The 85,550-nt window shown below is 63.0% G+C and carries 82 protein-coding genes and 1 pseudogene (1 of these 83 only partly in view); 40 read left to right on the top strand and 43 right to left on the bottom strand.

What is annotated here, in order from left to right; translation table 11 throughout:
- Positions 1–338, top strand: a pseudogene (locus JC607_RS08035) (IS3 family transposase); the annotation flags it as partial.
- 173 nt (positions 339–511) lie between these two features.
- Here the strand turns inward: JC607_RS08035 and JC607_RS08030 are convergent.
- On the bottom strand, positions 512–1,057 hold the full coding sequence (locus JC607_RS08030) for an HNH endonuclease (protein WP_198836412.1): 546 nt from the start codon (positions 1,055–1,057) through the stop codon (positions 512–514).
- 821 nt (positions 1,058–1,878) lie between these two features.
- Here JC607_RS08030 and JC607_RS08025 point away from each other — a divergent pair.
- Entirely contained in the window at positions 1,879–2,352 is a 474-nt protein-coding gene (locus JC607_RS08025; protein ID WP_198836411.1) for a lytic transglycosylase domain-containing protein, read from the top strand.
- A 70-nt stretch (positions 2,353–2,422) separates the two neighbouring features.
- Here the strand turns inward: JC607_RS08025 and JC607_RS08020 are convergent, their stop codons facing one another.
- The 3 genes from JC607_RS08020 to JC607_RS08010 all read right to left on the bottom strand — a co-directional run bounded on the left by JC607_RS08020 (position 2,423) and on the right by JC607_RS08010 (position 4,781).
- Entirely contained in the window at positions 2,423–3,547 is a 1,125-nt protein-coding gene (locus JC607_RS08020) for an aminotransferase class V-fold PLP-dependent enzyme (protein WP_198836410.1), read from the bottom strand.
- Positions 3,548–3,620: 73 nt separating this feature from the next.
- Positions 3,621–4,085: an Lrp/AsnC family transcriptional regulator gene (locus JC607_RS08015; RefSeq protein WP_233092753.1), complete on the bottom strand. Its 465-nt coding sequence runs from the start codon at positions 4,083–4,085 to the stop codon at positions 3,621–3,623.
- A 231-nt stretch (positions 4,086–4,316) separates the two neighbouring features.
- A complete protein-coding gene (locus JC607_RS08010; protein ID WP_198836409.1) occupies positions 4,317–4,781 on the bottom strand; it encodes an Lrp/AsnC family transcriptional regulator in 465 nt (154 codons plus the stop codon).
- 132 nt (positions 4,782–4,913) lie between these two features.
- Between JC607_RS08010 and ilvC the strand changes: the two genes are divergently transcribed.
- From ilvC to JC607_RS07995, 3 genes are all read left to right on the top strand, one after another.
- Positions 4,914–5,936 (top strand): ketol-acid reductoisomerase, encoded by a 1,023-nt coding sequence (gene ilvC, locus JC607_RS08005; RefSeq protein ID WP_198836408.1) that lies wholly within the window; start codon positions 4,914–4,916, stop codon positions 5,934–5,936.
- Between the two features lie 60 nt (positions 5,937–5,996).
- Positions 5,997–6,623 carry a GNAT family N-acetyltransferase gene (locus JC607_RS08000; RefSeq protein ID WP_198836407.1) on the top strand — a complete coding sequence of 209 codons (627 nt, stop codon included), beginning with the start codon at positions 5,997–5,999 and terminating at the stop codon, positions 6,621–6,623.
- Between the two features lie 166 nt (positions 6,624–6,789).
- The gene (locus JC607_RS07995; protein ID WP_198836406.1) at positions 6,790–8,091 is read left to right on the top strand and encodes an MFS transporter; all 1,302 of its coding nucleotides are present in this window, start codon (positions 6,790–6,792) and stop codon (positions 8,089–8,091) included.
- Between the two features lie 57 nt (positions 8,092–8,148).
- Here the strand turns inward: JC607_RS07995 and JC607_RS07990 are convergent, their stop codons facing one another.
- The 9 genes from JC607_RS07990 to JC607_RS07950 form a co-directional block, all read right to left on the bottom strand.
- Positions 8,149–8,991 carry a hypothetical protein gene (locus JC607_RS07990; RefSeq protein ID WP_198836405.1) on the bottom strand — a complete coding sequence of 281 codons (843 nt, stop codon included), beginning with the start codon at positions 8,989–8,991 and terminating at the stop codon, positions 8,149–8,151.
- A gap of 120 nt (positions 8,992–9,111) precedes the next feature.
- Positions 9,112–10,455: a phosphoglucosamine mutase gene (gene glmM, locus JC607_RS07985; protein WP_198836404.1), complete on the bottom strand. Its 1,344-nt coding sequence runs from the start codon at positions 10,453–10,455 to the stop codon at positions 9,112–9,114.
- An 86-nt stretch (positions 10,456–10,541) separates the two neighbouring features.
- The gene (gene folP, locus JC607_RS07980) at positions 10,542–11,585 is read right to left on the bottom strand and encodes a dihydropteroate synthase (RefSeq protein WP_198836403.1); all 1,044 of its coding nucleotides are present in this window, start codon (positions 11,583–11,585) and stop codon (positions 10,542–10,544) included.
- A gap of 64 nt (positions 11,586–11,649) precedes the next feature.
- The gene (locus tag JC607_RS07975; RefSeq protein ID WP_092897202.1) at positions 11,650–12,546 is read right to left on the bottom strand and encodes a dihydroneopterin aldolase; all 897 of its coding nucleotides are present in this window, start codon (positions 12,544–12,546) and stop codon (positions 11,650–11,652) included.
- A 204-nt stretch (positions 12,547–12,750) separates the two neighbouring features.
- Positions 12,751–13,779: a cell wall hydrolase gene (locus JC607_RS07970; RefSeq protein ID WP_233092752.1), complete on the bottom strand. Its 1,029-nt coding sequence runs from the start codon at positions 13,777–13,779 to the stop codon at positions 12,751–12,753.
- A gap of 266 nt (positions 13,780–14,045) precedes the next feature.
- On the bottom strand, positions 14,046–16,601 hold the full coding sequence (locus tag JC607_RS07965; RefSeq protein ID WP_198836402.1) for a putative PEP-binding protein: 2,556 nt from the start codon (positions 16,599–16,601) through the stop codon (positions 14,046–14,048).
- Positions 16,602–16,733: 132 nt separating this feature from the next.
- Positions 16,734–18,860, bottom strand: coding sequence for a glycine--tRNA ligase subunit beta (glyS, locus tag JC607_RS07960; protein ID WP_198836401.1), 2,127 nt, complete (start codon positions 18,858–18,860; stop codon positions 16,734–16,736).
- A 166-nt stretch (positions 18,861–19,026) separates the two neighbouring features.
- Positions 19,027–19,512: a DUF6446 family protein gene (locus tag JC607_RS07955; protein ID WP_370584771.1), complete on the bottom strand. Its 486-nt coding sequence runs from the start codon at positions 19,510–19,512 to the stop codon at positions 19,027–19,029.
- Positions 19,513–19,557: 45 nt separating this feature from the next.
- The gene (locus JC607_RS07950) at positions 19,558–20,517 is read right to left on the bottom strand and encodes a glycine--tRNA ligase subunit alpha (RefSeq protein ID WP_198836400.1); all 960 of its coding nucleotides are present in this window, start codon (positions 20,515–20,517) and stop codon (positions 19,558–19,560) included.
- A gap of 596 nt (positions 20,518–21,113) precedes the next feature.
- Between JC607_RS07950 and JC607_RS07945 the strand changes: the two genes are divergently transcribed.
- The 3 genes from JC607_RS07945 to pssA are packed head-to-tail and all read left to right on the top strand — an operon-like array spanning position 21,114 to position 23,585.
- Complete coding sequence (locus JC607_RS07945; RefSeq protein WP_198836399.1) at positions 21,114–21,974, top strand: DUF2189 domain-containing protein; 861 nt, start codon at positions 21,114–21,116, stop codon at positions 21,972–21,974.
- 48 nt (positions 21,975–22,022) lie between these two features.
- Complete coding sequence (locus JC607_RS07940; protein WP_255532397.1) at positions 22,023–22,775, top strand: phosphatidylserine decarboxylase; 753 nt, start codon at positions 22,023–22,025, stop codon at positions 22,773–22,775.
- Positions 22,776–23,585, top strand: coding sequence for a CDP-diacylglycerol--serine O-phosphatidyltransferase (pssA, locus tag JC607_RS07935; protein ID WP_233092751.1), 810 nt, complete (start codon positions 22,776–22,778; stop codon positions 23,583–23,585).
- A gap of 62 nt (positions 23,586–23,647) precedes the next feature.
- On the opposite strand, the gene JC607_RS07930 is transcribed toward pssA, so the two are convergent.
- Together JC607_RS07930 and JC607_RS07925 are read right to left on the bottom strand one after the other, a co-directional pair.
- Positions 23,648–24,127, bottom strand: a complete 480-nt coding sequence (locus JC607_RS07930) for a VOC family protein (RefSeq protein WP_198836397.1) — start codon at positions 24,125–24,127, stop codon at positions 23,648–23,650.
- A gap of 165 nt (positions 24,128–24,292) precedes the next feature.
- Positions 24,293–26,158, bottom strand: coding sequence for a M3 family oligoendopeptidase (locus JC607_RS07925; protein WP_198836396.1), 1,866 nt, complete (start codon positions 26,156–26,158; stop codon positions 24,293–24,295).
- A 232-nt stretch (positions 26,159–26,390) separates the two neighbouring features.
- Between JC607_RS07925 and JC607_RS07920 the strand changes: the two genes are divergently transcribed.
- The 7 genes from JC607_RS07920 (at position 26,391) to JC607_RS07890 (ending at position 31,961) form a co-directional block, all read left to right on the top strand.
- Complete coding sequence (locus JC607_RS07920) at positions 26,391–26,540, top strand: hypothetical protein (protein ID WP_198836395.1); 150 nt, start codon at positions 26,391–26,393, stop codon at positions 26,538–26,540.
- Positions 26,541–26,725: 185 nt separating this feature from the next.
- Positions 26,726–28,132, top strand: a complete 1,407-nt coding sequence (locus tag JC607_RS07915; RefSeq protein ID WP_233092767.1) for a circularly permuted type 2 ATP-grasp protein — start codon at positions 26,726–26,728, stop codon at positions 28,130–28,132.
- 6 nt (positions 28,133–28,138) lie between these two features.
- Positions 28,139–29,089, top strand: a complete 951-nt coding sequence (locus tag JC607_RS07910; protein ID WP_198836393.1) for an alpha-E domain-containing protein — start codon at positions 28,139–28,141, stop codon at positions 29,087–29,089.
- Positions 29,089–29,916 carry a transglutaminase family protein gene (locus tag JC607_RS07905; RefSeq protein ID WP_198836392.1) on the top strand — a complete coding sequence of 276 codons (828 nt, stop codon included), beginning with the start codon at positions 29,089–29,091 and terminating at the stop codon, positions 29,914–29,916. Before JC607_RS07910 ends, JC607_RS07905 begins: the two co-directional genes overlap by 1 nt.
- A gap of 33 nt (positions 29,917–29,949) precedes the next feature.
- Positions 29,950–30,672 carry a proteasome-type protease gene (locus JC607_RS07900; protein ID WP_198836391.1) on the top strand — a complete coding sequence of 241 codons (723 nt, stop codon included), beginning with the start codon at positions 29,950–29,952 and terminating at the stop codon, positions 30,670–30,672.
- A 115-nt stretch (positions 30,673–30,787) separates the two neighbouring features.
- On the top strand, positions 30,788–31,105 hold the full coding sequence (locus JC607_RS07895) for a hypothetical protein (protein ID WP_198836390.1): 318 nt from the start codon (positions 30,788–30,790) through the stop codon (positions 31,103–31,105).
- 382 nt (positions 31,106–31,487) lie between these two features.
- A complete protein-coding gene (locus JC607_RS07890; RefSeq protein ID WP_198836389.1) occupies positions 31,488–31,961 on the top strand; it encodes an MmcB family DNA repair protein in 474 nt (157 codons plus the stop codon).
- 71 nt (positions 31,962–32,032) lie between these two features.
- Here the strand turns inward: JC607_RS07890 and JC607_RS07885 are convergent, their stop codons facing one another.
- A complete protein-coding gene (locus tag JC607_RS07885; protein ID WP_198836423.1) occupies positions 32,033–33,121 on the bottom strand; it encodes a PA0069 family radical SAM protein in 1,089 nt (362 codons plus the stop codon).
- Between the two features lie 196 nt (positions 33,122–33,317).
- Between JC607_RS07885 and JC607_RS07880 the strand changes: the two genes are divergently transcribed.
- The 3 genes from JC607_RS07880 (at position 33,318) to JC607_RS07870 (ending at position 34,975) form a co-directional block, all read left to right on the top strand.
- Positions 33,318–34,016 carry a B12-binding domain-containing protein gene (locus tag JC607_RS07880; RefSeq protein WP_198836388.1) on the top strand — a complete coding sequence of 233 codons (699 nt, stop codon included), beginning with the start codon at positions 33,318–33,320 and terminating at the stop codon, positions 34,014–34,016.
- Between the two features lie 109 nt (positions 34,017–34,125).
- Positions 34,126–34,281 (top strand): hypothetical protein, encoded by a 156-nt coding sequence (locus tag JC607_RS07875; protein WP_198836387.1) that lies wholly within the window; start codon positions 34,126–34,128, stop codon positions 34,279–34,281.
- Between the two features lie 46 nt (positions 34,282–34,327).
- Entirely contained in the window at positions 34,328–34,975 is a 648-nt protein-coding gene (locus tag JC607_RS07870; RefSeq protein WP_198836386.1) for a DUF1638 domain-containing protein, read from the top strand.
- Between the two features lie 63 nt (positions 34,976–35,038).
- Here JC607_RS07870 and JC607_RS07865 read toward each other — a convergent pair whose 3' ends face one another.
- From JC607_RS07865 to JC607_RS07840, 6 genes are all read right to left on the bottom strand, one after another.
- Positions 35,039–35,899, bottom strand: a complete 861-nt coding sequence (locus JC607_RS07865; RefSeq protein ID WP_233092750.1) for a zinc-binding dehydrogenase — start codon at positions 35,897–35,899, stop codon at positions 35,039–35,041.
- Positions 35,900–36,082: 183 nt separating this feature from the next.
- On the bottom strand, positions 36,083–36,304 hold the full coding sequence (locus tag JC607_RS07860) for a ribbon-helix-helix domain-containing protein (protein WP_198836385.1): 222 nt from the start codon (positions 36,302–36,304) through the stop codon (positions 36,083–36,085).
- A gap of 81 nt (positions 36,305–36,385) precedes the next feature.
- A complete protein-coding gene (locus JC607_RS07855) occupies positions 36,386–36,616 on the bottom strand; it encodes an N-(5'-phosphoribosyl)anthranilate isomerase (protein WP_198836384.1) in 231 nt (76 codons plus the stop codon).
- Positions 36,617–36,662: 46 nt separating this feature from the next.
- Complete coding sequence (locus JC607_RS07850) at positions 36,663–36,884, bottom strand: DUF4169 family protein (RefSeq protein WP_198836383.1); 222 nt, start codon at positions 36,882–36,884, stop codon at positions 36,663–36,665.
- On the bottom strand, positions 36,884–38,290 hold the full coding sequence (gene fumC / locus JC607_RS07845; protein WP_198836382.1) for a class II fumarate hydratase: 1,407 nt from the start codon (positions 38,288–38,290) through the stop codon (positions 36,884–36,886). Before fumC ends, JC607_RS07850 begins: the two co-directional genes overlap by 1 nt.
- Before the next feature lie 201 nt (positions 38,291–38,491).
- Positions 38,492–39,061 carry a DUF882 domain-containing protein gene (locus JC607_RS07840; protein WP_198836381.1) on the bottom strand — a complete coding sequence of 190 codons (570 nt, stop codon included), beginning with the start codon at positions 39,059–39,061 and terminating at the stop codon, positions 38,492–38,494.
- Between the two features lie 360 nt (positions 39,062–39,421).
- Here JC607_RS07840 and JC607_RS07835 point away from each other — a divergent pair, with 360 nt between their 5' ends.
- Genes JC607_RS07835 through JC607_RS07820 form a run of 4 tightly spaced genes read left to right on the top strand, consistent with a single transcriptional unit; the run spans position 39,422 to position 43,679 of the window.
- Positions 39,422–41,053, top strand: a complete 1,632-nt coding sequence (locus tag JC607_RS07835; protein WP_198836380.1) for a murein L,D-transpeptidase — start codon at positions 39,422–39,424, stop codon at positions 41,051–41,053.
- Positions 41,054–41,083: 30 nt separating this feature from the next.
- Complete coding sequence (locus tag JC607_RS07830) at positions 41,084–42,184, top strand: UDP-3-O-(3-hydroxymyristoyl)glucosamine N-acyltransferase (protein ID WP_198836379.1); 1,101 nt, start codon at positions 41,084–41,086, stop codon at positions 42,182–42,184.
- Between the two features lie 11 nt (positions 42,185–42,195).
- Positions 42,196–42,486: an acyl carrier protein gene (locus JC607_RS07825; RefSeq protein WP_198836378.1), complete on the top strand. Its 291-nt coding sequence runs from the start codon at positions 42,196–42,198 to the stop codon at positions 42,484–42,486.
- A complete protein-coding gene (locus JC607_RS07820) occupies positions 42,483–43,679 on the top strand; it encodes a beta-ketoacyl synthase (RefSeq protein ID WP_198836377.1) in 1,197 nt (398 codons plus the stop codon). Before JC607_RS07825 ends, JC607_RS07820 begins: the two co-directional genes overlap by 4 nt.
- Positions 43,680–43,684: 5 nt before the next feature.
- Here JC607_RS07820 and JC607_RS07815 read toward each other — a convergent pair whose 3' ends face one another.
- The gene (locus tag JC607_RS07815; protein WP_198836376.1) at positions 43,685–44,404 is read right to left on the bottom strand and encodes an invasion associated locus B family protein; all 720 of its coding nucleotides are present in this window, start codon (positions 44,402–44,404) and stop codon (positions 43,685–43,687) included.
- A gap of 701 nt (positions 44,405–45,105) precedes the next feature.
- Between JC607_RS07815 and JC607_RS07810 the strand changes: the two genes are divergently transcribed.
- From JC607_RS07810 to JC607_RS07785, 6 genes are all read left to right on the top strand, one after another.
- On the top strand, positions 45,106–46,716 hold the full coding sequence (locus tag JC607_RS07810) for a helicase HerA-like domain-containing protein (RefSeq protein ID WP_370584770.1): 1,611 nt from the start codon (positions 45,106–45,108) through the stop codon (positions 46,714–46,716).
- 277 nt (positions 46,717–46,993) lie between these two features.
- Positions 46,994–47,599 carry a hypothetical protein gene (locus JC607_RS07805; RefSeq protein WP_198836374.1) on the top strand — a complete coding sequence of 202 codons (606 nt, stop codon included), beginning with the start codon at positions 46,994–46,996 and terminating at the stop codon, positions 47,597–47,599.
- A 140-nt stretch (positions 47,600–47,739) separates the two neighbouring features.
- Positions 47,740–49,140 carry an aspartate aminotransferase family protein gene (locus JC607_RS07800; protein ID WP_198836373.1) on the top strand — a complete coding sequence of 467 codons (1,401 nt, stop codon included), beginning with the start codon at positions 47,740–47,742 and terminating at the stop codon, positions 49,138–49,140.
- Positions 49,141–49,547: 407 nt separating this feature from the next.
- The gene (locus JC607_RS07795; RefSeq protein WP_198836372.1) at positions 49,548–50,582 is read left to right on the top strand and encodes a cysteine synthase A; all 1,035 of its coding nucleotides are present in this window, start codon (positions 49,548–49,550) and stop codon (positions 50,580–50,582) included.
- A gap of 42 nt (positions 50,583–50,624) precedes the next feature.
- Positions 50,625–52,973: a DUF3772 domain-containing protein gene (locus tag JC607_RS07790; protein WP_198836371.1), complete on the top strand. Its 2,349-nt coding sequence runs from the start codon at positions 50,625–50,627 to the stop codon at positions 52,971–52,973.
- A gap of 1 nt (position 52,974) precedes the next feature.
- Positions 52,975–53,691 carry an alanyl-tRNA editing protein gene (locus tag JC607_RS07785; protein ID WP_198836370.1) on the top strand — a complete coding sequence of 239 codons (717 nt, stop codon included), beginning with the start codon at positions 52,975–52,977 and terminating at the stop codon, positions 53,689–53,691.
- A gap of 276 nt (positions 53,692–53,967) precedes the next feature.
- Here the strand turns inward: JC607_RS07785 and JC607_RS07780 are convergent, their stop codons facing one another.
- From JC607_RS07780 to JC607_RS07740, 8 genes are all read right to left on the bottom strand, one after another.
- A complete protein-coding gene (locus JC607_RS07780; protein WP_198836369.1) occupies positions 53,968–54,972 on the bottom strand; it encodes a CheB methylesterase domain-containing protein in 1,005 nt (334 codons plus the stop codon).
- A gap of 128 nt (positions 54,973–55,100) precedes the next feature.
- The gene (locus JC607_RS07775; RefSeq protein ID WP_198836368.1) at positions 55,101–55,412 is read right to left on the bottom strand and encodes a hypothetical protein; all 312 of its coding nucleotides are present in this window, start codon (positions 55,410–55,412) and stop codon (positions 55,101–55,103) included.
- Between the two features lie 62 nt (positions 55,413–55,474).
- The gene (locus JC607_RS07770) at positions 55,475–55,861 is read right to left on the bottom strand and encodes a response regulator (protein ID WP_092897272.1); all 387 of its coding nucleotides are present in this window, start codon (positions 55,859–55,861) and stop codon (positions 55,475–55,477) included.
- Between the two features lie 4 nt (positions 55,862–55,865).
- Entirely contained in the window at positions 55,866–56,762 is an 897-nt protein-coding gene (locus JC607_RS07765; RefSeq protein WP_233092749.1) for a protein-glutamate O-methyltransferase CheR, read from the bottom strand.
- Entirely contained in the window at positions 56,738–57,202 is a 465-nt protein-coding gene (locus JC607_RS07760; RefSeq protein ID WP_198836367.1) for a chemotaxis protein CheW, read from the bottom strand. Before JC607_RS07760 ends, JC607_RS07765 begins: the two co-directional genes overlap by 25 nt.
- Entirely contained in the window at positions 57,189–59,666 is a 2,478-nt protein-coding gene (locus tag JC607_RS07755; protein ID WP_233092748.1) for a chemotaxis protein CheA, read from the bottom strand. Before JC607_RS07755 ends, JC607_RS07760 begins: the two co-directional genes overlap by 14 nt.
- 2 nt (positions 59,667–59,668) lie before the next feature.
- Entirely contained in the window at positions 59,669–60,070 is a 402-nt protein-coding gene (locus tag JC607_RS07745; RefSeq protein WP_198836366.1) for a response regulator, read from the bottom strand.
- Positions 60,067–60,531 (bottom strand): STAS domain-containing protein, encoded by a 465-nt coding sequence (locus JC607_RS07740; RefSeq protein WP_198836365.1) that lies wholly within the window; start codon positions 60,529–60,531, stop codon positions 60,067–60,069. The genes JC607_RS07745 and JC607_RS07740 overlap by 4 nt, the downstream gene beginning before the upstream one ends.
- A 239-nt stretch (positions 60,532–60,770) precedes the next feature.
- Between JC607_RS07740 and tpa the strand changes: the two genes are divergently transcribed.
- Entirely contained in the window at positions 60,771–62,150 is a 1,380-nt protein-coding gene (gene tpa / locus JC607_RS07735; protein WP_198836364.1) for a hypotaurine--pyruvate aminotransferase Tpa, read from the top strand.
- 55 nt (positions 62,151–62,205) lie between these two features.
- On the opposite strand, the gene JC607_RS07730 is transcribed toward tpa, so the two are convergent.
- The gene (locus JC607_RS07730) at positions 62,206–62,697 is read right to left on the bottom strand and encodes a GNAT family N-acetyltransferase (RefSeq protein WP_198836363.1); all 492 of its coding nucleotides are present in this window, start codon (positions 62,695–62,697) and stop codon (positions 62,206–62,208) included.
- A 93-nt stretch (positions 62,698–62,790) separates the two neighbouring features.
- Here JC607_RS07730 and JC607_RS07725 point away from each other — a divergent pair, with 93 nt between their 5' ends.
- From JC607_RS07725 to phoB, 7 genes are all read left to right on the top strand, one after another.
- Positions 62,791–63,243 carry an RbsD/FucU family protein gene (locus tag JC607_RS07725; protein WP_198836362.1) on the top strand — a complete coding sequence of 151 codons (453 nt, stop codon included), beginning with the start codon at positions 62,791–62,793 and terminating at the stop codon, positions 63,241–63,243.
- A gap of 43 nt (positions 63,244–63,286) precedes the next feature.
- A complete protein-coding gene (locus tag JC607_RS07720) occupies positions 63,287–64,225 on the top strand; it encodes a ribokinase (protein ID WP_198836361.1) in 939 nt (312 codons plus the stop codon).
- 311 nt (positions 64,226–64,536) lie between these two features.
- Positions 64,537–65,997, top strand: coding sequence for a phosphate ABC transporter permease subunit PstC (gene pstC / locus JC607_RS07715; protein WP_198836360.1), 1,461 nt, complete (start codon positions 64,537–64,539; stop codon positions 65,995–65,997).
- Complete coding sequence (gene pstA / locus JC607_RS07710; protein WP_198836359.1) at positions 65,994–67,388, top strand: phosphate ABC transporter permease PstA; 1,395 nt, start codon at positions 65,994–65,996, stop codon at positions 67,386–67,388. The genes pstC and pstA overlap by 4 nt, the downstream gene beginning before the upstream one ends.
- 30 nt (positions 67,389–67,418) lie before the next feature.
- Positions 67,419–68,216, top strand: coding sequence for a phosphate ABC transporter ATP-binding protein PstB (pstB, locus tag JC607_RS07705; protein WP_198836420.1), 798 nt, complete (start codon positions 67,419–67,421; stop codon positions 68,214–68,216).
- A gap of 14 nt (positions 68,217–68,230) precedes the next feature.
- Positions 68,231–68,932, top strand: coding sequence for a phosphate signaling complex protein PhoU (gene phoU, locus JC607_RS07700; protein WP_198836358.1), 702 nt, complete (start codon positions 68,231–68,233; stop codon positions 68,930–68,932).
- A 26-nt stretch (positions 68,933–68,958) separates the two neighbouring features.
- The gene (gene phoB, locus JC607_RS07695) at positions 68,959–69,651 is read left to right on the top strand and encodes a phosphate regulon transcriptional regulator PhoB (RefSeq protein WP_092897294.1); all 693 of its coding nucleotides are present in this window, start codon (positions 68,959–68,961) and stop codon (positions 69,649–69,651) included.
- 239 nt (positions 69,652–69,890) lie between these two features.
- On the opposite strand, the gene choV is transcribed toward phoB, so the two are convergent.
- The 3 genes from choV to choX form a co-directional block, all read right to left on the bottom strand.
- Positions 69,891–70,922 carry a choline ABC transporter ATP-binding protein gene (gene choV, locus JC607_RS07690; protein ID WP_198836357.1) on the bottom strand — a complete coding sequence of 344 codons (1,032 nt, stop codon included), beginning with the start codon at positions 70,920–70,922 and terminating at the stop codon, positions 69,891–69,893.
- Positions 70,919–71,785, bottom strand: coding sequence for a choline ABC transporter permease subunit (gene choW / locus JC607_RS07685; RefSeq protein ID WP_198836356.1), 867 nt, complete (start codon positions 71,783–71,785; stop codon positions 70,919–70,921). Before choW ends, choV begins: the two co-directional genes overlap by 4 nt.
- Positions 71,786–71,956: 171 nt before the next feature.
- On the bottom strand, positions 71,957–72,886 hold the full coding sequence (gene choX / locus JC607_RS07680) for a choline ABC transporter substrate-binding protein (protein WP_198836355.1): 930 nt from the start codon (positions 72,884–72,886) through the stop codon (positions 71,957–71,959).
- A 145-nt stretch (positions 72,887–73,031) separates the two neighbouring features.
- Between choX and betI the strand changes: the two genes are divergently transcribed.
- The 4 genes from betI (at position 73,032) to JC607_RS07660 (ending at position 77,159) form a co-directional block, all read left to right on the top strand.
- On the top strand, positions 73,032–73,619 hold the full coding sequence (gene betI / locus JC607_RS07675) for a transcriptional regulator BetI (protein ID WP_198836354.1): 588 nt from the start codon (positions 73,032–73,034) through the stop codon (positions 73,617–73,619).
- Positions 73,616–75,070 carry a betaine-aldehyde dehydrogenase gene (gene betB, locus JC607_RS07670; RefSeq protein WP_198836353.1) on the top strand — a complete coding sequence of 485 codons (1,455 nt, stop codon included), beginning with the start codon at positions 73,616–73,618 and terminating at the stop codon, positions 75,068–75,070. Before betI ends, betB begins: the two co-directional genes overlap by 4 nt.
- Before the next feature lie 117 nt (positions 75,071–75,187).
- A complete protein-coding gene (gene betA / locus JC607_RS07665) occupies positions 75,188–76,837 on the top strand; it encodes a choline dehydrogenase (protein ID WP_198836352.1) in 1,650 nt (549 codons plus the stop codon).
- Between the two features lie 82 nt (positions 76,838–76,919).
- On the top strand, positions 76,920–77,159 hold the full coding sequence (locus JC607_RS07660) for a YdcH family protein (protein ID WP_198836351.1): 240 nt from the start codon (positions 76,920–76,922) through the stop codon (positions 77,157–77,159).
- Positions 77,160–77,293: 134 nt separating this feature from the next.
- Here JC607_RS07660 and JC607_RS07655 read toward each other — a convergent pair whose 3' ends face one another.
- The 8 genes from JC607_RS07655 to JC607_RS07620 form a co-directional block, all read right to left on the bottom strand.
- Positions 77,294–78,625: an FAD-binding oxidoreductase gene (locus JC607_RS07655; protein ID WP_198836350.1), complete on the bottom strand. Its 1,332-nt coding sequence runs from the start codon at positions 78,623–78,625 to the stop codon at positions 77,294–77,296.
- On the bottom strand, positions 78,625–79,980 hold the full coding sequence (locus JC607_RS07650; RefSeq protein ID WP_198836349.1) for a glutamine synthetase family protein: 1,356 nt from the start codon (positions 79,978–79,980) through the stop codon (positions 78,625–78,627). Before JC607_RS07650 ends, JC607_RS07655 begins: the two co-directional genes overlap by 1 nt.
- Positions 79,981–80,002: 22 nt before the next feature.
- Positions 80,003–80,713 carry a type 1 glutamine amidotransferase gene (locus JC607_RS07645; protein WP_198836348.1) on the bottom strand — a complete coding sequence of 237 codons (711 nt, stop codon included), beginning with the start codon at positions 80,711–80,713 and terminating at the stop codon, positions 80,003–80,005.
- Between the two features lie 93 nt (positions 80,714–80,806).
- On the bottom strand, positions 80,807–82,141 hold the full coding sequence (locus tag JC607_RS07640) for a glutamine synthetase family protein (RefSeq protein ID WP_198836419.1): 1,335 nt from the start codon (positions 82,139–82,141) through the stop codon (positions 80,807–80,809).
- Positions 82,142–82,370: 229 nt separating this feature from the next.
- Entirely contained in the window at positions 82,371–83,201 is an 831-nt protein-coding gene (locus JC607_RS07635; protein ID WP_198836347.1) for an ABC transporter permease, read from the bottom strand.
- A complete protein-coding gene (locus tag JC607_RS07630) occupies positions 83,198–84,079 on the bottom strand; it encodes an ABC transporter permease (protein ID WP_198836346.1) in 882 nt (293 codons plus the stop codon). Before JC607_RS07630 ends, JC607_RS07635 begins: the two co-directional genes overlap by 4 nt.
- Positions 84,080–84,258: 179 nt before the next feature.
- Positions 84,259–84,972, bottom strand: a complete 714-nt coding sequence (locus JC607_RS07625; protein ID WP_198836345.1) for a transporter substrate-binding domain-containing protein — start codon at positions 84,970–84,972, stop codon at positions 84,259–84,261.
- Positions 84,973–85,021: 49 nt separating this feature from the next.
- A protein-coding gene (locus JC607_RS07620; protein WP_198836344.1) for an ABC transporter substrate-binding protein crosses the window boundary here: on the bottom strand, positions 85,022–85,550 show its 3' portion. Its footprint extends 182 nt past the window's final position; only the last 529 of its 711 coding nucleotides appear in the window; its start codon lies off the right edge, out of view — the gene reads right to left on this strand; the stop codon is at positions 85,022–85,024.

The following is an 85,550-nucleotide window of genomic DNA, read 5'->3' as shown; positions in this document are numbered from 1 at the left end:
GCGGCGCAAGCCGAAGAACAGGGTGCTGGTCCATTCGGACCAGGGCAGTCAGTTCGACCTGCATGGATTGGGCTGCGTTCCTGCCCGCCCACAATCTTGAGCATTCGATGAGCCGCCGCGGCAACTGCCACGACAACGCGGTCGCCGAGAGTTTCTTCAACCTCCTCAAGCGCGAGCGGATCAGGCGCAGGACCTACCGGACCCGCGAAGACGCAAGGCAGGACGTGTTCGATTACATCGAGATGTTCTACAATCCAAAGCGCAAGCATGCGAGGAACGGGATGCTGTCGCCCGCCGAGTTCGAACGGCAGCAGAAGATGAGATGCGAAGGCGTCTAAGAAACTCGGGGCTATTCAGACATACATTTGTGCCAAGCGGACTCGGCCTGTCACCGCTCTGAAACTGCCGAAAATCGGCAGATTGTGAATCCGACGCATAGTCGTAACTAACAAACAGCCCGTTCTGGTGAATTTCATGGTGTAATTTACATTGCCCCTGGCGTCGCGCCAGGTCAGCTCTCCAGCTCGCTGTCCCAATAGAGGAAATCGAGCCAGCTGTGATGCACGTCTGACTGCGGATAGCGTGGCGCGGCCATGACCAGTTCGCGCCGGGTCGGGGTGTAGGGGGCGCGCAGGAGCTTCATCCCGGCCTCCTTCGGCGTCCGGTTGGCTTTGCGGTGATTGCAGGGCGCGCAGGCGGCGACAATGTTTTCCCAGGACGACCGCCCGCCGCGCGAGCGTGGCTGGACATGGTCGAAGGTCAGCTGATCCGACAGAAACCGCCGGCCACAATACTGGCACAGCCATTTGTCGCGGCAATAGATGTTAAAGCGGGTAAAGGCCGGCCAGCCATCCAGCCGCTGATACTGTTTCAGCGCCACCACGCTTGGCACGCGCATCGTGATGCTGGGCGAACGCACCACATGGTCATATTCGGCCACGAGGCTCACCCGGTTCAGGATGATGGCCGTCACCGCATCCTTCCAGTGCCAGGACGAGGGCGGATTGCAGGACAGGGGGCGGAAGTCTGAATTCAGGACAAGGGTCTGTATCGCCATCACATATTACTCTCTGCCATCCGCCGCGGGGCGTTTCCCGGGGCAGAGCAAACCCGGCTGCGGCCGGCTGCGGAAAAAGAAAAAGGCGCGTGACCAGCACGCGCCCGATATGGATTTCTCGATGGTGTCGTCCGAAGGCTCGTCTGCGTGTTCATCTGGCGGACAGGACGGATGGTTTGCTGACCAGGATGCGGCCAGCTGCAACTTTGCCGGAAGAAGGGGCCGGTTGCGCGGCGGTGAGGCGCGAAACGGCGATGCCCGGAACACAGCCCGGTGACGCGAAGGCCGCCGGGACAGGGGCAACTACAATGGGGGCAGCTGGAACGGGGGCGGGGGCTGTGAAGACGGGCATGGGGCAGAAAACAGCCGCAGGGCAGCACAAGGCCCGCCGCAACCCCGGCCTTCTTCGCCTTATATCCAGAGCTTTTGCCTTCCATATCCGTCGGCTCCTGCCTTCAGCTGGTATGGCCGCACCGTATTTGGCCCGGTCGGTCCGGGCGGCGGAGAGGGCTTCGGCCCCATACTGTTCCACCGATCCGGACGAGCCGACTATATATGGGCGCGACCCCTGTGCAACCCCCTGGTGACGGCTGATCTCCGGGGCGTTACCTCTTCCTGGCGGCTGAGTGAAACAGGGGCATGACAGCGGATGCCGGCAAGGGTCTGCCGTTGCGCAATCGGGTGTCCGGCCTTGCCCTTGCCGGAAGACGGGCGAGCGCATAAACCCGCGCCAAAGGCTCGCGAAGACCGGGGCTGTCCTGGTCCGGAGAAAACAAAGCCACGCCCGTCATATCTGCAACCCTTACCCGAAAGCCCTCAGGATGCATCCGGACCGCCGCTCTTTGCTTGCCCTTGCTCTTGTTGCGCCCCTGGCCCTCGTGGCCTGTTCGCGCCGGGAACCTGCGGGGCCGCCGCCCTCGCAGGGGCTCAATGCCGGGGAGACGCCCGAGATGCGGGCCCTGATCCGCAAATATGCGGCAGAGCATCAGATCCCGGAGAGCCTTTTGCACCGGATGATCAGGCGCGAGAGCGGCTATAATCCGGCGGCGCGCAACGGGCCCTATTACGGGCTGCTGCAGATCCATCCGCAGACCGCAAGGACCATGGGCTATAATGGCCCGCCCGAAGGGTTGCTGAATGCCGAGACCAATCTGCGCTATGCCGGGAAATATCTCCGCGGCGCCTGGATGGTCTCGGATGGCAGCCAGGACCGGGCCGAGAAGTGGTATGCCAATGGCTATTATTACGAGGCCAAGCGTCGCGGGATTTTGCGCGAGACCGGGCTGAAATCGTAAGGCCCGGCTGAAAAGTGCAGGAAAAAAGGGGGGCCAGACGGCCCCCCGGTCCTCAGATCACCCCGGATCTTCAGATCACCCTGTCAAGTGCGCGGGTCAGCCGCGCGACAGTGCCATCGACATCCTTCAGCTTGTCGAGACCGAACAGCCCGAGCCGGAAGCTGCGGAAGGCCTCGCCCTCATTGATCTGCAAAGGCACACCTGCGGCGATCTGGACGCCCTCGGTGCGGAATTTGGCACCGTTCTGGATGGCGGGATCCTCGGTATAGCTGACCACAACGCCGGGGGCAGCAAAGCCTTCGGCTGCGACCGAGCGGATGCCGCGCGCGGCCAGTTCAGCGCGGACTTTGCGGCCCAGATCCCATTGCGCCTCTTTCGCGGCGTCCAGCCCCATCTCGAGGGTTTCCTGCATCGCGTCGCGGAAGGCGAGGATCGCATCGGTCGGCAGGGTGGCATGATAGGCGTGACCGCCATCCTCATAGGCCTTCATGATCGCGCGCCATTTCTTCAGATCCAAAGCGAAGCTGTTCGACGTGCTCTCGGCGAGGCGTTCCTCGGCGCGCGGGCCCAGCACGACGATCCCGGCGGCCGGCGAGGACGACCAGCCCTTTTGCGGCGCCGAAATCAGCACATCGACCGAGAGCGCGGCCATATCGACCCAGATCGTGCCCGATGCAATGCAATCAAGCACAAACAGCGCACCGACCTCGCGCGCGGCCTCGCCGATCTGGCGGATGTAATCATCGGGCAGGATGATGCCGGAGGCGGTTTCGACATGCGGTGCGAAAACGGCGTCAGGCCTGCTCTCGCGGATCTTCGCGACCACTTCCCCGACAGGAGGCGGTGCGAAAGGCGAGGTCGGGTCATTGCCGGCGGCGCGGGCCATGGCGACCTCGACCTCGCTCGCAAAACCACCCATGTCGAAGATCTGGCTCCAGCGGAACGAGAAAAATCCGTTGCGCACGACCAAGGCGCGGCCACGGCCGAACTGGCGCGCAACCGATTCCATCGCATAGGTGCCGCCGCCGGGAACCAGTGCCACGGCGCTGCCATTATAGACCTCGCGCAGCCAGCCCGAGACATCGCGCATCACCTGCTGGAACCGCGCTGACATATGGTTCAGCGAACGGTCGGTGAAGACGACCGAAAATTCCTCCAGCCCCTCGGGGTCGATATGGTCATGCGGCAGTTTCATTATATTCCTCCTGTGGCAGCGTGACGCTAGCGCCGCAGGCAGGGCTCCGCCACCGGAATTTCACCCCGAAGGATCAGCCGAAAGGCCCGGGGCGGCGCTCTTCGGTCAGGACGACATTGGCCTCGACATTGCCGACCCCGGGCAGCGTCATCACCCGCCGCCGCAGCACACGTTCGAAATCCGCGAGATCGCGGGCGACGACGCGCAGACGGTAGTCGAACAGGCCCAGCACATGCTGCACGACCTGGACTTCGGGAATGGCGGTGGCGGCGCGTTCAAAATCCTCAAGGCTGACGCGGCCTTTGGTCGCCAGTTTGATCCCAAGAAACACCGTCACGCCAAAGCCGAGGCTTGCGCGGTCAACCTCGACCCGGCGGCCTTTGATCACGCCGGTCTCTTCCAGCCGCCGGATCCGCCGCCAGGTGGCGGGCTGCGACAGGCCATGGCGCCGCCCGATCTCGCCGGCGCCGAGGTTGGCATCCATCGCGAGGTCGCGAAGAATGGCGCGGTCGGTCTCATCCAGCCCGGCGATGGTCATGCCGCTTTCCTTTCCTTTGGTGGCGTCCTGCGTCAGTCGCACCCGATGCCTGTAGTCACGCTTGCCGGCGCTTTGCCTTTGTCATCCGCCACGATCACATCGACGGTATAGCCGTGCCCATTGCCCCCCGAGCAGTAAGGCAGATAGCCGGGCGAGGCGCACTTTCCTTTCGATCTGGCCTTTTTTACCAGTTCTATGATGATCGGCTAAGTCTGAATGAAGGGCGATGGCTCACAAGGGCAGGGCGCTGTCATCCCGGATCGTCGAAATCAGCATCAGCGCGTCAACCTCGGCGATATGCGGCAAGGCGAGGATTTTCTCGCGATAGACTTCCGTCCAGTGCTGCATGTCGCGGGCGATCACGTTCAGGCGCACATCGACGCGGCCAAGAAAGGTCTCGATCGCCAGCACCTCGGGCACCCCGCGCGCGGCATCGATGAAATCGTCGAACGCCCTTGGCTCGGTCTTGTCGAGGGTGAAGCGCAGGCTGACTTCCACCTCATAGCCAAGCGCGCGCCAGTCGATCACCATAGTCTCGCCGCGCAACACGCCCGCCTCGCGCAGCCGCTCGATCCGGCGCCAGAGCGTGGCCTGGGTGACACCGGCGCGCAGCGCCAGATCGCTGCGGGCGAGATCCGGCTCTGCCAGCCAGTGGCGCAGGATGCGGCGGTCTGTATCGTCGAGAGTAAGGCTCATTGCATGATCATTTCACAAAATACCAGGATGATGAATGATAATGTTCATCTTACTGTCATCTGGGCGATTTTTGAACGGAGCGCGCGAGAAATATTCCTATTCTGCCCCCATCTTCAGCAAAGGAGTGCTGTTATGCGCGTTTACTACGATCGCGACTGCGATGTGAATCTGATCAAGAACCTGAAAGTGGCGATCCTCGGCTATGGCAGCCAGGGTCATGCCCATGCGCTGAACCTGCGCGATTCGGGGGCGAAAAACCTCGTCGTTGCCCTGCGCGATGGCTCGCCTTCCGCGAAGAAAGCCGAAGGCGAAGGCCTGAAGGTCATGGGCATTGCCGAAGCGGCTGCCTGGGCTGACGTGATCATGTTCACCATGCCCGACGAGCTGCAGGCTGAAACCTATAAGAAATACGTGCATGACAATATCCGTGAAGGCGCTGCAATCGCATTCGCCCATGGTCTGAACGTGCATTTCGGCCTGATCGAGCCGAAAGCCGGCGTCGACGTCATCATGATGGCACCGAAAGGCCCGGGCCATACCGTGCGCGGCGAATATACCAAAGGCGGCGGCGTGCCCTGCCTCGTGGCGGTTCACACCAATGCTTCGGGCAAGGCGCTCGACATCGGTCTGAGCTATTGCTCGGCCATCGGTGGCGGCCGTTCGGGCATCATCGAGACCAATTTCCGCGAAGAATGCGAAACCGACCTCTTCGGCGAACAAGCTGTCCTTTGCGGCGGTCTGGTCGAGCTGATCCGTTGCGGCTTCGAGACCCTGGTTGAAGCCGGCTACGCGCCGGAAATGGCCTATTTCGAATGCCTGCACGAAGTGAAGCTGATCGTCGATCTGATCTATGAAGGCGGCATCGCCAATATGGATTACTCGATCTCGAACACCGCAGAATACGGCCAGTATGTCACCGGCCCGCGCATTCTGAAATATGACGAGACCAAAGCCCGCATGAAAGAAGTGCTGGCCGATATCCAGCAGGGCAAGTTCGTCCGCGACTTCATGCTGGAAAATGCCGTTGGCCAGCCGACGCTGAAAGCCTCGCGCCGCGCCAATGACGAGCATCAGATCGAGAAGGTCGGTGCGAAACTGCGCGAAATGATGCCCTGGATCTCCAAGGGCAAAATGGTCGACAAGGCCCGCAACTGATTGCAAAGTAACAGGGCGCCGGAGAGATCCGGCGCCCTTCTTCTTTCAGGGGAGTGACGGTTGACCCCGCAGATCCGGCCTGCTCCGCCCGAAGTGATCGGGGACATTCTTACCCTCAGCCGCCTGACGCTGGAAGAGCATCGCGCCCGCCAGCCCTGGGCCTTCGCCTCTGATATGCATAAGAGCAGTTTCGAGCCGGGAATATTGCAAAGCTTTCAGGATGGGGATGGCACTGACCTGCCGGAGAGCCGCGAAATCCACGCCGCTTTCGGTGGGGATGCCTTTCTGGGATATGTCTGGTTCCGGGCCTCGATGACGCGCGGCGCCTGGGCCGAGATTGTTATTCATGACATTGCGGTTCTGCCGGAATGGCGCGGCCAGGGGATCGGTCGCGCGCTGGCGCAGAGCGTCGTGGATCTGGCCGTGGCAAAGGATACCACCAATCTGACAGCGCATGTCTGGGCGGGGAATACAGCCTCGGCGCGCATGTTTGCCGGGTTGGGATTCACCTCGGAACAGGAAACTTTCCGGTTTGGCCCGCTGCGGCAGCTTCCGCCTTTGCAGAAGGAGGAGAGCACAGGCCAAAGGTCAGACCACCCGCAGGCGGGCATCCCTGTCATGCAGGGCCTGGTTACGCTGTTCCAGGCTCTTGTCGTGCTGGCAGTGCTGTTTTCGTATTTGCTTTAGCGGTCAGCGCCAGACGGTGAACCATGCAAGCCATGCATTTTTCGCAACCCGGACAGTCACCCGCGCTTTGCGCCTTTAACAGGTGTTGACAAACCGTTACCGCCAGCACGCAGCGCGGATTGCGAAAAGCGACCCGCCAGTGAAACAAAATTACCCGGATTGAGAAATGTCTGACACCACTCTGGCCGGCGGCAGCGCCGCCGAAGGGCCGAAGAATTCGCCGCGGCGTGTGCTGCTGGCTAGTCTGATCGGCACCACTATCGAATTCTTCGACTTCTACGCCTATGCCACTGCCGCCGTTCTGGTCTTCCCAGCGCTGTTCTTCCCGGGTTCTGACCCGATGACCGCGCTGCTGGCCTCGTTTGCGACTTTCTCGATCGCCTTTTTCGCGCGACCCTTCGGTGCCATTGTCTTTGGCCATTTTGGCGACCGCATCGGCCGCAAGGCGACGCTTGTGGCGGCGCTGCTGACCATGGGGGTCTCGACCGTCATCATCGGCATGTTGCCGACCTATGCGCAGATCGGCGTTGCAGCCCCCATGCTCCTGGCGCTGTGCCGCTTTGGTCAGGGCTTTGGCCTGGGCGGCGAATGGGGCGGCGCGGTGCTCCTGGCCACGGAAAACGCGCCCGAGGGCAAGCGGTCCTGGTATGGCATGTTCCCGCAGCTTGGTGCGCCGGTGGGCCTGTTCCTGTCGTCAGGTTTCTTCTGGATTCTCCTGCACTTCATCTCGGAAGAGCAGTTCATGGCCTGGGGCTGGCGTCTTCCCTTCCTCGCCTCGATCTTTCTGATCGTGCTGGGGCTCTGGGTGCGGATGTCGATCTCGGAAACCCCGGAATTTGCCAGAACCATCGAGAAAGAGGAACGCGTGAGCGTGCCGGTCGCCGAGGTGTTCAAAAACCACAAGCGCAACCTGTTCCTTGGAACTTTCGTGGCGCTGGTGACTTTCGTGCTGTTCTATATCTGCTCGGCCTGGCTTCTGGGCTATAACATCAAGACGCTGGGCATCCCGTTCAAGGATGCTCTGCTGATCCAGATCTACGGCTCGGTGATCTTCGGCCTTGCGATCCCCTTTGCGGGCAAGGTCGCGGATCGGGTGGGCCGCTACGGCTTTCTGATCGTGGTGACGGTTCTGATCGGGATCTTCTCGTTCTTCCTTGGCCCGCTGATGCAGGGCACGGCCGAGGATGAAAGCTCGATCTACCTTTTTGTCACCATCGGCATGTTCCTGATGGGGCTGACCTATGGCGTGATCGGTGCGGTATTGGCGGCGCCATTCCCGACCAGGGTGCGCTATACGGGATCTTCGATCACCTTCAACTTTGCCGGAATCTTCGGCGCCTCGCTTGCACCCTATGCCGCGACCTGGCTGCAGGCGAATTACGGCATGGCCTATGTCGGCTATTACATGCTGCTGGCGGCGGTGATCACGCTGGTCTGCATCATCGCCTCGGGCCGCAAAGAGGTCTGATCCCGGGCTGACAGGCTGAAAAGGGCCGGAGCGATGCTCCGGCCCTTTTGCTTTGTCTCAGTTCGCGCCGCCCGCCGATGAACCGGCATCAAGCTGCACCCATTCCGGCCAGCTTCCCGGATCGGCGGGCCAGGTCTTCGGCATCTCGTCATCGCCGGCCTTCCACATCGTGAACGCCTGCTGGCTGGCCTGGTCGATCCACAGGATCGCCCATTCCGTGTCACAGATCAGCTTGTTGCAGGCACTGCCGCGATAGCCGCCTTCGACCAGATCCCCCGAGCCAAGCTGGGCCAGGATCCCGGTATAGGCGTCCCAGTCTGCAGCGGACATGCCCGCTCTGATCTCGGCATAGACCGGCGCAAAGCCAAGCGCGTCAATGGGATGCGCGCTGTCGAGGCTGGCGAAATTCTCCCAGCCCTGGTCGGATTTTGGGGTGAAGCCCTCGGGCGAGGCCTCGGTCAGGCCTGAGACCGGGCTCCATGTCCAGATCTCGGCGGGGCTGCCGGGGAAGGCCTCGGAATGGAAGATCAGGGCGCCGTCCTGCGGGGTCATCTCGAACCAGGAACAGCTGTCAATCGGCCCGTCGATCACCGGCTTGCCGTCTTTCAGCGACAGCACGAAAGGGGTGCTGTTGCAGGCATTTCCGCCGGCGCCCGAGATGCCGGTGACGACCTGCTGGCCCGCCACTTCGGTAGTGCCGTCGAGCAGGACCTGCCCGTCCTTCAGCACCTCGACGCCATCGACGCTGATCACCTGTTCGAAATCGGCATTCTCGCTGCGGGTGACCTCATGGCCCTGCAGGTCCAGCCGGTCGGGCGGGGTGTCCTGCGCGAAGGCCGCGAAGGGCAGGGCGAATGCGCTGCCGAGAAGGGCGGTGCGCAGCGGGGTGAATAGGGTCATGCTGACCTCCTGTCGGATATCCTGCCCCACCCTGGCGCAAAGAGGGGCGGGATACCAGTCAGGCAAACCCTGGCCCCTGTCAGCACCCGGTTTCGTGATCGGTTGCGGGATCGGTGGGGATCAGCCGGCGCTTGCCAGGGTGGCGGCGATCTCATCGACCACTTCGGTCAGAAGGGCCGCGTCGATGCATTCCGCCATCACCCGGATCAGCGGCTCGGTCCCGGATTTGCGGATCAGGAGGCGCCCCTTGCCATTGATACGCTTTTCGCTGGCCTGGATCACCGCCTTGACCCGCGCATCTTCAAGGGGCTGCGCGCCGGCGGTGTAACGGACGTTTTTCAGAAGCTGCGGCACGGTTTCGAACTGATGCGTAAGCTCGGAGGCTTTTTGCCCCGACCGCGCCATCTCGGCGAGGAATTGCAGCGCCGCCGCGAGCCCGTCGCCGGTGGTGGCGTAATCGGTCATCACGATATGGCCCGACTGCTCGCCGCCAAGGTTGAAACCACCGGAACGCATCCGTTCCACCACATAGCGGTCGCCCACGGCGGTGCGCTCCAGCCTCAGGCCTTTGGCCTCAAGAAACCGCTCCAGCCCGAGATTAGACATCACCGTCGCGACCAGTGCGCCGCCCTTCAGCCGCCCATCCGCCGCCCAGCGGCTTGCCAGCAGCGCCATGAACTGATCGCCATCCGCGACCATGCCATTCTCATCAAGGATCATCACCCGATCGGCATCGCCATCAAGCGCAATCCCCAGATCGGCGCCATGGGTGATCACCGCCTCGGCCGCGGTCTGCGGATGGGTCGAGCCGCAATTCTCGTTGATATTGGTGCCATTCGGGGTGACGCCGACCGGAATCACCTCGGCACCAAGTTCCCACAGCACTTCGGGCGCGGCGCGGTAAGCGGCGCCATTGGCGCAATCGACCACCACTTTCAGCCCGTCAAGCCGCAGCCCCGCCGGGAAAGAGGTCTTGACGAATTCCTGATAGCGCCCGCGCCCGTCTTCGATCCGTTTGGCGCGGCCGATCATGCGGGCCTCGGCCAGCTGGATCTCGCCCTCGACCATGGCCTCGATTTCCGCCTCGGCCTCATCCGAGAGCTTGAACCCGTCCGGCCCGAAGAATTTGATGCCGTTATCCTCATGCGGATTGTGGCTGGCCGAGATCATCACGCCGAGATCGGCGCGCATCGAGCGGGTCAGGAACCCCACGCCAGGCGTCGGCACCGGCCCGACCAGCAGCACATTCATCCCCGTCGAGGTCAGCCCGGCGGTCAGGGAGTTTTCCAGCATATAGCCCGAAAGCCTTGTGTCCTTGCCGATCACCACCCGATGCGCCGCCGACCCGTCGCGGCGGAAATAGCGCCCGGCGGCGGCGCCAAGCTTCAGGGCCATTTCGGCCGTCATCGGCCAGGTATTGGCCCGGCCGCGCACGCCATCGGTGCCGAAGAGCTTTTTAGACATGATCAATCCTCTTTGCCGGGCCGCGCCCATCTTCCCGGTATCCGGAGCCCTGGTATACGGGGTCCTGGCATCCGGGCCTCATGCCCTCAGGCCTCAGTGTTATTGCCCTGGATCGCCTGCCAGATCGACAGGGCCTGCCGGGTCTCTCTGGTGTCATGGACGCGCAGAATATGCGCGCCCATCGCGGCGCCCTGCAAGGCCACCGCGACCGATCCGGTAACGCGTTCCGCAGGCGTCGCCGCCCCGGTCAGCGCGCCGATGAATTTCTTGCGCGAGGCGCCCAGCAGCAGCGGCAGCCCGAAATCATGAAACCCTGCAAGCTCGCGCAAGAGCCGCAGGTCATGCGCGGTCGTTTTGCCAAAGCCGATGCCGGGATCGAGGATCAGGTTTTCCGGCCTGATCCCGGCGCTCAGCGCGGCGCCGACCCGCTCATAAAGATGGTCGCGCACCGCCCAGAGCACATCGTCATAGACCGCGTGTTTCTGCATCGTCTCGGGCGTGGCGACCGAATGCATCAGCACCACCGGCACGCCGCGCGCCGCCACCAGTGCCGCCATATCGGGGTCGAAGCGCAGGGCGGTCACGTCATTGACGATATCGGCCCCGGCCTCCAGCGCGGCCTCGGCCACGCGCGCCTTGCGGGTGTCTATCGAGATCGGCGTGGTGATCCCGGCGTCGCGCAGGGCACGGATCACCGGGGCGGTGCGCTCGATTTCCTCGGCCACCGGCACCTCGGCGGCGCCGGGGCGGGTGCTTTCGCCGCCGATATCCAGGATCTCCGCATCGCGGATCATCTCACGGGCGCGGGCGACCGCCGCCTCGAGGGCATTGTGGCGCCCGCCATCGGAAAAGCTGTCCGGGGTGACATTCAGGATGCCCATGATCCGTGGCCGATCCAGTGTCAGGCCGCACAGATCGGCGCGGCTCCGGCTGATCGCCGCGGTCTCTGCCGCGGGAAGCTGCGCCAGCGGTGCCGCCCGGGGGGCGCCCCGGCTCAGATGGTCAGCGCTGTCCCACCACAGATGCCGCGATCCCGCGAGCGTATGGCGGGTCGCAGATGCAGGTCCCGCAAGCGCACTGCGCGGCAGCGGAGACAGGATCTGGTCAGGATGGGGCAGGCGCTCTGGCATCAATGGCTCCGCAGGAGGGTGCGGGGGTTCTGCCTGCGGCGCCGGAATTTGACAAGCCGGGGTCTCAGCCCTTTACCGCCGGGATGCGGCTTCCCGCCGGGACTGAAACATCGCCGTGAAGAACGAGGCCCGAGGCCGCCATTTCCTCGGCCAGCCACAAAGCCAGCGCCACCGGGTCGCGGGTCTGCGGCCCGTCGACCGCGTCGAGCACCAGTTTCGACGGCGCCCAGACCACCGATCTGCCGCGTTTGATCGCCCAGTCGATCTCGGTGCGCGAGGAAACGACCACGCAACGCGGATCGCGCGCGGCCAGCACCCAGGCGTTTTGCTCGATCGCCAGCAGATCGACGCGGCGCTGTGTCGGGCGGTGGCCGGTCTGCGGGCGCGCCATGTCGGGCAGGCCGACACAGAAGACAGCGGGCTGGCCCGAGGACAGCACCCCGTCGATCCGGGAGGTCAGGTCAGGCGCATGGATCGTTGCATTGTCAAAATACACGACCAGCGGATGCAGCGTGTCATCGCCCGCCCGCACCGGCACTTCGGCCCGCGAGCGCACGATTTCGACCCCAAGCGCATAGGGGCCGACATCGAGCTTTTCGATCCGGATGAAGGCGCGCATCGCCTGGGGTTCGGCGAGGAGCCGCTCGGCCAGGTGTTCTGCAAGGGTTTCCAGAAGGTTCAGCCGTTCTGTCGCGAGTTCCGTCGCGATGGATTCGGTGATCCGGTCATAGGACAGGATCCGGTCGACATCATCTTCCAGCGGCTGCGGTGTCGGGCGCACCTCGATCACGATATTGAAACGAAGCCGCTGTTTATGGCCGCGTTCCTTCTGGAAAGCGCCGATATCGGCCTCGACAACATGGTCGCGCAAACTGATCCGGTCACGTGGATCGGCGCTGGCCGAGGCCTCGGCACGGGCTTCGGGATGGCCGAAGGCGAGGGCGCTGTCGCTGGTGGTCATGATGGGCGGCCTCTTCCGGTGCTATGGCTGCGGCTGACAATGCTGGTGCTGCAAATCCCTAGCAGCCTGTGTCGCCGATCCCAAGCCCTTTACCGACAGGAAAAGCTTTTGCCCCGACCGGGTCTTACCGGGCCGGGGCAAAATGCCTGGGGCAAACGGGCGGGACCAATCCGGAAGGGGCAGGTTCTCCCGCCCCGGGCGGCCTCAGCCGCGGGTGCCGGGCTGACGGTAGAAGAGATGCGACCCGATTGAGGTCGTCCGGGCAAAGCGCTTCGACCAGGAGGGGCTCACGCCGCGGGTGTGGAAATGGGTTGCGCCCGCGGTCAGATTGCGCGGCGCGCCGGAGAGCATCAGCGAGGCGATACGGCCTGCCACTTCACGCGAATAGCCGTCGCGCATCTGGGTCGAACTGCCATTGCAGGTATAAGAGAACTGGCAGCTGCCGCCGCCCGCCTGGCGCACCACGCCGCAGACCGAAGCGGGGTAGAGGCCGCTGTCACGCCGGTTCAGGATCACTTCGGCCACCGCGAACTGGCCCTGGAGGCTTTCGCCGCGCGATTCGAAATAGATTGCCTCGGTCAGGCATTGCCATTCGCGCCCGCCCTGTTCCAGCGGCTGGGACCTGAGCCAGGCGGTATCATAGCGGATTTCGGGCTTTTCAGTCCCGGATACCGGGGTTGCGGCGGCTGTTTTCACTGCGCCACCACGGATTGTGGTTCTTTTGATCACGCGTCGGATCTTACGGCCCTCGGGCGTGTCCACGACTGTTTCCGAGACCACTTCCTCGACAACCCGCAGACTGCCTGACTCCGTGGCTCTGACCACGGTTTGCGGAGCGTCGTCCTCTGATGCGGCGTCGGGGCTGACCGAGGCGGTTCTGGTGTCCGTCGCTGCGGCCGCGTCATTATCTGCACCGGGACGGATCACTTTCGCGGTGTTTCTTTTCGTCACAACCTTGCTGCCAGAGTTTTCCGCGCCAGAGTCTGCCGCGCTGGTTTTGGTGGTGATTTTCGACTGGCCGGCCGTCTGGCCAGCCGACTTGCCGGTAAATTCCTTCAGCCGCGATTTCTCACTGCCGAGAAGCTGCCCCATCTCATTCGCGATGCTGAGGCGTGGTTTGTTCATGTCACTGCGGGTGACATCTGCCTGAGCCGCCATCGGGGCGGCCAGTTGGGTGAGGGCAAAGGTAGCGGTCACGGAGACCGCAGCCAGCACATTCCCTGAGCGTTTCATATTCGGGTTCCTGCTCTGTTACCCCAAGGCCCGGTCTTCTGGGCTGATTTTCACCAGATACCGATGGGCACCAAAAACGCGGCTTTGGCCAAAACTATGGCCGCCACCGGTCAACAAGGGGGTTGAGTAGGCGAATCAAGGACCGCCGGTCCAGTATTGTTGCGAATTGGTCACAAGATATTCGTCAGCTTCGGCGGAATAATGCCGACAATGCGTTTCGAATTCATTAACTTCGCAAGGCAACCACATGATATTGTGGTTCGATTTCACTTATCCACATGGTCCCCAAGCGCCAGATGGGCCGCCGCAAGACGTGCCATGGGCACCCGGTAAGGGCTGCAAGACACGTAATCGAATCCTGCCAGGCGGCAGAAGGCGATGGAAAGCGGGTCGCCGCCATGCTCGCCGCAGATCGAGAGCTTCAGCTCCTGGCGGGTTTCCCGCCCGCGCGCGGCGCCAATCAGCAAAAGCTCGCCGACCCCGTCCTGATCGAGAATGTGGAACGGGTCTTCGGGGAAAACGCCCTGCTGCACATAGGTGTTCATGAACCGCCCGGCATCGTCGCGCGACAGACCATAGGTCATCTGCGTCAGGTCATTGGTGCCGAACGAAAGGAAGCTTACATGCTGCGCGATCTCGCCGGCGCGCAGACAGGCGCGGGGGGTCTCGACCATGACGCCGAGCCGGTAATCGAAATCGGCTTTTGCGCGGCTGCGCACGGCGGCGGCGACTGCGTCGATCCGGGTGCGGACCAGTTCGACCTCGCGTGCGGCCGAAACCAGCGGGATCATCACCTCGGGCACCACCACCGCGCCGCGCTTCGCGCTCTCGATCGTGGCCTCGAAAATCGCCTGGGCCTGCATGTCGTAGATTTCCGGCAGCACCACGCCCAGTCGGACACCGCGCATGCCCAGCATCGGGTTCACCTCGCGCAGCGCTTCCGCGCGGCGGGTGACCTCGGAAAGCGGACGGTCCAGCGCCTCGGCCAGCTCGCGCAAGCCTTCGCGCGTGGCGGGAAGGAATTCGTGCAAGGGCGGGTCAAAGAGGCGGATGCAGACCGGCAGGCCCTGCATGATCTCAAAAAGTTGCAGGAAATCCTCGCGTTGCATCGGCAAAAGCCGCGACAGGGCCGAGGCGCGGTCGGCGGAAGTATCGGCGAAGATCATCTCGCGCATGACGGTGAAGCGGTCTTCTTCGAAGAACATATGCTCTGTGCGGCAAAGCCCGATGCCTTCGGCTTTGAACTTGCGCGCTGTGGCGGCGTCGGCGGGGGTATCGGCATTGGCGCGCACGCCGATGTCGCGGAATTCATCCGCCCAGGTCAGGAGCCGGTGGAAGCTTTCATCCAGCGCAGGTGGCAGCATTTCGGCAGCGCCGGCCAGGGCTTCGCCGCGCGAGCCGTCAATGGTGATGACATCGCCTTCGCGGAAAATGCGGCCATCGCGGGCGGTCAGCTTCTTGTCCTTGCCGTCAAGCCGCAGATCAGAGGCGCCGACCACGGCGGGCAGGCCAAGGCCGCGCGCGATCACGGCGGCGTGGCTGGTCATGCCGCCGCGTTCCGTCAGGACAGCGACCGCCGAATGCATGCCGCGAATGTCCTCGGGGGCCGTCTCACGCCGCACAAGGATACATTCTTCGCCGCGCGCGGCCGAAGCCTGGGCGGCTTCCGAGGTGAAAACCAGCCTGCCGGTGGCGGCGCCCGGCGAGGCGGCGATGCCGTTCGAGATCACGTCACGCAGCCCGCGCGGATCGACCTGGTGGTGCAAAAGCTCGGACAGGGCGCGGGGTTCGACCCGCAGGACCGCCTCGGATTGCGGGATCACCCCGTCCTCGGCCAGCGTCACCGCGATTTTCAGCCCGGCCCGGACCGAGCGTGCCACGCGGATCGCGTCAAGCACCGCGAGCCTGCCGTCCTCGACGGTGAATTCGATCTGCATTTCCTCGCGCAGTTTCACCCGGCAGACCGCGCCCATCCGGATCAGATCCTGCATGATTTCCGGGGCTTCCTCTTCCAGCGAGGGGCCGCGCGGATCACGGGTAAGATAAAGCGCCTCGCGCGCGGCCAGCGCGTCACGGCCCTGGCTTTGCCCGAGATAGCGCCCTGTAATGCGGCTCAGGCCGGTGACAGAATCGACGAACTGGATCACGCCGGAGCCGGAAATGCCCTGACCGATCCCTTGCGCCATTTGTTGCACGACGAGGCCAAGCGCGGCATCTTCCGGCGCGCCTTTGGCCGAGCGCAGGAGGCGGGCCGAAGTGCCTTCCCAGGCGCGGGCCATCGAGCGCAGCACTTCGGAAAGCTGCCGCGCCGGGTCTTCGGGGAAGGGCTCGTCGGTCTCATATTCGTAAAGCCGGCGCAGCTCGCGCAGGGCGTCGGGGCCGGGGGCGACATCCTCGAACATATCGGGATCAAGGCGTGCGACATGGATCGCATAGCTCTGGATGAACCGGCACCAGAGTGCATCGGCGGCCTCGCTTCCATGGCTTTCCACAAGCGCCGCATGGCGGGCTGCGTTCAGCCCGATATTGAGGATGGTGGCCGGGCCGCCCCAGTCGGGGTTGGCGGGCGAGGCGCGGACCGAGACGAGGGGGCCCGCGGTCTGGTCGGTGCCGAAATGGGCGAGAATGGCAGTTGCATCGACCGGCTGCCCCTGGGCGAGGGCGCGGATCGTGGCCGCAGGCAAGGCGACCGATTGCGGCACAGGCAGATCAAGACGAACGAGTCGCTGCAGGCATTTCGCCTTCCAGCCATGGGCCTCGGTGGTGATGGGCGCCGATGGGGTGATTTCCGAAAAGGCGGTGATCTTCGCTTGTTTCTGCACTGCAGCACTCCTCACACGGCTGGCAGAATAGGGCGGATTTTGTTTCGTGCAAGCGGTGTAAGAGATGGCAGGCGGCGGCGGGGGCTTCCCGCCCCCGCACCCCCGGGGAGTATTTGCGTCAGGGGGAAAGGATCAGCCTTCGACTTTGGTCAGATCGGCAGTGCCGGAGCAAATGGCGCGGATCCGGTGCAGGAGGTTGAGGCGGTTCCTGCGGATGATCTGGTTTTCCGCATTGATCTGCACGGCGGTGAAGAAGGCATCAATCGGCGCGCGCAGTTCGGCCATGGCCTGCATCGCGGTGGCGAAGTCTTCTTTTGCCATGGCGGGGGTGATTTTGGCCTCGGCCTGGTCGAGGGCCTGGAAGAGGGCGCGTTCTTCCTCGGTTTCGGCCAGTTTGGGATCGGGGCCGAAGGAATATTCGACACCGTCTTTGGCCTCGGCCTGGGTGAGGATGTTGTTCGCGCGCTTATAGCCCTGGAGGAGGTTTTTGCCGTCGTCAGATTTCAGCGTCTCGGCGAGCGCGGTGGCGCGTTTGACGAGCAGCGTGAGGTCATCATTCCCCGGCATCGCAAGGCAGGCGTCGATCACATCATGGCGGATGCCCTGGTCTTTGAGGAAGACTTTCAGACGGTCGTGGAAGAAGGCGAGGAGGTCACTTGCCACTTGAGGGGCGTAAGAGTTGGAATCGCCAGGAGCATTAAGGTTGTGGGCCTCAAGAGCAGCCGGTGTCCTGATTGCGGCGATGCGACCGCTCAGAATGGGCAGCAATTTCAGGCCAACGCCATTCCCCAGCACCAGCCGGATCACGCCAAGGGCGGCGCGGCGGAGCGCGAAGGGGTCTTTTGAGCCGGTGGGTTTCTCGTCGATGGCCCAGAAGCCGGTCAGGGTGTCGAGTTTGTCGGCCAGGGCGACCGCGACCGAAACGGGTTCGGTGGGCACGGCGTCTGACGGGCCGAGCGGGGAATAGTGATCGCGGGCGGCGTTGGCGACCGCTTCGGATTCACCGGCGGCCAGCGCGTAATAGCGGCCCATGACGCCTTGCAGTTCGGGGAATTCGCCGACCATGGCCGAGCGCAGGTCGAGTTTCGCCAGACGCGCGGCATGTTCGGCCTGGTCGGGATCGGCGCCGACCAGCGGAGCGATTTCGCGCGCCAGTGCCGCTATGCGGGCGATACGCTCAGACTGCGAGCCGAGTTTCGACTGGAAGGTGACATGCGTCAGGCCTTCGGCCCATTCGCTCATGCCTGCCTTCGCCACCCGCAGGTCATTTTCCCAGAAGAAGCGCGCGTCCGACAGCCGCGCGGTCAGCACTTTCAGATTGCCGGCGAGGATGGTCGCACCGTCGTCGGGCGTCTCGATATTCGCGACCGTGATAAAGCCTTCGATGCGGCCGGTCTTCGGGTTGCGGGCCGAGAAGAACTTCTGGTGCTCCTTCATCGAAGTTTGCAGCACTTCTGCCGGCAGGCCGAGGAAGGCCTCGGGGATGCGGCCCAGCAGCGGCACCGGCCATTCGACAAGGCCCGCGATTTCGGTCAGGAGGCCCTTATCTTCGACCACGTCCAGCCCGGCGGCGAAGGCGAGGTTTTTCGCGCCATGCGCGATGGCCTGTTCGCGCTCTGCCTGGTCGAGCATGACCTTTGCGCGGCGCAGTCTGGCGGCATAATCCTCGAAAGAGGTGACGGTGAAACTGTCGGGCGCCATGAAACGATGGCCGCGCGTGGTCTCGCCCGAGGGGATGCCATCGACATCCAGCGGCACCACCGAGGCGCCGCTTTCATCCGAGAGGATGCAGAGGATCGACTGCAGCGGGCGCACCCATTTCAGCGTGCCCGAGCCCCACCGCATGGATTTCGGCCAGGGGAAGGTGCGGATCGCGCTTTCCAGCACTTCGGCGACGATGTCCGACGCCGGCCGTCCTGGCTTTTTCACCACGGCGAACCAGACTTCGGCCTTTTTATCGGCACGCTTTTCCAGCTGGTCGATGCTCAGCCCGGTCGAGCGCAGGAAGCCGTCAAGCGCGGCCTGGGGGGCATCGGTCCTTGGTCCCTTGCGCTCTTCGCTGACGGGGCGGCTGGCGGCGGAGAGGTCTTCGATGGCGAGCGTCAGGCGCCGCGGTGTCGAGAACGCTCCGGCGCCGCCATAGGTCAGGCCGGCCTCGACCAGCCCGTCGGTGACGAGCTTTTTCAGCGCCTCACGGGCACCGGCCTGCATCCGCGCCGGAATTTCCTCGGAAAAGAGTTCGATCAGCAGGTCTGGCATGGCGGCACCGTATTTTGTCAGTGCCGCAGTCCCTAACCAGTCTTGCGGCAGATCACAACAGAGGCAGCGTGGTCGCGCTGTAGTTTGGCAACCCGCCCGGGGGCTCCCGGGAGGCCCGAATGCAGCGCGGGCCGAGGGCGGGCAGGGGGCTTAATTCCGGCTTTGATCAGGGGCCTTCGGCGGTTTCCGGTTGCAGCTGATGCCAGGCATAGGCGCGGCCATCGGGGAAGACCGCGATCACGCGGTCGACGCCGGGATGAATGCCGGGCTCAGAAAGAAAAGCCAGCGCCTCACCGGTCTGCAGCGCATGGCCGATCTCATCGGCTTTGTAGCAGGAGAACCAGCCCGGGCCGTTCAGCGGTTCGGGGTTCGGGTAGATCTGATAGGTCTCGGTCAGCATCGATTGCGACAGCGGCGTGGTGAAACAGGCGCGGAACCTCAAAGGCGAGCTGTCCGCGTCGATCCCCTCGACATGATCGGCAACGATGGCCTCCGGCTGCGCCGAGCCAAGCGGCGTCAAACGGATTTCCGTCTGGCCTGGCCCGAAGGTGACCGGCTCATAAAAGGCATAGACCTGAAGCCAATACATCAGGGCACCTGCAACAAGACCTGTCACCAGAAGCCCTCCGGCTGCGATTTTGCCAGCATTCACTCTGTATCTCCTGTGTCCGCGCGCAGCTCTGCCGCTGAGTTCCGGTCAGGCCGGGACAGCCTCTGCCGCATCGCGGCCCGCTTCGGTCTGACGGAAGGCATCGGCGCATTTCTTCGCCAGCGCCCGGACACGGCCGATATAGGCCTGGCGCTCGGTGACCGAGATCACGCCGCGCGCGTCGAGCAGGTTGAAGAGATGCGAGGCCTTGATGGTCTGATCATAGGCCGGATGCGCCATGATGATGGTCTTGCCGGTTTTCGGGTCCGCCGGCGGGAAATCCAGCAGGCGCTGGCATTCCGCCTCGGCATCCTCGAAATGGCGAAACAGCATCTCGGTGGTGGCGCCGTCGAAATTGTGACGCGAATATTCTTCCTCGGTCTGGCGGAAGATATCGCCATAGGTCAGCGGGATCGGCGCATCGGGGTTGTTGAACGGCATATCCATGACGTGGCTGACATTCATCACATACATAGCAAGGCGTTCCAGCCCATAGGTCAGCTCGCCCGAGACCGGCTTGCAGTCATGGCCGCCGACCTGCTGGAAATAGGTGAACTGGCTGACTTCCATCCCGTCGCACCAGACCTCCCAGCCAAGACCCCAGGCGCCGAGCGTCGGGCTTTCCCAGTCGTCCTCGACAAAGCGGATATCATGCAGGCCAAGGTCGATGCCGATCGCGCGCAGGCTGCCAAGATACAGCTCCTGCAGATTCGGCGGCGAGGGTTTGATGATGACCTGATACTGGTAGTAATGCTGGAGCCGGTTCGGGTTCTCGCCGTAGCGGCCATCGGTCGGGCGGCGCGAGGGTTGCACATAAGCGGCGGCCCAGGGTTTGCTGCCAAGGCTGCGCAGCGTTGTCGCCGGGTGGAAAGTGCCGGCGCCGACTTCCATGTCATAGGGTTGCAGCACGGCACAGCCCTTGTCGGCCCAGTAATTCTGAAGCCGCAGGATGATCTCCTGGAAGCTCTTCGGAACGGTGCTTCCCGGATTGGTGCTGTCTTGTGACATGCTGAAAGCCCTCTTCGCGCCTGGCTGCTTTAACCTGGGCATTTCCCTATCCATTGGGGGCGGCGGGGTCAATTGCCGAAGCCGGACCTGGCGGCGACGCGCAGGGGGGGCGGCCCTGAGGCAGCGGTTGCGCGCCGCAGGACCGGCGCGGGTCTGCCGGGCCTGAGATCGGGCCAGCCCCTGCTGCTGCCGCCCGGGCATGCGGCAAGGCCTCGATGCGACCGCGCGTGTGGCCTGGGCCGGTGATGTGCCAGGGGGCGCGGCGACAGATGTTGCCTCACTACAGGGCGCAGATCTCCCAGGACCCGCATATCAGCTGTCTGGCGGCCTGGGGGGGGGCGAGGATATCCCGGGTTGCCACTCGCGTCGGGTGAATCGCGCGGGACTGCGAGGGCCCTGGCACCACCCGGCAGTTGCGCCACGAAAAGCGCATCAGGGCCCAGCTGGCGGGATACCCCCTGTGACCATTGCAGATCCGCATGCTGCTTCCTGATCTCCGGGCCGACAGCAGGCCCGGAGAAATCCATCGGGAAAGTTACAACTTTGAGAAAGCCCGACCCGCGCCTTAGCCTTGCCAGGGCAAGTGGGAGGACGGAATGACAGCGATGAGCGAGACCGAAGCGCCGGCGGGGGCAAAGCGGCAGGGATCAAACCTGCCAGGGGACAGGTTGCCGGGCGCGAGGCCTGAGGTCCTGCGGCTTGATCCGGGCGACCTGCGCTATGCGCTGAAAATGGGCTGGCAGGATTTTCGCCGCGCGCCGGGCTGGGGTCTGTTCTTCGCACTGATCTATGTGCTTGGCGGCTGGCTGGTGGTCTGGGCGCTGACCACCCAGGGGCAATTCTGGTGGACCCTGCCGGCGGCTGCGGGCTTTCCGATCCTTGGCCCCTTCATCGCCTGCGGGCTTTACGAGGTCAGCCGGCGCCTAAGTGCGGGCCGCGCATTGGAGGTCAGGGCGATCCTTGGCGTGATCTTCGCGCAAAAGGACGGGCAGATCCCGTCAATGGCGGCGATGATCGTCTGCTATTTCCTGTTCTGGAACTTTTTCGCCCATATGAGTTTTGCCCTGTTCATGGGCAATGTGACGATGACCAATGTCTCGCAATCCCTGGCGGTTTTCGCCACCCCGCCGGGGATCGCGCTGCTGGTTTTCGGCACGCTGACCGGGGCGGCGATTGCGGCGCTGCTTTTCGCGCTGACGGTGGTGAGCCTGCCGATGCTGCTTGACCGCGATATCGACTATGTCACCGCCATGCTGGCCAGCCTTGCCCTGGTGCGCGAAAACCCGGTCCTCATGCTGGGCTGGGGCGGGGCTATCGCGCTTTTCTTGTTTCTCGCGATGCTGCCGGGGTTTCTGGGGCTTTTCATCGTGCTGCCGCTTCTTGGCCATGCAAGCTGGCATCTCTACCGCCGCGCGATCGACTGGCCCGGGGAGGACGCGCTGGTCACAGAGCCGTGAAACCGGCTGTAATCGCCGCCAGGATGGCGCCCGCGCTTCGCGCCTGTGTTGCCGCCTGCACCCGGAGCGGGTAGAGACAAGAAAGATACCCGGCAAGAGGACAGCCCCATGCGCATGATCGACACTTTCGTCAAGCCGATGCACCGTGAGGGGATCCCCTTCGTCGCGATCTTCGCGCTGATCACTTTGGTCCTCTTCTTCATCTGGGAACCGCTGGGCTGGATCGGCGTCGGGCTGACGGTCTGGTGCTACTACTTCTTTCGCGATCCGAAACGTGCGGTGCCCGAGAATAAGGGCCTCCTCGTCAGCCCTGCCGATGGTGTGGTTTCAATGATCACCCCGGCGGTGCCGCCGGTCGAACTGGGGCTTGGGAATGATCCCCTGACCCGGGTTTCGGTCTTCATGTCGGTCTTCAACTGCCATGTGAACCGCGCGCCGATATCGGGCAAGGTCACGGCGGTCGCTTACCGGCCGGGCAAATTCTTCAACGCCTCGCTCGACAAGGCCTCGGTGGATAATGAGCGCAATGCGCTGGCGATCCAGCTTGAGGATGGCCGCCATATCGCCGTGGTGCAGATCGCGGGTCTTGTGGCGCGGCGCATCGTCTGCTGGACGAAGCCGGGCGACAGCCTGCGCACCGGCGAGCGCTTCGGCCTGATCCGTTTCGGCTCGCGCCTTGATATCTATCTGCCCGAGGGGGTGGAGCCGCAGGTGGCGCTTGGCCAGACCGCAGTGGCCGGCGAGACCGTGATCGCGCTGATCGGAACCGAGGCGCCCGCGCGCCATGCCCGGATCGAATGAATGGGCGGGTCTGACGACGAGATGCGGCCCCCGGCTGCGCCCGATGCGGGCAGTGACGCGGAAGGCGGCCCGGAAGGCCGTCGGGATGTCAGGGGCGAGCGCGGCCTTCTTCTGCTGCGGCTTTTGCCGAACCTCGTCTCGATCCTCGGGCTTTGTGCCGGTCTGACCGCGATCCGCTTTGCGATCACCGGCAATGTCAATATCGCGGTGCTGCTGATCGCGCTGGCGGCGTTTCTGGACGGGCTGGACGGGCGGCTGGCGCGGATGCTGCGATCCGAGAGCGCGATCGGCGCCGAACTCGACAGCCTGTGTGATTTCGTGAATTTCGGTGTGGTGCCGGCGATGGTGCTGTGGATCTGGGGCCTGCGGGCCGAGGCCTCGATGGGCTGGATCGCGGTGCTGATCTATGCGGTCTGCTGTATGCTGCGCCTTGCGCGGTTCAATGTCGGCAATCGCGAAGAGGTGCCGACGGAAAAGACCGGTTTCATCGGGGTGCCGTCACCGGCAGGCGCCATGCTCGCACTGACCCCGATCTATCTCGCGCATGTGACCGGCTACCGGCTGCATGAGGCGGTGATCACCTTCTGGATGGTGGCGGTCGGCGCGCTGATGATCTCGCGTCTGCCGACACCAAGCCTGAAACGGGTGCGTATCCCGGCATCGGCCGCGCCCTATGCGCTGGTGGCCGCAGTGGCGGCGGTCGCCCTGGTGATCACCTACCCCTGGGTGACGCTGCTGTTGTTCTCGGTGGGCTATGCCACATCCCTGGCCTGGCATGCGCTGCGCCATCTGCGGCATCGCGAGGGCTGAGGGCGCCCGTCGCCCCCCAGCCGACCCCATCTGAGCAGCCCATAGTGATCAATCGCGACGGATCAGCCCCTGCGGGCGGCGTCAATCTTCGCGACATCGATTTTTTGCATGGTCATCATCGCGGTAAAGGCGCGCGCGGCTTCGTCGCCACCTGCGGCCATCGCCTCGGTCAGGGTGCGCGGTGTGATTTGCCAGGACAGGCCCCAGCGATCCTTGCACCAGCCGCATTCGCTTTCCTGGCCGCCATTGCCGACAATCGCCGTCCAGTACCGGTCGGTCTCTTCCTGATCCTCGGTCGCGATCTGGAACGAGAACGCCTCGTCCTGGCGGAAAACCGGTCCGCCATTCAGCCCGATACAGGGGATCCCGGCCACGGTGAACTGAACCGTCAGCACATCGCCCTTTTTCCCCGAAGGGTAATCAGCGGGCGCGTGGTGAACAGCCTCGACCCGGCTGTCGGGGAAGACCGAGGCATAGAAATTTGCCGCAGCCTCTGCGTCTTTGTCGAACCACAGGCAGATGGTGTTTTTTGCAATCGACATTGGATGTTCCTCCCTCCACGCATAACGCAGCGCGCCGGGCAGGGTTCCGGGCAGAGTTCCGGGCGGCGGGGAAACCCGCCGATCACCACTGGCTGCACCGCAGCCGGTGGTGACCAGGCTTTTGATTTGAAACCCCCCGGAGCCTTGCGGTCCGGGGGCTTTTTATCACTCCATCGCTTCCAGCTCGTCGATGAAGCCTGCGATCATCGAAAGGCCCTTATCCCAGAATTTCGGGTCCGAGGCATCAAGGCCGAAGGGCGCCAGCAGCTCTTTGTGATGTTTCGAGCCACCCGCTTTCAGCATGTCGAAATACTTGTCCTGGAAACCCGGCAACCCGTCGGCGTAAACGGCATAAAGCGCGTTCACGAGGCCGTCGCCAAAGGCATAGGCGTAGACATAGAAGGGCGAGTGGATGAAATGCGGGATATAGGCCCAGAAGGTCTGATAACCATCCATGAAGTCAAACACCGGACCAAGGCTCTCGGCCTGGACCGACATCCAGAGCGCGTTGATATCGTCCGGCGTCAGCTCGCCTTCCTGGCGGGCGGCATGCAGTTTGCATTCGAAATCGTAGAAGGCGATCTGGCGCACGACCGTGTTGATCATGTCTTCGACTTTGCCCGCCAGCAGCACCTTGCGCTCGGCCGGGGTTTTGGCCTCATCGAGAAGCTTGCGGAAGGTCAGCATCTCGCCGAAGACCGATGCCGTTTCCGCCAGCGTCAGCGGGGTCGAGGACAGAAGTTCCCCCTGGCCCGCCGCCAGCACCTGGTGGACGCCATGCCCCAGCTCATGCGCCAGCGTCATCACATCGCGCGGTTTGCCCAGATAATTCAGCATCACATAAGGATGGACGGTGGTCACCGTCGGATGGGCAAATGCCCCGGGCGCCTTGCCGGGCTTCACCCCGGCATCAATCCAGCCTTTGGTGAAGAACGGTTTTGCCAGATCGGCCATGCGCGGGTCAAAGGCACCATAGGCCTCGGTCACCTGACGCTCGGCCGTCGCCCAGTCGATGGTCTTCGGGGCCTCGACCGGCAGCGGCGCATTGCGGTCCCAGACCTCAAGCCGGTCGAGCCCCATCCATTTCGCCTTCAGCGCATAATAGCGGTGCGAAAGCTTTGGATAGGCGGCGACAACGGCGTTCCGCAGCGCCTCGACCACTTCGGGTTCGACATGGTTCGACAGGTGCCGCCCGGTCTGCGGCGTCGGCATCTTGCGCCAGCGATCCTCGATTTCCTTTTCCTTCGCGAGCGTGTTGGTGATGCGGGCAAAAAGCTTGACGTTTTTGTCAAAGACCTCTGCCAGCGCCCGCGCCGCCGCCTCGCGTTTCACGCGGTCGGTATCGGTCAGAAGGTTCAGCGTCGCCTCGAGATTCAGCTCTTCCTCTTCGCCCGCAACCGTGAACATCAGCCCGGCAGTGGTCTCGTCAAAGAGCTTGTTCCAGGCCGAGGCGCCGACCACCGACTGGTCATGGAGGAATTTCTCCATCTCATCGGAAAGCTGATGCGGGCGCATCGCACGCATCCGCTCAAAGACCGGCTTGTAGCGGGCGAGATCGGCATTTGCGGCCAGCAGGGCGCCAAGATGCGCATCTTCCAGCCGGTTGAATTCAAGGCTGAAGAACACCAGTGCCGTGGTTGCCACAGTCACCGCGTCCTGGGCGTCGGACATGAATTTGGCGCGTTCGGAATCCATGGTGTTCTGGTAGTAGCGCAGCCCCGCATAGGACATCAGCCGCCCGGCAGTGACGTCAATCGCCTCGTATTCGCGCACGCATTGCAAAAGCGCCGCCGCATCAAGCGAGGCGAGCTTGCCCTCATAGCCCGTCGCAAAATCGGCGCAGGCTTTGGTCAGCCATTCCATATCGCGGTCAAATTCCGGCGCGTCCGGCGCAGGGTAGAGATCGGTCAGATCCCATTCCGGCAGATCACCAAAGCCCTTGCCAGACCCAGTGGCACCGGAATTTGCATCGAATACAGGGCGGAAGAGGCTGCCGGTCTGAAGGCTGCGGGTCGGAAGGCTGCGGATCATCGGAACTACCTGTGCTGTTTTGCCCCGGCGGGGCCTTGCCTTCCATCTAGGCGCGAGGGGGGGCGGGCTGCAAGGGCAAGGGTCGATCTGGCGCCTGTCCGGCTGGCTGAAGCGGGGGGGGAAGGGCGAAACTTGCTGATCTGGGGATTGCAGGAATTCTATTGCGATTGGGGAGTTCAGCCGGCCTGGAGCTCCTCCGCCGCGCGACAGGGGCAGGTGCGGCGTCTTCGCAGTGACCTGGAAAGCAACCTGCCTTGCTGCCGGCCTTATGGATATCCTGCTGGTCCGGGCCTTTGGACCTGGTGCCGGGATTCTTGCCTGGCTCCTGATCACCTTTGTTGCCACCGTGACGCATGTCTGCCTCGATCAGGGGCAGGATTGACGGGAACCGCGGGTGGGCTGGGGCGTTTGCGATGGCAGTGCCCTTTTTTTGGGCGGTTGCATCTGTTGCAGTCAGTCATTCGTGCAGTTTTGACCCGGTCAGGCCTTTACGATGCGGAAACGGCGCGCTTGACTGAAAGGGCCATTAAGCGAGTGGAGCCAGATATGGGCGTATTCTTCGACGAGATGAACGGATCCGGCGACAGGTCTGGAGGGGGCACCCGCGCCCCCTATGCGAGGCTCGAAGAGTGGCTGGCAACCATGCCGAAAGAACTCCGGAGCCTGAAACAGGCAGAGGCGGAGGCGCTGTTTCGCCGCATCGGCATCACTTTCGCGGTCTATGGTGAGGGCGGCGACCCGGACCGGCTGATCCCTTTTGACATGTTCCCGCGCGTGTTTTCCGGCGCCGAATGGGCCAGGCTGGATCGCGGCGTGAAACAACGCGCCAAAGCGCTGAACATGTTCCTCGTCGATGTTTACGGGCGGGGCGAGATCATCCGGGCAGGCCGGGTTCCGGCAAACCTCGTCTATCAGAATGCCGCCTATGAGAAGGCCGCTGTGGGCTTTGTGCCGCCGAAAGGCGTCTATTCCCATATCGTCGGCATCGATCTGGTGCGCACCGGGCCGGAAGAGTTTTTCGTGCTGGAAGACAATTGCCGGACGCCGTCAGGCGTGTCTTACATGCTGGAAAACCGCGAGATCATGATGCGGATGTTCCCGGGTCTTTTTCGCGAGAATCGTATCCAGCCGATTGATTCCTATGCGGAAATCCTGCGCCGGACGCTGGCCTCGGTGGCGCCTGCGAAATGTCAGGGTGACCCCAAGGTGGTGATCCTGACGCCGGGCCATTTCAATTCGGCCTATTATGAACATTCCTTCCTTGCCGATCTGATGGGGGTCGAGCTGGTCGAGGGTCAGGATCTCTTTGTCGATGGCGAATTCGTCTATGCCCGCACCACAGAAGGCCCGAAACGCGTCGATGTGATCTATCGCCGGATCGATGACGCCTTTCTCGATCCGCTGTGTTTCCGCCCGGATTCGATGCTGGGCGTGCCGGGGCTGATGGATGTCTATCGCTCGGGCGGGGTGTCGATCTGTTCGGCGCCTGGGGCAGGGGTGGCCGATGACAAGGCGATCTACACCTATGTGCCTGAAATGATCCGCTTTTACCTCGGAGAAGAGCCGATCCTGAACAATGTTCCCACCTGGAAATGCGCGGAGCGCGACGATCTGAAATATGTGCTCGACAACCTTTCCGAGCTGGTCGTGAAAGAGGTCCATGGCTCGGGCGGCTATGGGATGCTGGTTGGACCAACGGCCAGCAAGGCCGAGGTCGAGGCGTTCCGCGCGCAACTGCTGGCCAATCCCTCGAATTACATCGCGCAGCCGACGCTGGCGCTGTCGACGGTGCCGACCTTTGTCGATGAGGGCGTGGCGCCGCGCCATGTCGATCTGCGCCCCTATTGCCTTGTGGGCGAGCGGATTGAACTGGTGAAGGGCGGGCTGACGCGGGTGGCTTTGCGCGAGGGCAGCCTCGTGGTGAACTCGTCGCAAGGCGGCGGCGTCAAGGACACCTGGGTCTTGGCGGAGTAACCGGATATGCTTTCAAGAACCGCCAATAACCTTTACTGGATCGCACGTTACATGGAGCGCGCCGATACGGTCGCGCGTCTGCTGGATGTGGGCAGCCGCATCTCGCTGATCCCGTCGGAACATGGCTATCGCAGCGAATGGGACAGCCTGTTGCAGGCCAGCGGCATGGCCGAGGGCTTCACCGCCAAATATGGCGACCCGGTGCAGCGCAATCTGGAATCCTGGCTGTTTTTCGACCGTGACAACCCGTCTTCGGTTGCCAGCTGCCTGACGGCTGCGCGCGAAAATGCCCGGATCGTGCGCACCGCCATGACTGCCCAGGTCTGGGATGCGCTGAACATGGCCTTTCAGGAATTGCGCCAGCTCGAGCGGCAGGAACGATCGAGCCTCGACCAGTCCACGCTGACCGATTGGGTCACGCGGCAATCGGCGCTGGTGAGGGGCGCGATCGACGCCAATCTTTTGCGCGATGATGGCTATAACTTCCTGAATCTGGGCTATTATCTGGAACGCGCCGACAATACCGCCCGGCTTCTCGACGTGAAATATTACGTGCTGCTGCCGCGACTGGATTTCGTGGGATCGGGGCTCGACAATTACCAGTGGTCGACACTTTTGCGCGCCATGGGCGCGCAGCGCGCCTTTCACTGGGCCTATGGGGGCGAGATCACCGCCGGCAAGATCGCCGATTTCCTGATCCTGAACCGGCAAAGCCCACGCGCGCTGATCACCTGTATCGCGGGCGCTGACAATCATCTCGCACGGCTGGCCAAGGCCTATGGCAGGGAGGGCCCGGCCCAGATGCGGGCGCGCGCCATGCTGGGCGAGCTGGAGGAGGAAACCATCGAGCGTATTTTCGAGGAAGGCCTGCACGAATATCTCTCGCGGTTCATCGGATCTGTGGCAGAGCTTGGGTCTGTCATCCATGAGGTCTATCTGGGCGGAGAACTCAGCTGATGCGCCTGAGCGTCGATCATATCACCCGCTACAGCTATGAACGCCCGGTCAGGGGCCTTGTCCAAAGCCACCGGCTGACGCCTTCGGTGTTTCAGGGTCAGAGGGTGATCTCCTGGGAGGTCTCTGTCAAAGGCGGCGATACGGCTGCGGTCAGAGGCGCCGAGTTCACCGATGGCGCCGGCGACCGCATCCAGGGCTGGAGCATCGCCGGGCCGCTGACCGACCTGTCAGTGACCGTGCGCGGATTGGTAGAGACCTCTGACACCGCCGGGATGCTGAAAGGCTATCGCGAGGTGATCAACCCCTGCGCCTATAAACGCGAAACTGCGATGACCGCTGCCTCCGGGGCACTCTCGGATCTGGCGGAAGGCGTGTCGGATGCCGGGGGGGCGCTTGCGCTGGCGCATGGCTTGTCGGCGGCGGTGACCGGGGCCATCGCCTACCATCCTGGCGTGACCCATGCCCATACCTCGGCATCAGAAGCGCTCGCCCTGGGCGAGGGGGTCTGTCAGGACCATGCCCATGCGCTGATCGCGCTGGCGCGGTTGCGCGACCTGCCGGCGCGCTATGTTTCGGGCTATCTTTTCGCCGATGCCTCGGGCACCGCGCATGAGGCCGCCCATGCCTGGGCCGAGATCCATGTGCCGGGGTTCGGCTGGATCGGCTTTGACCCCGCGAATGCCTGCTGCCCGGACGAACGCTATATCCGCCTCGCCTCTGGTTTTGACGCCCGCGATGCTGCCCCCATCCGCGGTGTGGCCCGCGGCGGCCAGCCAGGTGATGAAGCGATGGATGTCACTGTTGCGGTCCTTTCTTCCGATCAGTAATGTCCTGCGGGTGAACAAATTTTCCGGTGAGAAATGACCTATTGTGTCGGCCTTCTGCTCAACCAGGGTATGGTATGCCTGTCCGATACCCGCACCAATGCGGGGCTCGACAATATTTCCACCTATCGCAAGATGTTCACCTTCGAAGTGCCGGGCGAGCGGGTGATCGTGATCATGACGGCGGGTTCGCTTTCTGTCACACAGACCACCATTGCGCGGCTGCATGAGGCGATGGATGACGAGATCGCAACGCCGGAAACCTCGATCACCCTGGCGCCGACCATGCTGAAAGTGGCACAGCTTGTGGGGAATACGCTGGCAGCGGTGCGGCGCGAGATCGACGAGAAACTCTCGATGAGCCAGGGCGCCTCGGCCTCGATGATCGTCGCGGGGCAAAGAAAGGGCGGCGGTATGCGCATGTTCCTGATCTATCCCGAGGGGAATTTCATCGAAGCCACCGATGACACGCCCTTCCTCCAGATCGGCGAACATAAATACGGCAAGCCGATCCTCGATCGGGTGGTCCGGCCGGAAACCGGGTTGCAGGACGCACAGAAGGCGGTGCTGCTGTCGATGGATTCGACCCTGCGCTCGAACCTTTCGGTGGGAATGCCGCTCGATCTGGCAGTGATCGAAAAAGACGCGCTGCAAGTCACGTCGCGGCGCCGGATCGAGGCCGGGGATGAGGGCTTCCGCGCCATGAGCGAGGCCTGGTCCAATGCGCTGCGCGACGGCTTTACCCGGATCGAGGTCTGACCGGTTCGGGTGACGTAGCGGCAAGCTGTCACGCTTTTGTGCAAACACGGTTTCCGGGTCTTCACATAGACGCTGCAGCTGCATAAATTTCTGGAAACTGCAGGAGAAACGACTCATGCCGAAGCTCGTCCGCCTCTATATTCAATCCGTCGCCATCGGGTTTGGATTGTCCGCAGGGTTCGTCGCCGCCATGCTCTGGACCAATGTCGCGGCCGTAGGCGCGCTGATTGGCGGGGCAGGCGCGATGGGTTGGGTGGCTGTGGCGATGCTGGTGATGTTTTTCGGCGTGCTGTTTTCGGGCGTGCAATTCGCAATCCGCGTCATGATGCTGGCCGAACAGGATGACACACCGCGCGGCGGCCTGCGTCAGCAGATGATCCCGATCCGGATCGAGGCGCGGGCCGAACAGCAAAAGCGCCAGCCGCGCCGCTGATCCGCCAGCCATCAGATTAAGAAGCCCGCCGCGTCACCGCTGGCGGGTTTTTCTTTGGCTGAGGCGCGTCAGCTGAGGCGGGGAAGCGGTGGCGGGCCCGCAGCGGCCGTGGGTGGTCTCGATATCCCGAGAGCCAGAGGTCTCAGGTGGGAACCAGGTATCCGGACCAGGATCCGGGCAGAGCCAGCCCCCATTCATATGCTTATCGGCCACTGGGTTATGGACCCCTCACGCGAAGAGCAGCACCCGCCGCTTTCATATCTAGGGCTGCCGCGGCTGCAGTGCAAGGTCGCCGCTGGCCCGGGTCGGCTATTGCTTGCGGCGGGCCGGAAGACTGGACAAATGTTTACCGTTTGTTCATGTTGGGGCGATGGACAATCCGATGCATCGCCCGACCCTGGCTGAAATTCCCGAAGACGCTCGTGATCTCCTGCCCCTGCAGGCGGGTCAGCGCATCGCGCGCGGGGTTGCGCGGCTTTTGTGCAGCCACGGATTTGCACCGGTTGCGGAAATGCCGCTTGCGGGCAAGCTGCGCGCGGATGTGATGGCGATCGGGCCAAAGGGCGAGGTCTGGATCGTCGAATGCAAATCCTGCCGCGCGGATTTTCGGGCGGATCGCAAATGGCAGGGCTATACCGCCTGGTGCGACCGCTTTTTCTGGGCAGTCGGACCTGATTTCCCGCAAGAGATCCTGCCCGAAAACGACGGGCTGATCCTCGCTGACGCGTTCGGGGGCGAGATCATCCGCATGTCTGATGAGACACCGCTGGCGCCCGCCCGGCGCAAAGTGGTCAGCCGCGATTTTGCCCGCTATGCCGCCTTGCGCCTGCTCGCCTTGCGCGATCCGCTGCCCTGAGGCGCAAGGCAAATTTCTTAAAAGAAATTTGTCCGGTTTCTGTGCAGAAACCGGTCTTCTGGCCCGCCGGATCAGAACAGGCCGAGCTGGTCGCCTCTGGCAAAGGGCACCCGGAAAAGATCACAGCGCAGCGCCGGCTGCGGCGCGTCAAGCCCCAGTTTTGCCGCCGCGCGGCGGAAGCGGTCGGCGATCAGCCGCGACCAGAGGCCTTCGCCCTTCATCCTTTTGCCGAATGTGGCGTCATAATCCTTGCCGCCATGCATCTCGCGCACCCTGTTCAGCACCTTGGTCGCGCGCCCGGGCTCGGCCCGTTCCAGCCAGTCGCGAAACAGCCCCGCCACCTCCTGCGTCAGCCGGAGCGAGATCCAGCTGGCACTGGTCGCGCCGGCCTCCTGCGCGGCGTCCAGCAACGGCTCGATCTCATGATCGGTCAGGCCAGGGATTACCGGCGCCAGCATCAGCCGCACCGGGATGCCGGCCTCGCTCAGCCGCCGGATGATCTGTAGCCTGCGGGCAGGCGCCGGCGCGCGGGGCTCCATCTTGCGCGCAAGCGACTGATCCAGCGTGGTAATCGAGATGCCCACCCGGACGAGACCCTCCGCCGCCATCGGGGCGAGAAGGTCTATATCGCGCTCGATCAGCGTGCCGCGGGTGGTGATCGCCAGCGGATGGCGAAAGGCCGACAGCACCTCGACCACCTCGCGTGTCACCCGGTATTGCGCCTCGCCCGGCTGCCAGGGGTCGGTATTGGTGCCAAGCGCGATGGGCGCGACCTTGTAGCTTCTGGCGCGAAGTTCACGGTCCAGCACCTGGCCGATCCCCGGTTTCGCGACCAGCTTTGTCTCGAAATCCAGCCCCGGCGAGAGGTTGAGATAGGCATGGGTCAGCCGCGCGAAACAATAGACGCAGCCATGTTCGCAGCCCCGCCAGGGATTGACCGAGCGGTCAAAGGGCAGGTCGGGCGAGGCATTGCGGCTGATCGCGGATTTCGGCACTTCGCGGCTGATTTCCGTCTGCACCAGCGCGTCATCTTCGACCATATCCCAGCCGTCGGACAGCGCCTCGCGCTGATGCGGCTCATAACGGCCGGCCTCGTTGAGACCGGCACCACGTGCCCTGACGCGCTGCCCCGGCAAAAGACCGGGCAGCGGTGTGGTCACAGGGCTGGAAGGGCGGGGCGCTGGCACGGTGGGATTCCCTGAAAATTATAGAACAAAAATAGAACATATGCAGGTAATGAAAAGGGGGAAATGTGCGGAAGTCGGCTTTCTCTTCGCTAGTGTCGCAAACATCTGAGTGGAAGTGTCGTTTTCAGCCCATTGAAAGGGGAACGAACTCTCTCCGCTGGAGCGCCCCATGGCCGATGACGACGAAATCATCCTCTCGGAACTTCCCGATGACGAGCTGGTCCTGCAGATGCATGACGATCTCTATGACGGGCTGAAGGACGAGATCGAAGAGGGGACGCGCCTCCTGCTGGACCGCGGCTGGACGCCTTATGACGTGCTCACCCGGGCACTGGTGGCCGGCATGAAGATCGTCGGCGATGATTTCCGTGACGGGATCCTGTTTGTACCCGAAGTGCTTTTGTCCGCGAATGCGATGAAGTCGGGGATGACCATCCTCAAGCCGCTGCTGGCGGAAACCGGCGCGCCGCGCATGGGCAAGATGGTGATCGGCACCGTCAAAGGCGACATCCATGATATCGGCAAGAACCTTGTCGCGATGATGATGGAAGGTGCGGGGTTCGAGGTTGTCGATCTGGGCATCAACAACTCAGTCGAGAAATATCTCGAGGCGCTTGGCACGGAAGCGCCTGATATTCTTGGGATGTCTGCGCTTTTGACCACCACCATGCCCTATATGAAAGTGGTGATCGACACGCTGAAGGAAAAAGGCATGCGCGAGGACTATATCGTGCTCGTGGGGGGGGCGCCGCTGAACGAGGAATTCGGCAGGGCGATCGGTGCCGATGCCTATTGCCGCGATGCGGCAGTGGCGGTCGAGACCGCGAAACAGCTGGTCGCGCGGCGGCACAATCAGCTGAGCGCCTGAGACTTCCCCGAACATTAACAGGCTCCGGCGCAATCCGGAGCCTGATTTGCTTTCGGGCTTGCGCCGGCCCGGTCGTGACCCCAGATTTAACAGGTGGAGGGTTGTGAAAATGCCATTAACGTCCTTTCTCGGGCTGATTGCCCTGGTGATCCTTGGCGCTGGTCTGACACTTTCCCTGGCGCTGAGCCTTGGCGTGCCGTTGCCGGTGATTGCTTTGGTCGCGATGCTCGGGAGCCTCGCCCTTGGCCTGAAGCGGTGGCATTGAAGCCGGTGAAACTCAGCCCGGTGATGCTGCAAATGGGAGGCCTGTGATGGAAAGGCCCAACCTGCCTGCGGAGGAGGTTGTCATCCAAAGCGGGATGGAGCGCCAGGGCGAGGGGCGGATCCTGTTGATCGCCTGCGGCGCGCTGGCGCGCGAGATCCTTGATCTGAAACGCGCCAATGGCTGGACCCATCTCGACCTGCAGTGTCTGCCCGCCAATCTGCATCTCTGGCCCGATAAGATCACCGCGGCGGTCGAAGCGGCTGTCCTTGCCGCGAAGGACAGCTATTCCCGGATTTTCGTGGTCTATGCTGATTGCGGCACGGGTGGTCTGCTGGCTGCGCGCTGTGCCGGGCTGGGGGTCGAGATGGTGGCCGGCCCGCATTGCTATTCGTTTTTCGAGGGCAATGAGAGTTTTGCGGCGCGGTCAGAGGAAGAGTTCACCGCCTTTTACCTCACCGATTTTCTCGTGCGGCAATTCGATGCTTTCGTGTGGAAGCCGATGGGGCTCGACCGGCATCCGGAACTGCGCGACATGATCTTCGGGAATTATGAAAAGCTGGTCTATCAGGCGCAGACCGATGACCCGGCGCTGGATGCGAAGGCGCAGGAGTGTGCAGCACGGCTGGGCCTGGTCTATGAGCGTCGATATACCGGATATGGCGATCTGGCGGGGGCGCTTGCCCGGCTGGAGTGAGGGGCGGCGGGGGCAGATGCCTCCGGCGGGAGTATTTTGGTCAAGAGGAAATTTGCGACGAAGTTATTGCGCAAAGTCGGTGATGACGGCGACGCCGGGCATGGTGGGGCGGTCGAAGGCGGCGAGCTCGGCCGAGGCGTCGCTGAGTGCGACCTGGTGGGCGACAATCGGGGTGACGTCGAGGCGGCCGGTTTCGATCAGCGACGGGTAGCGCCAGGAGGGCATGCCGCGTGAGCCACAGACCGCGAGCTGGCGCATATAGATTGTGTTCATATCGACCTGCATTTGCGCGTGGCGCCCGGTGGGCAGGCCGATCTGTAGATGGCGGCCCAGCGGGCGCAGGGAGCGCAGCGAGCTGTTGGTCGTGGCTTCGATCCCGAGTGCCTCGACACTGACATGGGCGCCGCCGCCGGTCAGCGCGATGATGTCTTCGGCTGCGGTGCCGCTGGTGGCGTTGAAGGCGACCTCGGCGCCAAGTGCCAGCGCGTGGTCAAGCTTTTCGGGCACGATGTCGGTGACGATCACGCGGGCGCCGAGGGCACGGCCGATCAGGAGGCAGGAGAGGCCGATGCCGCCGGTGCCGCGGATCGCGCGCCATTCGCCGGCCTGCAATGCCGCGCGGCCGGTAAGGGCCTGGAAGGCGGTGGTGGCCCGGTAGCCAGGTCCGGCGGCAAGATGTGGCGGCAGGCTGTCGGGGAGCCGGGCAAGGTTATGGGCATGCGGCGCCGGGACATATTCGGCATAGGCGCAAGGGCTGCCAAAGCCCGGGACATACTGCGCCTGGCAGGTGGTTGACTGACCCGAACGGCAGTCCGGACAGGACCCACAGGCGAGGATGAAGGGCGCGATGACCCGATCCCCGGCTTTCCAGTGTGACAGCGGCCCCGCTTCGACGACCTCACCGCAATATTCATGGCCGGGCATGTCGTCTGGCCTGACCTTCGGGGCCCGACCTTCGGGTGTTCGCTCCCCCAGCCATGCCAGTCGGAGCGGCAAATGCCGCAGGCTAGGAGCTTCAGCATAACACCATCCTGGGCGCAGGCCGGATCGGGAACGGTTTCAATCGAGAGCGGAGCCCGGAATTCGCGGATACTGGCGGCGCGCATGTCAGCGCCCGGACTGTTTGAAATGCTGCAGACAATAGACGCGGATCGCCGAGGCGAGACCTTCCTCCGGACGCCGTGTTTCGTCGATTTCAGACGCCAGAGCGTTGACCGAGCAGGGCCTGCCACGCGCAATTTCCAGGAAAGCCTGCCAGAATTCCGGCTCCAGCGTGACACTGGTGCGGTGGCCGCGCAGCGTGAGTGAGTGTTTTTCCGGACCAGCCATGTCTAAGGCTAGCAAGCGCCGGGCAGGGGCGCCAGCCGGAGTTTTGCAAAACTCCGGCACGATTTCTGGACAGAAATCGTTTCAGACGATGCGGCGGAGCGGTTCGCTGTTGCAAAAGATCACGAATTGCCCGGCGTTTTCCACCACCGGGAAGCCACGTCTTTTCATTTCAGACAGGAACCAGGCGCGCCCGGCAAAGCGTTCAATATCGCGGACCTTGCGGCGGATCACGCCGCCGCTGCGGGCGGCCTGGGATGAAAAGAGATGCAGGGTCCAGGTCTCACGGCTCAGTTGATCTGAGGAATCGATCATAGCGTACCTCCTGCCGGAGGCTGCGCTGATCCGGGTTAAACGGGGGTTAATCCTGATCGGGATCTGATCCGGCTGCCGGATCCGCCTGGGGATCTGGATCCCGCCGGTGCTGATCGAGTTCGCGGGTGGATTTCTCCACCCGCGCCAGTTCAGCCGCGCGCTCTGACAGGCTGCGACCGAATTTCGCGGCATTGGCGTCAGCCTGCGCCCGCTTTTCGCGGCGCGCCCGATCCTTGCGGAAACGGTTCAGGTTGACGAGGTCTGCCATCAGTCTTTCGGACCGATCATATCTTCCGGGCGCACGATGCGGTCGAAAGTCTCGCCATCGACAAAGCCGAGTGCGATTGCCTCTTCGCGCAGGGTCGTGCCGTTCTTATGCGCGGTCTTGGCCACTTTCGTTGCATTGTCATAGCCGATGGTCGGCGCCAGCGCCGTCACCAGCATCAGCGATTCCTTCATCAGCTTTTCGATCCGGGGTATATTCGCCTGGGTCCCGACCACCATATTATCGGTGAAGGAGCTTGCCGCATCGCCCAGAAGCTGGATCGACTGCAGCACATTATAGCTCATCATCGGGTTATAGACGTTGAGCTCGAAATGGCCCTGGCTGCCGGCAAAGGTCACCGCCGCGTCATTGCCCATGACATGGGCGCAGACCATGGTCAGCGCCTCGGCCTGGGTCGGGTTGACCTTGCCCGGCATGATCGAGGATCCGGGCTCATTTTCCGGCAGGATCAGCTCGCCCAGACCCGAACGCGGGCCGGAACCCAGCAGCCGCAGATCGCTGGCGATCTTGTAAAGCGACGCGGCCACGGTTTTCAGCGCGCCCGAGAAGAAGACCATCGCGTCATGGGCAGCCAGCGCCTCGAATTTGTTCGGCGCGGTGACGAAGGGCAGGCCGGTGATCTTCGCGATCTCGGCGGCCACAGCGACATCATAGCCTTTGCGGGTGTTCAGCCCGGTGCCGACAGCGGTGCCGCCCTGGGCCAGTTCATAAATATGCGGCAGGGCAAGTTTGACGCGTTCGATCCCGCGATCCACCTGAGTGGCATAACCCGAAAATTCCTGACCCAAAGTCAGCGGCGTTGCATCCTGGGTATGGGTGCGGCCGATCTTGATGATGTCTTTGAACTCAGCGGATTTTGCCCAGAGCGCTTTGGCGAGCTTCTCGAGCCCCGGCAAGAGCACATCGCGCGTATGCATCCCGATCGCGACATGCATCGCGGTCGGGAAGGTGTCATTTGACGACTGGCCCATATTCACATGGTCATTCGGATGAACTGGCTTTTTCGAGCCCAACACGCCGCCGAGGATCTCGATCGCGCGGTTCGAGATCACCTCATTCGCGTTCATATTCGACTGGGTGCCAGAGCCGGTCTGCCAGACCACCAGCGGGAAATTGTCGTCGAACCTGCCGTCGATCACTTCCTGCGCGGCTTGCGCAATTGCGCCGACCAGATCGGCGGACAGATCGCCCTGGGCCGCATTGACCGTCGCCGCCGCCTTCTTGATCACGCCGAGGGCGCGGATGATCGGCACCGGCTGCTTTTCCCAGCCAATCGGGAAATTGATGATCGAGCGCTGCGTCTGGGCGCCCCAGTATTTATCCGCAGGGACGTCCAGCGGGCCAAAGCTGTCGGTCTCGGTACGGGTCTCAGTTCGGGTCGCAGCCATGCGTGCCTCCTGCAAGTTCTCGAGGAGTGCTGTAACGCAGCATGGCAGCGGAAATCAATCGGTATGCCATTGTATGCGAAACCGGTTCGCTTCCGGGCCCCCAGAACCGAAAAGGCACCCACGCGGGGTGCCTTGTTCAAAGCGCTGTCGAAACCGGGTCATCTGAAAACCGGACTTGATCTCAGGCCTCAGACGGTTTTCTCAGGCGCCCCAGCTGCGGACCGCGCCGCAATCCATATGGACAAAGTCCGAGCGCGAATAGCGACCGACACCGCCAGCGGCACAGGCCGCAGCCGCACGTGCCATCTGGTTCACCGAGCGCGATTTCAGCCGCAGATCGGCAGCCTGGCCGACGAGATGCAGCGAGTTCTTGGCAACGCCGCCCGATCGCGAGCGCAGCATCGCATTGGTCTTGGCGCTGCGAAAGCCAGAGAGCAGCATGTAAGATTCGCTGACATCCATCAGCCGATGTGCCGCAGCCATGATATCGACATTGCGCGGATCCATCTGCTTGACGTCGCCGGTGCGCCAGTCACGCATGAAGTGATTGATTTCCTTCAACACTTCCGGAATGTACTTGCCTTCGATCCAGTAGATCGTATCGATGCTTTCGCCTGTACGGCCCGAATACATCCGGATGCGGCGGATATCGCCTGCACCTTTCAGCACGCCAAAAGCATTGGAATAAGTTGGTGCGGCAACCACAGCCGTAGCCGCGAACACGCCCAACAGCCCGCGACGCGAGATTAGGTTCGATGTGTTTTCAGTCATAGCCTGTCCCGTAGATTAGTCTTGTCGACTGCCTGAGCGGCAGCTTCTCCTGCACGTTCACCTTCGGCTGGCGCATTTGCCTGCGCCCTTCCGGATGCATGGTCTGTATGGCACATCATGATTCGAAGCCCAAGCAAAGATTGCCTTTGGTTCCCCACTCAAGCGCCAATAAGCAAAAAATCGCTGAATTCCTGACTGGTGGTCAGCGTGGCTCTGCTGCAACTATGATCTGAAAACCGGCCCGGGTTTGCCGGGTTGGCGCAATTTGGTGCCCGGTGGACAGGATTGTGAATGGACATGCTGTCCAAATCACTGAATCTAGCTGAAGCCGAAGCTTTTCGCATGTTTACGAGGTTGCAGATGCCGATTTCTCTCCCCGGTCCTGGTCTGAAAACGGGGGTGCGAGGCCTTCTTTCTTCGGTGGCGCTTGGGTTTGTGCTGGCAGTCGGGCTGGTATCGGCAGGTCAGTCCGCCGCTGCGAAATCCACGGCATTTTCACAATCTCTCGCCATTGCTGCGGCGGAAGATGAAGAGGTCGCGGCCTGGTATCGCGACACCGCCTATGACACGCTCTGGACCGGGCCTGAGGATGCGGCCCGCCGCCAGGCGCTGATCGCTGCGCTTGAGACCGCCGGGGATCACGGCCTGCCGGTGGCGCGCTATGATCTGGCCGGGATCCGCGCCGCGCTGACCTCGGCCCGGACCGAGGGCGATCTGGGCCGGCTTGAAGTTAAGATGACACGCGCCTGGCTGGACTGGGCGCAGGATGTCAGTTCGGGCGCGCTGGATCCGGCCGAAATCGATTCCACCATCGTGCGCGAGATCACCCGGCCCGATCCGGCGACACTGCTGCGCGCGATTGCGTTTGGGGATCCGGCGGTGGTGGCGCGCAACCTGCTGCCCCGGTCCGATGCCTATGTGCAGCTGATGAAGACGCGTTTTGACCTCGAGGATCTGATCGCTTCGGGGGGCTGGGGGCCGCAGGTGCCCGGCGGCGCGCTGGAGCCCGGCGCGACCGGCGAGCAAGTGGTGATCCTGCGCGACCGGCTGATCACGATGGGCTGGCTCTCGCCCACGCCGACCGCGGTTTATGACCGTATGGTGCAAAACGCAGTGATGAATTTCCAGCGTGCGCATGGTCTGCCCGCTGATGGCGTGGCCGGGGGCGACACCCTGGCCGAGATCAACAAAGAGCCCGAAGACCGGATGAAATCCGTGCTTGTCGCGATGGAGCGCGAGCGGTGGATGGATATCGACCGCGCGGGGCGGATGATCTGGGTCAATCTGACGGATTTCTCGGCCGAGATCATTGATGACGGGCGGGTGACCTTCCGCACGCGCTCGGTGATCGGGCGCGAGGAGATGGACCGGCGCACGCCGGAATTCTCGGATCTGATGGATCATATGGTGGTGAACCCGTCCTGGGGGGTGCCGCGCTCCATCATCGTGGGGGAATATCTGCCGCTTTTGCGCTCGAATCCGAATGCGGTCAGCCATATGCAGATCGTGGACAGGAATGGCCGAGTGGTGCCGCGCGGATCGGTGAATTTCGCGGGCTATACCGCGCGCAGCTTCCCCTTTGGCATGCGCCAGCCGCCGGGCGACAATAATGCGCTTGGCAAGGTGAAGTTCATGTTCCCGAATAAGTACAACATCTATCTGCATGATACGCCTGCGAAATCCCTGTTTGCCCATGACAAGCGGGCCTATAGTCATGGCTGCATCCGTCTCGCCGATCCTTTCGATTTCGCCCATGCGCTGTTCCGCACCCAGGCGCCGGAAATCGAAGGCGAGTTCAACAAGACTCTTAAAGGTGGGCGAGAAACACCTGTAAAGCTTGAGAAAAAGGTGCCGATCCATCTGGTCTATTTCACCGCCTATCCGCAGGGGCATGGCGTGATGGGCTATCGGCGCGATGTTTACGGGCGCGATGCAAAGCTCTGGTCGGCGCTCAGTGCCGAAGGGGTGGTCGCGCGGACGGTTTCGCAGTAACTGTCGCTTCGGGCTCCGGAGGGATTTGCGATGGCTGAGCACAGTATTGGCGAGATTGCAGACGCACTTGACGCGGTGGCCGAAGGCGATCTGACGATCCGCGTCTCTGAGGCCTCCGAGCCGCAGGCCGCCGGGCCGCAAAGCCTCGCCTTAGCGATGGATCCGCGTTACGCGGGCCGGATCTCTGAGGGCCGGGCCCGTGCCGCCGTGGTCTGGCCGGGGGCCGACTGGCGCGCGATGGGGCTGGAGGCCGCGATTTTCGCGCCGCGCGGGCGGCTGGCGATGGCGGGGCTCACGCATCTGATGGATCCGGGGCCGGAGATCGCGCCGGGCATCCACCCGCTGGCCGTGGTTCACGAGACGGCACAGATCGGCGAAGGCGCGGCCATCGGCCCCTTCGTGGTGATCGGGCGCGATGTGGTCCTGGGCGCCAGGGCCCGGATCGCAAGCCATGTCTCAATCGCCGAAAGCGCAAGTATCGGCGAAGATGCAATGATCCTGCAGGGCGCAAAGATCGGCGCACGCGTCACCATCGGCGCGCGGTTTATCTGCCAGCCCGGCGCGGTGATCGGCTCGGACGGGTTCTCCTTCGTCACGCCCGAGAAATCCGGCGTTGAAGAGATCCGCGAGACGCTTGGCCAGCGCGACCAGATCCTGGCGCAAAGCTGGACCCGCATTCATTCGCTGGGCGCCGTGGCCATCGGCGATGATGTCGAGATCGGGGCCAATACCTGTATCGACCGCGGCACCATCCGCGATACCTCCATCGGGCGCGGCACCAAGCTCGATAACCTCGTTCATGTCGGCCATAATGTGCAGATCGGCGAGGACAGCCTGATCTGCGGCCAGGTCGGTATTGCCGGCTCGTCAAAGATTGGCAGCCGCGTGGTGCTGGCCGGGCAGGTCGGCGTCAGCGACAATATCTTCGTCGGCGATGATGTGATCTGCGGCGGCGGCACCAAGATCTTCACCAATGCGCCGGCGGGGCGGGTGCTTTTGGGGTATCCGGCGGTGAAGATGGAAACCCATGTCGAGATCCAGAAATATCTGCGCCGTCTGCCGCGCCTTGCCGCGCGGGTCGCCGCGCTGGAAAAACTGACCTCCGGCACCGATGCCGGGACGGAAGACTGAGGGTCAGCCCGATGAGCCGCAGCGAGACAGGGCGCCAGGTGATCGCGATCCTCGCCGCCCAGGCACTGGCCGATCCTGCCGGCATAAGCGACAGCGACCGGCCCGAGGATCTCGGCCTTGACAGCCTGGGCCTGGTAGAGGCGATTTTCGCCATCGAGGAAAGGTTCGATATCTCGGTCCCTTTCAACCCGAATGACCCCGATCAGGCCGGACCGGAGGATCTGGATGTCTCGGATATCGGCGGCATCATTCGCGGCATCGAAGCGCTGATCGCGGCGCAAAGACCGGTCGGGCGCGAATGAGGCGGGTGGTCATCACCGGCGCGGGAACGGTGAATGCGCTGGCCCATGATCTTCCCGGCACTTATGCGGCGCTGGCGGCAGGGCGCTCGGGCATCGGGCCGCTGGAATTTCGCGATGCCGACCGGCTGACGATCCGCATCGGCGCGCAGATCCGGGGCTGGGCCTGGGATCAGGGCCTGTCCCCGCAGGAACAGTCGCTATACGATCCCTTTACCCGCTACGCGCTCGCAGCGGCGGAGGAGGCGCTGGCCATGGCCGGGCCTGGCGCGGCTGAAGGGGCTGGGGTGCTGATCGGTTCGGCCTCGGGGGGCATCCACACCTGGGAAGAGAATTACCGTGCGGTCTTCGAGGGCGGCCGGAACCGGGTGCCGCCGCTGACGGTGCCGCGCCTGATGATGAATGCCGCCGCCTCGCATATCGGGATGCGGCACGGGCTGACCGGGCCAACATTCGCAGTGTCTTCGGCCTGTTCCAGCTCAAACCATGCGATTGGCCAGGCCTTCCGCCTGATCCGCGATGGCCATGCACCCGCAATGCTGGCGGGGGGCGCCGAGGCGATGCTGTGTTTCAGCGGCATCAAGGCCTGGGAGGGGCTCAGGGTGCTGTCACCTGACGGGTGCCGCCCGTTTTCCGCCAGCCGCAATGGCATGGTGATGGGCGAGGGGGCGGCGGTCTTTGTGCTGGAGGACGAGACCCGCGCCCGGGCGCGCGGCGCGACGGTATTGGCCGGGATTTCCGGCTTCGGCATGACGGCGGATGCGGGCGATATTGTGGTGCCCTCGGTCCGCGGTGCGGCGGGCGCGATGCGGGCCGCACTGGCAGAGGCCGGCCTTGCCCCCGAAGAGATCGGCTATATCAACGCCCATGGCACCGGCACCCGGGTCAATGACCGCAATGAGGTTGCGGCGATCCGTGAAGTGTTCGGGGCGGCCGCGGGGCTTATGGTTTCATCGACCAAGGCGGCGCATGGTCACGCGATTGGCGCGACAGGGGCACTGGAACTGATTGCCTGCCTGATGGCGCTGGACCAGGGCGTGATCGCGCCGACGCTGGGGCTGGACCGCGCCGATCCCGATTGTGACCTTGACCATGTCCCGAATGAAGCACGCCGCGCCCGGACGGGCGCGGCGCTGTCGAATTCCTTTGCCTTTGGCGGGCTGAACGCGGTGCTTGCGCTGCGCGCGGCCCGGTAAGGTCCTTACTCGGCGGCAGCCGGAGCCGGAGCCGGAGCCGGGGCAGGCGCTGCGGCAGCGGCAGCGGCAGCGGCCGCATCGGCTTTCACATTGGCCGCGACCATCGCGTCATAGCCCGAGGTGAAGCCCTTCAGCGAAACATCGAGGCTGACTTTCTGATCCGGTGCCACGAAAGGCGAGATCGCGAATTTCGCGGTTGCGCCCTTTTTAAAGCCGGCGATTTCTTCGGCGGTGAAACCGATCCGCGCCACGCATCCGATCTGGGTGCAGACGGTGAAGGGATAGGCGCGCGGCTTTGCGGTATCGACCGTCAGCTGCATCCCTTCGGTCAGCAGGGTTTCCAGCGGAGCGATGAAGTTCGCGCCGGCAACTGCCGGGCCGGGGGCACTTGCGGGCAGCGAGAAGATCGCGAGTTCGGCCACCGGCGAACCATCCGCATCCTTCAGCAGCTGGTAAAGCTGGCAGGGATCGGCTTCGAGGCCGACGCGCTCGCAGCGCAGCTCCCATTTCTCATGAGTAGAGGCGGTATAGATCGCGCTCTGACCACCGATCTCGGAGCCCATCGACAGATCGCCGCCCGCGGCCGGTTGCCCGGTGGCTTCTGCCGGAGCGGTGGTGTCGGCGGTTGCTTCAGCGGGCGCCTCTGTCGTGTCCTGGGCAAGCGCGGCAAGGGGGCTGCCGAATGCAAGTGCAAGAGTGAGAAGCGAGATACGCGGGTTCAACATATAGTCATGTCCTTTGAACGGTGACTGTAGCCGGTGGAAATTTGCCTGGCTGCCGCAGGCTGAATATCACGGTGAAATGGCAGTGTCAGGTCTCATTTGCGCGACCAGCGGCGGGTTATTGCCGGAAAGCGTGCCGGCAAACGCGGCAGCAACCCTGGATATGGTAGGGAGCTTCGCACCGGAACCGGCGCAGGGGCGCTGGTCGCCTGCCAGAATACCGGCCTGCGCCGGGAAATGGGCGGGGCAGAAAAAACAAAGGGCCGGAGTGACCGGCCCTTTGAATGCGCTCCGGGTTGACCCCTTACGCTTATATTTATTTGCTCCCTGTCGGACTGGCCGACTTCACGTAAAGGGACGCTATGCAGCTTTCTGAACTGCGTCAACAGGAAATCTGTTACATCTGGCGGCCAGAGACAGAGAAAAAAATCTAACCATTTGGTCAGGATTTCTCTTATTTTGCGCCGTCACCGCCAGGTTTCCATAGAGACGGAACCCGGGCGCGGCGTCTGGCCGGAGAGGGAGCGCCGCGACGTATCCCGACGCTGTCCTGCCAGTGGCCGGCTGCGCAAATAGATAGCTGGTTTCGACGGCGGAACAGGCTATGGTCCGCTCCGCAATGTACAGGTCGGAAACGGCAGATCCGAAACGGCATGGCCCCTTTGCCAGCCCGGATCGCAGGCCCCGAGACAGGAGTTTACCCGGTGACAGCACAGAATGATCCAGCCATACCCGCCGCAGCGCAGGACCGGATTTTCCTGGGCGGAGGCGGTGAGGGCTACGCTGTCGCGCAGGAGCTGCTGCTGAAATACGGCAACCGGCACGGTCTGATCGCCGGTGCAACCGGGACCGGCAAGACGGTGACGCTCCAGGTGCTGGCCGAGGGTTTTGCGGCGGCGGGTGTGCCGGTGTTCCTTTCAGATATCAAGGGCGATCTTTCGGGGATCTGCCAGCCGGGCGATCCGGCGGCCAGGACCCATGCCGCTTTTGCAGGCCGCGCCGAAACCATCGGCCTTGATCTGGCCTATCGCGCTTTCCCGGTGCTGTTCTGGGATCTCTTTGGCCAGCGCGGCCATCCGGTGCGTACCACCGTGGCCGAGATGGGGCCCCTGCTATTGTCGCGGCTGCTGGAGCTGACCGAGGCGCAGGAAGGCGTGATGAATGTCGCCTTCCGTCTGGCCGATGACGAGAAGCTCGCGCTTCTCGATATGAAGGATCTGCGCGCGCTTCTGACCTTTATTGCGGAGAATTCCGCCGGGATCTCCTCAACCTATGGCCTGGTCTCGTCGCAATCGGTGGGCGCGATCCAGCGCCGGCTCCTGATGCTGGAAAACGAGGGGGCGACCCATCTCTTCGGAGAGCCGGCGCTGGAGCTCGCGGATCTCATGACCGTGGATCCCGACGGGACGGGGCGGATCTCGATCCTTGTTGCCGACAGGCTGATCAACAGCACGCGGCTTTATGCGACCTTTCTTCTGTGGCTCCTGTCCGAGCTGTTCGAGGCGTTGCCGGAGGTGGGCGATCCGGATAAGCCGAAGCTCGTCTTCTTCTTTGACGAGGCGCATCTTCTGTTCAATGACGCGCCCAAGGCGTTGATTTCGCGGATCGAACAGGTGGCGCGGCTGATCCGCTCAAAGGGTGTCGGCGTCTATTTCATCACGCAAAATCCGGCCGATGTGCCCGATACCGTGCTGGGCCAGCTGGGGAACCGGGTGCAGCATGCGCTGCGCACCTTCACCGCCAAGGACCAGACCGATCTGGCGCGGGCCGCGCGCACCTATCGCGCCAATCCGCGCTTTCCGATCGAAGAGGCGATCCGCGAGGTCGGCACCGGCGAGGCGGTGACCTCGCTGCTGGAGGCCAAAGGCGTGCCGGGCATGGCCGAGCGCACCCTGGTCCGCCCGCCCTTCAGCCGGCTTGGGCCGGCGGAGGAAAGCGCAAGGGCGGCGGCTTTTGCCGCCTCGCCGCTGGCCGGGAAATACGACACCGAGATTGACCGCGAAAGCGCGTTTGAGATTCTGCGGGCGCGCGCGGGGAAGGCGGCAGCGGAAGCGTCACGTTCGGAAGAGGCGTTGGCCGACGGCGCTGAGGGTGAAGCGTTCAGCCGTGGCAGGCGCTATGGCGGCGAGAATTCTTCGCGTCGTTATGAGGCGCCCTCCGGGACGACTGCGGAGGCTCCGAAGAAAAAGAGCAGTTCTTCGCGGTCGGATTCGGTCGGGGAGGCGTTCGCCAAGAGCTTTGCGCGCCAGCTGGGCAGCAAGAGCGGCCAGGCCGTTGTGCGTGGCGTGCTGGGGACCATCTTCGGCAAGCGCTGAGGTCGGGATCTGTTCGGGCGGCTGGCTTGAGGGCTGGCCGGGGATGCCTTCTGCGGGAGTATCCGGGCCAGGATCAGAAGCCTGCCGGAAACGGCGCGGGGCTTTTGATTCTGTGCTTTGCCAGGGCCCGCGCATTTGCCTTGTGAGCGCCCATGCGCCGCAGGGCGCTGACCTGTCAGCCAGGGCGGAGCTGTGGCGCAGAGGTGGAGGATTCCACCTTTGCTTTGCCGCCTGGCCCGGCCTATTGCTTGGCAATCACGTGTTCAGGAGGTCGGCAATGCGGCAAGCTAAAGCTCTGGCGATGATGGCGGCGGTCGGGATATCGCTCCCGGCGCTTCCCGGTCTGGCGCGGGAATTGGGCAATGAGGTGACCGGCAACTGGGCTGGTGCTGCGGGCGATGGCTTCTGGTTCCGCGCGCAGCTGGAGACCCAGGCTGATCTGGCGGCGCTGAAAATCTGGAACGGCATGGGGGCGGTGCCGGATCGCAGTGACGCGCCAGAGCTGGACGTCGCCGATTTCGCCGTTGCGGCCTTTGCGACCTCGCAGCGGCTGGACGTGGTCGAGACCCCGGATGGCAGCACGCTGCAGGTGATCACCGAATTCGCCGATGAGGAGGGCGAGGGGCGCGAGGTCGTTGAGATCCGCTATATCGACTTTCAGTATACGATTGTCGGCTATGCGCTGGAGGCCTCTTTCCAGGGTTTCGATGGCCCGGCCGAAGAGACGCAATGTGTGGTCGACACGCTGGCTGGCCATGTGGTCGAGAATGGCAAGATGCGCAACCTGCCGCCCCTGGATCACGAGGCGCTGAATGCGAGTGGCTGGGGCGAGGCCGCGGCTTTTGAGCGTGGCTGGTGCAGCCGGTCTGGCGAGGCTGGCTGAGGTCAGTCCTGTTCCGGGGGCTGCGGGGTAGCCGGAAATAATTTGATCAAATTTCTTGAAGCCGGTCAGGATTGCTCCTATCCTGCCAGGCGAAGGCGCCAGGCGCCTGCTGATTCTTCCTGACGGAAAGGGTGGTCACCATGAATATGATCAACAACAACACGCCCACGGCCGAGCTGCAAAAGCTCGACGCGGCGCATCACTTCCACCCTTTCACCGATAAGGCGGCGCTGGCGAAAAAAGGCGCGCGGGTGATCCTGCGCGGCGAGGGCTGCTGGCTGACGGATTCGGAAGGGCATCGCATTCTGGACGGGATGGCGGGCCTTTGGTGCGTCAATATCGGCTATGGCCGCAAGGAACTGGGTGAGGTTGCGGCGCGTCAGATGATGGAGCTGCCCTATTACAACACCTTCTTCCAGACGACGCATGTGCCGGCGATTGCGCTGGCGGCAAAACTTGCGGAACTGGCGCCGGGCGATCTGAACCATGTGTTCTTTGCCGGCTCGGGATCCGAGGCCAATGACACCAATATCCGCCTTGTCCGCCGCTACTGGCAGGTCAAGGGTCAGCCGGAAAAGCAGGTGATCATCGCGCGCTGGAATGGCTATCACGGCTCGACCATGGGCGGCGGCAGCCTTGGCGGCATGAAGCCGATCCATGCCCATGGCGGCAAGATCTCGGGGGTTGAGCATATCAATCAGCCCTATTGGTGGGGTGAGGGTGGTGACCAGGACGAAGACGCCTTCGGCCTTGCCCGGGCGCAGGAGCTGGAAGCGAAGATCAATGAGATCGGCGCCGACAAGGTTGCCGCTTTCATCGGCGAGCCGGTGCAGGGCGCGGGTGGCGTGATCATTCCGCCGAAAACCTACTGGCCGGAAATTCAGCGAATCTGCAAGAAATACAACATCCTGCTGATCGTTGATGAAGTGATCACCGGCTTTGGCCGCACCGGAAACTGGTTCGGCAGCCAGACCTTTGACATCAGGCCCGACATCATGACCGTCGCCAAGGGCCTCTCATCGGGCTATGCGCCGATCGGCGGCTCGATCGTTTCGGATGACGTGGCCGAGGTCGTTGGCTCGGGCGGCGATTTCAATCATGGCTATACCTATTCGGGCCATCCGGTTGCAGCGGCTGTCGCGCTGGAAAACCTGCGCATCATGCAAGACGAGAATGTGGTCGAGCATGTGCAGAACGTCGCCAACCCCTATCTGGCGGAACGCTGGGCGGCGCTGGCCGATCACCCGCTGGTGGGCGAGACGAAACTTGTCGGCCTGATGGGCTCGCTGGTGCTGACGCCGGACAAGGCGAGCCGGGCGCGCTTTGCTGCGGAAGAGGGCACCGTCGGTCTGCGGGCGCGCGAGCGTTGCTTTGCCAATGATCTGGTGATGCGCCATGTCGGCGACCGCATGATCATCTCGCCGCCGCTGGTGATCACGACGGCCGAGATTGACACGCTGATCCAGCGCGCGACCAAATCGCTGGATGAATGCTATGCGGGTCTGCAAAAAGACGGGCTTATGGTCGCGAAAGCGGGCTGATCGCCTGGTAAGGGCAAGGAAGGCGGGCCGGCTGGCCCGCCTTTTTTCATGCGCTTTTGGCAGTTGGCGGTCAGGCTGCCCGCAGCTGCGCTGCCTGGGAAATCAGGCCGTTCTTCCAGGCCAGGAACAGACTGTGGTGAGCCGGCCGGTCTGCGATCTTGCAGCCGCAGGTCGGGCCAGGAGATGCAGAAAATTTCTCTTAAGATTGTGGAGATTTAAGGAGAACCCCCGGCCCTACAGGGGACACCATGCGAGGCTGGTGCCCGGGATCGGCGAAATATGGAATATCCGGCCTGCTTCACGCTTTGTCCGACGCGCGGGTGACTTGAGTTTGAGCGCCCGCGCTTTTACACCTGAACCATGAAAGCGGGCATGGCGCCCGGAGAAAGACCCCGGGGGAAAGACCCATGCGAATTCACAGCGATCTGGCGGGCATCATCGGCAATACGCCGCTTCTGAAACTGAAGAAGGCGTCAGAGCTGACCGGCTGCACCATCCTTGGGAAATGCGAATTCATGAACCCGGGCCAGTCGGTCAAGGACCGGGCAGCGCTGTATATCATCCGCGACGCGGTGGCGAAGGGCCTCTTGCAGCCCGGCGGCACCATTGTCGAAGGCACGGCAGGGAATACCGGCATCGGCCTTGCGCTGGTCGGGAATTCGCTGGGCTTTCGCACGGTGATCGTGATCCCCGAGACGCAGAGCCAGGAAAAGAAAGACATGATCCGCCTCGCCGGGGCTGAACTCGTCCAGGTGCCGGCGGCGCCCTATAAAAACCCGAACAACTATATCCGCTATTCCGGGCGCCTCGCCGGGGAACTGGCCAAGACCGAGGCCAATGGCGTGATCTGGGCCAATCAGTTCGACAATACCGCGAACCGTCAGGCCCATATCGAGACGACCGGGCCCGAGATCTGGGAACAGACCGGCGGCAAGGTGGATGGCTTTGTCGCGGCTGTCGGCTCGGGTGGCACGCTGGCGGGGGTTGCGATGGCGCTCCAGCCCAAAGGCGTGAAGATCGGTCTTGCTGATCCGGAAGGCGCGGCGCTTTACAGCTATTACACCAGCGGCGTGTTCGAGAGCCCCGGCAATTCGATCACCGAAGGCATCGGCCAGGGCCGTATCACCGCCAATCTTGAAGGCTTCCGCCCCGATATGGCCTGGCGGATCCCGGATGCCGAGGCGCTGCCGCTGGCCTTTGACCTCCTGACAGAAGAGGGGCTCTGCGTTGGCGGATCTTCGGCGATCAATATCGCCGGCGCGATCCGCATGGCTCAGGAAATGGGGCCGGGCCATACCATTGTCACGGTGCTCTGCGATTACGGCAATCGCTATCAGTCTAAGATGTTCAACCCGGCCTTCCTCAGGGATAAGGGCTTGCCGGTGCCGGAATGGCTGGCGCGCGGCAACCGCCCGCTGCCAGCGGTCTATCAGGATCTCTGAGGGGGGCGCGGTGGCGGTCTGGTCTTTTGCGAGGCGGCCTGCATGAGGCTGCCACTTTGCCTTCTGCACTGCCTGCTGGCGCTCTGGCTTGGCGTCGCTGCGCTTGCACCGGCGCCTGTCCGGGCCGAAGGCGATGACCAGGCCCAGCCGCTTGATTATGCGGCCTGGGGCGAGATTGCGACCACCGCTGAGGCCGAACTGGGCTCTGACACCGTCACGGACGCGCGGCTCGATGAGTTGCGCGGCCTTATCGTCGACTGGCGTGCCAAACTCACCGTGGCGCAGACCACCAATGCGTCCCGCATTGCCACGGTGCGCGAACAGATCAGCGCACTTGGCCCGGCCCCGACCGCAGATACCACCGAAGCACCTGAAATCGCTCAGAAACGCAAAGATCTTGGCCAGCAGCTTTCTTTGTTGCAGGCGCCGGGTATTGCCGCAGAAGAGGCTTACCGCCGCGCTGATGGTCTGATCCGCGAGATCGACGGCAAGGCCCGCAGCCGTCACACCGATCAGCTTTTGCAGCTCTGGCCCTCGCCGCTGAACCCGGCCAACTGGCCCGAAGCGGCGGGTGGCCTGACCGACACCGCCCTGCGGCTTTGGAGCGAGCTGAGCACCAAACTCCATGACAGCCGCGCCAGAGCACAGTTCTGGAATGCGCTGCCGCTGATCCTGTTGCTGCTGGCGGTGACCGTCGCCACGACGCTTTTCGCCCGGCCCTGGATCGAGGCTTTTGCCGACCGGCTCCGCATCGGCAAGACCGAGGCGCGGCGGCGGATCTTTGGCCTGCTGGCCTCGCTCGGGCAGATCATCGTGCCGTCGATCGGTATGGTGACCCTGTCAGCGGCGCTGATCCGCACCGGCTTTATGGGGCGCATCACCGGCGAGGTGGCGCTGTCGCTGCCGGTGCTGGGCGGCGTGGTCTTTGTGGCCTTCTGGCTGGCGGCGCGGGTGTTTCCCCGGGTCGATGTCGATCAGGCGATCCTGCCGCTGCAGCGCAATCAGCGCCAGGAAGGCCGCATCCTCGCCGCATTGATGGGCGTGGTGCTGTCCCTCGAAGTGCTGCGCCGGCTGACCATGGACGGGCAGAATTACCCCGATGCCGTCTCGGCGGTTGCAAGCTTTCCGATGCTGGCCGGTGGTGGCATTCTGTTGTGGCGCATGGGGCGGATCCTGCGGCTGAGCCAGGACCAGGACCAGGGCGAACAGAACGGCTACGGCGAAAAACTGATCGGGCTGCTGGGGCGGGCGCTGAAACTGATCGCGGTTGCGGGCCCGGGGCTTGCGGCCCTCGGATATGTGACGGCCGGCGCGGCGCTGGTCTATCCGGCGATCATGTCGCTTGGGCTGATGGCGGTGCTGATCATCCTGCAACGGCTGCTCGCTGATATCTGGGCGGTGGTCTACCCCGCCGCCGATGCCGAGGCCGAGAATGAACGCCTTGTGCCGGTGCTTGCAGGATTTGCGCTCGCGCTGATGTCTGTTCCGCTTTTCGCGCTGATCTGGGGCAGTCGGATCGCGGATTTAAGCGAGATCTGGACCCGGTTCCGCGAAGGCTTTCAGCTGGGCGACACCAGGGTCTCGCCCTCCGATTTCCTGCTTTTCGCCGTGATTTTCGTCATCGGCTACCTGATCACGCGGCTGTTTCAGGGCGCGCTGCGCAACTCGATTCTGCCGCGCACCCGGATGGACCGCGGCGGCCAGAATGCGCTGGTCTCGGGGACCGGCTATGTCGGCATCTTCTTTGCGGCGCTGGTGGCGATCAATGCCACCGGGATCGACCTCTCCGGCCTCGCGATCGTCGCTTCGGCGCTTTCGGTCGGTATCGGTTTCGGCCTGCAAAACATCGTGCAGAACTTCGTTTCCGGCATCATCCTGATGATCGAGCGCCCGGTTTCCGAGGGCGACTGGATCGAGGTCGGCACCACCCAGGGCATCGTGAAGACGATCTCGGTGCGCTCGACCCGCATCCAGACCTTCGACCGCAATGTCGTCGTGGTGCCAAATGCCGATCTCGTCAGCCAGCGCGTCACCAACTGGACCCGATTTGGTCTTGCCGGACGGCTGATTGTGCCGGTGACCGTGGCCTGGAACGAGGATACAAGGCGGGTCGAAAAGCTTCTGCGCGAGATCGCAGAAGCACAGCCGATGGTGATCCTGAACCCGGCGCCGACCATCGTTTTGCAAGGGTTTAACGGCGGGCTGAATTTCGAGATCCGGGTCATTCTGCGCGATGTGAATTTCCAAGGCTCGGTGCGCAGTGATATCAACCATATGATCGTACAGCGTTTTATTGCCGAGGGGATCAGGATGCCCTCGACCAGCGCCGAGATCACGCTTGGGAATGCCGGTGAAATCGGGGCGGCGCTGCGCGGCACCGGGCAGGGGTAAGATGCAGCATCATTACAGGACCGAGCCCTATCTTCAGCACTATGATTCGCTTGTCACCGGCCATTCCCCCGAAGGCGGCATCGTGCTTGAGCGGTCCATTTTTTTCCCGACCGGCGGCGGCCAGCCTGGCGATTCCGGCCAGTTGATCTGGGAGGGAGGCAGGATCCCGATCGGCACGACCACCCGCAACGAGGGGGGGACTGTTGTGCTGGTGCCGGGCCTGCCGCAGCCGCTGCCGGCGGTGGGAACAAGGGTGGTACAACGTCTCGACTGGGACCGGCGGTATCGCCATATGCGGATGCATACGGCGCTGCATCTGCTCGCAGCCGTGGTGGCGCGTCCGGTTACGGGCGGCCAGATCGGCGCTGTGAAGAGCCGGCTCGACTTCGACATTCCCGACCCGCTGCCGGATGTGCAGCGGCTGACCGGGCAGCTGAACCTGCTGATCGATACCGATCTGAAAGTGACCACGGGCTGGATCACCGAAGAGGAGCTTGAGGCAAGGCCGGAGCTGATCCGCACGCTTTCGGTCCGGCCACCCCAGGGCCATGGCCGGTTGCGGCTGGTCGGTATTGGCGAAGGGGCGGCACAGATCGATCTCCAGCCCTGCAGTGGCACCCATGTCGCACGTATCAGCGAGGTCGGGCGGCTGACCGTCGGTGAAATCGTCAACAAAGGCCGCAATAACCGGCGGATCACCATCCGGCTGGATGACTGAAGAGGGTGCAGCGGTGTGAAGGGCCGGTTTCCCACCGGGGACGCTGCACCGCTTGCGGAAACAACCGGCGCAGGGACTCTCGGGCTGAGGGTTCCGCCTCGTCTTTTTTCTGTGCCGGGTCTGGCCGGTCTGAACAACCTCGCTGACGCGAAGCCGGCGCCGCTTCCTTGTCATCGGCCTGGTGGGCCAGAACTGCGGGGAACGGCTAAGCTTTGATGTTGCATATGATTATCCGTCAGAGACCTCGTGGCAGCCAAGGGGTGTTCATGCGAGGGGTCAGCGCGCCAGCGGCAATGGCTGGCGTTTGCGGCTATGGCTCAGCAGCTGACCAGCGATGCGGTTCAGCGGCAGGCTCTCCATTGCGGCGCCGAGTTCGACCGCCGCGCGGGGCATACCATAGACCGTGGAACTTGCTTCGTCCTGGGCGAAAGTCACGGCCCCGGCGCGGCGCAGATCAAGGAGCCCCGCCGCCCCGTCACGCCCCATGCCGGTCAGCAGCGCCGCGGTGACCGAAGGCGCAAAGCTGAGCGCGGATTGAAACAGCACATCTACCGAGGGTGTATGGCCCGAGACCGGCGGTCCTGAAGCCAGGTCGCACAGATGGGGCATGCCGTGTTTCACGATCAGATGGCCAGGGCAGCCCGCGCCGATCACAACCGTGCCGGGAAGCAGGGCCTGTCCGGGCGCGGCGGGCACAACCTTTGCCGCGCAGCAACGGGAAAAGAGGCGCACGAGACTGTCTGAGAAACCCGCGCCGGTATGCTGGACGATGGCGCAGGGCGGACAATTCGCGGGAAATGTCGACAGAATCGTCAGTAGTGCATCGATCCCGCCGGTGGAGGCGCCGATCAGAATGATGCGGTCGGCCAGAAATGCACCGCCGGCCTCGCTGCCTGCCGCTGTTGCACTTGGGCGCGAGGGCACAAGAGTGGCAACAGGACTTTGTTTTTTGGCGCTTTCCAGCCACTGTACGAGGCCTGCTTTGGCTGTGTCTTCACTGCCGTTCTGGCGGATCTCACCGGACAGGCTGTCCGGAATCTCCAGCCAGGCAGTTTCTAAGACGCGAAACAGCGACAGAAGACCCTCGAATTCCGCCAATCGTGTGAGTTCGCTTCCGATCAGTGCAAGCGCCGGCTCACGGCTCTCGCTGAGCATATAGGCGGAGGAAAGGTCTTGCGCCTGCCCGCAGATCTCATATCCGGGCAGTTCCCCGATGCGCCGGCTCAGCCTTGCACCGCTGATGGCGCGGGCCGTGGCAATCATGACTTTCTGCTTTTTCATGCGCGGCCTCCCGCTGCGATCGGGATGGGTACAGCGCGGCCCCGGCCATAAATGCGGTGGCCTGCGCTGGAGAGGCGTGGTCCTGGCAGGCGGGTCATGGCGTATGGTATCCGCATGTTTGTGAGCGCTCAGAACAGAACCGGATCATCCGGTGCCGGCTGAGGGCTGGTCATTTCTGTGGCAAGGCCCGGAAGGATCCTGCGGATTTCGGCGAGTTTGACGCGCCTGGCCAGTTTGGGCGCAGGGAGCGGTGAGGGAATATTGCCACTGGCCGCGGAGAGATCCTCAAGGAGCCGTCGCAGATCGTCGAGCCGCTGCCCGATACGGTCGATATCCTGCATGCCGGCGGGTGCGGTCCCATTGGTGGTGAGAATTGCCTTTTCGACCCGTGACAGCATATCACGGCTGTCGCACAGCCCACGGGATATCGCTGTCAGCATTGCAGCGAGGCCATTGTGATCATACTGCCTCTGCACCTTCGGACAGGCGGGGCCAGATTGCGTCATAGCGGCCCCACCACCCTTTCGATTGCGGTTTTCACCGTCGCTGCGGTGAACGGTTTTCGGATCAGATTGTTCAGGCCCAGCTCCTGGCCGCGCTTGAGGACCTCGGGCGAGGGGGTGCCGGTGATCAGAATGAAACCGATCTTCTGCGTCGCGGTATTGCCGCGCAGGGCGGCGAGCAGATCGAGACCGGAAAGGCCCGGCATATTCATGTCGGATATGACCAGATGCACAGGGCTGGTTGCGAGCTTGCCCAATACGGCACCGCTGTCGGATTCCGTGGCGAAATGTCTGATGCCGATTTCTTCAAGGGATTGCGAGATCAAAGCGCGGCTGACGGACATGTCGTCAACCACCATCACGCGAAGGTTTTCTTTCAAACTCATTGGTTCATCCTTTTATGTCCTGGCTGCGGCGATAGGTGGTGATACCTGCGCTGACGAGGTGGTTCATGGCCGGGCCTGAGACGCGTTCGGAATGGCCGATGAAGAGCAGTCCGCCCGGGCGCAGCAAACCTGCAAATCGGCTCCACAGACGGGCCTGGGTTGGCTTGTCGAAATAGATTGCCACATTGCGGCAAAAAATCGCGTCAAATGGTCCGCGTATCGGCCAGTCTCCAACCAGGTTGAGCTCGGCAAAGCGGATCAGGCCTGTTACGCGGGGATCCGGAGAGAAATATCCTGCTGCACAGGTGGTGATGAAGCTGTTGCGCAAGGTGGGCGGGATGCCACGCGCTTCCTCTTCGGGATAGATCGCAGCGCGTGCTTTCGCGATAATGGCCGGGTCAATATCTGTGGCGAGAATGCGAATATTGAGCTTTGCCGCATCAGGCAGCAGATCAAGGATCCGCATCGCGACCGAACCTGGTTCCTGGCCGGCAGAGCATCCGGCCGACCAGGCCCGAAGCCTCTGGCCCGATCTGAGACCGGACAGGCTGGGCTTCAACAGGCTTTCGGCGAAGATGTCGAAGTGATGCGCTTCACGGAAGAAGCTGGTCACATTGGTGGTCAGCGCGGTGACGAAGGCTGCACGTTCGGCCTGGAAATTGCCCGATTCCAGTCTTGAACAGAAGGAGGCGATATCTGTGCACTGAAACTCCTGTAAAAGCCGGGTGATCCGCGACTGGACAACCTGTTTTTTGTTTTCCTGTAAGACGAGGCCGAATTCGCGTTGTGCATAATCAGCGACCCGGCGAAATTCGGCATCGCTGAAATCGCTGCTGCCGGGGTCCGGGGGGATGAGGGTTCGGCGGGCGGTCAGGGTCATGCTGCCTGTTTCGGTTTGCATTGAATGACCGCCTCGAGGTCGATCACCCGGGTCATGCCTTCCTCCATCTGGATGATGCCGGTGATGGAGGCGCGTGTGCTTTCAGAGCGGATATCGGGTGTCTCCTGGATCTGGTTTCTGGCAACCGAGAGGATTTCCGAGACCGCCTCGACGAGCAGGCCGACGGTCTGATTGCCGATGGTGGCGACCACGACCACATTGCGCGGATTGTCCTGGGTGGGGCCAAGGCCGAAGCGGGCCGAGAGATCATAGATCGGGATGACCGAGCCGCGCAGGTTCATCACGCCAAGAACCTCTTTCGGCGCATGGGGCAGGGGCGTGACCGTGCTCCAGCGTCGGATCTCGCGGACATGGGAGATGTCGAGCGAGAAGCTCTGCGCGCCGGCGAAGAACGTGACGAATTCGGCGTCAAGGCGGCTGGCGGGATCAATGGATTGCATGGGGGGCTCCGGTTTGGGGCTGGGGCAAGGCCTGGGCCCGCGCGGCCAGCGGCTGGAAGGACTGAGAGGCCGGGGCCGCTGTGGCGCCGGCCGCGGGCGGCAGATAGTTTGCGCCGTTGCGTCCATTGATCAGACCGGACATGTTCGATGTCAGGGCCTCGGTATCGAGGATCAGGGCGATCTGACCGTCGCCCAGCACCGTTGCCGCCGAGACGCCCGGAATGGCGCCGTAATTGGAATCGAGGCCCTTGATCACCACCTGGCGTTGATCCAGCACCGCGTCCACCATCAGCGCGCAATGGGCCTGGGCATCGGTTTCCACCAGAAGTGCAAGTGACGCCTGAGCCGGATCGCGCCGGCCGAAACCAAGGCATTCGGCGACGTCGATCATGGGCAGAAAGCGGCCACGGATGGAGAGCAGCCGGTCGGAAGTTCCAAGGAGATGCAGATCGGCGGCGGTCGGGCGGATGGTTTCGATCACCGACGCGATCGGGATGACCATGGTTTGCCCGGCTACGGAGATGACCATGCCATCCATCACGGCAAGGGTCAGGGGCAGTGAAATGGTAAATTCGGAGCCGCTGCCGAGGGTCGAGCTGATCGCAATCCGACCGCCAAGGGCCCCGACAGCGTTCTTCACCACGTCAAGGCCAACCCCCCGCCCCGAGAGATTCGAGATTTTCTCGGCCGTAGAAAAACCAGGCAGGAACAAGAGGTTATCAATCTCTGCATCACTCAGTTCGGCGCCCTCTGCCACCAGCCCGCGTGAGATTGCTTTTGCGAGGATGCGGTTGCGGTCCAGTCCGCCGCCATCGTCGCTGATGGTGATGATCACGCTGCCGGAACGGTGTGCGGCAGAGAGGCGAATAGTGCCTTCAGGATCCTTGCCAGCTGCCACACGTGCCGCAGCACTTTCCAGCCCGTGATCAACAGCATTGCGGATCATATGGGTCAGCGGATCCGCCAGCCTCTCAACCACTGTCTTGTCGACTTCGGTCGACTCGCCAATGGTGACGAGATGCGCGGGTTTACCTGTTGCTTCAGCCGCCTCGCGGACGATGCGGGACATGCGCTGGAAGAGAGGTTTCACCGGCTGGGCACGGATTGCCATCACCGCCTCTTGCAGGTCGCGCGCGAGCAGGCGGTAATCTTCGGTATGGGAAATGATTTCTGTGTCTGCGGGCAGGGACAGGTCGGTCACGCTCTGTTCGATCATCGCCTGGTTGATGATCAGCTCGCCTACCGCGTTGATCAGCCGGTCCACCCGCTCCAGATCGACACGCAATGTGGGCTTTGGACCACGCCCTTCGGCGTCGTCCTCGCTTTTCGGAAGACGACGCCGGAGAAGGGCGCCGGCGCCTTCGCCAGTCGCGTCTCTCGGCGTGTCTTTCTCTGGCGGAAGGGCGGAGGTCTCGATCACCGCATCCGGCGGAGGGCCGGCAGGGGGTGAGATGACGACTTGCTCTGGTTCAGGGGCGCGCGACTGGATTGTCAGTGGCTCCACCAGAGGCTCCGGCAGAGGCGCAGGCCAGGGGAGCGCGACAGCCGGGTTTTCGGGCGCGGGTGCAGGCGTGATTTCCGGCGCGACAGAAAGCTCACACAGGCCGCGCACGAATTCGAAATGCGCCTCGACTGTCGCTTCGGGCAGATGGCTTGCAACCAGAATATCCCATGCAAGACAGGGCTTTGCCGGGTCGAATTCAGCGAATTCCGGCAGGGAGGAGAGATCCGGTCTGATCTCGAGCTCGCCGGGGGCTGCGAGGCTTGTGATCAACACCAGCGGATCATGGCCATTGCTGTAAAACTGAGGCCAGGGAATGAAGCGGATCCGGTGGCGCGGTGCGCTCGTCTTCTTGTCCGGCGTGAGATCGGCGAGCGCGGGCGCCGCCGTCGCCCCGGAGCCAGAGGTCCGAGGATCGGGGTGGGACAGATCCGGGCGCGGATGATCCGTGACGGGAAATTCGGGGCCGGCAAATCCGAGGTCGGGAAGTTCGAAGGCGGGCAGGCCGGGACTTGCGCCGAAATCCAGCGTGATGGCGCTGAAGCCGAAATCTTCATCGGCGGCCGGCGCCTCGAAACCGGCATCACCGAGGCAGGTGCCAAGATTGACAAGGAATGCGGCTGTGACCTCTTCATCGATGCTGCGTTCTTCGCGCGCGGCCTCGACCTGGTCGGCGAGGTGATCTGCCGACCGCAACAATACATGCATGACCTCGTCGCTCAGATCGAGCCGGTCAGAGCGGATTTCATCAAGGACCGTCTCGAACCGATGGGCGAAGGCGACCAGATCCGAGAGCGCGAAGGCACCGGCGCCGCCTTTGATCGAATGAACGGCGCGGAAGACGGCATTGAGACATTCACTGTCGGCCTCGCCGGTCTCCATCCTGGCGAGACCTTCGGCCAGCGCCTCAAGCAGATCCTCGCATTCTTCGAAAAACGTGTCACGGATGGATTGCATCGACATGGTCAGGCCTGTCCCCGTTCGGAATGGCCGGGGCCGGCATAACCGGTGACACGGCGCAAGATGGCGATCAGTTGCAGATCCTCGAAAGGCTTCACCAGCCAGCCGGTGGCACCTGCGGCGCGGGCGCGCGCTTTCAGTGCCTCGCCGCTTTCGGTGGAAAGCACCAGGATCGGCACGCGGGTATTATGTGTGCCGGTGCGAATGGCCTCGATCACGCCGAAACCGTCGAGCCGGGGCATATTGATATCGGTGATCACAACATCGGGATCGACCTCGCTGAACATTTCGACACCGTCTTTGCCATCATTCGCAGTGGCGCAGGCGAAGCCGGCATTCTCGACCGCCTGCCGGAGCAGAGTGCGGATGGTCAGGGAATCATCAATTGCGAGGATACGCAGGGTCATACGGGCAGCACCTCCGCCCCGGGATCAAGGCCGAGGGGGGCGGCGAGGCCCAGCCAGCGCAGCTGTTCGACATGACCGGGCGCGAGGCCGGTTATGGAAAATGCGATCCCCCTGGCACGCCAGGTCCTGGCTGCAACAAGAAGTGTTTCGACCAGGGGCCCATTGGGGAGGCGGAGCCGGCTGGCATCGATCTCGACCGGCTGGCCCTGATGGCGGCGCAGGAACGCCAGAATTGAAAGGTCGCCCAGCGGATCGGCCCGTTCCGCCAGCTCCAGCTTTGCAGATTGCGCGCGGGTCTCTGAACCCGCCAGGTCAGACGCCAGCAGATCCGGATCTGGCGGGTCCGAAGACGGAGAGCCTGCATCTGGTACACCCGAATTTCGCGCACCCGAATCTGGCGCAGCCGGATCTGCTCCTGCCACCTCTGGCAGGCCCGAAATTGGCAGCTCTGAACCTGGCATGGCCATGGCCCCCTGTTTGCAACACGTCCGATCCGGACATGGATAGACTGCTGAAACTTAAAGAAAGGTTGTTCCGGCCCGGTCAGTCGCCCGAAAATTCGCCAATCTTTCGCAGATTTTATACGTCCGCCGGCAATCGGGCGTCTGGTCTTAGGGCCATTTCGCGTCTGGCCCTAATGACGGGGCGCAATTTCCGCGATACTCGCGGCGAAGGCGATCTCGCAGGGAAAGGCAGAGCCATGGAAGGCATTCAGGGCATGAACGATATGGGGCGCGTGGTCGAAGCCGACCGCGCCCATGTCTGGCACCATCTGGCGCAGCATAAGGCGTTTGAAACCGCTGACCCGCGCGTGATCGTCGAGGGCAAGGGCATCCGGGTCTGGGATGCCAAAGGCAAGGAATATATCGACGCGGTCTCGGGCGGTGTCTGGACGGTGAATGTCGGCTACGGTCGCGAGAGCATTGCCAATGCGGTGCGCGACCAGCTGATCAAGATGAACTATTTCGCCGGTGCGGCGGGCACGGTCCCGGGCGCGCTGTTTGCCGAAAAGCTGATCACCAAAATGCCGGGCCTGACCCGGGTCTATTATTCGAACTCGGGCTCCGAGGCGAATGAGAAGGTCTATAAGATGGTGCGCCAGATCTCGGCGCGTCATCACGGCGGCAAGAAGTGGAAGATCCTCTACCGCGACCGCGACTATCACGGCACCACGATTGCCGCTCTGGCGAGCGGTGGTCAGGATGAGCGCTCCAGCCAATACGGGCCGTTCCCCGAAGGCTTCGTGCGGGTGCCGCATTGTCTGGAATACCGCAAGCAATGGGATGTCGAGAATTACGGCGAGCGCGCCGCTGATGCCATTGAGGAAGTGATCCTGCGCGAAGGCCCGGACACTGTCGGCGCCATCGTTCTGGAACCGGTGACCGCCGGCGGCGGCGTGATCGTGCCGCCCAAAGGCTATTGGGAACGCGTGCAGGAAATCTGCAAGAAATACGATATTCTCCTGCATATCGACGAGGTCGTCTGCGGCATGGGCCGCGCCGGCGCCTGGTTTGGCTATCAGCTTTACGGCGTGAAGCCCGATTTCGTGACCATGGCGAAGGGCCTCGCCTCGGGCTATGCGGCGATTTCCTGCACTGTCACCACCGAGCGCGTGTTCGAGATGTTCAAGGATGACGCCTCGGATCCGCTGAGCTATTTCCGCGACATTTCGACCTTTGGCGGCTGCACCTCGGGGCCGGCAGCGGCGCTGGAGAATATGCGCATCATCGAGGACGAGGATCTGATCGGCAATACCGTTGCCATGGGCGACCGTTGCCTCGCGAACCTGCAGGCGCTGATGGAAAAGCACAAGGTGATCGGCGATGTGCGCGGCAAGGGCCTGTTCCTGGGCGCCGAGCTGGTGGCGGATCGCGGCACCAAAGAACCGGTGGCCGAGAAGCTCGCGGCCCAGGTTGTGGCGGAATGCGGTGCGCAGGGTGTGATCATCGGGGTCACGAACCGCTCGCTCCCGGGGTTCAACAACACGCTCTGCCTTGCACCGGCGCTGATCGCGACGCCGGACAATATCGACGAGATCACCGGGGCCATCGACGTCGCCCTGACCCGCGTCTTCGGCTGATCCCGTTTCAGGTGACATCAGGGGCTGCGGGGAAACCTCGCGGCCCTTTCGCGTTTCAACCGGTAAAGACCGGGTGGAGATCCAGCTCTCCCACCGGTGCGGCGCCGGTCAGCCCGCGTGAGAGGACATAATCCGACGGGATCCCGGCACAGCCGAGACCCGCGCGCGCCGCAAAGCCAAAGCGCTGATAATAGAGCGGATCGCCGACCAGCGCCGCGCCGGGAACACGCGCCGCCTCCAGCCGTTGCAGCGCGGCCTGCATCAGGGCGGAACCGATGCTCTGACCCTGGCGGGAAGGCAGGACTGAGACGGGCGCAATCAGCGCATACCCGCTTTGCCCCCCGATCCGGCAGGGCGAGGCCGCGATATGGCCGATCAGCTGGCCGTCCTCTTCCGCGACCAGCGACAGCAGCAGCGCCTGCGCCGCGCGCAAACCGCTGAAGAGGCCGGCCTCATTGCCATCCCTGTGCGGCGCCTCCAGAAAGGCTGCGGTGATCAGGGCAGCGATGTGCTCCTCGTCCTCACGTCTCTCATCGCGGATCTGCATCGGTTTCCTCCCGGGCGGGATTCTGGCTGAGCGGGGTTCTGGACGCCGCCGCCCCGGCGACATATCTTCGCCGCAGGTTCAGGGAGAATATGGATGCTCAAGGGAATTGACCACCGGCTGAATGCCGATGTGCTGGGCACACTGCGCGCGATGGGACATGGCGATATGCTGATCCTCGTCGACACGAATTTCCCCGCTTATTCGGTGGCGAAAGAGACCGTGCTGGGCCGGCCTCTCATGATGGAGAACCTGACGGCGGCCGAGGCGGCGAATGCGATCCTCTCGGTGATGCCGCTGGATGATTTCGTGCCGGATTTCGCGGGCCGGATGGAGGTTGTCGGTGACGCTGACGCCCGCCCCGAGGTCCAGGCAGAGGTCCAGGCCGAGATCGACCGCGCCGAGGGCCGCGCCCGCCCGCTGCCGGGGATTGACCGTTTCGCCTTTTACGATCTCGCGAAACAGGCCTATGCGGTTGTGGTGACCGGCGAGCGCCGGTTCTACGGCTGTTTCATGTTGCGCAAGGGCGTGATCGCGCCCGAAGCCTGATGGACGCCTGACAGACGCCTGACCTTCAAGACCGGAGCTGATGATGAGTGCAGTCAAACCTGTGGTGGTGCTTGGCATTTTCAATGCCGATGCGGTCTACCGTGCCAAACGTCAGCCAAAGATCGGCGAGACGGTGATGGGCGAGGATTTCAAGCTGGAGCCGGGCGGCAAAGGGTCGAACCAGGCGGTGGCGGCGGCAAAAGCCGCCGGGCCGGGCGGTGCCGCCCATATCATCACCCGGCTCGGGCGCGACGATTTCGCGAAAATGGCGCGGGCGGTCTGGTCCGATGCGGGCGTGACCCCCGAAGTCACCGAAGATGCGGCAAGCCATACCGGCTCGGCCTTCATCTTCATCGAAGCGGCGACCGGCAATAATGCGATCATCGTTGCCGCAGGGGCCGGGGGGCGGATCACGCCCGTGGATCTTGAGGCGCGGGCAGAGCTGATCCGGGGCGCCGGCGTTTTTATCACGCAGCTCGAACAACCGATCGAAGCGGCGCGGACCGGGCTGCGCCTCGCGCGCGAAGCCGGCGTGACCACGATCCTCAACCCGGCCCCGGCGGCAGAGCTTGATGACGCGCTGCTGGCGCTTTGCGATTTTCTCACCCCGAACGAATCCGAGGCCGAGATTCTGACCGGTATCCCGGTCACCGATATCACCTCTGCCGTTGCAGCCGCAGACGCGCTGCTGGCACGCGGGGTCGGAGCGGTGGTGGTGACGCTGGGCGCGAATGGCGTCCTCTACCGTGACAGCAAAACCCAGCTGCATATCCCGGTCATCAGTGCAGGCCCGGTGGTGGAAACCACCGGCGCCGGAGATGCGTTCAACGGCGGCTTCGCCGTCGCATTGTCTGAAGGTATGGCGATCCCGGCCGCATTGCGATTCGGCAATGCAACCGCCGGCCTCAGCGTCACCCGCGCAGGGGCCGCCTCTGCCATGGCCAGGCGCGCAGAGATCGACGCTCTTCTGGCCCGGGGCTGAGGCTGTTTCATGGCCCGCCTGCGGCCAGGTGCGGAAGCCTCCGGCGGGGATATTTAGAAGACAGAAAATGATGGCTCGTTTTCATATTTTCTGTCTCTAAATATCCCGGGGGGAGCGCGTATGCGCGTGGGGGGCAGCGCCCCCTTTTTTGCTTTGACCCTGTGACACAGCAGGAGAGATTTGGGCCGCATAATCTGCACGCGGTCAAGTTTTTGCGAAACTGTCACACGGGGGTTACAAAATCGAAGCATCAGGGCCGCAGAAGGGAATTGCCCGCCTGAGGGCTTCCTGTAACCCGAACGGACGTGGTCATGACGGTCCTGCCTCTTTTGATGATCCTTGCGGTGCTCGCTGCCGCCGGTTTCATCCTCGGTCGCCAGCGCGCGCTGGCGCTGGCCGGGGGTGAGACGAAGAAACTCCATTCTCTGCCAGCCTATTATGGCTGGCATGCCGCGATCATGGCCTTTGTGCCGGCATTTTTCGCGCTGATCGCCTGGCTTCTGATCCAGCCATTCTTTATCGAGAGTGCCGCTCTGAGCCATCTGCCGGCCTCTGTGCTGGAAGATTCGACCTCCAGCACGCTTGCCATGTCGGATGTCCGTAAAATCGCGGCCGGTCTGGACAATGCGGTATACCAGGGCGCGCTGACGGAGACTGACATTGACGCGCTGAATGCCAGCGAAGGCGATTTGCGGGCTTTCTTCGGAACGGTCGGTGTCGCCCTCGCATCCCCGGTCTCGCCCGAAGTGCTTTCGGCGGCGAAGCAGTATCGCGAGACGGTGGCGTCGGCCTCGATCGTCAGGGCCGTCGTAATCCTCCTGATCGCCGTGGCCGCTCTGGCCTGGGCCCTGAAGCTGACCGCGCCGGATTTCTGGGCCAGGAACCGGGTCGAGAAGGTCGTGCTCTGGCTTTTGATGCTGGCCTCGCTGATCGCGATCCTGACCACGGTCGGCATCATCTGGTCGCTTCTGTCCGAGAGCTTCAACTTCTTCAGCCAGTATCCGATCGGGGACTTTTTCTTCGGCCTGACCTGGAACCCGAAATTCGGTGGCGGCTCGGATCTGGGTTTCATCCCGCTCTTCTGGGGCACGATCTATATCACCATCATAGCGCTTCTCGTCGCGGTGCCGCTGGGTCTTTTCGCCGCGATCTATCTGGCGGAATATGCCTCGCGCCGCACCCGCGCCTGGGTCAAGCCGATGATCGAAGTGATCGCCGGCATCCCGACGGTTGTATACGGTCTTTTCGCCCTGATCACCGTTGGCCCCTTCCTGCGCGACTTCTTCTCGGCGCCGATGGGCTTAGGGAATTCGGCGGCCTCGGTGATGACCGCCGGTATCGTGATCGGTCTTCTGAACATCCCCTTCATCTCATCGCTGTCGGACGACATCATCAATGCAGTGCCGCAATCCCTGCGGGACGGGGCTTTCGGCCTTGGCTCGACCAAATCCGAGACCATCCGCCAGGTCGTGCTGCCCGCAGCCCTTCCCGGTATCGCAGGCGCGATCCTGATGGGGGCCAGCCGCGCCATCGGTGAGACGATGATCGTGGTGATGGGCGCCGGTGCGGCGGCGAAACTCAGCCTCAACCCCTTTGAGGCCATGACGACAATGACGGTGAAGATCGTCGGTCAGCTGACCGGTGATACCGATTTCAACAGCCCTGAAACCCTTGTGGCTTTCGCACTGGGCATGACGCTTTTCGTCATCACGCTGCTTCTGAACGTGATGGCCGTCTGGATTGTGCGGAAATACCGGGAGCAATACGAATGAGCGACATTTCCGCAAATGGCCCGGTCGGCGGCCCGGCTTCTGCCCCGGGTAAGCCGAAGGTCTCGATCATCGGCCAGTCGGCCCGGATGAAGGCAAGGAACCGCACCGAGAGCATCTTCAAGGTGCTTGGTCTGTCGGCGATCCTGTTCAGCCTCGCCGTCCTTGCCCTGATGCTCTTCACCATCTTCCGCGACGGGACCTCGGCTTTCTTCCAGACCAAAGCGACATTCCCGATCACGCTTTCGGCGGAAGTCATCGACCCTGCCGGCAATCGCAACCGCGATGATCTCGCGAAACAGACCACGATGACCTATAACAAGGTCATCAATGAGGCCTTCCTGGCAGCGCTTGCCGCCAATGGGATCAAGACCGATGATGTCCCGCAAAAGGAAATCACCGAGATGATCTCGAAAGGGGCCGCGGGGGAGCTGCGGGCCGATGTGCTTGCCGATCCCGCGCTGGTGGGACAGACCATTGAGCCGAGCATCGTGCTTGGGGGCCGGATCGACGGCTATATGAAGGGCCGCGTCACCCGCGAAAGCGCAGAGCGCGACTCGAATGTCACCCTCGGGCAGCTGGATCTCGCGGACCGGATGAAAGAGGCCGGGATGCTGGCCACGGTCTGGAACTGGGATTTCGTCACCAATACCGACAGCTCGGACACCCGTCCCGAGACCGCCGGTCTGGGTGTCGCGATCCTCGGCTCGGCCTATATGATGTTTCTGGTGCTGATCATGTGTGTGCCGGTCGGTGTGGCGGCCTCGATCTATCTTGAGGAATTCGCGCCGAAGAACCGCTGGACCGACCTGATCGAGGTGAATATCGCGAATCTCGCAGCTGTCCCTTCGATCGTTTACGGGATCCTGGGTCTCGCGATCTTCATCAACGTCATGGGCGGCCAGATGGGCGTCGAGGCGCTGAAGATGTCGGCCTCGCTTGTGGGCGCCCTTGTGCTCAGCCTGCAGACCCTGCCGACGATCATCATCGCGACCCGTTCGGCGATCCGCGCGGTGCCGCCCTCGATCCGCGATGCGGCGCTCGGGATCGGCGCCTCAAAGATGCAGACCGTGTTCCACCATGTGCTGCCGCTCGCGATGCCGGGCATCCTGACCGGCACCATTCTGGGCCTTGCCTCGGCGCTTGGCGAAACCGCGCCCTTGCTGCTGATCGGCATGGTGGCCTTCGTCGCCAACTATCCGTCGGCCCCCTGGGAGGGTGGTTTTTCGGATCCGGCGACCGCGCTGCCGGTGCAGGTCTATTCCTGGGCCTCGCGTTCGGACCCGGCCTTTATCGAACGGTCGAACGGTGCCATCATCGTCCTGCTGGTCTTCCTTCTCATCATGAACCTGACGGCCATCTTCCTGCGCCGCAAGTTCGAGCGCCGCTGGTAAGCAGCGAACAGGCGAAAGCGAGTAATGAACATGAATGATATGCGTATTGCTGATCGCACCGTTGAGACCAACGGCATCCGGATCAAGGCCAGCGCCGTGCAGGTGTATTACGGCGAGAGCCAGGCCATCAAAGACGTCTCGGTCGATATCCCCGACAAAGCCGTCACCGCGTTCATCGGGCCTTCGGGCTGCGGGAAATCGACCTTCCTGCGCACGCTGAACCGGATGAATGACACGATCCCGATCTGTAAGGTCCAGGGCGAGATCCTGCTTGATGGCGAGAATATCTATGACAAGCGGGTCGATCCGGTGCAGCTGCGCGCCAAGGTCGGCATGGTGTTCCAGAAACCGAACCCCTTCCCGAAGTCGATCTATGACAATGTGGCTTATGGCCCGCGCATCCATGGTCTGGTCCGGTCAAAGGCCGAGCTGGACGGGGTTGTGGAATCGAGCCTCCGGAAGGCCGCTTTGTGGAATGAGGTCAAAGACCGTCTGCACGCGCCGGGCACCGGGCTTTCGGGGGGGCAGCAACAGCGTCTGTGCATCGCACGCGCCGTGGCGACCTCGCCGGAAGTGCTGCTGATGGACGAGCCCTGCTCGGCGCTTGACCCGATTGCGACCGCACAGGTCGAAGAGCTGATCGACGATCTGCGCTCGAATTTCTCGGTGGTGATCGTCACCCATTCGATGCAGCAGGCCGCCCGCGTCAGCCAGAAGACCGCGTTCTTCCATCTCGGCAACCTGGTGGAATTTGGCGAGACCTCGCAGATCTTCACCAACCCGAAAGATCCGCGCACTGAATCCTATATCACCGGCCGCATCGGCTGAGGGGAGAAGAGACCATGCAAGACAGTCACATTGTTTCTTCCTTCGATCGCGATCTGGAAGGTGTCCAGGCCCAGGTGATGAAGATGGGCGGCCTGGTCGAGAAGGCGCTTCTTGATGCGGCCGAAGCGCTGGAGCTGCGCGACGAGGCGCTGGCGGAAAAGGTGCGCCAGGGCGACCGCGCAATCGACGGGCTGGAAGAGCTGATCCAGACCGAATGTGCCCGGATCATCGCACAGCGCGCGCCGGCCGCCTCGGATCTGCGCACCGTCCTCACGGTGATGCGGCTTTCGACCGCGCTGGAACGCTCGGGCGATTACGCGAAGAACCTCGCGAAACGCAGTCTCGTTCTGATGGGCATGGCACCTGTGGGCACCGCCACCGGCACCGTGCGGCGGATGGCGAAGCTTGTGGTGCAGCAGATGTCGGATGCGCTGGACGCCTATATCGCCCGCGATGCGGTGCGGGCCCGCGAGATCCGCGCCCGCGATCAGGAAATCGACCAGATGTATTCCGGTCTCTTCCGCCAGCTCCTGACCTATATGCTGGAAGATCCGCGCACCATCACCGCCTGCATGCATCTGCATTTCATCGCGAAAAACATCGAGCGCGTTGGCGATCACGCCACCGGCATCGCTGAGCAGGTGATTTATCTGGTCGAGGGCGAGCTGCCCTCTGACGACCGTCCGAAACATGATGCCGTATCCGAACCGGTGTGAACCGCGCGGAACGGGAGGAGTAGCAAATGGCACAGGACGGCAGACCGACCGTGCTTCTGGTCGAGGACGAGCCCGCGCAGCGGGAGGTTCTCGCCTATAACCTCGACGCCGAAGGCTTCCGGGTGGTTCCGGCGGATAATGGCGAGGATGCCCTGATCCTTGTCGAGGAAGAGGCGCCCGATATCATCATCCTCGACTGGATGATGCCCAAACTCTCCGGCATCGAAGTGTGCCGGCGGCTGAAGATGCGGCCCGAGACCCGGTCAACCCCGATCATCATGCTCTCGGCCCGTGCCGAAGAGGTGGACCGGATCCGGGGCCTCGAGACCGGGGCGGATGATTATGTCATCAAGCCCTATTCGGTGCTGGAACTGATGGCCCGCACCCGCGCCCAGCTGCGCCGGGTGCGGCCTTCAACCGCCGGTGTGGTGCTGGAATATGGCGATATCCGGCTCGATCCGGAAACGCACCGGGTCTACCGCTCGGACAAGGTGCTGAAGCTCGGGCCGACCGAGTTCCGTCTCCTGACCACGCTTATGGAGAAACCGGGCCGGGTCTGGTCGCGCGAGCAGCTTCTGGACCGGGTCTGGGGCCGCGACATCTATGTCGATACGCGGACGGTGGATGTTCATGTCGGACGTTTGCGCAAATCGCTGATGCAGTTCGGCGGCGATGATCCGGTCCGGACGGTGCGCGGCGCGGGCTATGCGCTTGGGTGAGGGGGGCGCCCCTTCGGGGCGCTTTGCCTCCGGCGGGCGTAGTTTTGCCAGGGGAAAATGATGGGGGCCTGCCGGTGGATCGGCGGGCCCTTTCTTATGGTTCGACCTCTGGCGGGCGGCGGATGCCTCCGGCGGGAGTATTTTTCTCAAGAGGAAGCCAACAGGGCCTTCCAGTGGGCCCATCCTGTGGGCCCATCCTGTGGGGGCTTCCTGCGGGGACTTCCTGTGGGGGCCTGGGGTCAGGCACGTGGGTTAAGGAGTTTACCGAGGAGCGCCCTGGCGCGGATCGTTCCGAGGCGCGCGCCATTCTCAATAACGGCGAGGGTTTCGGTTCCGGAGGTGATCGCCTCCATCACCTCGCGGACCGGCATTTCGGGATGGATCTCGCGACCGGCGGGGAGGGAGCTGCCGGCCTCCATCACATCGCGGGCGGTGAGGACGCCGAGCGGGTTCATATGGGCCACGAAATCGGCGACGTAATCCGAGACCGGGTTTGCGATAATCTCGCGCGCGGTGCCACATTGCACGATGCGCCCCCCCTCCATCAGGGCGATGCGGTTGCCGAGCTTGAAGGCCTCGTCGAGGTCATGGCTGACGAAGATGATGGTGCGTTTCAGCCTTGCCTGGAGATCGAGGAGCTCGTCCTGGAGATGGGCGCGGATCAGCGGGTCGAGCGCCGAGAAGGGCTCATCCATCAAAAGAATCGGGGCATCGGTGACGAAGGCACGGGCGAGGCCGACGCGCTGCTGCATGCCGCCCGAAAGCTCTCCGACCTTGCGGTCGGCCCATTGGCTGAGATTGACCAGGGCCAGCTGGCGGTCGACGCGGTCGCGGCGCTCGGACGGGCTGATCCCGGCAAGTTCGAGACCGAGGCCCACATTGTCGCGCACGCTGCGCCAGGGCAGCAGGCCGAATTGCTGGAAGACCATGGCGATGCGGTTGGCGCGCAAGCCGCGCAGCCCTTCGGCGCTGGCTTTGGTGACCGAGACCATCTGATTGCCGTCATGGACCCGGACCTCGCCGCGCACCACCGGATTGAGCGCGTTGACGCCCCGCAGCAGCGTCGATTTGCCAGACCCGGAAAGGCCCATCAGCACGAGGATCTCGCCCTCGGCCACGCTCAGGCTGCAGTCATGCACCCCCAGCACCTGGCCGGTGCGGGTCTGGATCTCGGCCCGCGACAGGCCCTCGTCCATCAGCGGCAAGGCGCGGTCCGGACGGTCACCGAACACGATGGAGACGCGGTCGAATTCTACAGCTTTTCTGCTCATTTGCGTCTCACCCGCAGCATACGGTCCAGCATGACGGCGACCACCACGATGATCAGCCCCGATTCAAAGCCGAGCGCGGTATTGCCCTGCTGCAAGGCGCGCACCACCGGAATGCCAAGCCCATTGGCGCCAACCATGGCCGCGATCACCACCATCGACAAAGACAGCATGATGGTCTGATTGAGCCCCACCATAATCTGCGGCAACGCCCAGGGCAGTTCGACCTTGAGGAGCTTCTGGCGCGGTGTGGCGCCGAAGGCGGTGGCGGCTTCGGTCAGGGCGAGGGGGGTCGAGGAGACGCCAAGATAGGTCAGCCGGATCGGGGCCGGCAGCACGAAGACCACAGTGGCCAAAAGCCCGGGCACCATGCCAAGGCCGAAGAACACCACCGCCGGGATCAGATAGACGAAGGTCGGCAGGGTCTGCATCAGGTCAAGCACCGGCGAAAGCGCGGCATAGAGCTTTGGGCGATGCGCGCAGGCAATGCCGACGGGGACGCCGATGGCCATGCAGGTGATGCAGGAATAAAACAGCAAAACAAGGGTTTGCGTGGTTTCCTTCCAATATCCCTGGTTCAGGATGAACAAAAAGCCAAGGAGGACCAGCAGGCAAAGCTGCCAGGATCTTTGCCGCCACCAGGTCAGCGCCATGAAGACCGCCACCACCACCAGGGCATGCGGATATTGCAGCACCTCAAGTGTGCTGTTGATCAGCCAGCTCAGCGCGTCACTGATGGCGTCGAACAGCCAGCTGAGATTCAGCTTGAGCCAGTCCACCACTGTCTTCGCCATGGCGCCGATGGGGATTTTTGCGATCTTCTCATAGCCGAAAAAGGCGAGAACCGAGGCGAAGAATGAGTCCATTGCTGCCTGTCCAGGGAGGAAACCGGGCGGCCGGAGCAGGGGGCGGCGGCGCGTGCGCCTGAGGCGACCCTCTCCGGCTGCGGTGTCAGGGGCCGGCCCCGGCCGGGTTTGCCGGTGCGTCAGGGGGCCGGTTGGGCAGGGCCGGGCGCGCAGCCCGGCCCAATGGCTGCATCAGTTCAGGCCGGCTTCGACCGCCGCCACTGCGTCACCGCCGTCTTTGGTGGTCACGCCGGCAAGCCAGGGCTTCCAGGTGTCGGGGTTGGCCTTGAGCCAGGCTTTCGCCGCCTCATTCGGATCGGCGCTGTCATTGAGGATCGCGCCCATGATTTCATTCTCCATCGCCAGCGAGAATTCCAGGTTTTCGAGGAACTTGCCGGTATTGGGGCATTCAGCGACATAGCCCTTGCGGGTATTGGTGTTGACGATGGCGCCGCCGAAATCCGGGCCGAAGACATCATCACCGCCCGAGAGATAGGTCAGCTTGAAGTTCGAGTTCATCGGATGCGGCTCCCAGGCGAGGAAGACGATCGGTTTACTGGCCGCGCTGTTGCGCTCCACCTGAGCCAGCATGCCCTGTTCCGAGCTTTCGACGATATCGAACTTGCCAAGGCCAAACTGGTCGGCACCGATCATGTCGAGGATCAGGCGGTTGCCGTCATTGCCGGCCTCGATCCCGTAGATCTTGCTTTCCAGCGCATCGGCCTGGTCTTTGATATTCGAGAAATCCGAGATCCCCGCAGCCGCTCCGGCCTCATTGGTCGCAAGGGTATATTTCGCGCCGGTCAGGTTGGTGCGCACGGTGTCGACGGTGCCCGCCTCGCGGTAGGAGGCGATATCGCCCTCCATCGTCGGCATCCAGTTGCCGAGGAAGACATCGATATCGCCCTCGGCGAGGCCGGCATAGGTGACCGGGACCGAGAGGATCTTGACCTCGGTCTCATAGCCGAGCGCTTTGAGCACTTCGGTCGTGGCGGCGGTGGTGGCGGTGATATCGGTCCAGCCGACATCCGAGAAAACGATCTTGTCGCAGCCCGCCGCCTGGGCGGCACCGGAAAGGGTGAGGGTCGCGGCACTGGCGAGGAAGATGGAACGCAGGGTCATGTCGGCTCCCGGTCTGTTGGACAGTTTGCGGGCCAGTCTGTCGGCCGGTCTGTCAGGTGGTGTCATTTAAAAGTTATTGTTGATTGACGAGTCAATAAACTTCATGCTTTTCCCATATGGCAAGAGTTTTGTTGGATATGGGCGGATGCCGAAGCTTGGAATGGAGCCTATCCGAAAGGATGCGCTGATCAAAGCCACCATTGTCGAGATCGGGCGCACCGGCTCGCTGGATGTGACGGTCAGTCAGATCGCGAAACGGGCTGGCATGTCTTCGGCGCTGGCGCATCATTACTTTGGGTCCAAAGAAGAAATCTTCCTCGCGGCGATGCGCCATATCCTGTCGCTTTATGGGGCCGAGGTGCGCGGCGCGCTGGCGGTGGCCGAGGGCGACGAGGCACGGGTCAGGGCGATTTTGCGGGCCTCTTTCAGCCCTGGAAATTTCCGCCGCGAGGTGGTCGGGGCCTGGCTGAATTTCTGGGTCCTGGCCCAGACCTCCGATGGCGCGCGGCGTTTGCTGGCGATTTATCAGGGGCGGCTCAGATCGAATCTGCTCGCGCCCCTGCGCGGGCTGGCGGGGAGCCGGGCCGGGGAACTGGCCGAGGCACTTGGCGCGATGATTGACGGGCTCTATCTGCGCGAGGTCCTGAAAAAGGGCACGCCGGACGGGGCGAGGGCGGCGCGGATGGCGCTGGCCTATCTGGATGCGGAACTTGGAAGGAAAAACAGGGCATGAAGGCGCAACCGAAAGCCAGCCATTTCATCGGCGGCGCATATGTCGAGGATGTGGCAGGCGCAGAGATCCAGGTGATCTATCCCGGCACCGGCGAGGTGATCGCGCTTTTGCATGAGGCAACGCCCGCTCTGGTCGAACAGGCGGTGGCGTCGGCGGCGCGCGCGCAGAAGGAATGGCGCCGGATGCGCCCGGTCGAACGCGCCCGGGTGCTGACCCGCGCGGCCGCGATCATCCGCGAGCGCGGCGAGGAACTGGCGCAGCTTGAGACCCTCGATACCGGCAAGCCGATCCAGGAAACGCGGGTGGCCGACTGGCCCAGCGGAGCGGATGCGCTGGAATATTTTGCAGGCCTCGCGCCCACCGTGACGGGCGAGACGATCCCGCTGGGCCAGGACATGGTCTATACGATCCGCGAGCCTCTGGGCGTCTGCGTCGGTATCGGCGCCTGGAATTACCCCAGTCAGATCGCCTGCTGGAAATCGGCCCCGGCGCTGGCGATGGGCAATGCAATGGTGTTCAAACCCTCGGAAGTCACGCCGCTTGGTGCTTTGAAACTGGCGGAAATCTATATCGAGGCAGGTCTTCCGGCGGGGCTTTTCAACGTGGTGCAGGGCAGGGGCGCGGTCGGCGCCAGCCTGATCTCTGACAGCCGGGTGGCCAAGGTCTCGCTGACCGGCTCGGTTCCGACCGGGCAAAAGGTCTATGCCAAAGCCGCCGAAGGGCTGCGTCACGTCACGATGGAGCTTGGCGGCAAATCGCCCCTGATCATTTTTGACGACGCAAACCTTGAGGATGCGGTCGGCGCGGCGATGCTCGCCAATTTCTATGCGGCGGGGCAGGTCTGTTCCAATGGCACAAGGGTTTTCGTGCAAAAGGGGCTGAAAGACCGCTTCCTCGCGCGTCTGGCCGAGCGTTCCCGGCTGATCCGTATGGGTGATCCGCAGGATGACGACACCCAGATGGGGCCGCTGGTTTCGCAGGCCCAGCTGGAGAAAGTCTCGGGCTTTATCGCCCGGGCAAAATCCGAAGGCGCGCGGCTGGTCACCGGCGGCGGGCGCGGTGCCTCGAATGATGGCTGGTTTGTTGAGCCGACGGTCTTTGCCGATGTCACCGATCAGATGGAGATCGCGCGCGAAGAGGTCTTCGGCCCGGTGATGGCGGTTCTTGATTTCGAGACCGAGGACGAGGTGATCGCCCGCGCCAATGCGACCGAATTCGGCCTCGCGGCAGGGGTCTTTACCAAAGATATCGCCCGCGCGCATCGCGTGATTGCAGAGCTTGAGGCCGGCACCTGCTGGATCAACGCCTATAACCTGACGCCGGTAGAGGCGCCCTTTGGCGGGTCGAAACTGTCGGGTGTCGGACGCGAAAACGGCCATGCGGCTGTCGAACATTATTCTCAGGTAAAGTCGGTCTATCTGGGGCTCGGCCCGGTCGACGCGCCTTACTGAGCGGAACAGGCGCCGGGTCGCAGATCCCGGAACATCGATGAAACAGAGGGCGCCTGGCCCGGCTGTCGGACCCCGTTCCGGCAGGCGGAGAGGGCTTGCCCGGCCGGAGGGAAGAAGATGGTCGCGGATTATGTCATCGTGGGGGCGGGCTCAGCGGGTTGCGCCATGGCGTATCGCCTGACCGAAGCCGGCAAGCGGGTAACGGTGATCGAACATGGCGGATCGGATTTCGGGCCCTTCATCCAGATGCCGGGCGCGCTGTCTTATCCCATGAATATGGGCATTTACGACTGGGGCCTGAAATCCGAGCCCGAGCCGCATCTGGGCGGCCGTGTGCTTGCCACGCCGCGCGGCAAGGTGATCGGCGGGTCTTCCTCGATCAATGGCATGGTCTATGTGCGCGGCCATGCCAAGGATTACGACACCTGGGCCGGGATGGGGGCGGATGGCTGGTCCTATGCCGATGTGCTGCCCTATTTCAAGCGGATGGAGCATTCCCATGGCGGCGAGGGGCCGGAGTGGCGCGGCACGAATGGCCCGCTCCACATCACCCGCGGCCCGCGCGACAATCCGCTGTTTGACGCCTTTATCGAGGCAGGGGCGGCGGCCGGCTATCCGGTGACCCAGGATTATAACGGTCGCCAGCAGGAGGGCTTTGGCCCGATGGAGGCGACGATCTGGAAAGGCCGGCGCTGGTCGGCGGCCAATGCCTATCTGAAACCGGCGCTGAAGACCGGCAATCTGCAGGTCATCCGCGGCCTTGCCCGTAAGGTGGTGATCGAGAATGGCCGCGCGGTGGGCGTTGAGGTCGATACAAAGGCCGGGCGTCAGGTGATCCGCGCGGGTTCCGAGGTGATCCTTGCGGCCTCCTCGCTCAATTCGCCGAAACTGCTGATGCTGTCGGGGATCGGCCCGGCGGCGCATTTGCGCGAACACGGGATCGAAGTGCTGGCCGACCGGCCAGGGGTCGGCGCCAATCTCCAGGACCATATGGAGATCTATATGCAGTTTCAGGCGACGCAGCCGATCACGCTTTACAAATACTGGAACCTGTTCGGCAAAGCCTGGGTCGGTGCAAACTGGCTGTTCCTCGGGCGCGGCCCCGGCACGTCGAACCAGTTCGAGGCCTGCGGTTTCATCCGATCGCGCGCAGGCGTCGAATATCCTGATATCCAGTACCATTTCCTGCCCATAGCTGTGCGCTATGATGGCAAGGCGGCGGCGGGCGGCCATGGATTCCAGGTGCATGTCGGGCCGATGCGGTCGAAATCGCGCGGCTCGGTGACTTTGCGTTCGGCCCGCCCCGAAGACGCGCCGGTGATCCGCTTCAACTACATGTCGGACCCCGATGACTGGGTCGATTTCCGCGCCTGTGTGCGGCTCACACGGGAGATTTTCGCGCAGGATCCCATGGCGCAATATGTGAAATCCGAGATCCAGCCTGGCCCGGGTGTCGGGAGTGATGCCGAGATCGACGCCTTCATCCGCGAACATGCCGAAAGCGCCTATCACCCCTGCGGCACGGCGCGGATGGGGCGGCGCGATGACCCGATGGCGGTGGTCGACCCGGAATGCCGGGTGATCGGGGTCGAGGGGCTGCGCCTTGCCGACAGTTCGATCTTTCCCCAGGTGACCAATGGCAATCTCAACGGCCCCTCGATCATGACCGGTGAAAAGGCCGCCGATCATATCCTGGGCCGTCAGCCCTTGCCGGCGCTGAACAACGAGCCCTGGATAAATCCCGCCTGGGCGAGCAGCCAACGCTGAATTTTACTTATTTGATCAGCGTCAAAGTGGTGGGATGGAATATGTTTTAACCTCTTCTCAACACGGAAGAAGGAGACTGCCGATGTCGAATACACCGCATACGTTGCAAGAGGAATTTCCGGGCAAAGAGGCGCGCATTACCGAGCTGAAGGTCTCGAATCCCCGTTTCGCGAAGCTGCTTGAGGAGTATGACACGGTGAATGATCAGGTTCACCGTGCCGAGACGCGGATCGACACCGTGTCGGAAGACCATGAGGATGCGCTGCGCCGGTCGCGCTCGCGCATCAAGGATCAGATCTATGCGATGATCCAGGACCAGTAAGGGGCCAGGACCCCTAAGCGGTTCTGAACGAAAAACGGGCGGGGGCAATTATGCTCCCGCCCGTTGTCATTCTTGTGCCCGGTTGCCCATGTCCCCGTTTGCCCGTTTGCCCAAGCGGCGCGCAGGGCACATTGTTACCAGCCCAGCCGGTCACGCAGCGAGAACCAGGTCATGGCGGTGACCAGCAGGGGCCAACGCAGGGCCTGGCCTCCCGGAAAACGGCGATGCGGCAGGTCTGCCAGCAGATCAAAGCCGCCCCTTGTATTTCCCCCCGGCTGCCCGGAGGCGTCACCGGCAACCGCTTCTGCAATCATCTTGCCCGCAAGCGTTGCCAGTGCGACGCCATGGCCGGAATAGCCCGAGGCCGAGAGGACATTCTTCGCAGGCCGCGCGAAACAGGGCATCCGGTTGACGGTGATCGCCAGCGTGCCGCCCCAGGCGTAGTCGATCTTCGTGTCTGCGAGCTGCGGATAGATCTCCAAAAGCGGTTTGCGGACCACCTTCGCCACATCCGGAAAACGGTAGCCGTAGCTTTCCGCACCGCCAAAGATCAGCCGGTCATCTTCTGACAGGCGCCAGTAATTCACCACGAATTTGGTGTCATGCACTGCAATGGGCTCGGCCAGGACCTCACGCGCGCGCGCGCCCAGCGGCTCGGTCGCCACAACGAAATTGTTGATCGGCATCACCCGCGCCGCGATGGTCTTTTCAAGGCTGCCGACATAGCCATTCACCGCCAGCACCAGATGGTCGCAGGTGACGCGGGCCTGGGCCGTTTCAGCGACCGGCTTTTCGCCATAGGACAGTTTCGTGACCTCGCTTTCCTCGAAAATCTGCACCCCGGCGGCCACTGCCAGCTTTGCCAGCCCGATCACGAAATTCAGCGCATGAATATGGCCGGCCCCACGGTCGATATCGCCGCCTTTGAACGCCTCAGACCCCACAAGCGCACGCAGGCCCTCGCGGTCGAGCGGCTTGACCTCATGGTAATCATAATCCCGGGCAAGCTTTTCGGCGTAACGCTGCGCGTGATCAACTTCGCTCTCATGCCAGCAGGCATGCGCGATGCCGGGGCGGTAGGCGACCCCCTCCATCCCCGAGGCGAGGTCACGAACCAGCGCTTTGGCGTCCTGCGCCATATCCCAAAGCTGCCGTGCGTTTTCGCGCCCCGCGACCTTCTCCAGCCAGTCCTGGTCCTGACGCTGCCCGGAGCCGACCTGGCCGCCATTCCTGCCCGAGGCACCAAAACCGACGCGATGCGCCTCGAGCACCACGACCTTCAGGCCCTTTTGCGCCAGATGCAGCGCGCTTGAGAGGCCGGTATAGCCGGCCCCCACCACGCAGACATCGGCACGGATTTCGCCCGTGGCGCGCGGGAAGGGCGCAAGCGCGACACGGGTCGCCGCATACCAGCTGTCGGGATAGCGCCCTTGCCGGTCATTGGCGTGCAGAAGATTGACCGCCATCACACGTTCAGGAGCAGATGCTCACGCTCCCACGGGCTGATGACCTGGAGGAACTCTTTGTATTCGTTGCGTTTTACCGAATCGTAACATCTGACGAAATCGACGCCCATCACCTCTTTCAGGGCCACGTCCTCATCCAGAAGATCCAGCGCATCGCCAAGGTTCACCGGGATCTCATCCGAATCGATATAGGCCGATCCGGTGAATTCCGGGCGCGCGGCTTTCTTCTCCATCAGCCCGAGATAGCCGCAGGCCAAAGTCGCCGCGATGCCGAGATAGGGGTTGCAATCCATCCCCGGCAGGCGGTTTTCGATCCTGCGCGCGGCGGGGCCCGAAATCGGGACGCGCAGCCCGGTGGTGCGGTTGTCACGGCCCCATTCCAGATTGATCGGCGCCGCGAAATCCGGGACGTAACGGCGGTAAGAGTTCACATAGGGCGCCATCAGCGCAATCGCCGCCCCCATATGGTTCTGCATTCCGGCGATGAAATGGTTGAATTCCGGCGTCTCGGCGCCTTTGGCGGCGGAGAAAATGTTCTTGCCGGTTTTCACATCCACGACCGAAGTGTGGATATGCATGGCAGATCCCGGCTCGCCCGCGATGGGCTTGGCCATGAAGGTCGCAAAACAATCATGGCGCAAGGCAGCTTCACGGATCAGGCGTTTGAAGAAGAACACATGGTCCGACAGTTCAATCGGGTCGCCATGCGCAAGGTTCAGTTCGATCTGCCCGGCGCCGCCTTCCTGCAAGATACCGTCGATTTCAAGGCCCTGGGCTTCGGCGAAATCATAGATATCGTCGATCACCTTGCCATATTCGTCGATGGCGGAAAGGCTGTAGGCCTGTTTCCCGGCGGCACGCCGCCCGGTGCGGCCCATGGGCGGGATCACCGGCATATTGGGGTCGATATTGCGCGCGGTCAGGAAGAATTCCATCTCGGGCGCGACAACCGGCCGCCAGCCCTGGGCCTCGTAAAGACCCACGATGCGGCGCAGCACATTGCGCGGTGAGAACGGCACCAGATTGCCCTGCTGATCTTTCGCATCATGGATCACCTGGAGCGTGATATCGGCGGTCCAGGGCGCGGCGGTCGCGGTGGACCAGTCGGGCTCGAGGATCATATCCGGCTCGGTGAAGGCATCAAACGGGCTGTCGGCCCATTCACCGGTGATGGTCTGCAGGAAGATAGAATTGGGCAGGAAGTAATTGGTTTGTTTTGCGAATTTCGCGGCAGGCATTGCCTTGCCGCGTGCCACGCCGGCAATATCGCCGATCACGCATTCCACCTCATCGACGCGACGCTTGCCGATATAGTCCCGTGCTGCCTTGGGCAGTTTTTCCGTCCAGTTGGACATGGTTCACACTCTGTTTGGGGCCTCAGGCGCTCTGGCTGGCCCTGGTCTGGTGAGAGAGAAAGAAATCCGCGATCCTTTCCGCCATTTTCGTCGTGCCAAGGGGGGCGTCGATCTTCTCGGTCGCGGCATCCAGCGTCTCCTGGGGCACCAGCCCCGGGCCGCGGTATTTGATCAGACCTTCGATGAAGTCTTTCCTGAATTCCGGATGCGGCTGCACGGTGAACATGCGGTCGTCATATAAAAGCCCAGCATTGGAGCAGAAATCGGTCGAGGCGATCACCTCGGCCATTTCGGGCTTTTCCACCACCTGATCCTGGTGCCAGGCGTTCAGCGTGATGGTCTCCGCATCAGGGCCGGACCCGAAATGGTAATCGGTCGGGCCGACCGACCAGCCGCCTTTGTATTTCTCGACGCGGCCGCCCATGGCTTGCGCGATGATCTGATGGCCGAAACAGATGCCGACGACCGGCACATGTTCGACATAGGCCTCGCGGATAAAGGCTTCGAGCGGTTTGATGAACGGGTGATCCTCATAGGCACCAAAGCGCGAGCCGGTGATCAGCCAGCCGTCACAGTCATGGACGGATTTCGGGAAATCCATCTCCATCACGGTGAAGCGGCGGAATTCCAGCCCGCGATCCGCGAGCAGGCGTTCGAAGAAATCGGGATAATCGCCCATGCTGGGTTTGAGGGCGTCGGGGGAGGCCCCGGTTTGCAGGATGCCGATGATCATTGGGGCGCTCTGGGTCACGAAGTTGCGGTCATTAGGATGGTGGGTGCGGCCCCGCCTCTGGTCAAGGGGGGCCGGACTGTATCGCGGTTCAGATCATACGGTATCGAGATAAAGTTCGACCAGTTCCTCGGGCGAAAGCTCGGCGGTGTAATGCAGCTCCTGGCGCTTGGTCATCACCATATTGGCGATCAGCTCGGGCGGCAGGAAGCGCGCCACATGCGGCGAGAATTCAAAAGCGTCGATGGCCCCCTGCCAGGTGGTCGGGATCTGCGGCAGGTCAAGCGCATAGGAATTGCCGCTGATCGGCGCGACGGGTTCCTTGCCGTCTTCGATGCCGGAAAGCGCCGCGCCAAGGATGGCCGCAAGCATCAGATAGGGGTTCACGTCACCGCCCGCCACGCGATGCTCGATCCGCCGCGCTGCCGGGTTGCCCGAGGGAATACGGATCGCGGCGGTGCGGTTCTCATAACCCCAGCAGATCGCGGTGGGGGCATGGGCATCGGGCACCAGCCGGTCAAAGCTGTTGGAATGCGGCGCGAACAAAAGCGTCGAATCGTGCATCGCCTCAAGGCAGCCGGCCACGGCATGACGCAGGACGGCAGTGCCTTTGGGGCCACCGGAATCGAAGATATTATCGCCCTTCTGGTCAAGCACCGAGAAATGCGTATGCAGACCCGAGCCCGAATAATCGGCATAGGGTTTCGCCATGAACGAGGCCGCAAAGCCGTGACGGCGCGCGAGGCCCTTCACCAGCATCTTGAAGAACCAGGCGTCATCTGCGGCGCGCAAAGCATCGTCGCAATGCATCAGGTTGACCTCGAACTGGCCAAGCCCGGTTTCCGAAGTCGTGGTATCCGCCGGGATATCCATCGCCTCGCAGGCGTCATAGAGATCGGTGAAGAAGACGTCGAACGCGTCCAGCGCGCGGATCGACAGCGCCTCGGCCGCCTTGCGGCGCTTGCCGGAACGGGGCGAAAGCGGCACCTGCATCGTCTTGCCGCTGTCATCGATCAGGAAAAACTCCAGCTCCATCGCGCAGACCGGCGTCAACCCGCGTGCCTTATAGCGGTCGACGACTGCGCGCAAAGCATGGCGCGGATCGCCCTCATAGGGTTTGCCGTTTTCGCGGTACATCCAGATCGGCAGCAAAGCCGAAGGGCTTTCCAGCCAGGGCATCGGCATGAAACCACGCTCGGTCGGGCGCAGCGTGCCGTCCTGGTCGCCCTCTTCAAATACCAGCGGGCTGTCGTCGATATCCTCGCCCCAGATGTCGAGGTTCAGGACGGAATAGGGGAAACGTACGCCGCTTTTCACCACATTATCGGCGAAACGCGCCGGAACGCGCTTGCCGCGCGCCTGCCCGTTGAGATCAGCCGCAGCCACACGAATCGTGCGGACCTGCGGATGTTTTCTGAGCCAGTCCTTCATCATTGATTTCAAACCAGCAAGCATGGACGCGTCCCCGCGCCATGGCTCGTGGCGGCCTGGCGACAATCCCGGAAGACGGCCGGCCCACAAGATGCGCAAGGAGCCGGACCATGCCCTGGTCCTTCCCTTGGTTTGATCGCCTCTCCCGCCGGGCATATGGCCCCGATTGAAACGCTGTGGTCGAGCGGGTCCGGGCGGGTGCCCGGATAATTTGATCAAATATAGGATACTAGCGGATCAGCTGAGGACGCAAGCGAATTCTTTTCTTCTGATGCGAGGGCAGGTGACGGTTCAGCCGGTTGTTCACCAGGCCGAAGATCCCGATCAGCGTGAGCGTCAGAATGATGAAATAGAAGGCAACGATCGGATAGGGGATGAAGGGGTTGAAGGTCTTGTCGGCGAAGTAATTCGCGTAATAAAGCGCGTCGCCACGTTGCTGAAACGCCGGGAAACCCGAGAAGAACACCAGCGTCGTGGCGTGGAACAGAAAGATCGCCTCATTGGTATAGGCGGGCCAGCCGAGCCGCAGCATGGTCGGCCATTCGATGCGGAAAAACCGGTCGCGCCCGGTGATACCATAGGCATCGGCGGCCTCGAGATCGCCTTTCGGCACGGTCATCAGCGCGCCGTAGAAGATCTCGGCAGTATAGGCGGAGGTGTTGAGGAAGAGGGTGAGGGCCGCCCCCGCCCAGGCATTGGCCAGCCAGGCGGTCGGAAGGGTGAAGAGGCCAAACACATCGACCGAGCCACGCAGCACGGTGGTGATGAAGAAATACACGAGGAAAAACTGGATGAAGAGCGGCGAGCCGCGGAAGATGAAGATATACCACTCGGCGGGCTTGCGGATCCATTTATGGCGCGAGGCCTTGGCCATGGCGAGGCCGACGGCGAAAACAAAGCCGAGGGACAGCGCCAGCAGGCCGAAATAGAGGTTCCACAGCATCCCGGACCCGATCAGCACGAACTGATCGCAAAGCGAGATATTGGTGAGGGGCAGCGCGTTTTCGCCAAAGCCCAGCGAGCGCAGCCAATAGGCCTGAACGGTATCCCAGCAGGTCATGCCGCATCCTTCCTGAGGGTTTCGCCGGCGCGGGTGGCCTGGCCATGCGAAAGGCGGCGGGTAAGGCGGCCGAGGCCGATCTCGGAGACCCGGGTCAGCGCGAGGTAGAAGACCAGCAGGCCAAGGAAGTAATAGAGCCGCCAGTCACCATGCGGATAATCGAACCGCGCGGATTTCGACCCGCCCAGCTCGCGTGCCCAATAGACGATGTCCTGGATCCCCAGAAGGAACAGCAAGGGCGTTGCCTTGATCAGGATCAGCCAGAGATTTGAAAGGCCGGGCAGCGCATAGGTCCACATCTGCGGCACCAGAATGCGGCGGAAGGTCTGGCGCGGCGAGAGACCATAGGCCTCGGCGGTTTCGATCTGGGCGCGTGGCACGGCATCCATCGCACCTTTCAGAACATTGGCCGCGAAAGCCCCGAAAACAATGGCAAATGTCAGAACGGCCAAAAGGAAGGCATAGGATTGGTGGACAAAGAGCGATGCGTTATTGGGCGGCACTTTCGCCGCCGGGCAGACGCGGAATTCAAGCCCCTGGCGGATCGGTTCAGACCAGTCCGGGCACCGGACCTGATGCATCAGCCATTCGATCCCCTGATCCAGCGCGATCACGAAGAACAGGAAAAAGACGATATCGGGCACACCGCGCACCATGGCGGTGTAGATCTTGCCGAGCCACCGGATCGGCGCGATATGCGACCGCGCCGCCATGGCACCGCCAAAGCCAAAGGCCAGCGCTGCCGGAGCGGTCACCAGCAAAAGCGCCATCACCGTCAGGAAGGAGAAATAGAACTCCATATGTTTGGGCGTGGTGAGATAGCAGGAAAGCCAGCTCAGCCCTTCGATGGTCTTGGGATCGGCACAGAATTCGAACATGGGCTTGCCCTGGCGCGGCGGCTCCGGTCAGGGCATTCACAATGCGGCTGACCAGTGGCAGACGGGTGAGGAGGGGCACCTTGCCCCGGTCTGGGTGACCGGGGGCAAGGTGCGAAAGGGATGCCCGCGCGGGTCCGGAAGGCCGCAGCCCCCCGGGGATCACGCGGGCGAGGCCCGGATCAGAACGGCGTGTAATTGCCGTCGAACCACTCATCCGTCAGTTTGTTGAGCGAGCCATCGGCCTTCATCGACTGAATGGCCGCGTCGAATTTTGCCTTCAGCTCGGTGTCGGATTTGCGCAGCCCGATGCCGATCCCGTCGCCGAGCAGCACATCATCGCCGATGATCTCCAGCCCATCGCCGATTTGCGACAGAAGGTAGTCTTCATCGGCCATGACCGCAGCCGCCTGACCATTGCGCACTGCGGCAATGGTCTCGTCAGGCGTGGCGAATTCAAGGAGCTTGGCGCCCGAAGCCGCCACATGCGCCGCCTGGATGGTGCCGGTCTGCGCCGAGATCACACCGCTGTCGAGCGGCGTGTCAGGCGACATTGCTGCATAGGACGACGGCGCGGGCTGGGTGTAGTTTTCCGAGAAGGCGATCTTCTCGCGGCGCTCGTCGGTGATCGACATGCCGGCCATGATGGCGTCGTAATTCCCCGATTGCAGGTTCGGGATGATCGAATCCCAGTCATTCTTGACAAAGATGCATTCCAGCCCGGCGCGCTTGCAGAGCTCATTGCCAAGCACGATCTCGAACCCGTCCAGCTCGCCCTTGTCATTGATGAGGTTATAGGGCTCATAGGCGCCCTCGGTGGCGATCCGCACCGGATCGGCAGCAACAACACCGGCGCCAAGCGCGGTGAGGGCGGTTGCAAGCAGCAGTTTCTTCATTGTCATCTCCCGAAGGTTGCTTTTCTGGGTTTTATGCCGGTTCCGGGGGTCAGAACCAGGTGTCGTGAAGAGAGTCGAGCGTGCCATCGGCTTCCATAGCCGCGATGGCGCTGTCGATTTCGGCCTTGAGCGCATTCCCCTTGCACATGGCGATGCCGGTGCCCTCATCGGGGATCTCCTGGCTGTAGACATATTCCAGGCCCTGGCCGGCGATCAGCGTCTCAAGATCGGTGCGGCCTGAAAAGGGCCCGAGCGCCAGGTCGGCCGCGCCCCGGGCCACGGCGTTCAGCACCGCCGGCTCTGAGGTATAAGACCGAAAATCCAGCTTTTCCTTGCGCAGCCATGTTTCATGCATGGTGCCCGCCTCGACCGCGATCCGGGCCGCTCCGGGCGGCGGCGCTGCGGCAAAGCCGACAAACCATTCCAGAGAATTGCCAAAGGTATAGGGGATCGACATATCCACCACCGCGCGGCGCTCCGGCGTGATCGCCATGCCGCCCAGCACCACATCGAACCGCCCCTCGGCGACGCCCGGGATCAGCTCGCCGAATTGTGCGACCTCCCATTGGCAGTCATGA

The organism is Paracoccus sp. IB05 (assembly GCF_016405985.1).
Lineage (GTDB): Bacteria > Pseudomonadota > Alphaproteobacteria > Rhodobacterales > Rhodobacteraceae > Pseudogemmobacter.
This window is presented reverse-complemented; position numbering and strand designations above follow the sequence as displayed.

Bases quoted from the DNA above. Each gene is read 5' to 3' on its own strand.
- JC607_RS07825 (WP_198836378.1), top strand. From the start codon at position 42,196: ATGAGCCGCAGCGAGACAGGGCGCCAGGTGATCGCGATCCTCGCCGCC.
- JC607_RS08020 (WP_198836410.1), bottom strand. From the start codon at position 3,547: ATGAAACTGCCGCATGACCATATCGACCCCGAGGGGCTGGAGGAATTT.
- fumC (WP_198836382.1), bottom strand. From the start codon at position 38,290: ATGGCTGCGACCCGAACTGAGACCCGTACCGAGACCGACAGCTTTGGC.
- pstB (WP_198836420.1), top strand. From the start codon at position 67,419: ATGAATGATATGCGTATTGCTGATCGCACCGTTGAGACCAACGGCATC.
- choW (WP_198836356.1), bottom strand. From the start codon at position 71,785: ATGGACTCATTCTTCGCCTCGGTTCTCGCCTTTTTCGGCTATGAGAAG.
- JC607_RS07895 (WP_198836390.1), top strand. From the start codon at position 30,788: ATGCCGAAGCTCGTCCGCCTCTATATTCAATCCGTCGCCATCGGGTTT.
- JC607_RS07925 (WP_198836396.1), bottom strand. From the start codon at position 26,158: ATGATCCGCAGCCTTCCGACCCGCAGCCTTCAGACCGGCAGCCTCTTC.
- pstC (WP_198836360.1), top strand. From the start codon at position 64,537: ATGACGGTCCTGCCTCTTTTGATGATCCTTGCGGTGCTCGCTGCCGCC.
- glmM (WP_198836404.1), bottom strand. From the start codon at position 10,455: ATGTCTAAAAAGCTCTTCGGCACCGATGGCGTGCGCGGCCGGGCCAAT.
- JC607_RS07645 (WP_198836348.1), bottom strand. From the start codon at position 80,713: ATGATCATCGGCATCCTGCAAACCGGGGCCTCCCCCGACGCCCTCAAA.
- betA (WP_198836352.1), top strand. From the start codon at position 75,188: ATGGTCGCGGATTATGTCATCGTGGGGGCGGGCTCAGCGGGTTGCGCC.
- JC607_RS07790 (WP_198836371.1), top strand. From the start codon at position 50,625: ATGAGGCTGCCACTTTGCCTTCTGCACTGCCTGCTGGCGCTCTGGCTT.
- JC607_RS07835 (WP_198836380.1), top strand. From the start codon at position 39,422: ATGCCGATTTCTCTCCCCGGTCCTGGTCTGAAAACGGGGGTGCGAGGC.
- JC607_RS08025 (WP_198836411.1), top strand. From the start codon at position 1,879: ATGCATCCGGACCGCCGCTCTTTGCTTGCCCTTGCTCTTGTTGCGCCC.
- JC607_RS07930 (WP_198836397.1), bottom strand. From the start codon at position 24,127: ATGTCGATTGCAAAAAACACCATCTGCCTGTGGTTCGACAAAGACGCA.
- JC607_RS07770 (WP_092897272.1), bottom strand. From the start codon at position 55,861: ATGAGTTTGAAAGAAAACCTTCGCGTGATGGTGGTTGACGACATGTCC.
- pssA (WP_233092751.1), top strand. From the start codon at position 22,776: ATGGGCGGGTCTGACGACGAGATGCGGCCCCCGGCTGCGCCCGATGCG.
- JC607_RS07765 (WP_233092749.1), bottom strand. From the start codon at position 56,762: ATGCAAACCGAAACAGGCAGCATGACCCTGACCGCCCGCCGAACCCTC.
- JC607_RS07975 (WP_092897202.1), bottom strand. From the start codon at position 12,546: ATGACCACCAGCGACAGCGCCCTCGCCTTCGGCCATCCCGAAGCCCGT.
- JC607_RS07740 (WP_198836365.1), bottom strand. From the start codon at position 60,531: ATGCCAGGTTCAGAGCTGCCAATTTCGGGCCTGCCAGAGGTGGCAGGA.
- JC607_RS07630 (WP_198836346.1), bottom strand. From the start codon at position 84,079: ATGTTCGAATTCTGTGCCGATCCCAAGACCATCGAAGGGCTGAGCTGG.
- ilvC (WP_198836408.1), top strand. From the start codon at position 4,914: ATGCGCGTTTACTACGATCGCGACTGCGATGTGAATCTGATCAAGAAC.
- JC607_RS07795 (WP_198836372.1), top strand. From the start codon at position 49,548: ATGCGAATTCACAGCGATCTGGCGGGCATCATCGGCAATACGCCGCTT.
- JC607_RS07970 (WP_233092752.1), bottom strand. From the start codon at position 13,779: ATGAAACGCTCAGGGAATGTGCTGGCTGCGGTCTCCGTGACCGCTACC.
- JC607_RS07805 (WP_198836374.1), top strand. From the start codon at position 46,994: ATGCGGCAAGCTAAAGCTCTGGCGATGATGGCGGCGGTCGGGATATCG.
- tpa (WP_198836364.1), top strand. From the start codon at position 60,771: ATGGAAGGCATTCAGGGCATGAACGATATGGGGCGCGTGGTCGAAGCC.
- phoU (WP_198836358.1), top strand. From the start codon at position 68,231: ATGCAAGACAGTCACATTGTTTCTTCCTTCGATCGCGATCTGGAAGGT.
- choX (WP_198836355.1), bottom strand. From the start codon at position 72,886: ATGACCCTGCGTTCCATCTTCCTCGCCAGTGCCGCGACCCTCACCCTT.
- JC607_RS07745 (WP_198836366.1), bottom strand. From the start codon at position 60,070: ATGACCCTGCGTATCCTCGCAATTGATGATTCCCTGACCATCCGCACT.
- JC607_RS07990 (WP_198836405.1), bottom strand. From the start codon at position 8,991: ATGACCCTATTCACCCCGCTGCGCACCGCCCTTCTCGGCAGCGCATTC.
- JC607_RS07820 (WP_198836377.1), top strand. From the start codon at position 42,483: ATGAGGCGGGTGGTCATCACCGGCGCGGGAACGGTGAATGCGCTGGCC.
- JC607_RS07775 (WP_198836368.1), bottom strand. From the start codon at position 55,412: ATGCTGACAGCGATATCCCGTGGGCTGTGCGACAGCCGTGATATGCTG.
- JC607_RS07855 (WP_198836384.1), bottom strand. From the start codon at position 36,616: ATGATCGATTCCTCAGATCAACTGAGCCGTGAGACCTGGACCCTGCAT.
- JC607_RS07950 (WP_198836400.1), bottom strand. From the start codon at position 20,517: ATGTCACAAGACAGCACCAATCCGGGAAGCACCGTTCCGAAGAGCTTC.
- glyS (WP_198836401.1), bottom strand. From the start codon at position 18,860: ATGCCAGACCTGCTGATCGAACTCTTTTCCGAGGAAATTCCGGCGCGG.
- JC607_RS07890 (WP_198836389.1), top strand. From the start codon at position 31,488: ATGCATCGCCCGACCCTGGCTGAAATTCCCGAAGACGCTCGTGATCTC.
- JC607_RS07815 (WP_198836376.1), bottom strand. From the start codon at position 44,404: ATGTTGAACCCGCGTATCTCGCTTCTCACTCTTGCACTTGCATTCGGC.
- JC607_RS07900 (WP_198836391.1), top strand. From the start codon at position 29,950: ATGACCTATTGTGTCGGCCTTCTGCTCAACCAGGGTATGGTATGCCTG.
- JC607_RS07760 (WP_198836367.1), bottom strand. From the start codon at position 57,202: ATGCAATCCATTGATCCCGCCAGCCGCCTTGACGCCGAATTCGTCACG.
- JC607_RS08010 (WP_198836409.1), bottom strand. From the start codon at position 4,781: ATGAGCCTTACTCTCGACGATACAGACCGCCGCATCCTGCGCCACTGG.
- JC607_RS08030 (WP_198836412.1), bottom strand. From the start codon at position 1,057: ATGGCGATACAGACCCTTGTCCTGAATTCAGACTTCCGCCCCCTGTCC.
- JC607_RS07650 (WP_198836349.1), bottom strand. From the start codon at position 79,980: ATGTCCAACTGGACGGAAAAACTGCCCAAGGCAGCACGGGACTATATC.
- JC607_RS07625 (WP_198836345.1), bottom strand. From the start codon at position 84,972: ATGAAGAAACTGCTGCTTGCAACCGCCCTCACCGCGCTTGGCGCCGGT.
- JC607_RS07850 (WP_198836383.1), bottom strand. From the start codon at position 36,884: ATGGCAGACCTCGTCAACCTGAACCGTTTCCGCAAGGATCGGGCGCGC.
- JC607_RS07860 (WP_198836385.1), bottom strand. From the start codon at position 36,304: ATGGCTGGTCCGGAAAAACACTCACTCACGCTGCGCGGCCACCGCACC.
- betB (WP_198836353.1), top strand. From the start codon at position 73,616: ATGAAGGCGCAACCGAAAGCCAGCCATTTCATCGGCGGCGCATATGTC.
- JC607_RS07640 (WP_198836419.1), bottom strand. From the start codon at position 82,141: ATGAAGGACTGGCTCAGAAAACATCCGCAGGTCCGCACGATTCGTGTG.
- JC607_RS08015 (WP_233092753.1), bottom strand. From the start codon at position 4,085: ATGACCATCGCCGGGCTGGATGAGACCGACCGCGCCATTCTTCGCGAC.
- choV (WP_198836357.1), bottom strand. From the start codon at position 70,922: ATGAGCAGAAAAGCTGTAGAATTCGACCGCGTCTCCATCGTGTTCGGT.
- phoB (WP_092897294.1), top strand. From the start codon at position 68,959: ATGGCACAGGACGGCAGACCGACCGTGCTTCTGGTCGAGGACGAGCCC.
- JC607_RS07660 (WP_198836351.1), top strand. From the start codon at position 76,920: ATGTCGAATACACCGCATACGTTGCAAGAGGAATTTCCGGGCAAAGAG.
- JC607_RS07915 (WP_233092767.1), top strand. From the start codon at position 26,726: ATGAACGGATCCGGCGACAGGTCTGGAGGGGGCACCCGCGCCCCCTAT.
- JC607_RS07995 (WP_198836406.1), top strand. From the start codon at position 6,790: ATGTCTGACACCACTCTGGCCGGCGGCAGCGCCGCCGAAGGGCCGAAG.
- JC607_RS07945 (WP_198836399.1), top strand. From the start codon at position 21,114: ATGACAGCGATGAGCGAGACCGAAGCGCCGGCGGGGGCAAAGCGGCAG.
- JC607_RS07720 (WP_198836361.1), top strand. From the start codon at position 63,287: ATGAGTGCAGTCAAACCTGTGGTGGTGCTTGGCATTTTCAATGCCGAT.
- JC607_RS07730 (WP_198836363.1), bottom strand. From the start codon at position 62,697: ATGCAGATCCGCGATGAGAGACGTGAGGACGAGGAGCACATCGCTGCC.
- JC607_RS07655 (WP_198836350.1), bottom strand. From the start codon at position 78,625: ATGGCGGTCAATCTTCTGCACGCCAATGACCGGCAAGGGCGCTATCCC.
- JC607_RS07725 (WP_198836362.1), top strand. From the start codon at position 62,791: ATGCTCAAGGGAATTGACCACCGGCTGAATGCCGATGTGCTGGGCACA.
- JC607_RS07785 (WP_198836370.1), top strand. From the start codon at position 52,975: ATGCAGCATCATTACAGGACCGAGCCCTATCTTCAGCACTATGATTCG.
- JC607_RS07875 (WP_198836387.1), top strand. From the start codon at position 34,126: ATGCCATTAACGTCCTTTCTCGGGCTGATTGCCCTGGTGATCCTTGGC.
- JC607_RS07905 (WP_198836392.1), top strand. From the start codon at position 29,089: ATGCGCCTGAGCGTCGATCATATCACCCGCTACAGCTATGAACGCCCG.
- JC607_RS07635 (WP_198836347.1), bottom strand. From the start codon at position 83,201: ATGACCTGCTGGGATACCGTTCAGGCCTATTGGCTGCGCTCGCTGGGC.
- pstA (WP_198836359.1), top strand. From the start codon at position 65,994: ATGAGCGACATTTCCGCAAATGGCCCGGTCGGCGGCCCGGCTTCTGCC.
- JC607_RS07800 (WP_198836373.1), top strand. From the start codon at position 47,740: ATGAATATGATCAACAACAACACGCCCACGGCCGAGCTGCAAAAGCTC.
- JC607_RS07755 (WP_233092748.1), bottom strand. From the start codon at position 59,666: ATGTCGATGCAATCCATCCGTGACACGTTTTTCGAAGAATGCGAGGAT.
- JC607_RS07870 (WP_198836386.1), top strand. From the start codon at position 34,328: ATGGAAAGGCCCAACCTGCCTGCGGAGGAGGTTGTCATCCAAAGCGGG.
- JC607_RS07830 (WP_198836379.1), top strand. From the start codon at position 41,084: ATGGCTGAGCACAGTATTGGCGAGATTGCAGACGCACTTGACGCGGTG.
- JC607_RS07840 (WP_198836381.1), bottom strand. From the start codon at position 39,061: ATGACTGAAAACACATCGAACCTAATCTCGCGTCGCGGGCTGTTGGGC.
- folP (WP_198836403.1), bottom strand. From the start codon at position 11,585: ATGCCAGAGCGCCTGCCCCATCCTGACCAGATCCTGTCTCCGCTGCCG.
- JC607_RS07780 (WP_198836369.1), bottom strand. From the start codon at position 54,972: ATGAAAAAGCAGAAAGTCATGATTGCCACGGCCCGCGCCATCAGCGGT.
- JC607_RS07880 (WP_198836388.1), top strand. From the start codon at position 33,318: ATGGCCGATGACGACGAAATCATCCTCTCGGAACTTCCCGATGACGAG.
- JC607_RS07910 (WP_198836393.1), top strand. From the start codon at position 28,139: ATGCTTTCAAGAACCGCCAATAACCTTTACTGGATCGCACGTTACATG.
- JC607_RS07865 (WP_233092750.1), bottom strand. From the start codon at position 35,899: ATGCCCGGCCATGAATATTGCGGTGAGGTCGTCGAAGCGGGGCCGCTG.
- betI (WP_198836354.1), top strand. From the start codon at position 73,032: ATGCCGAAGCTTGGAATGGAGCCTATCCGAAAGGATGCGCTGATCAAA.